Consider the following 115343-nt stretch of genomic DNA (forward strand, 5'->3'; position numbering starts at 1 on the left):
AATATGGGAATGCGGAAAGAGGTGTATGAAGCCTTGGGTGGTTTCTCTGATATGCGTTATGGAGAGGATATAGATTTTAGTATCCGGATTTTTGCGGCAGGCTATAAATGCCGTTATTTTCCGGGCGCTTGGGTCTATCATAAGCGAAGAACAAATTTCGTCCAGTTTTTCCGGCAAGTATGGCATTCGGGGTACGCTAGGATTATCTTGTACCAGAAGTACCCGGAATCATTGAAATGGGTACATTGCCTGCCGGCCTTATTTGTGGTAGGTCTGCTGGGGGTATGTATTTCCGCTTTTTTCGTTCCAAAGGTATGGGGGCTATTGTTATTTTATATTTCGCTGATCTTTTTTGACGCTTTAGTGAGAAATAAGAACGGAATCGTTGCGTTGTTATCTATCATAGCGGCTTTTGTCCAATTGATCGGATATGGGACAGGCTTTTTGGAAGCGATTTGGAGAGAGGGAATTCTAAGAAAGAAGTATTAAGATAATAAATACTATTTATATGAAGTTTGCGCTGCACACATCTACTGCCATAAGCTCGGTTCTAAAGGAGCCGGAGCATTTCTATGTAGATATTTATTATCTGATCATTTTAATCATCGTCGCTTTTACCCTGCTTCTGTTATCTTTTTTGCGTTATCACCTTTATAAGACAAAAAAGGAGAAAGAACTGAGAGAAATAGCGAGTCTTGTGGATAAAAATGAAATCTTGATACAACGTTATAGTCGTGAGATGTCGCACATCAAGGAGCAATTGGAAGCGAAGGAGAAATGTTTGAAGGAATACCAGCATGCGGCTCAGTGGAAAGCGCATCGTGACGTGGAATCCTTGATCAAGGAAAAGGAGCGTTTGGCGAAGTGTTTGCTGGAACAGTTGGATACGTTCAAGAAGCTGAAGATACTTTCTAAATCGGAAACGATATTGCCGGATTCAGATTGGAGAAACTTGATCGAGATCGTAAATACTCTTTATGATGATTTTATAAGTCGTTTACGTGTCGCTTATCCGGATTTGACGGAGGATGCCATTCGTTTTTGTTGCTTGATCAAATTGCGGCTAACTTCGGCGGAGCTGATGTCAGTCTTGAATGTGACGAAGGATGCTATCTATAAACGCAAATTTCGTTTGAAAAAAGAATTGATGCCAGATGATGATACTCGTTCCCTCGACGATTTCTTGGGAAGCTATTAGATCTGAACGAATAGTTTTCTTGTTAATAACTATGTTTTAGGGCATGATTTCGTTAAATCGAGTTAAGTGAATGAATTTTGCAAATAATTCAGTATGCTACATAACATAAAACCACCTATATTTGCACTGCGTTTTTCATGGTATTAGATTTAAGGTTAACAATTGAGATTGGCTGTCCGTGACGGATAGCCTTTTTTGTATAGAGGCATGAATACACGAATTTTTGAGAACACTGCTTAAGCGCCCCTTTCCGAGGGTAACATCCATACTTTCAAAGTAAGCTAATTTCATCGGCAAAGTAAGTTGACTTGCTTTGGTATTTCAGTTAACTTACTTTGTCAATGAAGCTAACTGTATTTTTGTGATCTTTTTCGGTTATTCTTTGTCTGTTTCGATTTTGTATACAATTGATGTGTTTTTGTACGCTTTTAGTTTAGTTATGCATTTAATAGTCAATTTTTTATTATATAATTTTGTCTTGTATTTTTTTATGATTTCCTTGGTTAGCTGTTAGCACCAATTGATATATAAGGTTTGATGGCTAATAGAAGAGGGGGTAAGGAAAGAAAAATATCAAACGAATATACTTGGGACCTTAACGGACAGAACAAAATATAATATTATTCTGTTGATTGTTGTTGGAGGTAAGATTTCGTATTCCCTTAATTTATAAGAGTATATGCAAGAGAATAGGTATAATACATGTGATCGTTTTTTAGGCGGATTAGAAAAAGACTTTATTATTACGGAACAGATTGAAGATAGTCCATTGACTTCAGAACCTTCTTTTTTGGATTACGGGATAATAGCAGTATGTAATAGAGGTAGTGCGATCATTCATTTGCTTGATAATAAGCATGTATGGAATAAGAATGAATTGATTTTCTTATTTCCGAGACAGTTATGCTCAATGCGGAACGTGAGTGAGGACTTCTCGGCGAAGTTTATCATCATACCACATGTACTACATGGGGATGTATTAAGTTCCTTACGTCATTTTGATCCGGGATTTCATTTTTTCGTGAAGGATCATTTTTACTATAATATAGAGGATAATAATGGTATTGAGCGTTTTCAATCATTTTGCAAATTGATAGAGAATGAGCTTGAGCGGTATCGGGGTAATGGGCTTCTGAGGGAGCGGATTATATGTTACTTGGGGATTTTTTACATGGATGTTTACGACTATTATGTGAAAGTGCGTAAGAAAATCCCTTTCAGGACTAGTTTGAGAAAAGAGCAATTGATCTATGATTTCTGTAGTCTCGTGGCAGAGAATTTCAAGAATCACAAGAATGTCGGATTTTATGCGGATAAATTGAATATAACGACAACTTATTTAAGTGCGATCATGAATGAAAGGTGTGGCATTTCAGCCAAGGAGTTTTTATCTATCTATATAGTGTTAGAGGTAAAGTCGTTGCTACGTGACTCTCGATTAAATATACAGGAGATCGCTATATTGACTAATTTTCCGTCTCAATCGACATTGAATCGCTTTTTTCGTCAACGGACGGGAATGACTCTTTCTCAATATCGAAAACATATATTTTCAACATAATTATGTTTGATTTTCATATTATTTCTATAACTTTAAACTTCTGCTGCAATCGTTATTATAGTTCATTTGTTGTATAAATAATAGAGGAGATTGCTTGATTGATTTAAAGTTGGGAATTAGTGGTTATAATTTAATATGACGATGGGACAATGTAATAAAATGCTAGAGGAAATGAGCTTTAATGCCCTATTCCAGAAATTACCTGTTGGAATTGAAGTTTATGACGAGAGGGGGCAGCTAGTGGATCTCAATAGGACGGACGAGAATTTGTTCGCTATAAGCCGGAAGGATATTATGGGAATAAATCTTTTCGAGAATCCTAATTTTCCAGAGGACAAGATCGCTCGTCTGAAACAGGGAGAAATGGTTGTGTTCGATTGTAATTATGAATTTGATAATATACAAACGAATGAGTACTATAACATAGACCCAAAAAAGGAAGGTACAAATTTACGTCTGTCTATTAAATGTGTGCCGTTGGAAGGAGAGGCTGAAGATATCTGTGGATATGTACTAATGTTTACGGATGAGACGGAAGAATATCAAAAGTCGGAGAAAGTAGAGGAACTGTTCACGAAGTTGAAAACGGTTATGCGTTGCAGTGATTCCTTGCTGTGGGAATATGATGTTAAAACCGATAAGATGCATATCGATCTGGATTTACGTGTTTTAGGTAATAAATCCAGATTGAGAGCAAGTAACTTGACAACGAAAAAAGATTTTTGTGAGATCGTACATCCGGAAGATCGGGAAAGGGTACTTGTACAAGGCTTTGAAAAGATTGTTACGGGTGAGATCGGTGAATATAGTATTCAATACCGACAGCTTTTTGAGGGGCAATATGTTTGGGTGAGAGCGTATGCGTACCCTTATAAATATGATGAGGCGGGAAGACCAGCGAAAATCCTTTATTACTTGATGGACATAACGGATGAGATCGCCATGCAAGATAAATTGCGCTGGGTGGAACGAGAGCGTCAACGGAAAGAATATGAGTTAGCTAAGGCTAAAGAGGCGAATCGGCTTAAGTCTATGTTCTTGGCGAATATGAGTCATGAGATCCGTACGCCTTTAAATGCTATTGTTGGTTTCGCGAATATACTGGCAGAGACCAAGGAGATAGAGGAGGAGGAACGAGAGTTTTATGTGGATATCATTGACAAGAATAGTGAATTGCTTCTGCAATTGATTGAGGATATCCTTGATTTCTCAAAGATTGAGGCGGGAACCTTTGACATTACGAAGAGAAATTTTGATTTTAAGGAGATCTGTGAGGAAACTTATGCGGTACATGCCTTGAAGATTCCGAAAAACGTTCGATTTGTTTTCGACCAGGGCTCACAACCCGTGACCGTTTTCTCAGATCCGAAACGAGTCGTACAGGTTATTTCTAATTTCTTGACAAATGCGATTAAGTTTACTTCGGAAGGTGAGATCAAATTAGCCTATAAGGTATCGAATGATGAAATACGAGTTTCGGTCTCGGATACGGGAATGGGAATCTCGGAGGAAGATTGTAGAACTATATTCGATCGCTTTGTTAAGTTGAACGCTTGCAAACAAGGTACCGGATTAGGATTGGCGATTTGCAAAAATATTATCGAGAAACTAGGGGGACGAATCGGGGTAGAATCTACATTGGGAGTAGGTTCCACTTTTTGGTTTACCTTGCCTTTGAAGGAGATTAAAGAGAATGAACCTAAGTTCTAAGGGGATATATATTATTTTACGGATATGTTTTAAAGCATGGTTTTGTTAAATCTGGTTAAGTAAATGAGAATTGCAAATAAAACATTATGCTACATAACATAAAACCTCTATATTTGCACTGTGTTTTTCATGGTATTAGATTTAAGGTTAACAATTGAGATTGGCTGTCCGTGATGGATAGCCTTTTTTGTTTCAAAAAATTATAACCATGAGATTTTAGGAGTGTAGCTGAAGGTTTTTTCGTAAATTTGCGCTCCGTTTGTAATACTAGATCCTGTATTTAAGTGTATGAAAAGAGTATTCTGTCCAAAATGTGATAATCAGTTGTCTTTTGATGAGACCAAATATCCGGAAGGGAAGGTATTAGCCTTCGTCTGTCCGCAGTGTGGAGCGCAATTTAAGATTAAATTGGGCCGAAAGGTGGTGAAGACGGCTACCGGTGAGGAAAAAGAGGTGAAGGAACCGGATTTCTCTTGTGGTTATATTACCATTATCGAGAATGGTTTTGCTTTTAAGCAAGATCTACCATTAGTGATGGGAGATAATGTGATTGGTCGCCGTAATAAGGATACGGAAGGTGTAGATGTCCCTATTATCACGAGCGATCCAAGTATGGGGCGTAAGCATTGTGTGATTAATGTAAAGAAAGACACTAATGGCAAGTTCGTTTATATGGTGCGTGACTTTCCTAGCTTGACCGGGACTTTTGTGAAAAATGTATTGGTCGGTAAAAAAGAACAAGTACGTATCGGGGAAGGTTCGATCGTAACGATTGGCGCTACTACTTTTATCTTACATTCGGCGAACGAGGGAGAAGAAGAGGAATAAATATAAAAAACTTCAGAGGCTGTTCCCGTTAATGATCTCGATCTTTAACTTCGGGTCGGAATGATGGCAGATAAGGGATTTTGGCGTTTGTTTTGGGAGTGAGTTATAAGATATATGCTCATTCCGGGATACAGCTCTGAAGTATCACTGAGAAAACAAGGCTCATAGGTATTAAGATTAAGCCGATTAACATAAAGAAATGAAAAGAACCGAAAGAATAGTTGTATTAACTATGGTTAAAATAGGCTCTTAGGGTTTGTTTTTCTAGAAATTAGCTAACTTTTTGTGTGGTTTTTGAAATGTTAATGAGCACGAGGTTAAATAGAAATATGGACAGTCATGGAGCAGGTTCCTAAACAACAGCCGGTAAATAAAACAGCATTCCGGGTATTGGTGGCGTTAAGTGTTACGCATTGTTTGAATGATTCGTTGCAATCCGTTATCTCGGCGGTTTATCCACTTTTCAAGGATGATTTAGCGTTGAGCTTCGCCCAAATCGGGTTGATTACGCTTGTTTATCAATTATCCGCTTCTGTTTTCCAGCCTATAACCGGTTTGGTTTTTGATAAGCGTCCCGTGGCTTGGTCGTTACCTATTGGTATGAGTTTTACGTTGGTCGGCTTGTTGAATCTCGCTTTTTCCTCTACGCTCCATTGGGTCTTGATCTCCGTATTCTTGATAGGTATCGGGTCTTCGGTTTTGCATCCGGAAGCGTCCCGGATCACCTCGCTAGCGTCGGGAGGGCGTAGGGGATTGGCGCAATCGCTTTTTCAAGTGGGTGGTAATTTGGGCGGATCGTTAGGTCCGCTACTGGTTGCTCTATTGGTGGCGCCTTATGGACGGACTCATATCGCTTTGTTTTCTATACTAGCATTCGTCGCTATTTTGGTGATGATTCCTATCTGCCGTTGGTATAAGGCGTATTTGAGTCGGGTGAAATGGCAGAAGAAGTCGGGTGAGACGCATGTGGAGATGCCTCTTTCTTTGGGAAAAACAGTCTTTTCGATCTCGATATTGCTGACCTTGATTTTCTCTAAATATATCTATATGGCTAGTTTGAATAGCTACTATACCTTTTACTTGATCCATAAATTTGGGGTGAGTGTACAGACTTCGCAGATCTGTTTGTTCGTCTTCCTGATCGCTACGGCCATGGGAACTTTGGCGGGTGGTCCTATCGGTGATAAGATAGGACGGAAATATGTGATTTGGGGATCGATTCTAGGGGCAGCCCCATTTAGCTTGTTGATGCCGCATGTGGGATTCGTTTGGACGATCGTGCTTAGTTTTTGCGTGGGGTTGGTCTTATCATCGGCGTTCCCGGCTATTTTGTTGTATGCGCAAGAGTTGCTTCCTTATAAATTAGGTCTTATCTCGGGACTTTTCTTTGGATTTGCTTTCGGTGTGGCGGGTATAGCCTCGGCCGTATTAGGAAATATGGCGGATCATTATGGAATAGAGGCTGTCTACAACGTATGTGGCTTCATGCCTCTTTTAGGACTGGTTACTTGGTTCCTTCCCAACTTGAAAAAGAAGTAAAAACAATCCTCCCTTTTTCGCTGTTATTACTCCAACTGAACGTCAATTACTAAATGAGTTTATGGTGAGTAATATAGTATCTTACAGTATTCTTTTGCTGTATCTTCTTCCATGCGCTTCATGGAGCCAAGGGAACGATGTGGATTTAAGCTTGGAACAATCTCTCGACCTGCTTCATAAGGAAAATAAAAGCTTGAAAATAGCCGGGAAAGAAGTGGAATGGGCTCGGAATGAGCATCAAAAGCTAAACGCTTTTTGGTATCCGTCGGTGAACGCCGCGGGTGCTTTCGTACATATGTCGAATCCGATAGAGGTACGGCAGTCGCTGAGTAAATATACGGAACCGGCGAAGGAGTTTGTCCATAATTATATCCCGGATAATGAGTTGATCATGTCGGTATTGGATAAGATCGGGCAAGGTACTTTCTCGCTTCCGCTAATCTCCCAAAACATCACTTCTATAGACGCTACGGTGACGTGGCCTGTTTTCACGGGAGGAAAACGTATCTACGCGAACAAGATCGGAAAGACGATGGTCTCTATAGCGGAGGTGAATAGGAGCCAAGTGGATGCTAACCAACAATCCTTATTGATCGAGGCTTATTTCGGGCTTCGTCTGGGACAAAGCGTGGTGGACGTAAAAACAGAAGTGTACAATTCTTTGAAAACCCATTATGACCAAGCCCTTAAATTAGAGCAAAACGGGATGATCAATCGGGCCGAGCGTCTGTTCGCTCAGGTGAGTATGGACGAGGCGAAACGAGAACTGGAATCGGCCCGTAAGGATTTAGCGGTCGCCCAACAGGCGTTTAAAAGCTTGATTAATATGGAGGAGGGGAGCGACGTACGTACCACGACTCCTTTATTTATTAATGAGGCGCTTCCTCCGGCCCAATACTTCAAGGATCTGGTTCCGATGAATAATTATATAGTCAATCAATTGAAATTGCAGCAGGTTGTAGCCGATAATCAACTAAAGATCGGCCGGTCCGCTTATGTCCCGAATATCGCTTTATTCGGCAAACAGACTTTGTACGCTGATGGACTGGATAAATATTTGTTGCCTCGTACGATGGTGGGAGTTGGTTTTACGTGGAATATCTTTGACGGCTTGAATCGGGAGAAAACCATCCGGCAGGCAAAGATCGCTAGTCAGTCGCTTCATTTGGGTAAGGAGAAGGCGATTACGGATCTGGAGGTCGGTATCGATAAATTCTACAGCCAGCTACAAAATGCCTTGGACAATGTAAAAGCTTTGGATACGACGATCGAGATGAGCCGGGAACTGGTCCGGGTGCGGAAGAAATCCTTCCAAGAGGGAATGGCTACTTCTACGGAGGTAGTCGATGCTGAGGTTATGCTGGCGAAGGTGAAGACCGCTTTTCTTTTGGCTTATTATCAGTATGATGTAGCCTTGATTAATCTGCTGTCTGTCTGCGGTACGCCGGAGCAGTTCCACCAATACAAGATGGAGGGAAAGACCGAGGAGCTTTTGGGGAATTGAAAATTGAGAATTGAAAATTGAAAATTTAGGAGTTATGGATAAAACTAAGAGATATTTGAGTGTGGCCTTCGTCGCAGTCTTGGCGATTGTTATAGTTGTCTCGTTGATCGGGATGATCTTGTTGAAAAAGAAGCCGGTGATCTTGCAAGGGCAGATCGAGGCAACGGAAATACGTATCTCCGGTAAGTTACCGGGGCGTATCGATACCTTTCTGGTAAAAGAGGGACAGAATGTACGCCAAGGCGATACCTTGGTAGTCATCAATAGTCCGGAGGCATTGGCTAAATATCAACAGGTGAACGCCATGGAGAACATAGCGAAGTATCAGCACCAGAAAGTGGATGAGGGTACACGAAAGCAAATCATCGCTTCCTTGCAACAATTGTGGAATAAATCCAAATCGGATTTACAATTGGCGAAGATTACCTATGATCGGGTCAATGCCTTGTATAAAGATAGCGTGGTAACCTCACAGCGTAAAGATGAGGTGGAGGCCATGTATAAAGCGGCTGAGGCCGCCGAACGTGCCGCTTATAGCCAATATCAAATGGCGGTAGACGGGGCGCAGATACAAGATAAGGAGAGCGCCCGCTCGTTGGTGACGGCGGCACAAGGAACCGTGGAGGAGGTGGCGGCTCTCTTACAGGACGCTCGGTTGACGGCTCCGGAATCGGGACAAATCTCCGCTATCTTCCCGAAACGGGGAGAGTTGGTTGGGGCCGGGATGCCAATCATGAACTTAGTCGTATTAGATGACGTGCATGTGGTATTGAACGTACGTGAGGATCGTTTGCCTTTATTTAAGATGGGAGGAACGTTTGTCGCCGATGTACCGGCGATCGATAAGAAGGATATTGAGTTCAAGATCAATTATATCAGTCCGTTGGGCAGTTTCGCTACTTGGAAATCTACCAAGCAGACTGGTAGCTATGACTTGCGGACCTTCGAGATACATGCCTTACCGGTGGAGAAGGTGGAGGGATTGCGTCCCGGTATGTCCGTACTCTATCAACTCCCTTAATACTATCCATTTGTAGAGACGGGGCACGCCCCCGTCTCTACAACTAAATAATTTATTGTCGCTATGCTAAAGAAGAGTCCTTTCTATATGGTTTTACGTCGGGAACTGGATCGCATGGTTTCCCGGAGGTTATACTTCGGGGTGTGTATCGTGCTGCCTCTGTTCTGTATATTCTTCATGTCTACGATTTTCGGAAGCGGGCAGATGGAGAATATACCGATAGCGGTAGTGGACCAAGACAACACCTCCATGTCCCGGGAGATCATCCGGCAGGTAGAGGCGGTACCGACTTTCCGGGTAACCCGGCATTATACGGACCAAGAGACCGCTCGCCATGCTACCCAAGCAAAAGAAATCTACGGTTATCTAGTGATCCCCAATCAGTTTGAGGCGGATGCCACGGCGGGGCGTGACGCTACTTTATCGTATTATTACCACTATGCCTTGTTGAGCGTGGGCGGTGAGGTACGTGGGGCCTTCGAGACCCTGCTGCGTACGCTTTCGCTCGCCCCGGTGGTTGTGCAAGCTACGGCGATGGGGCTGGGGGAGAATCAGATAACCACCTTCCTATTACCGGTACGATCCAGTAGCCACCCGCTGTTCAACCCGGATCTGGATTATTCCGTTTATCTGAGCAATCCTTTTTTCTTTGTCTTTTTCCAAGTGATCATTTTGCTGGTTACGGTGTACGCTATCGGTAGCGAGATCAAGTTCCGGACAGGCGATGAGTGGCTGGAGGCGGCACGGATGAACATGTTCGTGGCGGTGGTGGGCAAACTGCTCCCTTATACGATTATCTTTTGTATCATGAGCGTCTTCGCTAACTATATCATGTTCGGGGTCATGCATATTCCTTTCGCTTGCGGTTTCTGGCCATTGAACTTGACGGCGATCTTATTCGTGGTCGCTACGCAAGCGTTGGCGGTATTCCTGTTCTCGTTGTTTCCCGCTATAGCGATCGTGATTAGTGTGGTGTCGATGGTCGGTTCGCTGGGGGCTACTTTATGCGGCGTTACTTTCCCGGTCGATTCCATGTACGCTCCCGTACATTACGCCTCGTACCTGTTTCCAGTACGGCATTTCGTGGAGATCAACCAGAACTTATTGTATGGCGATTACGGATTCCCTTATACATGGGTAAACGTAAGTTCGTTGTTTGCGTTTATGTTATTGGCATTGGTGCTGTTGCCACATTTGAAAACCGCTATTTTAAGTCATAAATATGAGAACATCCGATAATATGAAAGGAACCTTGGCGGATATCGCTTCCTTGGTCAAGGACGAGTTTAAGACGATCTCCACGAGCTACGCTATCTTGCTCGTCTTGGTAGGAGGTATATTTCTCTATGGCCTGCTGTATAATTATATGTATGCCCCGGATCTGGTGCGTAACGCCCCGGTGGTAGTCGTCGATGACTCAAAGACCGACTTGAGCCGGGAGTACATCCGTTTGCTGAACGCCACTCCGCAAGTCTCGGTAATCGCCGATGGTTTGGATTACGCCGAGGCGCAGGAGTGGATGAAGGAGGGGGATGCCGTAGGTATCTTGTATCTTCCCTCTGATTTCGAGACCCGGGTGGCACGAGGGAATGAGTCCCTGTTTATCATGTACCAGACGACAAGCGCTTTCCTATATTATATGGCGATGCAGGAGGCTTCCAGCGGTGCCATGTTGGCGTTGAACGATCGGTATCGTCCGGAGATGTTGGTGTTCTTGCCCCAGCAAGACGCTTCCAAGATCGTTTCGGCGCAACCCATATCAGTGGTCGGGACGGCGTTGTATAATTTTACGGAAGGATATGGAACCTATTTGATCCCGGCGGTATTGATCGTCATTATGTTCCAGACCTTGTTGATGGTGATCGGTATGATAAGCGGGGAAGAGCGGGATTCGGGTACCATCGTTCGTTTCGCCTCCGAGGGATTATCCTTTGGCCGGATCGCTAGGGTGATAATCAGCAAGACCTTTGTGTATTGCGTATTGTATACGATTTTCGCTTTGTTCTTGTTGGGCTTGATACCGCTATTGTTTGGCCTGCCGGATATCGGTAATTATCTGAACACCTTGATCCTGCTGATACCCTTCCTGCTGGCTACCAGCTTCTTTGGGCTGGCCGCCTCTTATTTCTTTACGGACTCGGAGGCTCCGTTATTGATGATCGCCTTCTTCTCGGTAGGCTTGATCTTCCTTTCCGGAGTCTCTTATCCCTTGGAATTGATGCCTTGGTATTGGCAAATGGCCCATTATATCATTCCGGCGGCTCCCGCTACGCTGGCCTATGTACAGCTCAACTCGATGGGAGCGTCGATTGAGCAAGTCGGTGTGGAGTACGTGACGTTGTGGGTGCAATGTGTCGTTTATTTCCTCTTGGCTTGCTGGGTGTACCGGCGGAATATCTTAAAGGCGAGCCGTGCCTTGTCGTCATTGTAGCTCCCGTATCCTGACGTCGATGCCGCTACCTTTCAAGGCGTCTTTCAACTTGCCGATCTTCGTATCCCCGTAATGGTAAGGGTATAGGATTTTAGGCGAGAACATCTTGGCCGCTTTCGCCGCTTGCGGGACGGTCATGGTATAAGGCTGGTTGACGGGAAGGAAAGCGATATCGATGTCTTTCAGGTCTTTCATCTCCGGGATGTCTTCCGTATCGCCGGCTATATAGACTCTTAGTCCGTCGAACGTGAGGATATAGCCATTATCCCGGTGGCGGGGGTGATATTTATCCCGGCCGGGCGTGGTGTTATAGGCGGGGACGGCCTCTATCTTCATATAGCTGATGGAGGTATCCGTATCGCCGTTTTTTAGGACCTTCCCTTTTCCCAGTTTCTTTTGGCTGTTCTCGTTGGCGATGATTTCCGTACCGCTTTTCTCGACGGCTTGTATCGCTTTCGGGTCCAGATGGTCGCCATGCTCGTGGGTAATCAAGATGATATCGGCTTTCGGGAAAGTCGTATAATCGGCGTATTCGGAGACAGGATCTACCTGTATCGAATGATTGTCGTACGTAAGCATCAGGCTGCCGTGCTTGATGAACGTGATGATCAGTTCTTTTCCGCTCTTGGTCTTGAAAGAATCCGAGGCGAAGTTACTAGCGGAGGCTAAGCTCGCCATGAATAAACTACACATAAGCATACATGATTTTAGTCTCATAATCTCGCGGTTTTTTATAAGTGTTTCCGCGAATATACTCATAATAGATTAATTCCCTAATTTGTTCGCCTATCCGGTATAAATATTTACATTTGCGACGTATATTCTGATAACATGAAAACGAAATGAGAAGAATTGTTCTGTTGATTACGATTTGTTGCCAAGTATTTTGGGTGGCGGCGCAAAAGAAAGCGCCCAAATGGATGGATAAGCAACGAAAGGCGGTGGTTACCGTCACTACTTATGGAAAAGATAACCAGAAGAAAGCGTCTGGTACGGGATTTTTCATTACCGAGACCGGTGAGGCGTTGTCCGGCTATTCCTTGTTTAAGGACGCAGCGAGGGCGACCGTGACCGACGCCGACGGAAAAGAATATCCGGTAAGCCGCATCTTGGGGGCTGATGAATTATATGATGTGATCAAGTTCAAGGTAGAGGTTCCGAAGAAAGCTGTGTTCTTGCCGATCGCCCGTGAGCCGATCTCGCAAGGAGTTATCGCTTATCTGATGCCTTACTCGACCGGTAAGATCACGAAGTTCGGGGAAGGACCGGTCTCGGAGGTCAGTAAGTTGAAGGAGCCGTTCAGCTATTATAAATTGTCGATGGCGCTGGAGAGCGGGCAGGTAAACGCTCCTGTATTGACGGCGGACGGCGAGGTGTTCGGCTTGGCGCAGGAAGATGCGTCGGGGAAGAAAGAAGATTCCTATGCGGTCTCGGCGGGATACGCGAATAGCCTGACGATCCAGTCGGCGGACGCCTTTAATTCCACCTATAGCCGGATTGGTATCCGGAAGGCGTGGCCGTCGGACGCAAGCCAAGCGCAGGTCTCCTTATACTTGATGGCAAACTCGCAAGACCCGAAGACGTATCTGGCTACCTTGAATGATTTTATCGCCACTTTCCCGGATTCTCCCGACGGGTATTTGAACCGTGCCAATCATTACGCTTACCACCGTGCGGATCTGGCTCCTACGGAGGCCGAGCAGGGGGCTTATCTGGATAAGGCGTTGGAAGATATAAACACGGCTTCCCGCTTCAGCGAGCGGAAAGGGGATATCTGGTTCAACCGAGCCAAGCTGATCTACGGCGTGGCCGCCGCGGATACGACCTTGAATAAGGAGCAGTGGACCGTCGATGCCGCTACCGAGGCGATACAAAAAGCGATCGGGGAGGAGGACTTGCCGGTCTATCGCCAATTGGAAGGGGACATCCATTTTTATAAAGGAGATTTCGAGCAGGCGTTCGATGATTATATGAAGGTGAACGATAGCGATATGGCATCTTCTACCTCTTGGTATTGGGCGGCGAAGGCGAAGGCGAATATCCGGGGCGCTAACTTCGGGGATATCATCGCCTTGCTGGATAGCGCCATCGCCAAATGCGGGAACCCGCCAACGAACGAGGCCGCTCCCTATATCTTGGAACGGGTGGATCTCCGCTTGAAACTGATGCAATACAAGGAGGCCGTGGACGATTATGATTTATACTACAATCTCTTGAAAGGACAGGTCGGCGACCGCTTCTTCTATTACCGCGAGCAAGCGAAGTTCCGCATGAACGATTTCCCCGGCGCCTTGGCCGATATCCAATCCGCGATCCGCTTGAATCCGGGCGACCCGACTTATCCGGCGGAGGAAGCGTCCGTATATATCCGTATGGAAAACTATGATCAGGCGTTGAGGAGCTTAGAGAATGCCTTGCGGATCGCTCCGGATTTCGCCTCTTGCTATCGTTTGCGAGGCATCTGCTACGTCCGTCAGGGTAAGAAGGCGGAAGCGTGCGAGGCTTTCAACAAGGCGAAGGAGTTGGGTGATCCTGTCGTGGACAAATTAATAAAGGAACATTGTAAGTGACGAGATATCCGGGCAGGTACGCACGTCCGTATCTACCCGGCTGCACGTCCGTGTCTGTCCGGTTGTAGGTACGTATCTACACGGTTGCAGGTCCGTATCTGTCCGGTTGCAGGTCCGTATCTGTCCGGTTGCAGGTCCGTATCTGCACGGATGCACGTCCGTATCTACCCCGCTGCAGGTCCGTATCTACGCGGTTGCAGGAATGTATCTGCCCGGATGTAAGGCACCGCTTATCTCCCTATGAACTTCTTGAACGCCTCTACCTTGTCGTTCAATATCAATTCCTCCGGAAATCGTGTCTCTTGCAATAACTCATAGATATGATCGTACCGGGCTATATCGAAAGATATATGCGCGTCGCTACCTAAAATCACAGGAACCTCGTATTTCTTGCATAGGCGCAAGATCGTGAGGTTATTATCCCGGGCGGTGAGTTTCTTGCGGACCGGGTTGAGAGAGCTGTTGTTGATCTCCAGCAACGTGTGATGCTCTTTGGACGCTAATACGATAGGCTCGAAATCCACCTCGGCCGTGCCGTCTCCCGGGTGGCTGATGATGTGGACATGCGGGTTGCGGATCGCCCCGATCATCGCCTCCGTATTCTGCTCGACCGTTCCCGGTTTGTAGCAAAGCGAGTGGATGCCCGCTATCCGGATATCCAGCATCGGGAAGTACTCCTCGCCCAGATCGATCGTACCCTTATAGTCGATGATGTTCAATTCCGCTCCGAGCAATAACTCGACACCGTATATCCGGCGGGGAACCACGTGCAGGTTGCGGAAGTAAATCGGGGAGCACGTCCCCGGTATGCCGGGGGCATGCTCTGTTATACCTAGTAACTTCAATCCTTTCTCGGAGGCGGCCGCTGCCATTTCTTGCAGGGTGCTAAAGGCATGCCCACTGGCTACCGTATGGGTATGCACGTCAAGTAACGTCTTCATAAATTCGTCTTTAACCTACCCGCGAAGGTAGTTATTATTTGGTGGATACCCAATTCCCGAATAAAATAAGCGTCGTGCGAGATCAGCAAGATCGTGCCCCTGTACGCACGGACCATGGAGGTGATAATCTCGATGCTTTGGATGTCGAGATTATTGGTCGGCTCATCTAGGATAAACAGGTCCGGAGTCTGGTTACTGATCATCAAGCAACAGAATGCCAACCTCATTTTCTCGCCTCCGCTCAGCTTCCCGCAGCTCTTCTCCCACGTGTCGTGCGGGAAGAGGAAACGGTTTAGCAATGTCTTGATCTCGTGCTCTTGGAAATGACGCTCGTTGAAGGCTTGCGCTTGCTCGTACACCGTCCGGTCGTTCCGGACGATCGAGTATTCTTGGTCGATATAGATAGAGGAGAAATCCGCACGGATCAAGGAACCGCTACGAGGCGGTAACTGGCCGGTAATCAACTTCAGCAAAGTCGTCTTGCCTGAACCGTTATCGCCTTGTATCAGCCACCGTTCCCCACTCTTGATCTGGAAGCTCATCGGGGAGAGCCATAGATCGCCGGCCTCGGCGTAACCGAAATTGATCTCCTTGGCGGTAACCAATATCTTGCCTTCGTGTAAGCCGGATGCGCTGAAATCCAGTTTCATGCCTTGAAGGTCGGGTAGGGAGGAGCGCATTTGCTTTAGCTCGTTGGCAAGGTTCTCCATCTTGTCCTCGTGAACCTCTTTTAGTTTGGAGGCGCTTTTCTCGGCGTTCTCCTTCAATCCGCCCATCATGATCCGGGGGATTCCTTTCCGGACGCTTTGCTTCTCTCCCCGGGATTCATGCTTTTGTTTTCGCTCGGCTACCTCACGGGCGGTTTTCCTGACCCTGCGAAGCTCTTTCTCCTTCGCTTCCAGTTTCTCTTGCATGGAAGCCTGTTCCTGTTCTTTTTGTTCCTTGTAGAAATCATAATTACCCCCGTAAAGGGTGATCCCCCCGACGGATAATTCCGCTATGGAAGCTAATAGGTTCAATAAGGTACGATCGTGGCTGACGACCAGCAAGGTGATGCGGCAAGACGTGATGAAATCGTATAACTTCTCCCGGCTACGCCTATCCAGATGGTTGGTCGGCTCATCCAATAGCAGGATCGAGGGTTGGTGGATCTCGATTCCGGAGAGGAAAACTTTGGTTTTCTCGCCGCCGCTTAATGTGCGCATCGGTTGGGAAAGGAGGATATGCTCCAAACCCCAAGCGTGCAGGGCGGCGAGGCTCCGTTCCTCGATCGTCCAGTCATCCGCCAGCGTATTGAAATTAGAGAGGGAGGCGTCGCCCTCGGTAATCGCCCGCAAGGCTTCTAGTTTCCCGTCGATACGTAGGGCCTGAGCCACCGTCTGGTTATCATATTGCCCGAAATGCTGGGGTACGTAATAGGGTGGGGTCGGATAGATAATCTCCCCTTCCTGCGCTTGCAAGGTTCCAGCCAAGATACGGAGGAAAGTAGATTTTCCCGATCCGTTGTTCCCGACTAAGGCTACCTTTTGCCCCTTGTTGATCGTTAAGTCGATCCCCTTGAATAAGACTTGGTTGTCCGGATGTATATACGTGATTTTTTGCGCTACGATACTCATAGTGTGAACTGATTTAAAATGTGAGATACTAAAATGGATAAGAAATACCGATGATGATCGGTTTCACGATAGCCTCGAATCTGTCGTCACGAAATCAGCTCTATACGGATAGAGGGCTTTCCGGATGGAAAGAACGACATCTTGAGATAAATTAAGCGGCTATTCTCATTGGAGTAATTATATAGTTATATAGGGACGCAAAGGTAGGAATAGTTTTGGGTTTAGGCAAATGAGTATATACTTTCATGTACAAAAGGGTATGCTTTTGCCCTTGAAAGTATATACTTATGGGGATAAATCCTAGAATTTCTTTGTTTGCTTAAGGATATAGAACTTGGCTAAGTCGCCCGTGACGGGTTGCTTCTGCTGGTCCAGCATTTTCAGTTGGCCTTCCTCTACCTTATAATACGTGATGTCTCCCCCTTCTTGTTTCGCCGTCAAGATGTTACCGTCCAGCGTGTAAGTTCCCTTATCATTAAAAATACCGTCTTTCTCGTCAATATATTCGGAGCGGAGGGTAAAGGTTTTATCCTTGTTCAATGTCAAGGTCGTTTTAATACCCGGCGAGCTGGCGGCCGGTAATGTCCCTTCGTAAACACCCCAGTAATCCAAGGAAGTCTCTGCGTTGTGCATATCCGGTACTTGGGCGGTTTCCTGCTTGTTCTTGTCTGTTTGCGTGGCGTCTGCCTTTGGGTTGCCGCTACAGCTGAATAGGGCTGCGGCTACCGCTACTACTAATACATATTTTTTCATGTCATTCAATTGAATTATAAGTTCTCGTTATTTAAAACCAGTTTGTAGGTTGTTTTGTTGCGTACCGATATTCAAATAATAAGGATCGTGTCTGGGTTCCATCTGGCGAAAAAGCATTATCTTTGTGTTGTAAAACATAGATAACATTTTTATTCGTAAGATTATGTCATTACCAAACGATCCGATGATGCTATTCAGCTTCATCAATATGAAACTTCGTGACAATTATTCTTCCCTCGACGATTTATGCGAGGATTTGCAAGTGAACAAGAAATCCCTTCTTACAAAGCTTAAAGACGCTGGTTTTGAATACAGCCCGGAGCATAATAAGTTCTGGTGATCGGGAGTGATCCTAGCCCGGTAAACCTATGAGATCCGAACCATAAGTCAATGACTTACGTATCGTAATCCATTGACTTACGATGCGTAATCCAATGGATCGCATACACCGGTCGATAAGGTTGTCTCCATCAAGTCTCACTCGATATAGTTCTTGACGATCTCTTTCCGGTCCGTATACTTCGGGTATTTGAAAGCCGGTATGCCGAGCGCCATGATCGCTTGTATCTTGCCGTCGATCCCTAGCGTCTTGGCGAGCGTATCTTTTCCTTCCTGCCGGATGGCAGTGAGTACAAAGCCCATATAGATCTGGCTTACCCCAAGCGATTGCGCCATCAAGGAGGCGTTTTGATAAGCGAGGTTAGCGTCCTCACTTCCGAATCGGTTGGACTTCGGTGTATGGATCAGTAGCAGGGCGGTGGCTTTCCGGAGAATCGGGTCTTTACCCGCCTTGTGTTCCTCTTTCAACCGATTGAATACCGGTACGTATTTATAGACATCCTTCATAAACGGCTTGACCACACATTTCACGACGGGATTCAATAATAGCTTCGCCAAGGAGTCGAACACGCCTATCGTATAATCGCTCACCTGCCGTAGCTTTTGCGGATCGGTGACGACGGTGAACGAGAGGCTTTGGGAGTTTGTAGCCGTCGGCGCGGAATGAGCGGCCTCCACGATCTTGTCCAGCATCTCCTTGGGGACGGGCCTCGAGGTCAATGTCCGGTTGGAACGGCGTGACTTGATCAGCAACATCACCTGCTCCGGCGTAGGCATTTGGCTGTAATCGATCGTATGCGTTTTCTCCGGCGGGAATTCGCTGTGTAGCACGGAACCGGTCGGACATACGTCCACGCAATGCCCGCAAACGATGCAGCTTTCCACACGTACCAGCCCGATCGTCTCTCCGGCTCTTTCTTGCGTGAATATATCCGAAGGGCATACCCGTACGCATTTCCCGCATTTGATGCAACTCTCTTGGTCTATGTTTAGTGTCATCCTTTTCCTCCTTTTGATAAGTAAAATAAAAACTCCTGCAACCATCAAGATTACAGGAGTCTATATATAAACAATTATTTTATTGTTTAGTTGATTACTTCTTCATAGCTTCCTCGATAGCAACCGCTACAGCAACCGTAGCACCTACCATCGGGTTGTTACCCATACCCAAGAAGCCCATCATTTCTACGTGAGCAGGAACGGATGAAGAACCAGCGAACTGAGCGTCACCGTGCATACGGCCCATTGTGTCCGTCATACCATAAGAAGCAGGACCAGCGGCCATGTTGTCCGGGTGCAAAGTACGGCCCGTACCACCACCAGAAGCAACAGAGAAATACGGGTGACCGTTCTCCATACATTCTTTCTTATAAGTACCGGCTACCGGATGTTGGAAACGAGTCGGGTTCGTAGAGTTACCCGTGATGGATACGTCAACACCTTCCTTACGCATGATAGCCACACCCTCACGAACGTCGTCAGCGCCGTAGCACTTAACTTTCGCACGAAGACCGTTAGAATAAGCTTTCTCCTCGATAACGTTCACCTCACCTGTCATGTAGTCGAACTGAGTCTGTACATACGTGAAACCGTTGATACGAGAGATGATCTTAGCGGCATCCTTACCTAAACCGTTCAAGATAACACGCAAAGGCTCTTTACGAACCTTGTTTGCCATCTCGGCGATCTTGATAGCACCCTCAGCTGCGGCGAAAGACTCGTGGCCAGCCAAGAAAGCGAAACACTTAGTCTCCTCGCGAAGCAAACGAGCGGCCAAGTTACCGTGGCCGATACCCACCTTACGGTCATCCGCAACAGAACCAGCGATACAGAATGCCTGTAAACCGATACCGATAGCCTCGGCAGCCTCGGCAGCGTTCGTACAACCTTTCTTGATAGCGATAGCGGCACCTACTACGTAAGCCCAGCAAGCGTTCTCGAAACAGATCGGTTGAGTTTCCTTACACATTGTATAAGGGTCGATACCCTTAGCATCGCAGATAGCCTTTGCGTCTTCGATACCGTTGATACCATATTCGTTTAATACCGCGTTGATATGATCAATACGACGGTCATAACTTTCAAATAAAGCCATATTATTTTTTACTTTTTAAAATTCTTATTTACTAGGAATAAAGATATCAGAAAGTTGAAAACCAATACACCGCCGCAACAAGCCACGTAAAACGCCAACCACGGTTTCTCCGGCTTCATCACGAAATACGTGATAAGCGTAGCCACGGCCGTGATAACGCTCAGCCCGATGAGGACACGTGTAAATGTTTTCTTATTCATTACGAGGATCGATATATTTTACAGCTTCTTTGAAACGACCGTAAGAGCCTTTCGCCTTTTCCAGTGCCTCGTTAGCGTCCATACCCTTCTTTACCATATCCATGAATTTACCCAAGTGGATGAATTCATAACCGATTACTTCGTCATCAGCGTCCAAAGCCATGCGTGTGCAATATCCCTCGGCCATCTCCAAGTAGCGGGGACCTTTAGCCAATGTACCGAACATCGTACCCACTTGGCTACGCAAACCTTTACCAAGGTCTTCCAAGCCAGCGCCTACAGGCAGACCTCCCTCAGAGAAAGCGGACTGTGTACGACCGTAAACGATCTGCAAGAACAACTCGCGCATAGCGGTGTTGATAGCGTCACAAACAAGGTCTGTGTTCAATGCTTCCAAAAGGGTTTTACCCGGAAGGATCTCAGAAGCCATAGCCGCTGAGTGAGTCATACCGGAACAACCGATTGTCTCTACAAGAGCCTCTTGGATGATTCCTTCTTTAACGTTTAATGTCAGCTTACATCCACCTTGTTTCGGCGCGCACCAACCGATACCGTGAGTCAAACCAGAGATATCAGTGATCTGAGTTGCTCTAACCCACTTTCCTTCTTCAGGAATCGGAGCGCACTGGTGGTTAGCTCCCTTCTTTACAACACACATGTGTTGAACTTCATGTGAATAAATCATAATCGCTAATTTATTATATTAAAGTGTAATAAAACCTTATGCTAATTTTATAGTAATATCGCTTTCTCTAAAGATCGCACAAAGATAAATTTTTTAATCCAGCCATGCAAGAGGCGGGAAAGGTTTAAGGCTCGATGATATTAAAATAAGCGTCCGGAGCCTCAAAAGTGGAGAATAGCTCTTTTAGGCTTTCAAGTTTCCCGGTTACCGATAACTTATGGGCTTGCAGATTTGCCGCTATATTCTCCGGCTGCATGAGACTTGCGTAGATGACTTGTTTGTCTCCTTCCAAAGTTACGGTAGGGGCCGGATGGAGCCTGCCGATACGGTTCGATAAGGCGCCGTTCTTTAAGATCAAGGTGGCTTGTTCGTTCGTATCGGTTAAGATAATATTTATTATTAAGTCTTTATCGGCCGCTTTTTCTCCATTTATTTGGATAGCGAGCAAATCGAATAGCATTTCGGGACTTAGGTTCTGGGACATACGTGCCCGGTTTGAGTTGGCCTTGCCTTTGCCAGCGATGCCTTCGGTCAGTTCCATAGCTCCGGTCAGGTAGAAATTACGCCACGGGCCGCTTTCCGCTTGGTAGCCCAATTGAGCGTACGTGTCCGCAAGTAATTGGCGGGCGGGTTTATGCTTTGGATTAGCGAAAACGAGATGGTTCAGCAAAGTAGCCGTCCAACGGTATTCTCCTTGATTGTATGCCTCTCGCGCCTTTTTCATTACCTCGTCCTCTCCTCCGATAGCCTCTACGTATTTTTTACCTTCTTCTACCGGCGGGAGTGGGTTCAGATGGGCGGGGATGCCGTCGAACCAGCCGAAATACATTTGATATTGGGCTTTTACGTTATGGCTAACGGTTCCATAATATCCCCGGTTGGCGAACTCGTTGGCGATAGAGCTTGGTAATTTAATCATCTCCGCTATTTCTCGAGGCGTATATCCTTGGTTGGCGAGGTGAAGTGTCTGATCGTGTAGGTAGCGATACAAATCCCGCTGCTTTTCCCAGTAAGCGACGATGTTCTTATTGTCCCAAGTCGGCCAATGGTGGGTAGAGAAGGATACCTCTACCTGATCGCCGCACTCCGTGATCGCCCGGTCGATATATTTGCTCCATAATTGGCCGTTCCGGACCTTCGCCCCTCGTAAGGTCAGCAGGTTGTGCAGGGTACGGTTGATTTCCTCGGCTACGCAGAAAGCTTTCATCTCAGGGAAGTACATCATGATTTCCGAGGGAGCCTCGGCGCCGGGTACGGACATGAATACGATCTCGACACCATCAATTCGTAAAGTCTCGCCCTCCTCGGATATCTCACGGGTAGGAGGGACCAAGCCCGTAGTTCCTGCCGCGGTAGTTTGTCCTAAACCAGTACCTATATTTCCTTTCTCATTTTTAGGTAGACTGCGGCCATACATATAGGTCGCTCTTCGCCCCATGGCTACACCCGCCATCAGGTTCTCGCTGACGGCATCTTCAAAGAAACCCTTGGGGCCAATGATCTCGATCGTTTCGGGCTTATTGGGGGCGTTCTCCAATATAGCGTCTATTCCCGCGAAATGGTCCACATGAGGATGCGTATAGATAACCGCCTTGACCGGAAGATCTTCTACATGTTTCTTCAGAAGATTATAACCTGCTAGGGCCGTCTCTTTCGAGAGCAATACATCTATGACGATCCAACCGTTATCACTACGGATAAACGTCATATTTGCGAGGTCGAATCCTCGTATCTGGTATATTTTACCGGGTAATACCTCAAATAAGCCGTGTATGCGGTTGAGTTGCCCTTGTCGCCAAAGACTAGGGTTGGCGGATGCCGGAGTCTCTTGACGCAGGAAATCCCAGACAGTTAATCCATACACCTCTTTTCCTGTCTCGTCGGTAATGGAAGGTTCGTCTATCGTGGCGATAAAGCCACGGGTAGCGTCTTCAAAATCTTGTTTGTTATCAAACGGGAGTGATTTCACCACTTGTTCGTTAGCCTCTTTCGTAAACATTGAAGGTTCCGTGTTTTGCGCATATACGAACAAGTGACTGGTAGAGATAAATAAAAGTAAGAACTGTTTTCTAATCTTCATGTTTTTGTGGTTTAAGCGGTTCGCCGTTCAGTAAGATATCGTAGGTAATCGGGCCTATCTTTTTCATCATAAGTCCTACGCCACAGTATTTTTCCTGTGAAAGGCGAATCGCTTTCTCTATTTTGGCGGCGTCCCCGATGTTCCCGTCGATATAGTATGTAGCGTGGAATGCGGTATATACCATCGGGATCGTATCCGAAGTCTCTGCGGTTACGTCGATAGAGATTTTGTCGAAACGTACTCTCATTTTAAGGAAAAGGGAGATTACGTCCATTGCGCTGCATCCGGCCAAGGCGACCAGCATTAAAGCCTTAGGACGGGGGCCTTCATTATTACCCCCGTTCTCGGCTGTTGTGTCGATCGTAACCTTATGGCCGTCCAGCAAGGTCTCGAAAGTCGAGTCCTTCGTCCAGTTTAACGTGATTTGGGCGGACATATCGTGTTATTGTTATTATTATTTCAATATTTCTTGAAGTTTAGCGTCGATCTCCTCGCCATGTAGGTTCTTGGCGATGATCGTTCCGTCCTTATCCACCAATACGGTGTGAGGGATGCTGTTTACCCCGTATAGTTGAGCACCGGAGTTTTTCCAGCCTTGCAAGTCGGAGAGTTGGGGCCATGTGATATTTAGGTCCTTTACGCCTTTCGCCCATGCGTCAGCCTTGCTATCCAAGGAGATACCGACGATCTCGAAACCTTTGTTCTTGTATTTCTTGTAAGCGGCTACCAAATTTGGCATATCCCGGCGGCAAGGAGGACACCAGCTTGCCCAAAAGTCGATCAACACGATGTTCTTGCCATTGCCTACGAACTCGGATAGCTTGTGCGTCTTACCGTTCGGGTCGGCCATCTCGAAGTCCACGAACTTCTTGCCTACGGCTACGGTTTTCAGTACATCTAGGTGAGCCATGAGCTTATCGATGTTTGGAACGGCCTTGAAAGCGGAGTCCGCCTTGGCGATAATCTCGTTCTGGGCCGCCTCGTCCAAGCTATAACGGAAATCGTATAATAACTTGGCGGCGGATTGCTTGGTCGTATTATTCAATATGTAAGTCTTGACGGCATCGGTTACCTTTTGGTCGATCTCGTCATATTTCTTCTCGGCGGCGCTTACGACTTCCTTGTCCTCTGATTTCATGTCGGCGGAAAGTTTCTCCAGATCCGCACGCAAAGTCTTCATTTGTGCTTGCAGGGCTTTCAATCCGTCATTCTCCGGTGTTCCAGAAACGGCGGAAGCTGCCTCATCAAGAATAGCCTGTAATTTACCGTTCTCCAATACGAATACGCTTGTGAAAGGGGCGTTCTCGCCGGAAGCGGCACGTTTGGGTTCCACGACATCCTCGGCGAAGGCAAGCTTGCGTAAGGCGGGGGCGTTCTGTGTTCCCTTGAACGTGAACGTACCGTTTTGCACCAATGCGCTATCCATTGGGGCGGCATCTTGTACGCCATATTCATACAGGTAAACGTATTTTCCGTTTAGATCGGTGTTCGCTACGGTACCGTTGATCTCGTAACCCGGTTTTTCGCTGCATGCGGCTAGGAGCAGGGCTGATGCGGCAAGAATAAGATACTTTTTCATTTTGTATTTGTGTATTAAGTAATGTATATGAGATATAAACTTCGCAAATATACGAAGTCTTTTGTGATAATCGGGCGCAAACCGATGAATAGTTTGCACCCGATTTGGATATATATAGATGATGTTAAAAGGGGCGTATCTTATGGGTTGTATTTTGCGAATTGGAAATAACAAGATTGCAAATAAGGGAGTTGTGCGCATATTTGGTTGTGTGTTCCTCCTATCTGCCAAGTTCCTTGGAAATCGAATCCGGAATATAAAGTCTTTTCGCTTTCGTCTCCTTTACGGCTATCTGGCAGGGTTGCGGTTGCTGCGAAATCTTTTCCCGTATCCTTTACTAAATAGCTCGACTTCATGTTTTTATCGGTAAGATACCCGGCAAGGGCATTCCCATAGTCCACTTTTGCGGCGTTTATGACGAAGTGGCAATTTGCGTCTTTTCCCATATTTCCGACAATACCTCCTCTGTAATCTCTCCTTCCCCAGGATGTTGAGTGCTTTTGCCCTGTGACAGTTCCTTGGTTATAACAATCTGTTATGTTCCAATTGCCTGCTTTCGTATGTTCGATGCTACCGATAAGACCACCTATACCGCCATTTTCTTTTTCAGAGTCTCTGGAGAGATCTATATTTCCCCAGTTACAACAACAATTAACCCATGGAATACTACAGTTTGCGTATCCTAAAATTCCACCTGCGCCCCAATAGTCTTTACTTGCTGTGACATGTCCGTGATTTACGGAGTTATGGATCTGCACATTCATCGAAGAGTAGCCAACGATACCACCTATGGCATCGTTTTTATCCCATCTTCCTTTTTTACCGCTGATATCTCCGTAATTTGCAGAGTGATAAATTTTAACTACGCTTGTTCCCGAAATGTACCCAATAATACCACCTATTCTATAATTAGCGGTTAAATTTTTGAGATTTACGACTTTTCTCAATGTAATGTTTGAGGAACAGTCTGCATGTCCGATTATACCTCCTATACCATCTCCGACATCATTAATGGATGTATAATTCACCAAATTCTCGTAGTTGCACGCTTTGTTGTTGGATAAATATCCGATGATTCCACCCAACGAATAGGCTTCGCTATAACTTCCGTTGTTAAATACGCCACAATTGGCTGCGCAGTTGTAGACGGTTGTGTTATTTACGCTTCCGGCAATTCCACCGACGTATCGATTGCCACATAAAGAAGGAGTGACATAGAAGCCTTCTATACTTGAATTATCTACGCTTCCCGCTATACCACCTATGTATTGGGCACTAGAACTCTTGTCGTCAGAATTGATTTTACCTGCGAAGAATGGCGTATTGTCCTTATTGGTTATCACATCGGTATCGCTGAAGTTTGGCTTATAGTCTCCTTTGAGATTCGTTGATACAATTATTCCGGAGAAACCTCCTAATCCACTGTTTCCTCTAATAGACATTAAAGGGCTTAATTGTACTTTTTGTGTATTTACATTAATTGTTCCACCGTTTTCCAATGAACCGGCGAAACCTCCCGCATACTGATTGGCCTTTATGTTTGCGATGTTTAAATTTATTTTGGCGGAATTGTTAAATTCTATCTTTGTTTGTTGCGCTTGGCCTAAAACACCCCCCGCATATTTGCCAGAAGAAGTGATAGGGGATGTGATTGTGGATTCCCCGATTAATTTTAAAATGATATTACCTTGTTTTGCGGATGATAAACCGATTAGTCCTCCTATCTTACTTTCTCCTTTAATAGGTTGATCTCCTTGAGATCCCGTAGATTTGTTATAAGTGTCTATGCTTAGCGTGAAAGAACTCGTTGAAGATACATACAACTTCCCAATCAATCCTCCCACTTCATCGTGTCCATCAATAGGCAGATTAACCGTGATATTATTTAAAGAGGAAGAATTGGTCATATAGAATTCACCTATCAATCCTCCGGTACGATTATTTCCTGTGATGATTTTCATATTCGGATCATCGGTGGTGTGTGTCAATTTAATGTTATTGGCGGATATTGTACCATACAATTTACCGATTAAACCTCCTGTATTATCTTTTCCGGTTAATATGCCGAAGGGAGAGGATGTTGTTATATTATTGATATCCATTTGTACGCTTTCGGCCCATCCAACCAATCCTCCGACATAAGATCCGTTATCAACGAAGGTTACATAGAATTTAGTATCATTGATCGTGAGGTGGCCTTGTTTGTTGCCTGCTTTTTCCGCATAGCCAATCAGCCCTCCGATTTTATCTTTTCCCATATTAATCGTACCACGTACCTCCACGTTCTCTATACGTACCTCCCCTTGTGCTACTCCTGCAAGAAGACCGCATTTGGAGCCTGGACTTTGGATATTCGCACCCATAAGGGTAAGGTTACGGATGATGGCTCCGTCAAGGAGCGTGGAAAATAGGCCAACTGATTCTTCCGTGGAACTTCCAGTGAACGCCATACCCTGTATTTGTTTCGAGTTTCCATCGTATATGCCGGCAAAGGGGGCGCATTTATAACCATTTCCTTGGTAAAGACAGTCGGTGACAGGCGCTAAAATATCGGCTACCTGTTTAAAATATTGGTTTTTACCATGGCTACTGTCATACATAAGGAGCTGCTGTACCATATATGCGAAGTCCTCGGTGGACGTGATCAAATAGGGATGATCTACTGTGCCTTTTCCTTGCAATTGGTCATATTTATGTACAGTGGCAAGTACAGCGCTTACCATTTGCTCTTGGAACGTAAGGCGATAACCTTGAGGGTATAAATTTCCTTCCATTTCGCTCCGTATCCACATTATATAATCCCCGTCGGCGATTTCTTGATTGTTCGGGATATAGATTTCGCAAGTGAGATTTCCCGAAAGGAATCTTAAGTTTCCCTCGAAATCGAGAGTGCTATTGTCACTCAATGACGTGAGTTGTAGGTATATGATCCCGTCCTTATTGATGATTTCACTATTCTCTTGGGGCAAAGTAAAGGAGCTGACCGAATGGTCGCCGTTTTCTTTCAAGGAAGAACCGATGCTGTTTCTCCGCATATCGTCATCTGAACAACTTCCGGCCAGCGATAAGATGAACAGGTATAGAAGTAAGTGCCAGATAGGCTTATTAATCGTTTTCATATTTGCTTGTTTTTATAATTGGGGTTCTTTGTATTGCATCTCAGATTGATAAGGAACCGGGAAGTAGCCCAGTCCTGTGTAGGGAATCTTCCAAAGTCTTTGGAAATCCCAGCCTTGGAATGTGGAAGTGGTCGATAATTGTGGCAGGGTTAAGCCGGTGGCACCATGGATATTTCTATTTTCGATCGTATTTTCTAGGCAATAGTTATCTTCAAATCGGCTTAGTGCATTACCCGTATAGGCGAAATTTTTCCACTGGCTACCGATATTCAGGCATTTTTTTACGACAGCTTGCTTTTCCGGACTTCCTACCGTAGCTCCTCCTATTTTATTGCCATCGCTTCCGTTTAGGCAATCCGATATCAGGCAACCTTCATCAAAATGCCCGATGAGTCCTCCGTTGTAATCGCCGTACGGGCCTGTTTTCGCCCTAATGTTTCCGAAGCTGACACATTGGCTGATTACCACAGCATTTTCTTGGAAATCGTCCGCTATAGCTGTTATGGAGTTTGCGTATCCGACCACACTGACGACCACACCGGCCGCAGCGATTATCGTGCTGACACCACCTGTGGTAACGAATCCGGCGACAAAAGCGGCTGTGCTGGCTATAAAACATACCCCGTCTGCCAAGGTATGGATGATCTTTTCTGTTTTCTTGATATCCAGTATTTGATTATAGCGAAGATTTCTTTTGTAATTCATCGCGTCACGGAAATCCTCATGGTTTTTGCCGGTCTCATACCAAGCAATCACTTTTTTCCTGTATTCGTTCATGAATTGATCGATCATTCGCCCATATTGAAGATTGGGTGTGCTAAACTGAAGAGCTGATAATTTATTTCGCAGTATATTATCCATATCTGTTTCCAGTTTTTCCATCCCCTTGGTGACTAATCCACTAAGCGAAGTTGTGTAGTCCTTTCGTTGCATTGGACGGAAAAGGTCGGCCATTTCTTTTCCCAATGAATAGGCACTGATACTTTCCATTACTGCGTCGTATGACGTGATTAGATTGTTAAGGATTGTCGTTCCCGCATCAGCGATACCGACAACGGTATTAAAAACCGAAAGGCCAAGCTCGATAGTGGCGAATATGGCGGAGCGTTTCTCGGCCTCTGTCCATTCCCTTGAATCGCCGACTTCTCCGATTAATCCGGCGATATACCCATTTCCTTCTACATCTGCTAAGTTAGCGCAATAGTTCATGGATAGGCAACCTCCTGCGATACCGGCCATCCCTCCGATATATGTACTCCCCGAGATCTTGCCCATATTCACATTTAACGCCAATGATCCGCTTTGTATTTGTCCGCTCATGCCGCCACTGAACCGTGAGGCAGATACAGTTCCGAAATTGATCGTGTTGGTGATACTGGATAATGGGGTAGCCCCGATTATGCCACCGGCATAGTAGCCATCTGCTGTTACCTTTCCTTCATTGTAAGATTTGTAAGTTCCTAATTGTGCTTCACCGCATAGTCCGCCTACATTCTCTTTTCCGTTGACTCTGCCCTTATTAGAGCAATATCCTATAAATGTATTATTATATGTTGCCGGATTAAGAATGACTAAAGTACTTCCTATGATCCCTCCAACACCTCTCTGGCCATTTACGCTCCCCTCGTTCCGGCAGGTTATGATTGAGCTGATTCCGCTTCCGCCGACGATACCTCCGGTACCCATGAAACCAGATAATCGATCAGGTTTGTGTGAGTGTGTGCCGCCTTTTACCTGCGATTTGTTCGTGCAGAGATAGACGTATAAGGAATCAGCGTAGCCGACAATTCCTCCTGCGTTCATGTAATATGCCTCTACCTTGCCTTTTTCGTTACTGGAGTTGGTGATTTGTGTTGTCGAAAGTACGTTGGCCCCGCCAAGAATACCGCCTACGGCTATAGCTCCTTGTACGGTATTATCGTCTACTTTGCATGAATCGATCCATAATTTAGTGTTTGGATCTACGGAACCTACAATTCCACCGATTCCCATACCGTCCCCTTGACTTTGGATGGTCGATGATTTTACCGTGCATCCCTTGATAAAGGTTGGATCTTGTCCGCTTCCCGATGTGACGATCGCTCCAGCTATGGCGGATACGGCACAATAGCCGGTGATGTCTGCGTTTTGGATTGTCAGGTCCATGATGACAGCCTTGTTTACGTATCCGAACAAGCTGGCGGCAATCTTGTTTGGATCTTTGAGGGTCATGTTCTTTATCGAGTATCCGTTCCCGTAATAATATCCGGTAAATGGATAAGTCGCGGATTGCCCGATCTGGTACCAATTTCCCTCCCAGCCGCATTTGTCGTTATAGCCGGTCATGTCAATATTGTTTTGTTGGGAATAACAAGTGGAAGAGGACACATATCGGTTGGATATTCCGGTTCTGATCTTATTCAAGTCATCATTTGATCCGATCAGATAAGGATCATCGGGGGTACCGGCTCCGTAAAGTTTCATATTGGAGTTATAGGTGCTTTCTATCCGGATACCATCCGGGGTTATGTTTATCTGGCAACATAATCCGAATTGGCGTTTCAGTCCGTCGATTTCCGGACAATCCGATTTCACGGTATATTCCATATAGAGTAATTGGTATTTACCCTCTTTCAGTCCCTTTTCCATGATGAAATGGGATATTCCAGAAATCCGTTGGTGCTTAGCCTTTCGTTCGATAATACTTCCGTCTGGTACCTTGATATAGAAAGCTAGTTCTCCATACGTGAAGTCCTCGGTTTCATTTGAAAACTTGATTTGATCATGAACCCCTTCATACGTATCGTTTGTATTTGGGGGTAATTCCGGTGTTATTTTATCATCCGAACATCCGGCAAGGATGATAAAGAAAAAGTATAGGAAAAAATAATTTGTCTTCATAATATAAATTTGTTTCTAGAATTATCATGCCATCCATAATATTTTCTCGGTACTTCTCAGAGAGACCTTGAAATTTCCCAATCTTCCAGCTTTACGTTATAGCTATGGGAATGCTTGCTACCTTGTATAGTTTGTCAATCCTCTATGGGGCATATTTTGCGAACTGGAAATAACATTTTCCTGAATGCAAGTAGGGTAGCATTTTATTCTCCGAGCTATATGTGCCACCCAGAACCCAGACCGGTTGCCGGTTTGGATCATGATCTCCCGTGAAGTCGAATCCTTGGTAAATATTTTTATCTTCTCTGATTGGTAGAGGGATAGACGTTGCCCCAAAGTCTTTGCCTGTACCGGGCGAGATATAGATATGTGTCAGGTTATTCTTGTTGCCGTATCCGACACCTGCGTTTCCAAAGCGGACATAGCCCCCGTTTACGGCCCGGTAACATCTCCCGTGGCTTCCGAGGTTTCCTACGATCCCTCCCCGATAGTCGGTACCAAGCGTGCTGGTCGCTTTTTGCTGTCCGTTGATTTCTCCCATATTGTAGCAATCCAGTACGTAACTGTCGTCGTTATCGTTAGCCTTTTCTATGCTACCCACGATACCTCCAATGCCATGGCTGTCTTCTTTATCTTTCGGATAGTCTATATTTGCCCGGTTACAGCAGTAACGGACATGTGCTCCCCCTTGCTTCACATACCCCAAGATACCTCCTGCTCCATAATACTTGGCATTCCTGTTTATGGTGATATTTCCGTGGTTAACGGATTTATAAATTGTAATGGCATCCTCGGCGGCACCGGCTATACCGCCCACTCCGCATTCTTTATCTCCTGCGATACCTTGGATTGAGCCGAAATTAGCCGCGTCATAAACCTCTATGTCTTTTCCTGAAGTTTTCCCTATGATACCGCCTACGTTATTTGTGGCTGATATCTTACCTAAATTCACGACTTTATTGATCTTTACGCTAGTTCCTGCTACCATACTCCCGAAAATGCCTCCGATATAATTGGATCCTGAGGAGATATTACTGTAATTTACTAGATTGGAAAACTCACAGTGGGATGAGCACGATGCTTGTCCGATAATTCCTCCTACCATAATGGCGCTATTATTCCCATTATTAAATGTTTCTGTTTTCACGCCACAATCTGATATTTGAGTATCGCTCGCATATCCGATGATTCCTCCGACAGTACTTCTGCCGTAAATGGAAAGTTGCGTGAAGAGTCTTCTGAGGGTAGATTTATCGGCATATCCGACAATTCCTCCAATAGAAGCGGCATTTTCTCGATAGGGTTTTTCCGAATTTATGTTACCCGGGAAAATAGGTCGTGGAATCTTGCTCACGATTACGTTCGTGGTACTGAATTCGGGGGTATAGGTTCCTGTCAACGTCCCATTATATAATTTTCCGATGATTCCTCCTACGTTATTTCCTCCTTTTATTTTGATGTTGGGATTAATCACCAATATTTCCGGATCCAAAAGAATTTCTTTCCCCGGTTCTTGGTAAGATAAGGCTCCGGCTAAAGTGCCACAAATCCCTGAAGAAGCTTCAAGGGATTCATTATCCATATACAATCGTGAGGCCGGGGTAAATTGTATTTGGGTATCATCTAAAGAACCGAAAATACCTCCTATAACAGACTGCCCGGTTATCGAGGCATGAAACAAGGATTCCCCTTTAAGCTCTATCGTAAATGCGTTAGCGTGTGTTTTGTGGGAATATCCGATCATTCCACCCACATAACTACCCCCTTGGATTTGAGACCGATTTGCCGGATTGGACAACTGGAAGTTCTCGATGGCGATGAGGATATTGGTAGGGGTTTCCGACCGGATCTGACCGATCAATCCGCCGACATAGGAGCTACCTTTGATCGGCATGTCGATGGTTATGTCTTTGAAATTGGATGCCGCCTGTAAGAATGCCTCTCCGATCAATCCGCCTACGTTCTGGTTTCCGGATATCGGGAAATCGTTTAAGGTGGTATGTTGCAGCTTAATTTTTCTGGCATCGATTTGACCATATAATTTCCCGATCAGACCGGCCACATGATTATTCCCTCTCAAGTTTTTGAAAATCCCGTCGCTACTGATATCCTCCACTTGAATGGAAGCGTTCTCGGCCCAGCCGATCAACGCTCCGATATAAGAGCTGCCGGATTCCGAGAATGAGACGCCCAATCGCACATTCCGGATACTGATTTGTGCCAACGACTGGGCGTTGCCCTCGATATAGCCTATTAAACCGCCAACCTTATCCTTCGTGGACTTGATATTCCCGTTTAAGGTTATATTCTCGATTCGTATATTTCCGTTAGCTACTCCCGCAAGCAATCCGCAACAATTCCCCGGATACTCTATATCCGCTCCTTCTATATCAAGATTCCGGATCACTGCCCCGTCGTGTAAAATGGAGAAAAGCCCGATTGCGTCGCTTTGCTCTCCGCCGTTCGTCCCGAGATAGGTTAGGTTTAGTATCTTATGGGAATCGCCGTCGTAGTTTCCCGCGAACGGGGCGCTTTTATAAGCGTTGCCTTGATACAGGCAATTGGGGATAGGAGCTTTGATGTCGGCTATTTGCTTGAAGAATTGCCCGTATCCGTAATTACGGTCGTACGTGGCTAATTGAGACACGAGATAGGCGAAATCGTTGGTGGAAGTAATCAGATAAGGATTTTCTTCCGTACCTTCGCCATTCAGCATCTCGTAAATATATTTAGTATCACGTACCATACTGACCATCTTGTCACGGAATGTCAGATGATAGCTTAGTGGATAGACGCTGCCTTCTTCATCGAATTTTAACCAAAGTATATAGTCTCCATCTTCTAATACCAGATTATTGGGGATAAACATTTCACAGGAAAGAATCCCCGCGTTTTTCCGGATCTTACCTTCCATGAGCTGTATGGAGTTATCGCTCAGCGATCTCAACTGGAAAAAGATCTGTTCTCTCGTATCTTGTATGGGAGTTTTGCCTTCCGGCAAGGAGAACGTGCTTATTAGATGAGATTCTGTCTCTTGCAAGGTCGATCCGCAGTCGTTTCGTATGATGTCATCGTCTGCGCATCCGCCGAGCAAGATGATAAGCATGCATGCGCATATATTCCATATTGTTTTAGTGTATGTTTTCATGTTTGTTCGTTTATTTATAAATTAGGTTTATCAAATTGCATCTCGGATTTCTTAGGGATCGGAAAGCTGCCTGTTTCGTTGGATGGTATTTCCCATTTTACATCAAAGTCCCATCCAGTAAAGGTCTTTTCCGACTTTAAGTCTTGTAAGCTGAATATGTTCATAATCACAGGATTCGGTTGCTCTACAGTGCCCAGCATGCAGTAATTCCCAAAATAAGAGACGGATGCGGGAGGTGCGAAAAGATACCAATTCTCCCCGACATTCAAGTTCCTGCCTACCCTTACGTTTGGATTGACAACTCCAATTAGGGCATTGGCTCTTTTATTTGAGCGTCCCATATTTATACAATCGGAGATAAGGCAGCTTTGCTGAAGTTGGCCTACCAAGCCTCCGCTGCTATATTGGCCAATCTCTCCGGCGTTCAAGCATTGTGTGATAACGACGGAGTTTTCCACGAAATCATCAAGAGTGGCCGAAACCGAATTGCCGAAACTGACTAACGCTAGCGCACCTCCCATCAAGGCTACAGCGGGAACACCTTCGGGGAAAGTGATAACTGTAACAAAAAGCAAGGCTGAATTGACCGCGCAACAAACACCACTGACAACCGTATGTAGAACTTCTTCGTTTTTTTTGCTTTTAAGGATCTGTTTGGAGAGCAACCCTCTCTTATAATTCATCGCGTCACTATAAATCTGGTGGTTTGCCCCACTTTCAAACCATTCTGTTAATGCCTTTCGATTAGACATGAACCTATTTGTCATATCTTTGCTCCTCAGTTTGATGCTTGCGAACGATAGGTTATCTATTTTATTGGCCAGTTTCGTGTCCATGTCTGATTCCAACATGGCGATATCATGGGTAATGACACCTTTCAGCCTCTCTGTTTCTATAATCTCCGGATGACCGTGTGAAATAAGCCCGAATACGCTAAAACCTTCTGATAAAATATCGATATCATTTAAGACGAGGCTAAGTACTGTAAGGGCGCAGTTAACAAGGATTTCTCCGCTTTCTCCCACGATTTTAGCGAAAGGGACAAATCCGACAAGAGTAGACGCCAGCTCGAATGTGGCAAACCCCAAGGATACGCCATCCATGATCGTCCATTTCTTTGCGTCGCCTACCTCGCCGATCATACCACCGAGGTATGAGGAGCCTGATATCGGCGCGAAATTGGAACAATAGTTCATGGCAAGCGTATTCCCTGCCCTTCCTATCATACCACCGGCATATTCATGGTAGGAGGCTACTTCCCCTAGATTCGTGTTAATACCCAACGAGCCGGCAAGGATGGAACCGGCTATTCCTCCGCTATAAGAGGAGGCGATTACTTTATTGAAATTCGCCGTGTTGGTGATGGAGGCCAAGGGAGCGAATCCTAAAATTCCACCAGCGAAGGATGAATTAGCCTCGATCATACCTTCATTATACGATTTATAAGCGCCAAGTTGCGCCTCACCGCATAATCCTCCTATATAACTGTCGCCGTTTATATTCCCCGAGTTCGAGCAAAAACCGATAAACGTGTTATTATAATAAGTTCTCGGCTGGGTAGTTACCAGTGTGCTTCCGATAATTCCCCCTACGCCCCTGCTTCCTTGCACCGTCCCGCTGTTTCGGCTGGAAATGATGGTGCTCAATCCGCTTCCTCCGGCGATCCCGCCCGTTCCTACATTATATATAGAATTGGCAGGAAGGTTTCCGGGAGGAGCGGTTGTGGATGCGGCACCTTTGATAGTGCCATTATTGCTACATGAATATACATAGAGCGTATCGGCGTACCCAACGATTCCTCCGGCACAATTGTAAGATGCGGTTACCTTGGTATTCCGGTTGTGGGAGTTCGTGATTTGTGTCATTGAGTACACTGTTCCTCCGCCAAGGATTCCTCCTACGGCAATCGCCCCGTTTATAGTGCAATCCTCTACCGAGCAGGAATCTATCCAGAGATTTACGTTCGGGTCTACCATGCCGGCGATCCCGCCTATGGCCATGCCGTCCGTGACTACGCCATCGCTACGGCTTTCGATGGTGGATTTTTTTACTACGCACCCTTTTATAAATGTCTTATTGATGCTTCCCCCCTTGGTGGTAACGGCTCCTACGATAGCCGATAGCGCTCCATAGCCGGTTATGGTGGCTTTCTCGATGGTGAGATTCGAGATGATGGCTTGATTTACGAAGCCGAACAAACTAGCGCCCACGGCGTTTTTATCTAACATTTTCAAATCCCGGATCGTATAGCCGTTGCCGTCATAATAGCCCGTGAAAGGATAACTGGCTGATAATCCGATCTGGTACCAGTTGCCCTCCCAGCCGCATTGGTCATTATAGTTGGCCATGCTAATGTCATTTTGTTGTTCGAAGCAGGTGGAGGAATTAACAAGGTTACCATTGTTGTGGAAGTTGAGGATCGCTTCTTGTATCTTCGCCAAATCATCGGCAGAGGTTATCCGGTACGGATCTTCCGGCGTACCGTTCCCATACAGGCCGATTCGCTCGTCACGGTTGGTTTCGGTGGAGATCCCATTCTCACTGACGGTAATGTAGCACCCCATGCCGAACTCCCCATTCCGCCCGTCAATGTCCGGGCAATCCGATTGGATGGTATATTCCATATATAGTAGCTGGTATTTACCCTCCTTCAGCCCTTTTTCCATAGTGAATAGGGAAGTCCCGGATAATCGCCGGTGCTTGGCTTTCCGTTGGATAATGTTCCCGTCGGGAGTCTTGATGTGGAAAGTCAGGTCTCCATACGTGAAATCTTCGGTTTCTTTCGTGAAACTGATCAGATCGTGTACTCCTTCATAGGTATCCTCTGTGGAGGCCGGGATATCCGGAATGTTTTTGTCATCCGAACATCCCATCAGAATCAAAAGAAAGAAAAGGAGAAAAAAATAATTTGTCTTCATATATAGCTTGTTTTTAGGATTAACAGATATCGTTTCAATATGCGAATAGTAATCCTAAAAGCTGTCCGTGTGGCGCAAAACATTTGTCCGTGTGGCGCAAGTTTTTGAAATATAGTATTTTAATTTTCTTTTTCTTTCTCCGCAAGTTTTCGATATTCGTTAGGAGACAGGCCATAGCTCTGTCGGAAAAGGCGGTAAAATACCGAGCGGGAAGCGAACCCGGAGTCATAGCATATTTGATCGATCGAGAGGGCGGAGGGAGAGGAGAGCAGTTCGGCGGCATGCTTTAGACGAAAGTCATAAATATATTCGCGGACGGTCATATTCCCGCTGTAAGTACGTACGGCTTCCATCAAGTAGGTACGGTTGGTCCCCAAACGTTGTGCCAGATCATCCCGGTTCAAGGTGGGATCGGTGTATAGCTTTTCTTTTTCCAATAACTCGTTCAAGTTTATGAATAAACGTAATTCCCGGGAAAGATCGTTCTCGGGTATTTGCTTAATGGTTTCCACCGCCTTATTCTCCTGCCGGATCTGTTCCTGTATACGTCTGTAAAGCACTTGATTCTTTGCTTTTAGACATTGGGAATAAATGATATATCCCGCTAGCAAAAGGACAAGGAGCAAGCAACCGGTAAAGGCGGCGAACATCCAGTTCCTTGCGTATTGCCTCTCTTGGTTGAGCCGGTCTACCTCGTAAATAGTCCGTAGTTGATCCATCCGAGAGGCGATATCCAACCGGTTTACCGAGTCTTTCACCTGTATATACGTATGATAGAGAGATATACAGGACCGGGGATCTCCGGAATGAGCCAGAAGTTCCGCTTTCTTCAACAAATCGTCCATATAGAAAGATAGGTCGCCCTCATGAGCAGCTAACAGGATATCCATATCCTTGATAGCCCCTTGGTAATCTCCTGTCATTTCCCGTAATTCTCGGCGAGCTTCGTAAAAATGCTCATAGGCGTTGGCCGGGATTTGGGGATGAATAAACCGGACTGCCTCATCCAACAATCGTCTCGCCTCTTTTATTTGCCCTTTCTTTAGGAAAGAGAAGGCTTGGAGAGAGCGGGAGGTGACAGGATAATGTCCGGTAGGATCTACTTTCCCATGCTCGTCCCTCCATTTGACAAGGGCGGCATAGCTGTCGGCATAACGGGATATGCGTTCCGTGTCGTTCACCTTCAGGGCGGTCATGAAGAGCCATTCGTAAAGAACGGCCGAGATGTAGAGTACTTGGTTCTCGCCATTCTCGTAAGTGGGGCATATAGCGATCCCTTTTTCCAGCGAGGTGAGGGCTTGGTCGTACAAGCCGAGTTTATAATACATGCTGCCTTGTACCTGCAAGGCCATCGTCATGCCTACCGGTTGTTTAACCTGTTGCGCCGTCTCGAACATGGTTGTGGCTTCCTCACGGGCCTCGTCGAACCGTCTTTGCTTGAACAATCCGGATATATAAGTATTATAGGTGGAGAAGTAGAAACTGTATTGCTTGGCATCCAATATAAAAGGAAGGCTTTCCTGCGCCTCGATGATAGCCGAATCCACGGAGTAGAAATTAAAGAGGCATTGTATACGATTCAATCTTGATTGACAGATAGCCGGAGTATCGTACCGGTCGATAGCGTCGTTGAGCGTAGCGTCCCAGTCGGCGATATCGTTGGTGGACATGGCTATACGCATCAGTAGATCATGCTTTTCCTTACCCACGCTCGCTGCGGCCCGTTGTCGCAATGAATCTGTCGGGGGATGTCCTTGCGCTTGTATCTCGTTATGAGACGAGATCAGGCAGATAAGCGATAATAGGAGTGCAAGAGGGCTTTTTCGCATCGAATTTTGTGATTAACTAACGTTAATAGAAGGTGTAAATATACGAAGTCTTTTGTGATAATTAGGTGCAAGTTGATGAATAGTTTACTCTATTGTGCCATTGAAGTAGCCTACAGAGTAAACGGATTAAAAAAATACAATAAAGCATTTGTTTGAAATGGTTTATAACTGGCTTATAATTAGATGGATATAAATTATGATGGAGATTTGAGTAAAACACGTACATGTTTTCGAAAAAACACGACCGTGTTTCTTGAAAATTACGTACGTGTTTTTGGAAAAACACGACCGTGTAAAAAATAGTCAAGTAAAATATACAGTAAGCTACCTGTTTTCTCGTGTTCACTTCATGGTGACACACCCTCTTCTTGTTGAAGGTTGATCGGTTATAATGATGAGGGCAAGTTTACCAGTGATTTCCCGGAAGTTTTTTTCGATGCTATTTTGAATGAACATATCCCCCTTCTCTTTTATTAATACGGATTTTTTTCCTTATATTCGCGTCACTTTTGAACACGTATCAAATAATTTCTAAATAAATCAATTAAGAAATGACAAAGAGTGCATTACAAATCGCAAGAGCAGCTTACCAACCGAAGGTACCCGCTGCGTTGAAAGGTGCAGTGAAAGCCGTTGACGGCGAGTATACTCAATCAGTAGCCGATCAGGAAGAAATCAAGAAATTGTTCCCGAACACTTACGGAATGCCGATCGTTACATTCGAGAAGAGTAACGAGGAGAAGGCTATGCCTGTCATGAACGTTGGTGTGATCCTTTCCGGTGGTCAGGCTCCCGGTGGTCACAACGTGATCGCTGGTTTGTTCGATGGTATCAAGGCTCACAACGCAGATTCTCGTCTGTATGGTTTCATCTTGGGCCCGGGCGGTTTGATCGATCATAAATATATGGAATTGACGGCTGATATTATCGACGAGTACCGTAACACGGGTGGTTTCGATATGATCGGTTCCGGACGTACGAAATTAGAGACGAAAGAGCAATTCGATAAAGGTCTTCAGATCTTGAAAGAGCTTGATATCAAGGCTTTGGTTATTATCGGCGGTGACGATTCTAACACGAACGCTTGCGTATTGGCTGAGTATTACAAGGCTATCGGTGCCGGCGTACAGGTAATCGGTTGCCCGAAGACGATCGACGGTGACTTGAAGAACGCCCAGATCGAGACCTCTTTCGGTTTCGACACGGCTTGCAAGGTTTACTCCGAGGTAATCGGTAACATCCAACGTGACTGTAACTCCGCCCAGAAATACTGGCACTTCATCAAATTGATGGGTCGCTCCGCTTCTCATATCGCTTTGGAGTGCGCTTTGCAGACTCAACCGAACGTTTGTATCATCTCCGAGGAGGTTGAGGAGAAGAATATGTCTTTGGACGATATCGTTACTTACGTGGCTGGTATCGTGGCTAAACGTGCCGCCGAGGGTAATAACTTCGGTACGGTATTGATCCCTGAGGGCTTGATCGAGTTCGTTCCGGCTATGAAACGCTTGATCGCCGAGTTGAACGACTTCTTGGCTAAGCACGACGCTGAGTTCAAGATGATCAAGAAGAGCGAGCAACGTGCTTATATCATCAGCAAGTTGACGAAGGAGAACTCTGATCTGTACGCTTCTCTTCCGGAGGGCGTAGCTCGTCAGTTGTCTTTGGACCGTGACCCGCACGGAAACGTACAGGTTTCTTTGATCGAGACTGAGAAGTTATTGTCTGAGATGGTTGGCAAGAAATTGGCTGAGTGGAAGGCCGAGGGCAAGTACGTAGGCAAGTTCGCCGCACAACACCACTTCTTTGGTTACGAGGGTCGTTGCGCCGCTCCGTCTAACTACGATGCGGACTACTGCTACTCTTTGGGTTACACGGCATCTTGCTTGATCGCCGCCGGTAAGACAGGTTATATGTCTTCCGTACGTAACACGACCGCTCCCGCTGATCAATGGATCGCCGGTGGTATCCCTGTTACTATGATGATGAACATGGAAAAACGTCATGGCGAGATGAAGCCGGTTATCCAGAAGGCTTTGGTTAAGCTTGACGGCGCTCCTTTCAAGGCGTTCGCCGCTAACCGTGACGAGTGGGCTTTGACTACTAGCTATGTATATCCGGGTCCGATCCAGTACTTCGGTCCGACGGAGGTTTGCGACCAGCCGACTAAGACTTTGCAGTTGGAGCAAGCTTAATACAGACTTATACATTATATAATATATAAGCTAGGGAGGATGTCATTTATTTGGCATCCTCTTTTTATTTACATACATTTGCCACGAGATCTTAAACCTAAAAATAAATCTTTATAACACATAGATTCCATGAAAAAGAAAATCGCCTATCTATTGCTCCTTTTGATGCTGATACCTGTCGGCTCGTTCGCCAAGGAGAAACGTACGTTCGAGATCAAGGACGGTCATTTTTATGTAAACGGGAAGGTAACCCCGATCCTCTCGGGTGAGATGCATTACCCTCGTATCCCCCACCAATATTGGCGGCATCGCCTTCGGATGATGCGAGCGATGGGCTTGAATACGGTCGCTACCTATGTCTTCTGGAACCTGCACGAGACGGAACCGGGTAAATGGGATTTCGAGGGAGACAAGAATCTGGCCGAGTATATCCGGATAGCGGGAGAGGAGGGATTGATGGTGATCCTCCGTCCCGGCCCGTACGTATGCGCCGAGTGGGAGTTCGGCGGTTATCCGTGGTGGTTGCAGAATATACCGGGCATGGAGATCCGCCGGGATAACCCGGAGTTCTTGAAACGCACGAAGCTTTATATCGATAAGCTTTACGAGCAGGTCGGCGACTTGCAGGTGTCGAAAGGCGGCCCTATCATCATGGTGCAGGCCGAGAACGAGTTCGGCTCTTACGTGGCGCAACGTAAGGATATCCCCTTGGAGGAGCATCGCCGCTACAACGCCAAGATCAAGCGGCAATTGGCGGACGCCGGTTTCAACGTGCCTCTGTTCACCTCGGACGGAAGCTGGTTGTTCGAGGGCGGTTCCACCCCGGGAGCGTTGCCTACGGCGAACGGGGAGAGCAACGTGGAGAACTTGAAAAAGGTGGTGAACGAGTATCACGGGGGAGTAGGCCCGTATATGGTAGCCGAGTTTTATCCCGGTTGGCTGATGCACTGGGCGGAACCATTCCCCGATATAAGCGATTCCGGCATAGCGAGGCAGACGGAGACGTACCTCCAAAACGATGTCTCTTTCAATTTCTATATGGTTCATGGCGGTACGAATTTCGGCTTCACCAGTGGCGCCAATTACGACAAGAAGCATGATATCCAGCCGGACTTGACCAGCTACGACTACGACGCCCCGATCAGTGAGGCGGGTTGGGTGACCCCGAAGTTCGACTCGATCCGCAACGTGATCCGGAAATACGTCACCTATGACGTCCCCGAGGCTCCGGCCCCTATACCGCTGATCGAGATCCCGTCGATCTCCTTGACGAAGGTAGCCGATGTGTTGGCCTTGGCGAAAGAAGGGGAACCGGTAGCGTCTCCGACACCTCTCACGTTCGAGCAATTGAACCAAGGATACGGCTACGTCTTGTACTCAACCCATTTCAACCAACCCCTGAAAGGCCGTCTGGAGATACCGGGCTTGCGTGATTACGCTACGATCTACGTGGATGGCGAGCGTGTCGGCGAGTTAAACCGTTGTTTCAACCAATATGCGATGGAGATCGATATCCCGTTCAACGCTACCTTGGACATCTTGGTGGAGAACATGGGGCGTATCAATTATGGCGAGGAGATCGTCCGCAATACGAAGGGGATCATCAGCCCGGTCAAGATTAACGGCAGCGAGATATCGGACTGGAAGATGTACAAGCTCCCGATGGACCGGATGCCGGCTTTGGCCTCCGGCGAACCTTATGTCTATAAGAATGGCTCGCCCGAGGTAGCGGCGTTGGGGAATAAGCCGGTTCTCTACGAGGGAACCTTCCACCTGTCCGATACCGGCGATACGTTTATCGATATGGAGGATTGGGGAAAGGGCATTATTTTCATCAATGGCATCAATATCGGTCGCTATTGGTACGCCGGCCCTCAGCAAACGCTTTACATACCGGACGTATGGCTGAACAAAGGAGAGAATAAAATCGTTATTTATGAGCAGCTGAATAATGACCGGAAGTCGAGCGTACGGACGGTCAAGACTCCTGTCTTGACAAAACTAAAGAAAATTACAGCCATGGAGAAAAAGAATCGTTTGATGGAAAAAACAGTAAGCCCGTTTAGCGTGGATGAGACGATGCGGCGGATCGAGGAGATTATCAAGTCTCAAGGAGGTTCCGTGTTCGCCATGTTCGATCATGGGCGAAACGCTAGCGAGGTAGGGATGAAGCTGCCTCCGAATAAGGTGATCGTCTTCGGCTCACCGAAAGTCGGGACTTTATTGATGCAGCAAGATCCGTCTATCTCTTTGGAGCTGCCGCTACGTATCTCCGTTTGGGAAGATGCGGACGGCAAGGTTTGGGTCGGTTCCCCGAATCTGGAGACGATCGCCTCCGAATACGGGATGGAAAACAGCGGCGTCATCGAGAAGATGCAAGAGGCCGTAACGAATATCGTGAGTAAATCGATAGCCGGCAGCCGGTAAGGCTCACGGATCTAATGCGATAAGAGCTTAGGAGGATGTCGGTAAAACGGCGTCCTCTTTTCTTTTATATGGCCCAAGAGACTCGTTTACCGTGCTGTAGATTGATAATAAGGTTTAAAAGTAAAAATTAGGAATAGATTGTATTTTTTTATGCGGTTTTTAACATATTGTTGATTCTTGTGAAGGTGTCTTTTTGTTAACAAGAATAAGCCTTATTGGGTCTATAATAGCTATTTGTACGAACACATATCCGCAAGTTCAAGGGAATGTGAAAAAAATATGCATACTATTGTTGTTTATTAAGAATAATAATTTATATTTGTACCCGTATCCGAAGAGTGGATATAATTATTAATGTTAACCTATTTTTGTGTTATGATGAACAAACAGTTGGCTTTTGTTAAAAGCGGGCTGGGTTTGGCACTTTGTTTCCTTATGGTCGGTGCGGGTGTAACCCCTCCAATCCATGCGTCTAACGCGAATGTGTCCATCTCCCAGCAAGCTAAGAAAGTTACCGGTACGGTAACTGACGCAAAGGGTGAACCCCTTTTGGGTGTGAATGTTGTAGTAAAAGGTACTACAAACGGTACGATTACCGACCTTGACGGTAAGTATTCCTTGGAAGTTGAGCCCAACTCCATTTTAGTCGTTTCCTACATTGGTTATGTATCTCAGCAAATTCCTGCTTCGGGAGAAGTGGTAAATGTGACTTTGAAAGAAGATACGCAAAACCTAGATGAGGTAGTAGTAGTAGGTTACGGTACGCAGCAGAAGAAAGATATCACAGGCTCCGTGGCGGTAGTCGATACGAAAGACCTTTTGGCATCTTCCGGATCTTCCGCTACCCAGCAGTTGCAAGGTAAGGCTGCCGGTGTATATATCGGTCAGTCAGGTTCCCCCGGTTCCCAGTCTATGGTTCGTATTCGTGGTATCAATACGGTTAATGATAATGGTCCGTTGTACGTAATTGATGGCGTATCAACACGTAACCAAGATTTAAGCTCCTTGAACCCGAACGATATCGAGAGTATGCAGGTATTGAAGGATGCCTCCTCCGCCGCTATCTATGGTGCGCAGGCGGCCAATGGTGTTATCTTGATTACGACGAAAAAAGGTACCCGATCCGGTCAACCTAAATTGACTTATGATGGATATGTCGGTGTTCAGAAAACAGGCAAGCGCTATGACGTTTTGAATTCTATGGATCGTGTGAACTTGGAATGGGACGCAAAGGCTAGTAACTATGCATTGTTAGGTTCCAATGAACTTCCTTCACACGTGCAATTCGGAACAGGTGAACGTCCTTCTATTCCTAATTATTTGACGCAAGCTGGTGCGGGTGGTCGTACGGATATTAATCCCGGCGATTATAATTACCCGGGTACGACTTATGCGCCGTTCTCTGACACAAATTGGTGGGATGAGGTAGACCGTGCGGCTATGATTCAAAACCATCAAGTTGGCTTATCTGGTGGTACTGAAAAGGGACAATATAATTTAAGTGCGAATTACTTCAAGCAAGATGGTACGGTTATTGATTCTTACTACCAGAGATATCAAGTACGTGCTAACACCTCTTTCAATGTTCGTGATTGGTTACGGGTAGGAGAGAATTTAACTTATGCGTTTACGAAAGATAATGGCTTGAACTCTAGCGGCGCTGAGAGTAATCCATATTCTTGGACTTATCGTGCTTCTCCTTATGTACCGGTATATGATATCGCAGGTAATTTTGCCGGTTCAAAATTCGCTGGAACGGGTAACTTCCAGAACCCGGTTGCCAATCAAAAGAGAAATAAGGATAATTACTATACACATAACCGCGTATTTGGTAACCTATGGGCAGAGGCCGATATTATCAAGGGATTAACTTTTAGAACGAATTTCGGTTTGGACTATACGAATGGTTATTATTATCGTATGGAAAAGAAGAACCCTGAGTTTTCTGAGTCAATGGGCCAAAACAATTTTGAAGAGCAATCTGATTTTAATTATCGTTGGGTTTGGACTAATACTTTGACTTACGACAAGACATTCAATGAGGTTCATAAATTGACTGTCTTGCTTGGTACCGAGGCTATTCGTGATGGTTTGGGACGTACGCTGAAAGGTCGTCGTTACAATTATTTGTACGAGGATAATACGAATACTTGGGAGTTGAATATGGGTGAGAATAACGCACAACGTATCGCAGAATCAAAATATAAAGGTGAATTTGCCTTGTTTGGTCTGTTTGGGCGTGTAGATTACGCTTATAATAATAAGTATCTGTTGACAGGTATTATCCGTCGTGATGGTGTCTCTCGTTTCTCGGAGAATAATCGTTACGGTGTATTCCCTTCTATCTCTGCTGGTTGGCGTATCTCTGAAGAGGCTTTTATGGAGAAAACAAAAGACTGGTTAGATGACTTGAAGCTTCGTTTTGGCTTTGGTGTTACCGGTAACTCAGAAGTGCCTCGTATTACGAACTTCGCCTACGAATATAGAACATTGCCAAAGAAAACAAACTATGACTTTACGGGTTCTAATACCTCTACCTCTTTAGGTTATCGTTTGGATAAATTTGGTAACGAGGATACGAAATGGGAGACCACCCAAATGTTTAATGTCGGTTTGGATGGAACATTCTTGAACGGCAAATTCGGTGCCGGATTGGAGTGGTACTATAAGAAAACGACAGATATGTTGATTGCGGCTCAATATTCCGCTTTGGCTGGTGAATCTTCAAAACCGTACATCAACTTTGGTGATATGAAGAATACGGGTGTTGACTTCAACTTCAACTATCGAGACAGTAAGGGCGATTGGTCATGGGATTTCTCTTTGAACCTATCTCATTATAAGAATGAGGTTGTTAAGATCTCTGAGGCTGATGATGCTTCTATGTGGGGAGGCGGTACACGTATCTCTGGTAATGTAACTCGTACGACAAAGGGACATGCTATCTCTGAGTTCTATGGATATAAGGTGAATGGATTCTATGAGAACGTAGATGAAGTACTTGCGTTACCTCCTCTGGGGCAAGATGTTAAAAATGCGGAGGACGCTAAGGCTTGGGTCGGTAAGTTTAAATTTGCTGATACAGATGGAAATGGTAAGTTAGATGGAAATGACCGTACCTTTATCGGTTCTCCTCATCCTGACTTGATCGCCGGTTTGAACGCTACTGTAACGTGGAAAAACTGGGATTTGACGGCATTCTTCTATTCAACGATCGGTAATGATTTGTTCAACAATACGAAGTACTTTACTGATTTCTGGTTATTCGAGGGTAATAAATCTTCTCGCATGAGAGATTTGTCTTGGAAACCGGGTGCTGACAATAGCAAAGCTGTCTTACCTATTTTGGATTATGGTGATACCTATTCAGGAACGAACTCTAGCTCATACTATGTAGAGAATGCCTCTTTCGTTAGATTGAAGAATTTGGTCCTAGGTTATACATTCCCGAAGGAGTTGATGAAGAAGGCTACTATCTCTAATTTACGTATTTATGTGCAAGCGGAGAACTTATTCACCATTACAGGATATGATGGTTTGGATCCCGAGTATACAAATGCGGAAATGAAAGATGTGGATGACAACGGTGTCGGTGCTGACTTGAAGAGAGGTATTGATATGGGCGGTTGGCCTTCAACAAGACGTTTCTTGTTTGGTGTAAACTTTGCGTTCTAAGGTGTGTATGTTTTAATTTAATTTAAAGAATCATTATGAAAAGTAAATATATTTTGGCGATAGGCTGTCTTGCTGCGCTTTCATTTAGTTCTTGCGGCGATGACTTCTTGGGGAAAGAACCTCAAGGAGCATTGACACCGGACGCTCTAGCCAATCCAACGGGTGTGGAATTGTTAACTGTTAGTGCCTATGCAGGCTTGGCTGTTCCGGTGGATGGTTATGATCCTTATCAAGCATCTCCATTTAACTGGGTATGGGGTGGTATTTATGGTGGTGACGCCAATAAAGGTTCCGACCCGGGTGACCAATCCGTGGTGAATGAGATAGAGATGTATAATACTCTGTCTACTAATGGCTATATAGCGCAGAAGTGGGCGTGGGTTTATGTAATGGCTAAACGAGTGAACTTAGCTCTTCAAGCTTGGCAAGGCGCTGAAGGTATGCCGGGTATGAGCGATACCGATCGTAAAAGCCGCTATGGTGAGTTGAAGTTCTTGCGTGCATTGGCTTATTTTGAGGGAATTCGTGTGTTTGGTCCATTTATTCCTTGGGTTGATGAGACCTATACGGAGAATGATCCTAAAGTACATAATGATATTAATATTTATGATAATGTACTGAAGGATATTGACGATGCGATCGCTAATCTTCCGGAAACTCAGACTGAAGTTGGTCGTGCGAATGTTTGGGCTGCGAAAGCATTAAAAGGTAAAATCTTAATGCATAAAGGAGACATCGCTGCCGCGAAAACTGTTTTAGCTGATGTCGTGAATAATGGTACAACCAGTAGTGGGGCAGCTTATGGATTGGAGGACGATCTGGATAACAACTTCAATGCGCTGACTGAGAATGGTAAAGAGGCTATTTTCTCTGTTCAATATTCTGCTGCTGACGAAAACACTGGTGGTGCTCCTTTCTGTCTGAATTATCCGCATAACTCAGGTCCCGGTGGATGCTGTGGTTTCTATCAACCTTCTTTCGAATTAGTGAACTCTTTCCAAGTGGACGCGCAAGGTTTACCTTATTTGAATGGTGAATATAGAAATAAAGCGACTGTTTCAAGAAAAGGTACGGGAACAAATGAGCCATTTGTCGTAACAGATAATAGTATTGCGGTAGACCCTCGTTTGGATTTTGCTGTAGGTCGTTATGGAATCCCTTACAAAGATTGGGGTATGCCTAAGGATGATTGGGTTCGTAACCCTGTAAATGGTGGTATCTTTATGCCGAAGAAGCACGTGTTTAGTAAGGCAGAAGAGGCCGCTGGTATGAAGAACTTATTTAATGGTTGGGCACCGGGGTCTGCTATGAATATGCAATATCTTAGTGTGCGTGACATTAAATTGTTGTACGCTGAAGCTTTAGCTGACGCTGGTCAATTATCTGAGGCGATGACACAAGTAAACGATGTTCGTAGACGTGCAGCTTTGGATGTGAATATTATTAAGTTAGAAAACGGTCAAGCGGCCGCAAACTATAAGGTCGCTGAATATCCTACATCTCATGCGGCTTTCACAAGCAAAGATGTTTGTATCAAAGCGATCCGTATGGAGCGTAAGCTTGAGTTGGCGATGGAAGGTGAGCGCTGGTTCGACTTGGTTCGTTGGGGTGGTGATGTAATGTCCTCAGAGTTGAGCGCTTATATCAATTACGAAAAGCAATATATTCCGAAATTTGCGGCAGCCTCTGTGCTTCCTGCGGCAAAGACTATGCTTCCTGTTCCTGATGACCAAGTATTGACCATGGGTAACGACGAGAACGGCAAACCTTATTTGGTTCAGCCGGATGCTTGGAAATAAAATATTTATTTCGAATTGAGAATAGGATACTTGATTTGCAAGTATCCTATTTCTTGCTTGAAGTAAGTTTGTAGTTGTATATGTATTTATTAATTTAAATTTTTAGAGCCATGAAGAAAGTTCTGTTTATTATGCTTGCATTATTATCAATGCAGTTTATGTATGCTCAGCAAACTAATATTGACGTGGACAAAGAAAATATAGAAGAGTCTATATTACAAGCTAATGCGGCAAATGGGATAGTTGCTACTATATCAGGCCCTATTAACGTAACACTAAATGGGGGTTATGCCCAAGAAGAGTATCATCTGGAATATAGCCCTTTAATACCGGGTGCTAGATTGGAATGGAGTATACGAGCACCGCAAGCTTATATAACACCTTGGACAAATCATTGTTCGGTTAGTTTTTATGCAGTTGGTAGCGCTCGTTTAGTATGCGATATTTATGATGGTAATACGTGGGTTGGCGCTGGGACAACTTATATAAATATAAGGTAATGGTATATTAAAATATCTGAAATTAAGAGGGGCGATTAAGATTTCTGATAAAAACTTAATTGTCCCTTTATAATTTAAAAGGATGATTTTAGAACTTAAAGTTTTGTTGTTATAAGCCTTATTGATATGATTTTTTATCAATAGATTAATGAATTTTCCCAACCAAAGAAAGTGTATATATGAAAAGATTATATATGTACATAACAGGGTTACTAACACTCATGGGTTGTATCTCCGATTATGAGCCTGATATTGTGAACCAAATAGGTGGTTTGCTGGTAGTGGATGGTTTTATAACTAATGATACGACTCGGATACGATTGAGCCATAGCGTAAGGATGTTGGATGAGTTTGAGGAAGGGGAGTCGATAACGGATGCGAATGTTTTTGTTGAATCAGATAAAGGAGCTGTTTTTGAAACGTTGAACGTGAGTAAAGATGGAGTTTATACAATACCGATGGGAGAGTTAAATCCTGCGTATAAATATAGATTATCAATAAATTGGAATAATAAAGAATATAAATCGGAATATTTGAATCCTCTAGATACTCCGGTGATCGATAGTATATCTGTTGAAAGTTCAGCATCAGAAACTCCTGTATATATCTGCGTAACTACACATGATAACAAGGTAGAGCCAACTTATTATAAATGGACTTATCAGGAGATATGGGAATTCCATGTAGATCTATTTGCAAACGCTGGTTTTTTAGATGATAAATTCACTTTATTTCAGAAGCATACATCTAAAAATACTTATTATTGCTGGGGACGTGATAGTTCTAAGGCGATGTTATTGGAATCGACAAATAAACTGACTGTAAATCTTATCTATAAGAGAAAATTGATAGAGATCCCCCGTGATCATGATAAATTGACAATGCTTTATTATATAGACGTTAAGCAAAACCGTATACGTAAAGAAGCGTATGACTATTTTGTGAATTTACAAAGGAACATAGAACAGGCTGGGAGTATTTTCTCTCCAATTCCTTCGGAAAGAAGAGGTAATATATCTTGCGTATCAGATCCTAAAGAATGGGTGATAGGCTATGTGGATGTAACTAATACAACGATTATGAAACGCTTTATGCCGGAACTAAGAGATTTCTATGAAACTTCTTATGACTGTGCGAAAAATATCTTAACAGGAATAGCACCAGATGGTTATACCTATTACATTTATAGTGGATCACCAACCACTCCAAATATTTATGCTCCTTTTCGCTGTGTAGACTGTACCCATGATGGGCGAGGTACCAAGAATAAACCCTCTTGGTGGCCTACGGATCATTATTGATTATTGAGGTGGATATATGCTTGGGATTAGGTATAAAAGATATATATTCGATCAAAATTTACCGATGGCTTTTTAGAAGCGGGTTTATGGAAAATACCTATATTTGTAAAAACGTATAATTGAGAATCGGTATGAATAGTGATATATTGAGGGATAAGGCGGAATATCTGATGTCGCTTATCAGTCATTTTGCCGAGCGGAATGGGCTAAGTATACCACAGGTCTATCGTTATGTCAAACGATATGGTGGCATATGTTTGGTTGACGAGCATTATGACATTATGCATACGTTGAGATTCATCGATGCGTTGGAATCAATGACTATGTACATGAAACGCCAAGGAGGGGCTGTGGGATGATTAATTTATTTTTATTATGGCAGATGATATTTTGAATTTAGCCACATCGGAAGAACTATTGTATAATGATGTATGTGGCATTATAGATGGAGTACGTGTAAAGTAGCTACCTATTTGAATACTGAGATATGTATGACGAATTGGTATGTAGGCAAACGTATTAAGGAAGATATACTATACAATCAGCGTGCCGAATATGGTAAACAAGTCATCAAAAAATTGGCTACCCGGCTAACTGTAAAATATGGAAGCGGATGGGGATATGGTAAACTCAAACATTGTGTACGCAGTGCGTATCTTTTTTCAGAAGACGAGATTGGATACGCGGTGCGTAGCCAATTGACTTGGACTCATCTTCGTTCGCTTATGGGAGTAAAAGATGAGCTAGCTCGCTCGTTCTATGTGGAAATGTGCAGAATGGAGCATTGGGATACTCGCACACTTGATGAAAAAATAGATTGTCAACTTTATGAGCGTACAGCCATTAGCCGTAAACCCGAAGATATGATACGCAAAGAGCTGAACGAGATAAAGGAAAACAACCAGCTATTGCCCGACCTTATATTTCGCAGCAGTTACTTTCTTGATATGCTTGGGCTTCCTGATATATTCTCGGAGAAAGATCTCGAAATGGCAATTCTTTCCCAAATACAGCTTTTCATTAAGGAAATGGGGACAGATTTTGCTTTCCTTGACCGTCAAAAGCGGATTACCGTAGATGCGGTTGATTACTATATTGATTTGCTGTTCTTCCATCGTGGCTTAAAGCGTCTGATAGCGATCGATCTCAAATTGGGGAAGTTCAAGCCCGAATACGAAGGGCAAATGTTACTATATCTTCGCTATTTGAACAAGAACGAGCGAAAAGAAGGTGAAGAATCTCCAATCGGGTTAATTCTTTGTTCGGAAGGCAATACAGAGCATATCGAATATCTAATGCTTGACGAAGATAGTCCGATAAAGGTAGCGCAATATTACACAAAACTACCCGATAAGAAAGTGCTTTCCGAAAAATTGAGGCGAGCGATATCAATCGCAAGGGAACATTATTCCGAATTACGACAAACGAAAGATATATGACACTATTTTACCGGGTACGTAACTCGTGCCCGGTAAAAGAACTTAATCTTTGATATTCCCATTTCCCCTAATAGCCCCAGTACTTCAAGAGGCACCCTGCGCACCCCGCTATAAGGAGGGTGTAGCCGGAGATACCCAGCCAGTCCGCCCCGGGGGGCGGTGGGGAGGAGGGGTGCCGTCGTGGCGGAAGAGCGTCAGCGAGGCGCCGATCGCCGCTAGCGTCACCTCCGTCTCCCGCATGAGGAGGGAGAGGAGGGCTAGCAGGAGAAGGAGCAGCGCCGGTAGCGTCTGTCGTTTCGGGAACAGGGGGATGCTGCGGGAAGATGACCCGGAGGAGCGCCGTGAGGCAATGGAGGATGAGTTCAAGGTATTTCATTTTAGTTGACAGTTGATGATAGGGACGGCATCTGCCCGCCCTTTTGATTAACGATTGATAGTTGCGAGCTGATTTTTCGGCAAAGCTGGACGATCAGCTTACGATAGGCTTCCCGGTTGTCGCCGTTCACCTCGCTGATGTAGGGGCTGTAGGCGATCTCCTTGGCGAAGGCCGTAGGATTGGCGCTCATGTCGGCCGCCCGGGGATAGGCCGAGCGAAGCAGGCGGCAGTAATCCATGAACGAGCACTTATCGTCCGGGTAGATCCGGAAACGTAGCGAGCGGGGCGACAGCTCCGTCCACCGGCCGGTCCACCATACGTTGGGCAGCCCGTAGGCCGTGATGCCGAAAAAGTTATGATACTCCCGGCAGAGCGTACTCTCGCCCCAACCCGTCTCGATGGCTGCCTGCGCCAAGATCACCACCGGATCGATCCGGAACGCCCGCCCGGCCTCCCCGGCCAGCGGAGCGTATTCACGTATAAAAACAGAAATCTCCATACCACTTAATTTTCAATTTTCAATTCTCAATTTTCAATTCCCTAAATCTCGTCCGGGCTCTCGGAATCGCTCCCGCCACCTCCCGGGGTCACCTCCCCGTTCGAGTACTCGGTGTACTCGCGGAGCTTGGCCGTCAGCTTGAGCGAGGCGCTGGAGAGGTTGCCCGTGGCACGGGCACGGAGGCGTACGCCGGTGATATTGCCTTGCGTGGAGAAATCCTCCGGCGTGACGGCCCCCTTCGAGCGGATGCCCACGCTGAAGATGCCGAGGTCGTCTATCTTCACGTTCTTGCCGTCCATCAGCAGCTCCTTGATACAATTCACCATGTCCTTCAGCATGCCGTGGATGGCGCCGGTGGAGAAGGGGGTGTTGTGGGTGGACATGTGCTCGGCCAAGGCGGCGATGTCTACCGTCTCCTCGCATACGGCACGGGCGTACCACTTGTTGAAGGTTGTCACGTTCTTCTCGTTCTTGTTTTGATACTTCTTGTAGCGGATCATAATGTGTTGTTTTTTAATGTTGATACAAAGATACGGCAGGGCATGGGGGCTTTGTCGCTTTGGGTGACTTAGGGTGATTTCGGGTGAATTATTTCTCCGGAAAATGATGGATATATGCCGGAGATTCACTATCTTTAGGATATGGAAACGACATTCAAGATACGAGCGTACGGGCGGATGGAGCTGGCCGAGGTCTACCTGCCCGACCTGCATCCCCGCTCGGCCCACCGCAAGCTGCAACATTGGATAACGATCTATCCCGGCCTGCCCGGTCGCCTCCTTTCGCTGGGTTATCACGAGGGCGAGCGGGTCTATTCGCCCGCCATGGTGCGGGCCATCATCGAGTCGCTCGGCGAGCCGTGAGAGCCGGATGGTATCCGGGTGGAATAGGGTCGCTAAGTCAATGGAACGCAAGACGGATTCCATTGACTTAGCGACCGTATCTCATTGGTTTCCGAGCCGTGTCTCAATAAAAAGCGCATGGAAATTGTATACCCCAGTAAAATACAGTAGATTTGTATATTATAAAAAGGATGGAAAATGACTATATTTGATGAATATAAGACATATACAGGAGACTCTTCAATCTCTCCCTCCTTGCTTTGGGAGTATGACCTGTCACATTTTGACTGGTGGAAATCCCGGAAGATTGTGGTACAGCGTGTCATTGAAAGAGGATGGTTGAAGGATTTTTATGCCGCATTCAATTTATATGGAGGTATAGAGGGATTCCGGGAAATAATAAAAGAACTCCCAAGCTTATCTCCACGAGACATGAATTTTGTTTGTATTGTCTTTAATCTTGAAAAGGAGGAACTAAAATGTTACACACGGAAGTTGTCTCGGGAAAAACACTTGAACTCCTGAAAAAGCTGGAAGCGGAAAATGCGATGACCCGTTTTAATCTGGCGGGAGGAACTTCTTTAGCCCTGTATTTAGGACATAGGAGAAGTGTGGATTTAGATCTTTTCACTCCGAAACCGTTTGATGCGGCGGAATTGGAGAGATTTCTTATGGATAAATATGGATTCCGTACCGGCTTTATGGAGAGGAACACCTTGAAAGGTTCCATAGACGGAATAAAGATTGACTGCATTACCCACTCTTATGAGTATCTTGAAAAGCCATATATCGAGTACGGTATAAGATTGTACAGCATGCAGGATATTATTGCCATGAAGCTCTCTGCCATCGCCGACGATGGGTCACGGCTAAAGGATTTCATCGACATCGCTTTCCTCTCCACCCGTTTCCCTTTCAATTCCATGTTGGGAATGTATGAGCGTAAATTTCCGGGGGCAAATGTCATCAGGCCCTTCAAGGCCATTACTTATTTTGAGGATATAGATTTCGATGAGGATATCGTTATGCTGAATGGCAAATACGATTGGAGAGCAATTGAGAGGAGATTGGTTGATATGACTAGAAATCAAGATAAGGTCTTTGATTCGTTCCCATTTCCTCTGAAGGGAAAAAGGTCTTGATTTGTAATAGAAAGGATATCCATAACTCTTTTTGAGGAGCTTTATGAGCTTCGCTGAAACATAGCGGGGTGCGCAAGGGTGCGCATCTTTACGTGTTTTCCTAAAACTTTTCTGGTAAATGTAAATTTGTGTCACACTGCTGTGTGTGATACAAATTTATTTATTTCTAAAATGTTTTTCCAACCACTCTTTTTTGCGCACCCCTGCGCACCCCCTGCTTTAAAATGGAAGTTTAGGATTCGCTGTATTGTTTTGGTTATCAGTATGATTCTTTTCATCTTCCTTCTTCGTTCCCTTTTCTTCCGGGGTGCTCAAAAAATTGTCTTTTACCTGTTCCGGAGTGATCTCTACGACCTCAAATAGGCGTTTTCCACGTATTGTCGTGAGCTTAAAACCGTGTTTTTTCAGCACCTTGCTCAACGTAACTATATTGGAACGTGTCGGCGTGATACGTGTAAATACACTTAGTTTCGTCATAATATCGCTCGCCGTAAGATACTGTGGCGTGTCGAAACGCTCCGGTTTGCGGAAATAGGTGAAGAACAATTCCTCCTCGGGGCTTCGCTGGCGGAAGGTCTCGTTGTTCTCGTTGATCTTCCGGATGTCTTCGCCGGAGAACCAGTATTTCTCGCCCCGGCGGAAGAGGGCGAGAGCTTGGGCGTAGATGTCGGCGTGTCGCACGGGCGACTGGTAATCGATCCGTGTGGCCTCGAAGCAGAGGAAGCGGCGAGACTCGTTATCGTCCGGCAGCGATTGCAAGTCGTTCACCGTGGCGGCGAAGGAGGCGTGGCGTATCTGCGTCTCGGCATAGTGTCCGTACGGGCGGCGCAGGTAGATGACCCCTGTGGAGGTGAGCGCCTTGAGGCGGTTCAGATCGGCGTAGCTCTGGCCGGACATCTCGTCGATGACGATCAAGAGGCAGTCCACCATCATCTGCGGGAAACCCTTGCTATAGGGATTGACATTGCCCGTGAAAAGATAGTCCCGCAATTCGGGCGGCACGAGGTTCCGCAGCCACGAGGTCTTGCCCAGCCCCTGCCCGCCGGCCAGCAGCAAGATGGTATGGTTTTCCACGCCTAGCTCCATGGAGCCGGCCACTTGCGCGATAAGCCAGCGCTTGAGGCAACCCCGCCAGAAGGCGGGCCGGGTGGTGTCCACGGTATCGGCCAGCTGCCCGATCCAGTCCGTCACCCCGTCCCACGGGGCCAGCCCCTCGAAATACGAGCGGAAAGGGTGGAATGTCTCGCTGAAGTCCGACATCAGTATGGCCCGGATGTCGTTATGCGAGCAGTAGTGGCCGTCCTTCAGGAGACTCCGCCAGAGCGAGTTCACCCAGTAGTCGGTCACCGGCTTGAAGACCGGCTTTTGACCGTTCCGCTTCTTCTTCGTGGCTACCTCCACGTACCCCCTCACGCCGTTCTTGCGGGTGAGGAAACGCTCGGATATATAATTCTCCACGGCGACCACGTCCAGCGGGCCCCCGCCCTTTTTCCGGGAGGTGGCGGCGCTCGTCTCGGCGGCGTGCTCCTCCACGTGGCTGTAGGCGCTCTCGATGGCGGCGAGGCGCTCCTCCGCCGGCAAGTCGGCGAAGGCGGTAGCGGCGTAAGCCTCCATCTCGGCCCGCTTCACGCCCAGCCGGTTCGCCCGTGCGGCCATGACGAAGATGAAGTTATTGCGGTTGCCCTCGGCGTAGAGGCCTTTCCGCTCGGCGGTCCGGCGTGCCTTCTCCAGTGGCGAGGCCACCTTCCTTTCCTTCGCCCCGGGAGCCGTCTCGCTAACCTCCTCCTTCCAAGTAAGGGGTAGCGGGGCGAGGCCCTCCGGTAGCTCGCCGGTACCCTCCAGCCAAGGGCGGTAGGCAGGCGAGAGGTATAGGGCGGGATCGTCCGATACGAAGCAAAGCCGCCCGATGTCGCTGCCCGAGGTATCCAGCTCCACGCCGAGCCGGGCGGCGTACCAACGGCTCATGGCCTCGTAGACCCTCCGGTGATTACCCGGCGTGGCGGTCTCGTCCGTGGCGGCGTAGGCGATGAGTTTCGCCCCGTCGCCGCTGGGACTGCGGAAATACGCCACGGTGTAGGGCGCTTCCGTGGCGAGCGGGGTGATACGCTCCAGCTCCCGTTCCCCTACGTGGTCGATGTCGAGTACCACCAATTGGTTGTAACGGGTGATGTGAGGGTCGAGGCGTTTCCCGGAGTAGGTGGCCTGTGGGGTGAAAGCGGGCAGTTTTTTCTTTAGTTTGGCGGCCCGTTCCTTGTCGCCCGACGCTAGCGCCTCCCGCGTCTCGTCGATGAACTGCTTGTACGTTCCTCTTTGGATGTTTTCCAGTACGCCCGCTAGCGAGGCGTCTCCCTTGTATCGTCCGAAAAGGGCGAATAATGACGTGTTTATCATACTATATTTTTAAGTGATAAAAAAAGAGCCAGTGTCTCTGGCTTGATGCCGCTAAGGTAGGGAGGCGCTTTGGGACGCCTCCCAAGTTTTAACTTTTGTTGTGAAAAACGGGAAGCTTGTTATTCATGCGCTTTCCCGTATTCCTCCTGCGCCGTCGAGAGGATGCTCCGGAAGCTCCTTGGCTCCGGGCAGCCGTTGGGGTGTATCTCGAACACCTCGTCCAGCGCCCGTATCATGGCTTCCCGGTTCGTCTGCCCGTTCACCCGGAACCGTTGGTCATCGAGGATGGGCAGCGTCAGCCGCACGAAGTCTTTCACGGAGCCCGTGTAGATGATCTTCTCCCGTTTAACCAGATCCTCCTCCGGCTGGTAGTCTTTAAACAACTTATGCGCCCCTTTCGCGTCTTTTTTCAAGTCCACCCATGCCTTTTGGGCATTTTCCAGACTATCCAGTAGCTTTCTCACGCTTGTTTCCGCTTCCCGGAAACTGATTTTTTTTCATATATGATTAATTGTTAAAGTTAAAAACGTCGCAAAGGTACATTATCTGCGTGATAATTCCTCGGAAGTTGTTGGTTTGTCGGATATATATGCTTACATTTGGCATGAAACTTTAAATCTGGATCTTATGAGAAAGCTTCTGGGGTTTTTATGCGTATGCGCGTTGGCTATCGTTACGGCTAGGGCACAAGATGCGGTGGATGACTATGTCTCTTCCGCCGCCGGCCAATCCGTGATCTACCATGGGAAGGAGCAATTAAAATATCCCACCTCGATAAGAAATCACCCCTATTTGAAGAGCGAGAAATACGTACCCGGGGATCTTAGCTTCGAAGGCATTCTCTACAAGGACGTGAAAATGCGCTTAGACCTGTACAAGAATGAGTTATTACTGTTCTCTCCGGACAATCGCTATAATATCGTCTTGCCGAGCGATCGGGTAGACTACGCTGAGTTTCATGGGTACCATATCTTCTACAGGTATCCGGATGAGCGGTCGGGCAACCTGCCGGAAGGCTATTACCTACGGTTGTATGAAGGGAAGTGTACCGTGCTGGGGAAATGGTCTTGTATATTATCTAAGACGATAAAAGATATGAAGCTCGATGATTCCTTCGATCAGTCCGTAAAATACTACATCCGGAAGGAGGGCGTTTACTATACCGTGAGGAGCAAGGGCTCCGTGTTGAAGGTCCTCAAGTCCAAGAAAAAAGAGCTGGCCCGGTATATCAAGCGGCGAAAGCTGGATTTCAAGCACGCTCCCGAGGAAGCCATCGTAGCCGTGGTGAGACAGTATGAACAGTTAAACGAGATCCCATGAGAAAGAGCCTATATATCGGTATGGTAATGTGCCTGCTGTCCGGCTGGACGGCGAGGGCGCAGCGGACGGTCGATCTGGATTTCCGGCAAGTAACCTTAAATGTCGTGTTCGACGCTATCGAGCGGCAGACCGGACAGCCCGTCTACCGGCAACCCTTGGAGACGGACTCCATGGTCGTTAGCGTACACAGTGAGAAGGAAGAGCCCTTGGTGGCGTTGCGGCGTGCGTTGGAGGGAACTCCCTTCCAAGTATCCTCGTATGGCGGCGCCTTCTTTGTGTTGAGAGATAACACCTTGATGACCTCCCTGCCCGAGAACTTCTTCCTGCGGGAGAAGCGGAGAGAGGGCGATGGCGACGAGGAAGGCTCCGGTATCTCCCTGATGGCGGGCCGGAAGCAGCAGAAGGCTACCTCGGAGAACAAGGTTTACGAGATCGGCGACGCCTCGGGCAAGGCGGCGGACCGGGTCACGGTGACCGGCAATATCAGCGATTTCAAGACCGGTGAGCCGATGGTGGGCGTGGCCGTATTCGTGAAGGACCCGATGATCGGGGCTACTACCGACGCTTACGGCTATTATACGCTGCGCCTCCCTCCCGGACGGCACGAGCTGTACATACAAGGCATGGGCATGAAGGACACCCGGCGGCAGATCATGCTCCATTCCGACGGCAAGCTGGATATAGAGCTGGAGGAACAGGTCTACACCTTGAAGGAGGTCACGATCTCCTCCGAGAAGATCGCCAACGTGCGGAATACGACGATGGGCGTGGAACGCCTGAAGGTGAAGGATATAAAGAATATCCCGATGGCGTTCGGCGAGGTGGATATCATGAAGGTAGTCATGTCGCTCCCCGGCGTGAAGGCGGTGGGCGAGGCCTCTAGCGGCTTTAACGTGAGGGGCGGGGCGACGGACCAGAACTTGATCCTCTTCAACGACGGGACGGTCTATAACCCGACCCACCTGTTCGGCTTCTTCTCCGTCTTCAACCCCGACGTGGTGAAGGACATGGAGCTGTACAAGAGCAGCATCCCCGCCAAGTATGGCGGACGTATCTCCTCGGTACTCGACATCAACAGCCGGGAGGGTAACAAAAAGGAGTTCAAGGGATCGGCGAGCATCGGCTTGCTAACCAGCCGCCTTACCTTGGAGGGGCCTCTCTTCTCCGAGAAGACCTCCTTTATCGTGGGCGGACGTACCACTTACTCGGACTGGATCTTGAAGAAACTCCCCGAGAAGAGCGGCTATAAGGATGGCAACGCCGGTTTTTACGACCTGAACGCCACGATTAACCATAAGTTCGACGAGCGGAACAACCTCTATCTGAATGGCTACTATAGCCACGACCGTTTCCGCTTTAACGTGGATGAGCGGTATGCCTACGAGAACGCCAACGCCTCGGTGAAATGGAGGCATATCTTCTCGGATCGTTTCACGGGGGTCCTCACCGCTGGCTACGACCATTATGGCTACAATACCCGTAATACGGATAACCCGGTGAACGCTTATTCCCTCGCTTTCCGTATCGACCAGATGTACGGGAAGATGGACTTCACGCATTACCTGAGCGATAAGCATACGCTGGATTTCGGCGCCAGCTCGCTGTTTTACGACTTGGAGCCGGGGAAATACCTTCCCTATGGCGGGGAGTCGTTGGTGAAGGAGGACCGGATGGAGAAGGAGAAAGCGGTGGAGTCCGCTATCTATGTGGGCGATCGTTGGGATATCACCTCCCAACTCTCCTTGAACGTGGGGGTCCGTTATTCCATGTTTAACGTATTGGGGCCCCGTACCTATAATCTCTATGCCGACGACCAACTGCCTTCCTTGGCTACCGTGACGGGTACGGTGGATAAGACCGGGGCGTTCAAGACTTACCACGGGCCGGAGTTCCGGGTATCCGCCCGTTATGCCTTTACCGAGGACTTCTCCGTGAAGGCCGGCTTTAATACGATGCGGCAGAATATCCATAAGCTATCCAACACGACCATCATGTCGCCCACAGATACGTGGAAGCTGAGCGACGCCAACATCAAGCCGCAGACGGGTATGCAAGTGGCCGCCGGGCTATACCGGAATTTCTTGAACAATACGATCGAGGTCTCCTTGGAGGGATATTACAAGACGATGAAGGATTACCTAGATTACCGGAACGGCGCCGAGCTGCTGATGAACCACCACATCGAGACGGACGTGCTGAGGACCGAGGGGCGTGCCTATGGCGTGGAGCTGATGGTGAAGAAAACGCAAGGGAAGTTGAACGGCTGGGTAAGCTATACCTACTCTCGCACGCAACTGCGGCAGAACGATCCGATGATCGTGAATCCCGTGAACAATGGGGATTGGTACGCCGCCGATTTCGATAAGCCGCACGACTTGAAGTTCGTGGGTAACTATAAGTTCACGCATCGTTTCAGCTTCTCGCTGAATTGCGACTATAGCACGGGACGGCCGATCACCTTGCCGGTCTCCAAATATCATTACGGGGGCGGGGAGTTTGTCTACTATTCGGACCGTAATCAATACCGCATCCCGGACTTTTTCCGGATGGACGCCTCGTTCAACATCGAGCCGAGCCACCACCTGACGTTGCTCACGCATAGCACGATCTCTTTCGGAGTCTATAACCTGACGGGGCGAAAGAACGCCTACTCGGTGTATTATATATCGGAGAACGGGAAATTAAAGGGATATAAGATGGCGATATTCGGGGTGCCTATCCCGTTTGTCTCTTATAATATTAAATTTTAGGGGGGAGTTGAGATGAGGAAAGAAGCGAAGATAAAAGATTCTATAAAAGGCTTTCATTGGTGGCTGGGGGCTTTGCTGTTGTTATTGTCCGCCTGTGTCACGGATTACGAGCCGAAGGGTTTGGAGCAGGTACGGGATTTGTTGGTCGTGGATGGTATCATCACGAATGGCGAGACTACGATAAAGCTCCGGAGAAGCGTGGGCCTGACCGACGATTTCACGGAGGATGAGTTCGTGAATAACGCCAAGGTGGTGGTGGAGCGTGAGGATGGAGCTGTTTTCACTTGCGCTAATTCTTCCGGGAAGGGAGAGTATAAGGTGGATATGGGAGAGCTGGACCCGGGTAGCCGGTACCGGCTACATATCTCGCTGGATGGGCTGGAGTATGAGTCGGACTATCTGGGACCGGAGATAACGCCTCCGATCGACTCTATCTCCTTGCTGAAGAAGGGGCCGGGAGAGGAGGTCCGTCTCTGTGTGTCTACGCATAATGCCCCGGATCGATCCTCTTATTTCCGCTGGATGTATAAGGAGAATTGGGAGGTGAAGGCGGAGATCTTTATGGCCGCCGAGAAAATGGGTAATACGGTCGTAATATATGATTTACTTACATCGAATAATTGGTATTATTGCTGGGGGAAGGACAGCTCGAAGGTGATCTCCCTAGGCAGTTCCGACAGGCTGACGCAGAACGTGATCGCTAACAAAAGTATCGCCTCGTATCATCCCAGCGATCGCCGTTTCTCGATGTTGTATCATGCGGAGGTGGAACAATATGCGTTGCACCGGGAGGCTTACGACTACTATTTTAATTTGCAGAAGAACATAGAGGAGTCTGGTAGCTTGTTTGCCCCTATTCCTTCCGAGATGAAAGGGAATATCCGCTGCGTGACGGACCCGGAGGTTCCGGTGATCGGTTTCGTGGAAGTAGCGACAGTGACTCGCCTCAAGCGTTTCTTTCCGGAGATAGAGAAGGTATATGAGGCCGAGGTTACGGGCTGCGCAAGCACGATCGTACAGGGATCGGAATATGATAATAATCCGGATTACGGATATGTTTCCTATAATCCGATGAATGCGGCGAGTAATACGTATGCGCTGAAACGTTGTATGGATTGCGGCCGTTTTGGTTCGAAACAGAAGCCCTCTTGGTGGCCTACCAGTCATTTATAATTTAGTTGCTATGGAGAAGTCTATGATAAAACAATGGATCTTGTCGCTCCTCTGCCTCTTATGGGCGGGGCAAACGGTTCTCGCAGGGGAATTGCGAGAGCGGGTTTATCTGCAAACGGATAAGCAATTTTATCTGTCGGGCGAGCTTGTATGGATGAAATTCATTGCCACGGATTTGGACCAACGGTTGTCCGACGTGAGCAAGGTCGGGTATGTGGAGCTTCTGGATAGCGCCTCGGCGGTCGTGCAAGCCCGACTCGTGCTGGAGAAGGGGGTAGGGAATGGTTGCCTGCAATTGCCGTCTACCTTGCCGACCGGAAACTACCGGCTGGTGGCCTATACCCGTTATATGCGGAACGAGGGGGAGGAGGTCTTCTTTGAGAAGCCGCTGACGGTGGTGAACACCTTCGTGACGAACGAGGCCCTGCTGACGGATACTTTATTGCCCACTTACTCTTTTACGAGGCGAGAGGGCCCGGTTTCCGTATCGCCGGACCGTATGACCTATGATACCCGTTCAGGGGGGGAGATCCGGATAAACGGCTTGCCCCCGGATCTACAGACCCTATCGGTCTCTATCGCCGGGATCGACTTGTATAAACCTTCCGCCCGGAGCGGTATCGTTGATTGGAAACAAAGCATGCCTACTACGAGATCATCGCCTGCCGATCGTAAATTCTTGGCGGAATACGAGGGGCCGATCCTGACGGGGAAAGTGATCGATCTGTCTACGGGCGAACCTTCGTCTAAAGAGGCGGTGAGGCCTTTATTGGGCTTTTCCGGGGGGGAGATCCGCCTTTTCGGGGGGCAACTGGGCGCTGCCGGGGAGGTGACTTTCTTTACGAAACATATATCTGGGACGCACGAGATCGTGACGGTGGCTTTATCCCCTTCCTCCTCTCGCTACCGGGTGGACATCGAATCTCCTTACGCTACGCATCCGGAGAAGGAGCTTCCCGCCTTGAGATTGAATCCCGCTTGGCAAGATGAGTTGGTGAAGCGGAGCGTGGGGCTACAGGTGTTGCATGCTTACCGGTCTGATTCCTTGGTTCGGGAAAAAGCGGAGAAGCCTTGGTTCCAGTGGCAACCGGATTGGAGTTATCTTTTGGATGAGTACACCCGTTTCACGACGATGGAGGAAGTCGTGATCGAGTTTATCCCCGGCCTCCGCTTCCGTAAGATGGATGGGGTTCGCCGGCTGGCTGTCTTGACCGAGGAGCGAATCGGGTATACGATCGGTAACTCATTGGTTTTACTAGATGGTATCCCCATCGTCGATCACGAGATCATTTTTAAGTACGATCCCCTAAAAATCCGGAAGATCGATGTGTATAAAGGTAAGTACGTATTCGGTGGGCAGATATTCGACGGTATCGCCTCCTTCTCCTCTTATGAGCATAATTACCCGGGTCTGGTAGTCGATAACTCCACCCAGTTCTTTGATTATGAGGGCACGCAAGCCCAGCGCATCTTCTATATGCCCGCTTACCGGACAGAGGCCGAGAAGCGATCTCCTGTTCCGGATTTCCGCCATACCTTACTTTGGCGACCCGATATCCGGACAGCCGGCGAGTCCTCTATATCCATCCCCTTTACCACCTCCGACCTGACCGGTGATTTCACCATCACCATCGAAGGCCTGACCCAAACCGGCGAGGCCCTCTATGCGACGGAACAATTTCAGGTAAAATAACGTGCGGTATGGATTATTCTATTTATCTTTGTAACCTTACTATGGGAAATTAAATCGGATTGAAGATTATGGGAACATTGGAATTGAAATTATCATTGATACAACGGCTCAGTCTCATAAATGATGATGATTTGTTACATCGTATCAAGAGCTTGATTGATAGGATGGAGGAAAGGCAAGCCCTTCGCTTCTCGCCGGAAGTAAAGGTTGCCATAAAGCATGCGCGAGAAGATATCTCGGAGGGGCGTTTTATTGAAGATGAAGGACTGGATAGATATATGGAGCGATGGGTAAACGAAAGTTGATTTGGTCTCAATCAGCTTTGAATGATATGACCGAAATTTTTGACTATTATAATAAACGTAATAAGAGTAAAACGTACAGCACTAAATTATTAGGAGAGTTTAGGGCGATAATGCGTTTAATCCTTTCTTCTCCTCGTATGGGGATCAAGACAGAGGATGAGAATATCCGTTATGTGCTATCTGGTAACTATGCCTTATTTTATGAAATCAAGTCTTGTACAATAGAGGTCTTGATTGTTTGGGATTGCAGACAAAGTCCCGGGCGGTTGGAGATGTGCATCCGTCAACGTCGTTGATATGAAATAAAAACAATTCAAGATATCCTCATTCTCATCTTAAATCCGTACTTTTGGCGAAAAATCAGATTTAAAGATGAGAAGTTTCGCTAGTGACAACAATTCCGGCGTGCATCCCCGGGTAATGGATGCGATCATCAAGGCAAATGATAATCATGCGGTTGGATATGGTGATGATCCTTGGACAGAGGCCGCTACGAGTAAGATACAAGAAGTGTTCGGCAAGGATGCTTCTCCTTTTTTCGTGTTTAACGGGACGGGGGCGAACTCCGTGGCCCTGCAAGCCGTAACCCGTCCGTTTAATAGCATCCTGTGCGCCGAGACCGCCCATATCAACGTAGACGAATGTGGTGCTCCCGCACGGATGACCGGTTGCGCCATCGTCACGATCCCTACGACGGACGGTAAGCTGACACCGGAATTGATCCGTCCCCATCTGAAGAACTTCGGGGTTTGCCACCATTCGCAACCCAAGGCCGTTTATATCTCCCAAGTATCGGAATTAGGTACGATCTATACGATAGAGGAAGTGAAAGCGATCGCCGATCTCTTACATTCGTACGATATGTATCTGCATATGGACGGAGCACGCTTGGCGAACGCCTGCGCTTACCTGAATTGCACGATGCGCCAAGTGACTGTAGACGCAGGCGTGGATATCTTGAGCTTCGGAGGCACGAAAAACGGTATGATGATGGGAGAGGCCGTGGTCTCGTTCCGCCCGGAGATCACGGAGAACCTGCGATTTTACCGGAAGCAATCCGCCCAGCTAGCCTCGAAGCTACGTTATCTCTCCGCCCAGTTCATCCCTTATCTGGAAAATAACCTCTGGTTGGAGAACGCCATGAAAGCGAATATCAGCGCCGCCAAGCTAGCGGACGTGCTACGACAATACCCGGAGATTCATTTTACGCAGAAGATCGAGTCCAACCAGCTCTTCTTCACGATCCCTGCCGAGGCGTTGAGGAAGTTGCAAGATAAATATTTCTTCTATATGTGGAACGAGGAGATCAACGAGGCCCGTCTCGTTACCTCTTGGGATACTTCCGGCGAGGATATCGCTGAGTTCGAGCAGTCATTGAAAGAGATATTCGGTTAAGGTATAGATATAAAATGAATATAAACATTAGATCGAATCCTATGAGGAAATGGTTTATTTGGGCGATCGTCCTGATCGGATGCTTGCCCATAAATAAGGCATTGGCCCAGCAAAGCGGCGATGCCGAGCGGAATACGTTGCGTATCATGAGCTATAATATCCGCAACGGAAGGGGCATGGATGAGGTGACGGACCTCGGGCGTATAGCGGAGGCTATACGTAAGGTAGCCCCCGATGTAGTCGCCGTACAGGAGGTAGATAGCGTGACCGGAAGAAGCGGCGGGATCGACGTGCTCCGGACGTTGGGAGAACGCACCCTGATGTTCCCTACCTACGCCCCGGCCATCGACTTTGATGGCGGTAAATACGGAGTAGGTATGCTGAGCAAGGAGAAGCCGGTGAGCTACCGCTATATCGCCCTTCCCGGACGGGAGGAGGAACGGGTCTTGCTATGGGTCGAGTTTGAGAGATATATCTTCTGCTGCACGCACCTTTCCTTGACGCCGGAAGACCGGATGCTCTCCTTGCCGATCCTTCGGCGGGAAGCCGCTTCCGCGCATAAACCCCTGTTTATCGCCGGGGATTGGAACGCTACGGCGCATTCCCCCTTTATCACGGAAATCAGCAAGGATTTCCAGTTGTTGAGCAATCCTAAACAGGCTACCTTCCCGGCTTCCACGCCGGATAGCTGTTTGGACTATATAGCGGGTTATGTAAAGAATGGACAGCCCTTTACCCGTTTGTCCGCATGGGTTCCCGAAGAGGCGGTGGCATCGGATCATCGCCCGGTCGTAACGGAGGTTCGCTTGAAGGCCAGGCCGGAAGAGATCTTTTATGCGGTGCCCTATCTGCAAAATCCTACGGAGGGCGGCATAACGGTGATGTGGCAGACCCGTGTCCCTACGTATAGTTGGGTAGAATACGGTACGGACACGCTGAATTTGAAGAAGGCCCGCACCATCGTGGACGGTCAAGTGATATGCAACGGCTTGCATAATAAGATTCGGCTGACGGACCTACGACCGGGGCAAACCTATTACTACCGGGTATGCTCGCAGGAAATCATGCTTTACCAAGCCTATAAGAAAGAGTTTGGCGAGACGGCGGTATCCCCGTTCTACACTTTCAAGGTCCCTTCCGCATCCCAAAAGGATTTCACGGCCTTGATCTTTAACGACCTGCATAAGCATATCCCGACCCTAGACGCCTTATACGGGCAAGTGCGTGATATCCCTTATGATTTCGTGGTATTTAACGGGGATTGTATAGACGATCCCGCCAATGAGAAAGAAGCTTTGTATCATTTGGCTTATTTATGCGGGAAGGTGGGCGCCAGTCATGTACCCGCTTTCTTCCTTAGAGGCAACCACGAGATACGCAACGCTTACTCGATCGGCCTGCGTGCCTTGTTTGACTATGTGGGCGATAAGACGTATGGGGCGTTCAACTGGGGAGATACCCGTTTCGTCATGCTGGATTGCGGCGAGGATAAACCGGATAGCACATGGGTGTATTATGGCCTGAACGATTTCACCGGTCTCCGGAAAGATCAAGTGAATTTCCTCTCGAAAGAATTGAGCGGCAAGGAGTTTAAGCAAGCCTCGAAGCGGGTTTTATTGAACCATATCCCTATCTACGGAAACGGGGATGCCTATGAGCCTTGTCCGGAGCTTTGGGGAAGCCTGTTGGCGAAAGCCCCTTTCAACGTGAATATATCCGCCCATACGCATCAATACGCCTTCCACCCGAAAGACTCGTTGGGAAACAACTTCCCGGTGATCGTAGGCGGGGGGTATAAGCTCGATTCGGCTACGGTGATGGTATTGCGGAAGAAAGGAGACGAGATGAGTGTACGAGTGTTGAACGCAAAAGGGGAGACCTTATTAGACTTGAAACTATAAGAGACAGGATGAATACGGATTTGATTTACGGGATCGATGACCGTCCGCCTTTGAAAGAGACGCTTTTTGCCGCCATCCAGCATCTGCTGGCTATTTTCGTGGCGATCATAACACCTCCCTTGATTATCGCCGGGGCGCTGAAACTGGATCTGGAGACGACCGGCTTCTTGGTTTCCATGGCCCTGTTCGCCTCCGGGGTATCCACATTCGTTCAATGTCGTAAATTAGGACCGGTCGGGGCGGGGCTGCTATGTATCCAAGGCACCAGCTTCTCGTTTATCGGCCCGATTATCACGGCTGGTTTGGCGGGAGGGCTTCCCCTTATTTTCGGCGTTTGTATCGCCGCCTCTCCGGTAGAGATGATCGTGAGCCGTACTTTTAAGTATCTGCGCTCGGTGATTACTCCCTTGGTATCGGGTATCGTGGTGTTGCTCATCGGCTTGAGCCTGATCAAGGTAGGAGTGGTCGCTTGCGGCGGTGGGTATACGGCTATGGATAACGGTACGTTCGGTAGTTTGCGTAATATCGGGGTAGCTGTGTGCGTCTTGTTGAGTGTCTTGTTCTTCAATCGTTGTAAGAACAAGTACTTGCGGATGAGTTCCATCGTACTGGGGTTGTGTATCGGTTACGCGATCGCTTTCGCCATGGGAATGGTGGATATGGAGGCTGTCTCCTCGCAGAGTTTGAGAGGGTTTAATATCCCGGTTCCCTTCAAATATGGATTGGATTTTAATATCTCTTCATTCGTGGCGATCGCCTTGATCTATCTGATCACGGCGATCGAGGCTACGGGGGATATTACGGCCAACTCGATGATATCGGGGAAATCGATCGAGGGAGAAGGCTACCTGAGGCGAGTCTCCGGCGGGGTGCTGGCGGATGGGGTGAACTCATTTATCTCCGGAATTTTCAACTCTTTCCCGAACTCTATCTTCGCCCAGAATAACGGGATCATCCAGCTGACGGGAGTCGCCAGCCGGTACGTGGGGTATTATATCGCGGGTATGCTGATCCTGTTGGGATTATTCCCGGTTGTCGGCGTTATCTTCTCCTTGATGCCCGATCCGGTGCTGGGAGGAGCTACCCTGCTGATGTTCGGTACGGTGGCGGCAGCAGGTATCCGTATTATCGCCGCCCAAGATATCAACCGGAAGGCCACGTTGGTGTTGGCGGTTAGTTTGTCCTTGGGGTTGGGGGTGGAGCTGATGCCGGATATTCTAGGGGCCGCTCCTCAAGTGATCCGTGGCATTTTCTCCTCCGGCATAACGACGGGTGGCTTGACGGCCATTCTGGCGAATTTATTTATACGTGTAAAAGAAGATCAAACAGAATAACAAATTATGGAATTATTGAAGCAACGCATCTTGCAAGACGGCCGCTGTTATCCCGGCGGTATCCTTAAAGTGGATAGTTTTATCAACCATCAAATGGACCCGATGTTGATGTATAAGATCGCCGAGGAATTTATCCGTCGTTTTCAAGATCGTAAGATAAACAAGATCGTGACCATCGAGGCGAGCGGTATCGCCCCGGCCATTATGGTGGGTTATATCATGCAGTTGCCGGTGGTCTTCGTAAAGAAGAAGAAACCGAAGACGATGGAGAACATGCTCTCTACCGTGGTCCATTCCTTCACGAAGGATCGTGACTATACGGTATGTATCAGCAATAACTTCTTAACTCCGGAGGATCATATCCTGTTTATCGATGATTTCTTGGCTTACGGAAACGCCGCCATGGGAATGGTCGAGTTGGCGGAGCAATCGGGAGCCGTGATCGAGGGTATGGGTTTTATTATAGAGAAGGCGTTTCAAGATGGCGGGAACCTGCTGCGTGAAAAGGGCATACGTGTGGAGAGCCTCGCCATTATCGATAATCTGGATGATTGTAAGATAACGGTTCGTTAAAGGAAAAGATATGGATGAGAGAATAAAAGAAAAGTTGATTAACCGTGCGAAGACGAATCCTTATGTGAATTTTCTGGGGATCGACTTCACGGTTATCGAGGAAGGTCGTGTAGAGGCGCATATGCCCTTGCATGACGAGCAGAGACAATATAGCGGCGTGACGCATGGGGGTGTCTTGGCTGCTTTGGCGGATACGATCGCCGGTTTCGCCGCCTATACGATGACCCCGCTGGAGAAAGACGTGCTGACGGCAGAGTTGAAAATGTCTTTCTTACGGGCCGCTTGGGGTAATGAGCTGATCGCCAAGGGTACCGTGATCAAGGCGGGACGGAATATACATTTTTGTGAGTGCGAGATTTATTGCGACGATAAGTTGGTGAGCAAATCTTCCGGCACCTTTTGTGTGGTCCATCCCCAAGTATAGAAAAGATGTTACTTATTTATCAATATCATGAAGACTTCAAATGTAAAAAGAATCCTTTGCGGCTGCCTGTTGTTCGCCGCTACGTGGCCGGCATTCAGCCAGCCTGCCACGAATCCCCGCCTGATCATCCGTGCGGATGACATGGGGTCGTTCCGTTCCGCCAATATAGCGTGTATGGAAGGGTATAAGAATGGGGTGGAGACCTGTATAGAGGTTATGGTTGTCACCTCGTGGTTCCCCGAGGCCGCCCGGCTGTTGAGGGAGAACCCGGGGATAGATGTCGGGCTTCACCTGACGTTTACCAGCGAATGGGATAACGTGAAATGGCGTCCGCTGACGCATTGTCCCAGCTTGACCGATAGCAATGGCTATTTCTTGCCGATGATGTCTCCGAATCCCGCCTACCCGGGTCTGGCCATTCTGGAGAATACATGGAGCTTGGCCGAGATCGAGCAGGAGGCTCGGGCCCAGATAGAGATGGCCTTGAAGAACATTCCCCAGATCAGCCATATCTCCGGTCATATGGGATCGACCGGTTTCGATCCGGAGGTGGTGAAGTTGATGCGCCGCTTGTCCGAGGAATATCATCTGCCGGTCGTGGATCGGGTAGAGGCGATGCAGGAATACGATTTCACCTATTCCGGGTATGATGGAGCCTCCAAGACTCCGGCCGAGAAGGAGGCCAGTTTCATCCGGATGTTGGATAAGCTGGAACCCGGTAAACGCTATATGTTCTTGGATCACCCGGCCTTGGATAACGAGGAGATGAAAACCGTCGGGCATATCGGCTACGAGAACGTGGCGATGGACCGTCAAGGCGTGACCGATCTTTTTACCAGTCCGAAGGTGAAGCAAGCCTTGAAGGATAAGAACATAGACCTGATCAGCTATAACGACCTGACCAAGGAACTCCCTCGTGCGGAAGCCTCGAAAACCTTGGATAAAGCGTTTGGCAATTACCTGCGGGCGGTGAAAAAGGCGGATCAAGACTTGCATAGTATCATGATCCTCCAGCATGGAAAGGTCGTAAAGGAGCAATGGCTGGGTGAGGGCGACCGCCATACGCCGCATGTCTTGAACTCCGTTAGCAAGACCTTTACGGCTACGGCTATCGGTTTTGCCGTCGCGGAGGGTAAATTGAAGGTCACGGACAAGGTGATCTCCTTCTTCCCCGACCAATTACCGGCCGAGGTAAGCCCTTACTTGAAAGAGCTGGAGATACGTCACCTATTGACCATGTCCTCCGGCCATGATGTCGATCCCACCGCTTTAGTACGGCAGAAGGGGAACGAGAAGGCCGATTGGGCAAAGCTCTTCCTCTCGGCGCCGTTGGTACATAAACCGGGAACCTATTTCGTATACAACAGCCTCGGCACGTATATGCTTTCCGCTATCATCCAGAAGGTGACGGGGGAGAAGGTGATCAATTATCTCTATCCCCGTCTGTTCCGTCCGCTGGGTATCGTCGGCGCTACTTGGGAAGAGAGTCCCCAAGGCATCAATTGCGGCGGTTGGGGTTTGTATCTCAAGACCGAGGATCTAGCGAAAATGGGTCAGTTTTTCCTGCAAAAGGGAAAATGGAACGATAAGCAATTGCTCCCCGAAAGCTGGATAGAGGAAGCCACCACCTCCAAGATAGCCTCTTTGCCCGCTGGTATGAGACCGGAGAACTTGAAGATGAAGCCGAAAGATAGCGACTGGTTACAAGGCTACGGTTACCAGATGTGGCGTTGCCGCCATAACGCCGTTCGTGCCGATGGAGCCAATGGACAATACATTATTATATTGCCCGAGCAAGATGCGGTAATCGCCATGACGGCGAATATCGGCGATATGCAGGCCGAGATCAACTTGATATGGAAATATATCTTGCCTGCCTTGAGATAGGAACTGTAGAACCTACGTCCGGGAAACCAATAAGAGCCCCCGGACGTAAGCCTATGACTTGTTGGGCGTAAGCGAATAGTTTACGGTACGTAAGTCAATGGATTGCGGGAAAAACTCAATGATTCCCACCCCGTAAACCATTGGGTTACGAAAAAAGAAAAGCCTTCTGGTCACAGACCGGAAGGCTTTTCTTAGTTGCGGAGGCAAGACTCGAACTTACGACCTTTGGGTTATGAGCCCAACGAGCTACCACTGCTCCACTCCGCGATATAGTTGCTATCATTCCTTGATTGCGAGTGCAAAGGTAGGGATATTTTCTTACAAAACAAATTTATTGCAAGTTTTTTTTAATATACTTGGTAGATACGATCTTTTTTAAGTACTTTGCGCACAGTTTTAATCAAAATGTGCAATACAATGCCGATGACAGTTTCTAAAACACGTGACATGTTGGTGGATGTGGCCAGACAATTGTTTGCCCGCATGGGGGTTGATAACACAACGATGAACGATATTGCACAGGCATCTCGTAAGGGGAGACGTACGCTTTATACGTACTTTAAAAGCAAGAACGAGATCTATTTGGCGGTAGTGGAGTCGGAGCTGGACCAGCTTCATAAGATGCTGGTGGACGTGGCCAGCAAGGATCTGCCGGCGGACGAGAAGCTGCTGACGTTTATCTATAGCCGCTTGGACGCTGTAAAGGCGTTGGTGTTTCGGAACGGTACGTTGCGGGCTACCTTCTTCCGTGATATATGGCGGGTGGAGAAGGTACGTAAGAGCTTCGACCTTCGGGAAGTGGAGATCATAAAGGGAATATTGGACGATGGCGTGAAGGAGGGTATATTCAGCATGCCGGACACGGACATTACCGCCCTCGTGCTCCATCATGCCTTGAAAGGGCTGGAGGTGCCCTATATCCGGGGGATCATGGGTGATAATATCAGCCAGCGGATTAAACGTAGAGACAATGTGATGAATTTAATATTCAACGGAATAAAGATTAAGTAAATCAAAGACACTAAGGAATGTTTATTAATGCGACAGGGTTTTATGTGCCTGAAGAACGGGTAGATAACCAACATTTTCTTGAATTGAGCGGGTTGACAAGTGAGTGGATTGAGCAACGGACGGGAATTCATACCCGCTCGAAAGCGAAAGAGGGGGAGAATATCAATACCATGAGCCTTGAGGCCGTGAAGGACGCTCTTCCCAAATTGCCTTACGATATCACGGAGGTAGACTTGATCGTCTCCGCTTCGTATTCTCCCTATGATACGGTTGCGACAGCCGCGCATACGGTTCAACATGAGTATACTATCGCTGACGCGAAAGCTTTATATCTATCCTCGGCTTGTTCTTCTTTCTTGAACGCCTTGGAGGTTGTGGAGGGATATTTCGCCATGGGGAAGGCTTCCAAGGCTTTGGTGCTTTCCGCTGATAAGAACTCCGCTTATTATAATGAGACAGACCCGAAGGCGGGCCATTTATGGGGTGATGCCGCCGCCGCTTTCTTTATCTCCAAGGAGCGGATCGGTGAGGGTGACGCTGAGATCGTAGAGGTCTACACGCAAGGTCTCGGCCATTTGTCGAAAGCGATGGAGGCGGTTCACTTGCGTCCTCGTGACGGCGGTATCTTGATGCCGGAGGGGCGTGACGTATTTATCCAAGCTTGTACCTATATGCCTAAGAATGTCCTTCATTTGTTGGAGAAAAACGGTTATACGCTGGATAACCTTACTTATTTCATCGGCCATCAGGCGAATATGCGTATCATGGCGAATATCGCCAAGCAATTGAACTTGCCGGACGAGAAATTTTTGCACAATATCGAGGAGCTGGGAAATACGGGTTCCGTAAGCTCGGCCTTGGTATATGCCCAGAACGATAAGAATTTCAAGAAAGACGACTTGATCGCTATCACGGTATTCGGCGGTGGCTATTCAACGGGAGCTTGCTTGATTAAACATTGATATTAAAAAATTTGAGTAATATGAAACTATTAGAAGGTAAAGTGGCTGTCGTAACAGGTGCCGCTCGTGGTATTGGTAAGGCTATCGCCTTGAAGTTCGCCCAAGAGGGCGCTAACATCGCTTTCACGGATCTAGTGATCGATGAGAATGGCTTGGCTACACAGGCCGAGATCGAGGCCTTGGGCGTAAAGGCGAAAGGATACGCTTCTAACGCCGCTAACTTTGAGGAGACTCATAACGTGGTGGCCGAGATCGTAAAGGATTTCGGACGTATCGATATCTTGGTGAACAACGCCGGTATCACGAAAGACGGCTTGATGATGCGTATGAGCGAGGGACAATGGGACGCTGTGTTGAACGTGAACTTGAAGTCCGCTTTCAACTTTATCCATGCTTGTACCCCGGTCATGATGAAGCAACGTGCGGGTAGCATTATCAATATGTCTTCTGTCGTAGGTGTTCATGGCAACGCCGGACAAGCGAACTACTCCGCTTCCAAGGCCGGTATGATCGGCTTGGCTAAGTCTGTCGCTCAGGAGTTGGGTTCTCGTGGCATCCGTGCGAACGCTATCGCCCCGGGATTCATTATTACGGATATGACCGCTCAGTTGTCTGACGAGGTACGTGCCGAGTGGTGCAAGAAGATTCCTTTGCGCCGTGGCGGTACGGTGGAGGATGTGGCTAATATCGCTACCTTCTTGGCTTCGGATATGTCTTCTTATGTATCCGGACAGGTTATTCAGGTTGACGGCGGTATGAACATGTAATATGGAGGTTATTTACGAGGATAATCATATTATAGCGGTAGATAAGACCTGCCGTGAGATCGTGCAAGGCGACAAGACGGGCGATAAGCCTCTCTCGGAGATGCTGAAGGTATGGCTGAAGGAGAAGTATTGCAAGCCCGGGAATGTCTTTGTCGGTGTCACGCACCGTCTGGATCGTCCGGTGAGCGGGGTCGTGATTTTCGCCAAGACGAGCAAGGCCCTTTCTCGCTTGAACGAGATGTTTCGTGTCGGTGAGGTGCGCAAGACGTATTGGGCGATCGTCAAGAGCCGTCCCCCGCAGGATGAGGGTGAGTTGGTGGATTGGCTGGTGCGGAACGAGAAGCAAAATAAGAGTTACGCTTACGATACCGAGCGGCCGAATGCCAAGAAAGCTATCCTGCGTTATAAATTGATCGCCCATTCGGATAATTATTATCTGTTGGAGATCGATTTGAAGACGGGGCGGCACCATCAGATCCGCTGTCAGTTGGCGAAGATGGGATGTCCGATCAAGGGGGATCTGAAATATGGTTTCGATCGTTCCAATAAGGATGGAGGCATTAGCTTGCACGCCCGTAGCGCGGAGTTTATCCATCCGGTTTCAAAAGAGAACGTGCGAATTGTCGCTCCCGTACCGGACGATAATTTGTGGAAAGCGTTGTCGGTTGATCAATAAGATAATAGATGAAGATCTGGTATCTGTGAAATCCTTTCGGATGGAAAAAGCATTTCATTCGAAGGGATTTTTATTTTTAAGTGTAGACTTTCCCGGCTGGTTGTGGATTTATTCCCCAGTTGGATATGCCCTAATTTTAGTATAAATGTTAACATAAACGCTATACGGTTTGTTATTAAGTGAAGTAACGTTAATTATCGATGTCCTCGAGAAAAATGGAATGATTCTTTCTTTCTTAAATGACAAATGTGACATAAGTAATTTATATAGGTAGAATGAGCAAGAAAAGATTGGCAAAAGTACAGGTTATCTTGATAGCCCTTGTAGTAGCGATGACGGGTTGCCACCATAAGGAAGAGCAGCAATTGCCCATCGTGATCGTAGACAAACCCTCAAAAGAAGACGTGCAGATTTATGGTGAGTACGTGGGACGTATCCGTGCCGCCAGCTTTGTCGAGGTACATGCCCGTGTGGAGGGATTCCTAGAGAAAATGTTGTTTGAGGAAGGTAAACGGGTGAAGCAGAATGAGCCCCTGTTTATGATTAATCCCGATAAATATCGTGCTAGGGTAGAGAAGGCGAAAGCCCAACTGAAGAAAAGCCAAGCCCAAGCGGCCAAGGCCCGGCGTGATGTGGAACGCCTGAAACCGTTGTACGAGCAACACGCCGCCAGCCAGCTGGATTTGGATAACGCCACGGCCGCTCTGGAAGACGCCGAGGCGAATATCGCCATGAGCAAGGCGGATCTGGATCAAGCGGAGATGGAGTTGAGCTATACGGTAGTGACCTCGCCGCTGTCCGGGTATATCAGTGAGCGTTTCGTGGATGTGGGCGCTTTGGTGGGCCCGGGTGTCAATTCGAAATTGGCGGCTGTCGTGAAGAGCGACACGGTATTGGTCGATTTTAAGATGACCGCCTTGGATTACCTGCGTGCCGAGCGTCGTAACGTGAAATTTGGCGAGCGGGACACGACCCGTTCTTGGCAGCCTACCGTGACGGTTACCTTGGCGGATGACTCTGAATACCCGGTAAAAGGTATCGTGGACTTCGCCGATCCGCTGGTGGACCCGAAGACCGGTACGTTTGGCGTTCGTGCGGAACTATCCAACCCGAACCAGAAATTATTGCCCGGACAGTTCACGAAAGTGAAGCTCCTGCTGGATGTCCGAGAGCGTTCGATCGTCGTTCCCCGGAAAGCGCTCTCGATCGAGAAAGGAGGTGCGTTCATCTATATCATCCGTAGGGACGATATCGCCGAGAAGCGTTTCGTGCAGACCGGCCCGGAGATCGGCAACAAGGTCGTGATCGAACGAGGCTTGGGCGAGAACGAGCGAGTAGTGGTAGAGGGTTATCATAAATTGGTACCGGGCGTGAAGGTACATGCGGTAGAGGCCGGCGACGAGAAGGCTATCCAAGCGCTTAGAGAGGAGGAAGAACAATGAAACCGGGATTCTTTATAGACCGTCCTGTCTTTTCGACCGTCTTATCGATCCTGATCGTGATTGTCGGAATCATCGGACTGGCATTGTTGCCTGTGGACCAGTATCCGCAGATTACGCCCCCCGTGGTGAAGATCAGCGCCACGTATCCGGGAGCGAGCGCCCTGACAGTGTCTCAAGCGGTCGCTACCCCGATCGAGCAGGAGCTGAATGGTACGCCCGGCATGATTTATATGCAAAGTAGTAGCTCGAACTCGGGTAGCTTGAATATTACGGTGACCTTCGATGTATCCGCCGACGCGGACTTGGCGGCTGTCGAGATCCAGAACCGTGTGAAACTGGCCGAGAGTCGTTTGCCCGCCGAGGTGATCCAGAATGGTATCACGATCGAGAAGCAGGCACCCAGCCAGTTGATGACCTTGAGCTTGATGTCCGACGATCCGAAGTTTGACGAGATCTATCTGAGTAACTTCGCCACGATCAACGTGTTGGACGTATTGCGCCGTATCCCGGGCGTAGGCCGTGTATCGAATATCGGTAGTCGTTATTACGGTATGCAGATCTGGGTGTATCCGGATCGGTTGGCCAATATGGGATTGACGGTAAAGGACTTGCAGGATGCCTTGAAAGACCAGAACCGGGAATCGGCGGCGGGCGAGCTGGGTAAGCAACCTGTGCTGGACGTGGATGTCACCTTGCCTATCACGGCCCCGGGACGTTTGTCCACCGTGAAGGAGTTTGAGGATATCGTGGTGCGGGCGAACCCGGATGGCTCGATCGTCCGGATGAGCGACGTGGCCCGGGTATCGCTGGAGGCTTCCTCGTATTCTACGGAGAGTGGGATCAACGGGAAGAACGCCGCTATCTTGGGTATCTATATGTTGCCGGGAGCGAACGCTCTGGAGGTCGCCACGAAGGTGAAAGAGGCGATGAAGGATATCAGCAAGAACTTCCCGGAAGGCTTGGAGTATAATTTCCCGTTTGATATGACGGAGTATATCTCCCAGTCCGTGCACGAGGTGTATAAGACCTTGTTCGAGGCCCTCTTCTTGGTCGTTCTCGTGGTGTTCCTCTCGTTGCAGAATTGGCGTGCGGCCTTGATCCCGACGATCGCTGTCCCGATCTCCTTGATCGGAACGTTCGGTTTCATGTTGATCTTCGGCTTCTCGTTGAATATGCTTACCTTGCTGGGATTGATCTTGGCGATCGGTATCGTGGTGGACGACGCTATCGTGGTGGTGGAGAACGTGGAGCGTATCATGGCCGAGGAACGTGTGACCGCCCGTGAGGCTACGCATAAGGCGATGCGGGAATTATCCGGCGCCTTGATCGCTACCTCCATGGTATTGGCCGCCGTGTTCGTGCCGGTGAGTTTCTTGGGAGGTATCACGGGGCAGTTGTACCGTCAGTTCTCCGTTACGATCGTAGTTTCCGTGTTGTTGTCCACGGTAGTGGCCTTGACGTTGAGCCCGGCGATGTGCGCCATTATCTTGCGTCCGTCTCATAAGAAGAAAGCGTTTATTTTCCGTAAGATCAATCTGTGGTTGGCGAAAGGAAATAAGAAATATACGAAGTTGTTGCGTATCTCCATCGCTAATCCCCGCCGTATCTTGGCAGGGTTCGGGATGGTACTGGTGGCTATCTTCGTCTTGAACCGGGTGTTGCCTACCAGCTTTATCCCGGAGGAGGATCAAGGATTCTTCACCGTAGAGCTGGAGATGCCCGAGGGTACTACCTTGGAGCGTACACGTGCCGTGACAGACCGTGCGATCGAGTTCCTCGACCATCATCCGGCCGTGGCCTACGTGCAGAACGTAACGGGTAGCAGTCCCCGTGTCGGTACGAACCAAGGGCGTGCCACGCTGACGGTGATCCTGAAACCGTGGGAAGAGCGTAAATCCTCCGGTATGAAGGTAGAGGACGTGATGGCCGATGCCCGCCGGGAATTCTATTATTACCCCGAGGCTAAGTCGTACGTGAACCGTCCGCCGGTAATCCCGGGCTTGGGCGAGAGCGGTGGCTTGGAGATGCAGTTGGAGGCTAGGGGAGACGCTAGCTGGGATAATCTGGTAAGCGCCACGGATACCTTCCTGTATTACGCCTCGCAGGCGCCGGAGCTTCAAGGCGTATCTTCCGCCATGCAGAGCGAGATCCCGCAGTTGTATTTCGACGTGGATCGTGACCGGGCGAAGTTCCTCGGCATCCCTTTGTCCGATATCTTCTCGACCATGAAAGCTTATCTAGGCTCCGTGTACGTGAACGACTTCAATATGTTCAACCGTATTTACCGTGTATATATCCAAGCGGAGGCGCCTTACCGGGCTACCCGGGATAATCTGGACTTGTTCTTCGTGCGCAGCAAGGACGGGGCGATGGTTCCCTTGACCGCCTTGGGCACGACCCAATATACGACCGGCCCGGGAACGATCAAGCGTTTCAATATGTTCACCACGGCCTCGATCAACGCTGTAGCCGCCCCGGGATATAGTACGGGCGAGGCGATGGCGGCGATGGAACGGATCGCTAGGGAGCATCTGCCCGAGAATATCGGTCTGGAGTGGAGTGGTCTTTCCTATCAGGAGAAACAGGCCGGCGGGCAGACGGGATTTGTCTTGGCGTTGGTATTCTTGTTTGTCTTCTTGTTCTTGGCGGCTCAGTATGAGAGCTGGATCGTGCCGATCGCCGTATTGCTTTCCTTGCCGGTCGCCACGTTGGGTGCTTACTTGGGTATCTGGGTGACGGGGTTGGAGAACGATATCTATTTCCAGATCGGTCTGGTAACCCTGATCGGTTTGGCGGCGAAGAACGCTATCTTGATCGTCGAGTTCGCCAAGGTACAGGTGGATAACGGGGTAGATGTGGTGAAAGCCGCTATCCATGCCGCCCAGATGCGTTTCCGCCCGATCTTGATGACCTCGTTGGCTTTCGTGTTGGGTATGCTTCCGATGGTGTTGGCTAGCGGGCCGGGCTCAGCTTCCCGCCATAGTATCGGTACGGGCGTGTTCTTCGGTATGCTGGTGGCGATTACGGTAGGTATCGTGTTGGTTCCCTTCTTCTTTGTCTTGATCTATAAGATAAAGGGAAAGATGCGGATGGAACGTATCGCTCAAAAGAAAGAAGTGGTAACCTCTATTTTAAAGAGACACAAAAACGGAAAATTATGATGACAAAGAATTTCTATATAGCCGCTTTCGTCGTTTCTATGCTGGCGTTCTCTTCCTGCAAGATCGGAAAGCGGTACGCACGTCCGGAGTTGAACCTGCCGGACCGGATCGAGGCTTATACGGATACGACCGATACGGCGTCCGTGGAGAATATCCCTTGGGAGAGCCTTTACGCCGATGAGACCTTGAAAGATTTGATCAAAAAGGCTCTGGATAATAATAAGGATATGAAGATCGCCGCCGCCAAGGTGAAGGAGATGATCGCCGCCAAACGGATCTCTTTCGCGAATATGCTGCCGGAGGTGGGTGCGAATATCTATGCGCAAAAGGAACGCTTGAACTATGGAGGGGATGATCCGAAGCCCGATCCGGAGTTTGGGGCGAAGTTGACTTTGTCTTGGGAATTGGATTTATGGGGTAACCTCCGCTGGGCGAACGAGGCTACCATCGCTTCCTATATGCAGACCGTGGAGGGGCAGCGTGCCTTGCGATTGACCATCATCGCCGAGGTAGCCGCCAATTATTATCAACTTTGCGCCTTGGACCAAGAGTTGTCGATCGTACAACAAACCTTGGACGCACGTCGTGAGGGTGTCCGCTTGGCGAAGCTTCGCTATGAGGGCGGACTTACTTCCGAGACGGCTTACAACCAAGCCCAAGTGGAGTTGGCCCGTACCGAGACCTTGATCCCCTCGCTGGAGCGTCAGATCAAGATCAAGGAAAGCGACCTCAGCATGTTGTTGGGCGAGTATACGGATGATATCCCCCGTGGCCTTTCCTTGAGCGACCAACACCTGCCGGATGCCTTACCGATCGGCTTACCGTCTTCTTTGCTGGAGCGCCGGCCGGATATGCGTCAAGCGGAGTTTAAGCTTCGGGCGGCGAACGCTCAGGTGGGTGTGGCGCAAACGGACTTATTCCCGAAGATCCGTTTGACAAGTAATTACGGTTTCGAGAGCGATGAGTTAAGCAGTATCTTGAAGAGTCCGGCAGGTTTTATTGCCGGAAGCCTGTTGCAGCCGATCTTCGCCATGGGGAAGAACAAGGCGAAAGTGAAAGCGGCGAAGGCTCGTTACGAGCAAGAGGTCTATAGTTACGAGAAGAGCGTATTAGGCGCTTTCAAGGAGGTGAACAACGCTATCGTGACCGTCCGCAAGGTGAAGGAGATCCGTGCTTCCCGCATGAATCTGGAAGCCTCCGCCAGTAAATATCTGGAACTCGCCCAACTGCAATACATCAACGGTGTCATCAGCTACATGGACGTATTGGATGCCCAGCGTGGTTTGCTGGACGCCCAGATCGGTTTGAACAATGCCGTGCTGGATGAGTTGCTGTCGGTGGTATACCTGTATAAGGCTTTAGGGGGAGGTTTCTAATCCTTATACCTAAAGCAGATATATGGATATCAATTTATAAACCAATGGAACCCATCCTATAACTCAATGGAATACGAACAAGATCCCATTGAGTTATAGGATGGGTTCCATTGGTTTTCTTATTTATAATAACCATTAAATAGTGAGATATTTACGAATTTTTCGAACAAATCTTTGCGTAGCCATTAAAAATTCCCTATATTGCACAGGGTGAATGTTATTTGCCTTTATCCTTAAATTTAAACTAAAAGAAAAGACTATTATGAGACAGAGCTTGATAGCGGCGGGAATGTTTTTATTAACGGGAGGTATGGTTGGTTGCGGTACCTCTTCTACCCAAGAGAAAGAGGATCTTATCGTGGTGGACGTATCGAAAGATTATCCCAAAAAGGAACTGATCTTGCAAGATCTTTTTGATGTGGAATATATTCCGTTGGAGACGACGGACGAGTTCGTGACGCTAGGCTGGTTGCAGGCGATTGGGAAGGATGTGATGATCATACGAAATATGTGGGCCGTCGATGGTGATATCTTTATTTATGACCGGAAAGGTAAGGCTATTCGGCATATCAATCGGAAAGGGCAGGGGAACGAGGAGTATGCCGCAACGAGCGGTGTCTATCTGGATGACGAGAAAGGGGAGATATTCGTGGGGAATAGGGCCGATGGCAGTGTGCTGGTCTATGATTTGTACGGCAATTTCAAGCGACGTTTTAAGTTCAATGGGGACGGGTTTGCGGATTTTAGCGCTTTTTATTCCCTGTATGATTTCGACAATGAGCATTTCATCGTCCAGGATTCCAATAGTGGACGCACATTCAATTTCACGACCAAGGAGGAGGACTTGGAGCCTAGAAATCTGTTCCAGCTCATATCCAAGCAAGACGGGAGCGTCTCGAAAGAGATAGAGATTCCTTTTGAGAAAAAGGTGTCGCAAGTATTGTTCGACGAAAAGGGCATAGGTATGGTTAATAACCCTTGTATCGTCCCTTACGGGGATCGTTGGCTACTTACGGAGCCATCTTGCGATACGGTCTACACCTATTCGCCCGCTGATGGATTAAAGCCCTTTATCGTAAGGACTCCCTCTATTCAATCCATGAGCCCGGAGATCTTTCTTTTCCCGGGTGTGGTTACGGATCGCTATTGTTTTATGCAGACCGTAAAGAAAGAATTGAACTTGGCGATGATGGATACCTACTATCGGTTGATGAGAACCGATTTGGTGTACGATAGGGAGACAAAGGAAGTATCTGAGTATGTCCTGTATAACGATGATTTCACGAAAGAAGTACCGATCGCCAATCTCGTGGACGAGATTTTCGACCTCACGGTCTTCAATAACGACGAGATCGCCTTCACGTGGCGGATAAATACCCCCGAACTTGTCGAGGCCTATCAAGAAGGACACCTCAAAGGCAAGTTAAAGGAGATCGCCGCGGGTATGCACGAGGAGGATAACCCCGTGATCATGGTGGCGAAGTATAAGCGATAATGAGAAAATTCTCATTATCTTTGCGCTCATATAATAATCAGAGATAGAAAATGCCATTAAATTTACAAAAGAACTTACCGGCTATCGAGCTGCTGAAGAAGGAACACATCTTCGTGATGGATTCCTTGCGCGCGTCGGAGCAGGATATCCGCCCCCTTCGGGTAGTCGTATTGAATTTGATGCCCCTTAAGATAACGACCGAGACGGACTTGGTTCGCCTCCTCAGTAATACACCCCTGCAAGTGGAACTTGATTTCATGAAGATCAAGGGACATACGCCGAAGAATACGCCCATCGAGCATATGCAGGAATTTTATAAGGATTTCGATGAGATGGCGGATGATTTCTACGACGGGATGATCGTGACGGGCGCTCCCGTGGAGCAGATGCCTTTCGAGGAAGTTAGTTATTGGGAGGAGATCACGCAGATATTCGATTGGGCCCGTACGCATGTTACCTCCACGCTCTATATCTGCTGGGCGGCGCAAGCGGGGCTATACCATTTCTATGGGGTGCCTAAATATGATTTGCCGGCCAAGATGTTCGGTGTCTTCCGTCATTCGCTCCGGGAACCGTTTGTTCCGATCTTCCGGGGGTTCGATGACGAGTTCTTCGTGCCTCATAGCCGTCATACCGAGATTCGCCGGGAGGATATCATGAAGGTGCCCGAGCTCACCTTATTGTCCGAGAGCGAGGAATCCGGCGTCTATATGGCGATGGCTCGTGGCGGACGGGAATTCTTCATCACCGGCCATTCCGAGTATTCGCCCTATACGCTGAATGATGAGTATATGCGTGATTTGGGGAAGGGATTGCCCATCAACAAGCCTCGTAATTATTACCGGAACAACGATCCGGCGCAAGGCCCGGTGGTACGTTGGCGGGGGCACGCGAACCTGCTGTTCACTAATTGGCTGAACTATTACGTATACCAAGAGACCCCGTTCCGCCGGGAAGATATCAAAAAACTAGGAAGCTTGTAAATGAGAAAAGAACCCCGTTCGATAGAACTGTTATCTCCCGCTAAGGATCTGATTTGCGGCAGGGAGGCGATTAACCATGGTGCCGATGCCGTGTATATCGGTGCCCCGAAGTTTGGAGCCCGTGCCGCCGCTGGTAATACGCTGGACGATATACGGCAGCTTTGCGATTACGCCCATCTCTATTCGGCTCGTATTTACGTGGCCTTGAACACTATCTTGAAAGAAGAGGAGCTGGCAGAGGCCGAGCAAATGATCTGGCAACTTTACGAGGCCGGGGCGGATGCCTTGATCGTTCAAGACATGGGTATCACCCAGTTGAACCTTCCGCCTATCCCCTTGCACGCCAGTACGCAAACGGATAACCGTACGCCGGAGAAGGTGAGATTCCTGCAAGAGGTAGGTTTCACGCAAGTCGTATTGGCGAGGGAGCTATCGCTGAACCAGATACGGGAGATCGCCGAGCGAACGACCGTGCCTCTGGAGGTCTTCGTACACGGGGCGCTGTGCGTAAGCTATAGCGGCCAGTGTTACCTGAGTGCCGCCTTGAGCGGACGAAGCGCCAACCGGGGGGAATGCGCCCAGTATTGCCGCCTGCCTTATAGCTTGATCGACGCGGACGGGAAGGAGATCGTATCGGGTAAGCATCTCTTATCCTTGAAGGACATGAACCGGGGCGAATACTTGGAGGAGTTGTTGGATGCCGGTGTCTCTTCCTTGAAGATCGAGGGTCGTTTGAAGGATGTATCTTACGTGAAAAACGTAACGGCTTGGTACCGGAAGAAACTGGACGCTATCTTGGCCCGTCGGCCGGAATACCGTCGTGCCTCGGCCGGGCATAGCACTTACACGTTCGAACCTGTGGCGGAGAAAAGCTTCAACCGGGGTTTCACGCCTTTCTTATGGAAGGAGCGCACGAAGGATATCACCAGCTTTGATACGCCTAAGTCCTTGGGGGAGCCGGTGGGTACGGTGAAGGAACTGAAAGGAAACTCTTTCACGATCGCCGGACTGAAACAATTGAATAACGGAGACGGGCTTACCTTCTTCAACGAGAAAGGGGAGTTGGAGGGCTTCCGGGTAAACCGTGTGGAGGCGAACCGGATCTTTACGTTGGATCGCCCGGCGATCCGTCCGAAGATGCCTTTGTACCGGAATTTCGATCAAGAGTTTGATAAACTGCTATCCAAGCCATCCGCCGAGCGGAAGCTCTCTGTCCGGATGGAATTTCAAGATAACGCCTTTGGCTTCACGTTAAGTATGACAGACGAGACAGGAGCCCGTATCATGCTTACCCAGCCGTTCGAGAAAGAACCGGCCCGGCGGGATCAAGCGGAGAATATCCGTACCCAGCTCTCTAAGTTGGGAAATACGCCTTTTGAGGCGGTGGAGGTCACCGTGGCGATGTCCGATAACTGGTTTGTCCCTTCTTCTTTATTGGCCGAGATGCGTAGGCAAGGGGTGGAGAGGCTTATCTCTACCCGGCGGATTCGTTACCGCAGGGAAGAGGCTCGTCCGGTAAAGCCGTGTGTAGGCGAGACTCTGGAAATCCCTTTCCCAGAGAAATGTCTGACCTATTTAGGGAATGTCTCCAATAGCAAGGCTGGTGCCTTTTATAAGGCACATGGCGTGACTGCCGTGGAAGACGCTTTCGAGTTGTCTCCCCGGAAGGATGTCCCTTTGATGTTCACGAAACATTGCCTGCGGTACAGTATGGGATGGTGCCCTACTTACCAGAAGCAGAAGTCTCCCTATAAGGAGCCTTACTTCCTGCGCTATAAGGAAACGCTCTTGCGTTTGCGCTTCGACTGCAAGAATTGCCAGATGTTGATCTATGCGGAGGAATAACGGGCTTTGTAACTACTTAATCCGATAAATAAAACAGGTATGAAACGACAAATTTTCTCGCTGTTCCTGCTCTTGCTCACGTTGGTAGCTTGTGGGGATAAGCCTTTGGACCCGAATAAACCCGTATATGTGAAAATCAAGACGACGATGGGAGACGTCACCGTCCTGCTATACGACGATACGCCTCTTCACCGGGATAACTTCATCAAGCTTTGCCAGTCGAACGAGTATGAGGGTATGCTTTTCCACCGTGTTATCAAGGAGTTTGTCGTGCAAGGTGGTGATCCGGAGAGTAAGGCGCATGAGCCGGGTGCCTTGTATGGGGATGGCGATGGTGGTTATACCGTTCCCGCCGAGATATTACCCAATCATTTTAATAAGAAAGGCGCTTTGATCGACGCAAAAGAGATCGATGCCGTGAATCCGGAACGTGCCTCCGCCGGTACGCAGTTCTGTTTTGTGCAAGGGAAAGTCTTGGACGACAAGGAGCTTGCGGAGAAAGAGGCTCGTATCAATGAGATCCGCCGCAACTGGTTGTACTATAAATTCCGGGATGAGCTGAAAAAGCAAGATCCTTCCTTGGCCGCCGATTCCTTGGAGAATGAGTTACATGCCCGTGCGTCCATCTTGGTGGAAGATACGTTGGCGGTATTAGGCCCGGTAGTGATCCCGGCCGAACGGCGTGAGATTTATAAGACGATCGGTGGCGTTCCGCATCTGGATGGCTCGGTAACGATCTTTGGCGAGGTAGTGGAAGGCTTCGATATCGTAGAGAAGATCTCCGTGGTAAAGACGGATAAGAACGATCGTCCTTTACACGACGTGATGATTAAATCGACGAAGGTTTTCCAGAAATAATAACAATGCCCATTGTAAGCTCCTTATAATGGGCATCGTAAGGTCTTTACAATGGGCATCGTAAACACTTTAGAATGGGCATTGTTAAAACCATCGGATAGCTCTTGTTATACGAGGCTGATCGCTAGCTTGTTATACTAAAAGTATCATCGATCATATTTGGCTCTCGAGCCATTCCAGATACTTCTTTACTCCCTCCGTATCTTCCGCCTCGGGGCTCCAAGGCGCTAGGTTCTCCGGTGCTAGCGGTGCGAACGGCCCTTGCTTTATCTCATAAATAACCGATCCGGATTCCAGTACCAGAAGCCCGTGCCATGTTCCGGCCTTGATCTCCGCTCCATAAGCACCTTCCTTTGGATTCAGTATCGTTTTCTCCGTGATATTCCCTTCCTCGTCAAACAAGAATACCGCTACCTTTCCACGTAGCAACAAGAAGATCTCGTCTTTCGCCGGATTTAAATGCCGGTGCGGACGCAAATACGTACCGGGCTCCATGGCATTCAGTAACCGATTGATCGGATCATCCAATCTCTCATGGAAATTATAGTTCATTCGCAGGCGGGGAGACTGCAAGGCTTTGGCCTGGGTCTCGTCGAGTAATTGTTCGTTGATTATCTTCATCTCTGTATCTTATTGTATTTCTGAGCCACGAATATACGAAATATTTATTGGTCAATGCTTGATATTCCTTATCTTTGCGCCTTGATGATACATATTCTTGAGTCTGAAAATTAAATATTTATGTTATTTAATTCCATAGAGTTCCTTATATTCCTGCCATTGGTTTTCTTTGGTTACTGGTTTGTTTTCAAGTCTTTGCGGTGGCAAAATCTATTTGTGGTAGCTGTTAGTTACCTGTTCTACGGATGGTGGGACTGGCGCTTTTTGCTGCTGATCCTGTTTACGTCGTTATGCAGTTACTTGAGTGGAGTCTATTTGGAGAAATGCGCTGGCAACCGGTCGGTCCAAAAGTGGATAAGTGCCGGCAATATTTTACTGAACCTTTCGATCTTGGGTGTATTTAAGTACTTTGATTTTTTTACCGAGAATTTGGTAAATGTCCTTCACCTATTGGGCTGGGATGCCGATTACGTGACGTTGAATATCTTGCTCCCTGTCGGGATCAGCTTTTATACGTTTCAGGCTTTGAGCTATACGATTGATGTTTACCAAGGTAAAATCAAGGCGACTCATGATATCGTGGCATTCTTCGCTTATATCAGTTTCTTCCCCCAATTAGTGGCGGGCCCGATAGAACGGGCTACCCATTTGTTGCCTCAGTTTCTCCGGCCTCGTAATTTCGATTGTGATCTGGCGTTGGATGGTATACGCCAGATGCTTTGGGGATTTTTCAAGAAAGTGGTGGTTGCCGATAACTGCGCTTTGTTCGTGAACGGTGTGTTTGAGAATTACCAGACGTTGGATGGGAGTACCTTGTTTCTGGGGGCTTTCTTCTTTACGATACAGATTTACGGTGATTTTTCCGGATACTCGGATATAGCGATCGGCTGTGCCCGGTTATTTGGCATAGACCTTATGCAGAACTTTAAGTATCCTTATTTCTCTCGGGATATAGCGGAGTTTTGGCGGCGTTGGCATATATCGTTGACGACTTGGTTCCGGGATTATATCTATATACCGCTAGGGGGGAGCCGGGTCGGAAAATGGAAGAGCTTCCGGAATACCCTTGTTATTTTCTTGGTAAGTGGATTCTGGCATGGGGCTAACTGGACGTTTGTGGCATGGGGAGCGTATCATGCGTTGTTGTTTCTGCCATTGTTATTGTTGGGTCAAAATAGGAGGTATAGAGATTCCGTGGCGGAAAACAGTTTCCTTCCCTCTGTGAAGGAATTGACACAGATGGGAGTTACGTTTCTACTGGTCTTATTGGGATGGATTCTGTTCCGGTCGGAAGATATATCTCAAGCGGCTGTGTACCTCGAGCGGATGTTCAATGCCTCATTATTCTCGGCTCCTCAACTTGTGGGCTTGGGATTCGGGCAACTCCTGCTGAAGAAATGTTTCTTTTTCACGGCTCTTATGTTCATTGTGGAATGGATCGGCCGAAAACAAGCGCATGGGTTGATGATAGAGGACCTGAGCCTTCCGGTTCGGTATGTTATCTATACGGTATTGCTGATTATCATCTATGGTTTCGACGCCAGTAATCCACAAGGTTTCATTTATTTTCAATTCTGATAAGTATGAGAAGGTTCTTTATAGCTATATTCCGGTATTTAGGGGTGGTAGGATGTTTAGGGTTGCTTAGTTGTCTGTTGATCCGCTCCTATTTTCATATAAGCGTACCCAGCCTCAAGAGTGATCCGGAAGTAGAGGTATTGATTTTGGGAGATTCCCATCCTTTACATTCGATATCCGCCGATATGCTGGGGAAATCGAGGAATGACGCTAAATCCAGTGAGAATTATTTCAATACCTATATCGATTTATGCTTGAAAGCGCCTTACCTTCCCCATTTGAAAACCGTGATATTGGGGTTTGGTTATCACACGTTTACCGTGGCCGATGATTCCTATCAGGATGAGTTTCCTGCCTATATGTCTATTTATCCCCATCTGAAGGAGCGGGAGGATTTGCGACCCTTGGTACAGGAGGCTGTTTCGCCGGTAACCCGTAAGGAGGTCATGTATTCATATGAGTTTGGCGTTCCGTTCAAGAATTGCGTAGCTGAGATTAAAAGGAATGTGATCGAGCGTATTTTCACAGGGGCGACCGGGGGAACACTAGACGTTATTATCGATCGTCATTACTATGATGATAAGGGTGCTTATTTATTGCCATCCTCATTTCAACAAGAGATGTTGGGGCGAATCGTAGAGGAATGTAAGAAGCGGGATCTGTCTCTTATTTTGTACAATGCCCCTGTTTCCACGGAATATATGGAACGGGTTCCTTCGAGTTATCGAGAATTGACGGATTCTTTGGCTCGGGAATACGTGGATGATAAAACGGTCTTTTATTTAAATTATACGGCTGTATCGCTACCTGATTCTTGCTATAGGGACGCTGATCATTTGAATGAAATCGGTATCCATAGATTTACCCCGTTGTTAAAAGATACCTTGACTTGTTTGGGGGTAATTTCGGAATAGTTTTCGTATATTTGTAGAATAAACGATCGAATTAAATATACCACATGAAAGGAAACCCGCTTTATATCCTGCTTTGGCTATCCCTTATTCTTTGCTTTGCCTGTTCACCCGGTAAAAAAGAAAAGAAATATGTCATCGGTGTATCTCAATGCTCGATGACGGATATTTGGCGTCAATCCATGATACGTGATATGGAAGTAGAGGCTTTAAATCATCCGGAGATCGAGCTGGTCGTGATGGATGCCATTCAAGATAATGATACTCAGATCAGCCAGATAAAAGGTTTTATCAAGAAAAAGGTGGATTTGCTGATTATATCGTCGAATGAGACCGAGCCTGTTACGCCTGTCGCTGTTGAGGCGTACAGGGCTGGTATTCCCACTATCATATTGGACCGGAAAATTAATAGCGATGAATATACGACGTATATTGGAGCGGATAATTACGAGATCGGTCGCTCGATCGGAATGTACGTCAGCTCCTTGATCAAGAAGGAGACAACGATTTTAGAGATATGGGGACGGAGAGGCTCTTCCTCCGCTACAGAAAGACATCAAGGTTTTGTCGATGCGATGTCTATTGATCCGAATGTGAAGATCCGGGAGTTGGATGGGTATTGGTACAGGAAGAATGCCTATGAGGAAGTCTTGAAGCTGGATTCCATAGAGGATGTCGATATCGTTTTCGCTCATAATGATATGATGGCCTTAGGGGCCCGTGAGGCGATTGAGGAGCGAGATTCGTCGCTGGTGGGACACGTGGAATTTATAGGCGTGGATGGACTCTTGGGAGGAGGCTTGGGCGTGGAGGCGGTTGCGCAGGGTAAGTTGGATGCCTCTTTTTATTATCCGACAGGTGGTGGGGTGGCTATTAAGGTAGCTTGGCAGATCTTAAGCGGACAAGCTTATACGAAAAAGTATGCGTTAAGCACCGCTATGATCGATAAGACCAACGCCGGTACCCTTTATTTACAATCAGACCGGTTGGTAGAATATCAACGCCAGATCGAGAAACAGCGTGCGAATTTGTCGCAATTGCTCTCGAAATATAACTTTCTTTATAGTTCCTTGATTATTATCTTGATATTGGCGCTTTTGTTGGGTGGTTCCGCTATTTACACGGTTTATATTAATCGTAAAGTGCGCCAGAAGAATCATTTGTTGAATGAGAGAAATCGTTTGGTACAACAACAGAAAGAGGAACTCTCGGTAGCAAGCCAGCGTATCGAGCAAGTCACGACACAGAAATTGCAGTTCTTTACGAATGTATCTCACGAGATAAAGACTCCTTTAACCTTGATTCTAGGGCCTCTGAACAAGATGGCGCAAGATGCCCCGGCAGGCGCTTTTGCGGATGATATCCGCATCGTTAAGAAGAATGCGGAACGCTTGAAACGTGTGATCGACCAATTGCTGGATTTTCGGAAGATAGAGAATAATAAGATGGGATTGCGGGTTACTAAGATGGATTTGGTCTTTTTAATCCAAGAGGTGAAATCTTATTTTAATACTCTGGCCCAGAGTAAGCGAATTGATTATACCTTCCTGCATGAAATGGATTCTCTTTTTGTTTGGGTGGATACGGACAAAATGGAGAAGATATTAACGAACTTGCTTTCGAACGCTTTTAAGTTTACCCCGGAGCAGGGGAAGATTACGATTCGTTTGCGGGAGGAGGAGACGGAGGTTGTCTTATCGGTGGAAGATAATGGAGAGGGTATTCCCCCGGAAAACCTAGCCTCCGTATTCGAGCGCTTTTTTACAAGCGGACAAAGCTATGCTCCGGGAACGGGTATCGGACTGCATCTGACACGGGAATTTGTCCTTATGCATCAAGGCTCGATCCACGTGGAAAGCGAGCAAGGCGAACGGACAGCGTTTACCGTTCAGATCCCGAAAGGTAAATCTCATTTTGATGAATCTTGTGTCTTTCTGTCGAATGCGACCGAATCGTCCTCTGGTGTAGCGCATTTGGATATATCCCAAGTTCAAGAAACGTTGAATAAGAAATATGATTATACGATCTTGATCGTTGAGGATGATTGGGATATTCGAGCTTATTTACAGCATGAGTTGTCCGGGAATTTTAATGTACTTGTAGCGGAGAATGGTGCCAAGGCCTTGGATATTCTATTGAAGGAAAATGTATCACTGGTCGTCAGTGACGTGATGATGCCGGAGATGAATGGCTTCGAGCTTTGCCGCCGGGTTAAGTCGGATATGGCCCTCAGTCATATCCCGGTAATCTTGCTTACGGCTCTTTCGGATGACAGTCAACGCTTGTATGGATTTGAGGGGGGAGCGGATGAGTATATCCAGAAACCGTTCAATATCGAGATCGTGAAATTACGTATCATTAAGTTGTTGGAAGAACGTAATCGTTTGCGGGAGGTTTTCTTGAAAGAGTCTCAATCGCCTGCGGGACTTTCCATCGAGACAAAAGGGAAGGTGGAGAGTCTGGATGATTTGTTTATGCGTAAGTTTATCGCTTTAATAGAGGAGAATTATAGCGATCCCGATTTCAGTATAGAGAAAGGCAGTGAGAAACTGGGCCTGTCTCGTGTGCATTTATATCGAAAGGTGAAGGAGTTGTCCGGGATTACCCCTACGGACTTTTTGCGTAACTATCGTTTGAAAAAGGCATCCGCCCTATTGAAGCAGCGATCCGGAACGATTAGCGAGGTTGCTTATGCCACGGGATTCGGCTCGCCGGCCTATTTCTCCAAATGCTTTAAGGCGGTTTATAATATAACGCCAACCGAGTTTATAGAGTCTTTGTAAGGATGCTGCTTGTACAGATGTTACATACGGGTAACGTCTGTTATTGTCCCTTGGAAATAAATCTTTTATGTAACTTGTGTGATTTATCTTGTAGCTATAGTTATCGTTGTATTTATAACGATGATATACTTTTGCGGTGTCGATAAGTACGAAAGTTGTTTTTAATAGAAAGACCATGGAACAGGTGACTGAATCAAGACGTAAACCAATTGTCGTTGGGATTGGAGAATTATTATGGGATATGCTTCCTTCCGGGAAAAAGGCTGGGGGTGCCCCGATTAATTTTGTCTATCATGCGTCTTGCCTAGGTGCTGAGGGATATGCTATCAGCGCTGTCGGAGATGATGAGTTGGGTAAAGAGATCGTTGATGAGTTGGATAAGAATCATATTCAGCATTTGATCGAGAAAGTGCCTTACCCGACGGGAACCGTTCAGGTAGAGTTACGAGAAGGTATCCCTACTTATACGATTCATGAGCGAGTGGCTTGGGATCATATATCGCCTACATCCGATGCGATTGATTTGGCGGAGAAAGCGGACGCTATTTGTTTCGGTACATTAGCCCAGCGTTCCCGTCAGTCCCGGGAGACGATACAAGCGATCTCGTCGTTTGCGCCGAAAGACGCTTATCGTTTGCTGGATATCAATCTTCGCCAGCGATACTATGATAAGGAGTTGATCGAGGAGTCTTTGTACTTAGCGAATGTGTTGAAGGTGAATGATGAGGAGTTTAACGTTCTTCGGGACTTATTCGGCTTGAATGGAACTGAGAGGGAAGTGGCTTTATGGTTTATTGAGAAATACGGCCTTCGGATGTTTGTCTTGACTGCGGGGAGCTCCCATAGTACGATTTATACGAGAGAGGAGATCTCTACGTTGCCCACGCCGGAGGTCACGGTGGCGGATACGGTCGGGGCGGGGGATGCTTTTTCGGGGGCTCTAATCATCTCGCTCTTAAAGGGGAAGTCCTTAAGCGAGGCCCATCATTTCGCTGTAAAGACAGCGGCTTTCGTTTGTACGAAAGAAGGTGCGTGGCCTGTTTATGAAGAGTAATTCGTTTATATCATATGTGTTTAGATGTTTTGAGTTTATACAATTTCGAATAGGTATTACGTTTTTAAGGTAAAAAGGTTGTTAGGATATAAGAAGAGAAAGGCAAAAAGAAAAAGATGGTTTTTGTTTTAGGTTAAGTTAGATTAGATTGGTGAAAAGTGGCTCGGCTGTTGAAGTCGGGCTATTTTTATGTCCTTATGTTTCCTTCAAATAGAATGGTCTCGATAACCTGCAAGATTCTTCTTACAGGCTAACGAGACCTTCCGCTTTTATCTTTTCTGATAGCTTACAATTAATAAGCTCTCTCCAATAACCAAGCGTCTTGGAAGTTAGGAGCGTATTTCGCCTTGATGGCATCACGGCTATCGGCGGCGTCCGCTTTATTGTCGAAACTAGCGACGATCACACGCAACATACCTTGCTCGTTCTCGCCCAACACTGCGTTATAGCCATCATTCTGCATACGTTCTTTTAATGCGTAAGCGTTTGTCTTATTCTTGAAACTACCGACAACAACGCTATAACGTTTCAGACGGCTAGCGTCCTCGCCTTGAGCGGCGTTGATTTTTTCCGTACGAGTGGTAGCCGTAGAGGTTCTGGGTTTTGAGACAGGAGCGACCTCAACAACTTCTTCCTCTTGTTCTACAACCTCAACAGGAGCCGTCGACTCTTTTTCTTTGGCCTGTTCGTAAGCAGCCTTGTACGCGCTCTGTTTAGGTTTACATGAGCCGAGTGCTAATACCATACATACAGCGGCTCCAAATAACCAAATCTTATTCATACTGTTCAGTTCTTATAATTAGTAACGCGAAGATATAAATTATATTTAGTACTTTCGCACTCAAATTGTAATATATTATAACGGCATGAATAAATCTATCGGAACAATGATTATGGCAACATCTCTACTGTTAGGTGCTTGCAATCCGGCTACGGATGTGAACGTGAAGGAGACCGGTGATAAGAACCTTATCGGGAAGTCGGACATCCGGATCAAAGACGGTCGCATGACCCCGGAAGCTTTGTGGGCCATGGGACGTATCGGCGGTATGAACGTATCTCCGGACGGGAAAAAAGTGGTGTATACGGTGGCGTATTATAGCGTACCGGAAAACAAGAGCAACCGTGAGGTCTTCGTGATGAACGCTGACGGATCGGATAATAAGCAAATCACGAAAACCGGATTCGCTGAGAACGAGGCCGTATGGATCAAAGGAGGAACCAAGATCGCTTTCTTATGTAACGAGAGTGGTAGCAGCCAGCTTTGGGAAATGAATCCGGATGGGACGGACCGTAAGCGACTTTCCGATTATGATAAGGATATCGAGGGTTTCGCTTTCTCTCCCGATGAGAAAAAGGTCTTGTTTATCTCGCAAGTGAAAACCGTGAATAGTACCGCTGATAAATATCCGGATTTGGATAAGGCGACAGGTGTTATCATTACGGATTTAATGTACAAGCATTGGGATGAGTGGGTGACTACCGCTCCGCATCCTTTTGTTGCCGATTTCGATGGCAAATCGATCAGCAATCCTGTGGATGTAATGGAGGGCGAGTTGTTTGAGAGCCCGATGAAGCCGTTTGGCGGTATCGAGCAATTGGCTTGGAACACTACCTCGGACAAGATTGCCTATACCAGCCGCAAAAAGACGGGTAAAGAATATGCGATCTCTACGAATTCGGATATTTATGTATATGATCTGAATACGAAGCAAACGACCAATATAACGGAAGAGAACAAGGGATATGATACGAATCCCACCTATTCTCCGGACGGAAAGAGTATCGCTTGGCTAAGTATGGAACGTGATGGTTACGAGGCGGATCAAAATCGCTTGATGGTAATGAATCTGGAGACGGGTGAGAAAACATTCGTAAGCAAGGATTTTGACTCCAACGTGGATTCTTATTGCTGGAGCGCTGATTGCAAGCGTATCTATTTCACGGGCGTTTGGCATGGCGAGTCGCAGGTTTATCAGATAGACTTGGCGAATGGCAATAAGATTACCCCGCTGACCGAAGGTATGTACGATTACGCCTCTGTCGCTCTTCTGGGCGATAAGCTGATCGCTCAACGTCATTCCATGAGCATGGGAGACGAGATCTATTCGATCGATTTGACAGGGGATCATACGGTAACTCAACTTACGTTTGAAAACAAACATATTTACGACCAGCTTACGATGGGTAAGGTAGAGGAACGTTGGATGAAGACGACGGATGGCAAGCAGATGCTAACGTGGGTTATCTATCCGCCTCAGTTCGATCCGAATAAGAAGTATCCTACCTTGTTGTTCTGTGAGGGTGGCCCGCAAAGCCCTGTGAGCCAGTTCTGGTCTTACCGCTGGAATTTCCAGATCATGGCGGCTAATGACTATATTATCGTGGCACCGAACCGTCGGGGTCTTCCCGGATTTGGCTTGGAATGGAATGAGGCTGTCAGCGGCGATTATGGCGGACAATGCATGAAAGACTATTTCACCGCTATTGACGAGGTAGCCAAGGAACCGTATGTAAATAAGGATCGCTTGGGTTGTGTAGGCGCCAGCTTCGGTGGATTCTCCGTATATTGGTTGGCAGGTCATCATGATAAACGTTTCAAGGTGTTTATCGCCCACGATGGTATCTTTAATATGGAAATGCAGTATCTGGAAACGGAAGAGATGTGGTTCGCCAATTGGGATATGGGTGGAGCGTACTGGGAAAAGCAGAACGCTACGGCTCAGCGTACATTCGCGAACTCTCCGCATAAGTTCGTGGACAAATGGGATACGCCTATCCTTTGTATCCATGGAGAGAAGGATTACCGGATCTTGGCTAATCAAGGAATGGCAGCGTTTAACGCCGCGGTTCTTCGGGGGGTACCGGCCGAGTTGCTGATTTATCCGGATGAGAACCATTGGGTATTGAAACCCCAGAATGGCGTTCTATGGCAACGTACATTCTTTGAGTGGTTGGATATGTGGTTGAAGAAATAAAATTTGAAGGCCGTCCCCAAAGTATATAGCTTTGATGGACGGCCTTCTTTTCTCAACGCAATAACAAACTAAGCGATAGTAATATCCTTATCCAAATAAATATCTTGAATTGAATGAAGTAACTCCACGCCGTCTTTCATCGGACGTTGGAACGCCTTTCTTCCGCTAATCAGCCCCATGCCACCCGCACGTTTGTTTATGACAGCGGTGACGACAGCGTCTTTAAGATCTGAGGCGCCATGAGATTCTCCGCCGGAGTTGATAAGCCCGACACGTCCCATATAATTATTGGCTACTTGGTAACGGCAGAGGTCGATCGGATGTTCTGTCGTTAACTCTGTGTACATCTTTTGATCGATCTTCCCGAAATTGATAGCGGTGAAACCTCCGTTGTTCTCCGGTAGCTTCTGCTTGATGATATCGGCCTTGATCGTGACGCCAAGGTGATTAGCCTGTCCGGTCAAATCGGCTGCCGCGGAATAGTCGATGCCATCCTTTTTAAAAGAGCTGTTTCGTAAATAGCACCATAATACGGTCGCCATACCTAGTTCATGGGCATACTCGAATGCGTCGGCAATCTCGACTAGCTGACGTCGGCTTTGCTCTGATCCGAAATAGATCGTGGCCCCTACAGCTACGGCGCCCATATTCCATGCTTCCTTCACCGTGCCGAATAAGATTTGATTGTAAGAATTCGGATAAGTAAGAAGCTCATTATGATTTAGTTTTACCAAGAATGGAATCTTATGGGCATATTTTCGTGCGACTGACCCTAGTATGCCGAACGTAGAAGCGACTGCGTTGCAACCACCCTCGATCGCTAATTTTACGATATTCTCCGGATCGAAATAAATGGGGTTTGGAGCGAAGGAAGACCCTGCGGTATGCTCGATATCTTGATCTACCGGGAGGATAGAAACATATCCGGTGTTAGCTAATCTTCCGTGCCCCAACAAGGTTTGCAGACTATTGAGAGTCTGTATGTTTCTATCTGAATTGCCCCACACATCGTCCACGCAAGTGGGTGATGGAAGATGAAGCAGCGATTTATCAATAGTCTTACATACGTGATTTAAATAATAATCACTTTTGTCTCCTAATAAACTAATAATCTTTGATGTATCCATATAAATAAATATTTACTTAGTAAACAATCGCTGTCAAAAATAAGTTCCATAGTTTTTATCGATTAACACATAGAATTAATCTATCGATGAATTATGGTAGTATCGGATAGTTTAGTTAATTTTGTGCCATACAACCAATAAAAATTTTGCGATATATGAAAAAGAAATGGATTTGCACAGTATGTGGTTATGTACACGAAGGTGATGAGGCTCCTGAGTTCTGCCCTCAATGTAAACAACCAAAAAGCAAATTTAAAGAATTAGTAGAGACAGAAGGTGCGTTACAATTCGTTGACGAACATGTACTAGGTGTTGCTAAAGGTGTAGACCCAGTGATTTTGGAAGGTCTGAACGCTCACTTTATGGGAGAATGTACCGAAGTTGGTATGTATTTGGCCATGAGCCGTCAAGCAGACCGTGAGGGTTATCCTGAGGTAGCTGAGGCATTCAAGCGTTACGCTTGGGAAGAGGCTGAGCACGCTGCTAAGTTTGCGGAGCTTCTTGGCGACGTAGTTTGGGATACGAAGACTAACTTGAAAAAGCGTATGGAAGCTGAGGCTGGCGCATGCGAGGACAAGAAACGTATCGCTACATTGGCTAAACAACAGAATTTGGATGCGATCCATGATACCGTACATGAGATGTGCAAAGACGAGGCACGTCATGGCAAAGGATTTGAAGGTTTATATAATCGTTATTTCAAGTAATTTAGAGGTATTAGTTATATGTTTTAAAGAGGGGCGTTCTGTGAAGAATGCCCTTTTTTGTATTTGATAAAGTAATTTTAGCCTTTCAAGAGAATAACGATACTATATTTTATGTACTTTTGTACACGTCAACCACAAGGAAAGATGCCGGAGTGGTCGAACGGGCCGCACTCGAAATGCGGTGAGCGGGTAACCGCTCCCTGGGTTCGAATCCCAGTCTTTCCGCTTGATTATTAGCTCTTTGTTGTAATGATACTGTAGGGGATTTGTTCATTTTAGCCTCCTTACATACCTATTCATACAAGCTTTTTTTGCATGAATAGCATAAATGATTTACAAATAGTTTACAGTAAAAAATTATGGCATATTTCAAAATTTGCGTACGAGCTAAGAGAAAAGACAATACGTATCCTGTTTATATTCGTGTAACCCATCACGGACAGGTAGGATATATAAAAACAGATAAAGTCTGCAAGGCTAAGTCTGTTCGGAAGGGTGAGGTAATAGATAATTACATCATCAAGGATATTTCTATTCTTATTGACGGGTATATGTCCCGGCTTAATCGTGAAGATATACAATGTTGGGATATCAGAAAGATACTGGACTTCTTGAGGAGGGATTCTAGCGCACCTTCTTTTTCTGAATTTTGTGAGGGGTTTACCTCTAAGATGGATAACGAGGGAAGAGAATCCACGTCGATAAATTATAAGCTTGCGTTAAGGCGCTTGGAGGAATATATGGGGAAAGACGACATTCTCTTCTCTGATCTTACATCGTCTATATTCAAGGAGTGGATAGATTCGATGAAAGATAGCTTGTACAAGAAACATGGCTATCCGAAGCGGATCAAGACAATGTTTATGGCTGGATGCGAGCGGTATAATAATTATGATACCGGCGAGATGCTTATACGGAATAACCCGTTTAGGGGAGTGAGGGTACCTAGACCTACAGTTCCAGAGAAAAGGGCATTGGACATTAGAACCGTTCGAGATTTTTTTGCGGTATCCGCGGAGTATGGATCAAGAGCTGATCGTGCTAGGGATGTGTGCGAGATCGTTTTTTGTCTTGCCGGAATTAACACCGCTGACCTGTATTATATGGAAAAAGAGAACCTTAGAGACGGAAAGATGTGTTACTGCAGACGTAAGACTACTAATAGGAGGGATGACAAGGCGTATATAGAGATAGCCGTACCAGATAGGCTATCTCATTTGCTTGAGAAATATGCTGGAGAAAAAAGGCTGTTTAACTTCTGTGAGACTTATGGATCAAGTAAGAATTTCAATAAATGTATAAATGAGGGAATAAGTGATATAACAAGAAAAAACGACCTTCCTCATATTTCTGTCTATTCGTTTCGGCATAGTTGGGCTACATTCGCTCAAAACGATTTCGATGCAAGTTTGGATTTAGTAGGCTTTTGCCTTAACCATGCTTCTTCCCATAGGGTGACATCTGGGTATGTTAAGACCGATTTTAGCGTTATCGACCGCTTGAATGCCAAGATTCTTGATTATGTATTTGAAGAAAAAAACGAAAAAAAGATGGAAATAATTTGCGGATTAAAAAAATGACTCTATCTTTGTCGTTGAAATAGCGAGTTGGATTTTAGACGAAAGTTTGAGATCCAACTTTTTGTGTTTATATGTGTTTGGTCTCTTATTTCTGTAAACTTCCATAAAACAAAGACTTACCGGGTGCCTTCAAAAAAACAGGCACTATGACGATTTCTATTTCTAAAACAGCGCTGCTATCAAGATTGCAGCTTTTGGCGAAGATCATACCCGCCAAATCATCCACGCCGATCCTTTGTCATTTCTTGTTTAAGACGAGGGAAGGCCGGTTATTCATCACCGGATCGAATAGCGAGGGCCGGATAACCACCAGCCTTGAGTGCATCTTCGACGAGGAGATATCTATTTGTGTCCCGACTTCCTTATTAGAAGGACTGAGGAACCTGCCCGAGCAACCAATTGATATAATCATCAACAAGGATACCCGTGAGATAAGGATCAAGTACCATGGTGGAAAGTTCGAGGTGGTGGGTTATGACCCATCTACCTATCCGGGAAAAAGATCGATCGAGGTCTTGGACTCTGTGTCATTGAGCGCGGAGGATTTATTCAATGGGATATCCAAGGTCATAAATTTGGCCGGGAATGATGATATCCGTCCGGTCCTAAGCTCTGTCTTTATTGAGACGGAACCGGAGACCGTATGCTTTGTCGGTGCGGACGGGCATGGCATGGGATTCTTGAGAAAGGGCAATGATAGACAGGTTGGCAAGATCTCAGTTATAATCAGCCGTCCTATAGCCTCGGTATTGAAGGCGATACTTCCGGCTTCCTCCGATAACATGGAAATGAGGGTCGGTGCGGATTGGTCCGATGTCATACTCAATGACTATGAGATATCGTTCCGGAATGTGGAGGGGAGATATCCTAATTGGAAAGCTGTGGTACCCAAGGCGAATAAGCTGGAACTGCTTGTTGACACCGGACAACTGATCGGGGCTATTAAAAGGACATCGGTGTTCTCCAATAAGGCCTCATGCCTTATCGTCTTGAGGATCATTCGTGATAAGTTGACCGTATTCGCCCAAGACATAGATTTCTCGACTTCCGCGGAGGAAACGTTGGAGGTCGATTTTAACGGGAATGAGTTCTCGATCGGGATTAAGGGATCGTTGCTTCTTGAGATACTCTCATGTATCGATGACGGGCGTACGAGGCTTTCCTTTAGCGAGCCTAACCGTGCTATCTTGATAACTCCGGAGAACCAATCCGGGAACGAGGAACTTACCTATTTATTAATGCCCATGACAATCCAGTAAGTTATGAAAGAGTTCAAAGATACAATTCAGAAATATTTACAGGAGAGGGCGGCGGAAGATCTTCTGTTTGCCCCGAGACTTGCCAATCCTAAAAAGAGTATAGACGAGTGTTGTCGTTATATCTTGGGAGAGGCCCATAAGCGTGGAACCTCTGTCGTGATGAGTGATACGGAGGTTTTTGGTATGGCCGTACATTATTATGATGAAGAGAATATTGAGGTCGGAAAAGTTCCTGTCAGTAGCTCCGTTTCTTCTTCCCATAAAGTAGAACTTACGGAGGAAGAAAAGAACGCTGCCCGTCAGGCGGCCATCAAAAGGTTGACCGAAGAGCAATATCGATCGCTCAAAAAGAGGCCGGCCAAGAAGAAGGTTGATGAGAGTGTCCAACAAATGAGCCTGTTTTGATATGAAGCCGAGAACGAGATTGGAAAAGTTGGTGGCGGGATTGAGCGAAAAGCTTCCCGCCATCACAAAGGCGCAGGAGGAATGGGCCAAGGAACACGTGTTCGACCATGTAGCTTACAAATGTAAGAATGAGTTGTGGTGCTCTGAATGTGGCGAGATATGGGTTAATACGGGTAATAGTAAATTGGGTGACAAGACCGAATGCCCTTATTGCCACCATCAATTAGATGTAAAGGTCAGCAGAAAGCAGAAGAACCATGAGGAGGCGTATATGTCCATCCTGCAAGTGAGAGGCGGGTTTCAGGTGATCCGGCATATACTATGTTGGAAAAACGCCCGTAGGGGAACTTCTCCGGTGTATTATGATTTTACTGAAGTTGTTCAAGAATGGATTCGTGAAGACGGAAAACGTACGATCATAGCCCGTCCAATAAATATGGGACGTAACGGATTTGCGTATAGTTCCCCTCTTAGTATCAAGGGTGAATATGGAAGTAACCCATATAATTATTACGGTGATTTATATGCGATATTTGGAGAGCTTTATCCAAGGAAAGAATTACTTCCGGAATTGAAAAAACGGGGACTGAATCGACTGTTCCCGGATGTAACTCCGTCTAAGTTGATACGTGACCTTTTGAAAGGAGGTAATGACGCGGAACTATGCCTCAAGACCGGGCAAATATCCATGCTGAAGCACATGTATAGAAACGGCTTTTCCCAGCTTCGTTATAAGCCATCATTCAATATTTGCAACCGTAACCATTATATTATCAAGGATGCGTCCCTCTGGGAAGACTATATGTCTTTATTGGCTTATTTCGGTAAAGACTTGCGTAATGCCCATTATGTATGTCCTAAGAACTTGAAGGTCGCGCACGATAGGCTATTGGCAAAGAAAGATGCCCGTGAAGCCAAGTTGAGACAGGATAGGGATCGTGTGGAAGCTATCCGTAGGCGTGAAAAGCTCATGAAGGATATAGCCGGCTTCTACGAACGGATGGAAAAGTTTTTCGGAATGAAAATCACGGATGGTAACATAGTCATTTGCCCGTTGGAGAGTATTACCCAGTTTTATCAAGAAGGCAAGGCTATGCATCACTGCGTGTATAAACTCGGATATTACAATCGGCCGGATCGTTTGATACTGTCAGCAAAGGACACCGGTGGCAAACGTATCGAGACGATAGAGGTGAATTTGAAGACGCTGAATATCGTCCAGTCTCGGGCCGTTTGCAATGGCGTAAGTGAGTTTCACGACCAGATAGTAAAACTGGTGAAGAAGAATATGAACCTGATTCGTCAGAAAATGATAGCGTAAAAATGCCAAGAATTAGAACTATAGTACCGGAATTTTGGGAAGATGAAAGGTTTTCGAACGTATCTCTTCCGGCTTGTCTGCTTTATATAGGCATGAAAAACTTTGCTGATGATAGCGGTGTCATTTTAGCTAATGAGACTATCATTAAGTCGAAAGTCTTTCCTGCCCGCGAAGATATTCGTAAGCAGCAGGTTTCTGGATGGCTGCAAGAGCTGATTGAAAACTCTATCCTTGTACCTTTTACATTCGAGAACAAAAGCTACTACGTGATGGACTTTTCCAGTGAGCGCATCGACAAACCGCAAAAGTCGAAAATTCCGGCAGAAGTGATAGAAAACGTTCTTTCGGGCAAAAATAGAAGCAATCCGGGAACATTCGAGAATATTCCCGAACAATCGGGAACAATCGAGAATCCTCCTGCTGGAAAGGAGAGTAAAGGAGAGGATTGGAAAGGAGAGGAGGGTTATACGCGCGTAGGCACGCGCAACCCTGACCCCGAACCGGAGAAACCCAAGAATGAGAATTTTGAAAAGTTCAAGCAATGGATTGCTGCGAATGCTCCTAGTGTGGCTAAACTGAAAGAGCCGTTTACGGAAGAACAATTCGAACGGATAAAGCGAGATTTCCCGCTTCAGTTAATCCAGGACACTCTTGTCTCGATGCACAATTATCGAGAGCTGCTCAAAAAATACGTTAGTGCGAACCTCACGTTCCGCAAGTGGGCGAAGCGTGATTTAGAAAAAATGCAGTATGAATCAGGAACAAGCAATACAACTCATATCGGAAATAGATCAAACAACCGGCGTACTTCCTCCGGAACTGATGCCGAAAACAAGAGAATCGAGCGTGAGCGTTTGGGGCGTCTTGCCGATGCCATATTACAACAGTCTGCGGCCCAAAACAGTAAATGACGTGTTTGATAGCCCAAGCTGCTCTATAGCGGTTATGAACAAAGAATTTGGAGAGACGCATCTTCGTGGATTTATGGTAAAAGTCTTGAATGATTTGGTAGATTTTTTCAATGTAGGGAAATCGATCGGAGCAGTACAAGTCGCACAAACAGTTGATCTGATTATTGATGAATACTATTTCTTTAAGCCTGATGATTTCAAGCTATGTTTTAATCGGGCGAAAAAGGGATTGTATGGGAAGGTTTATGATCGGATAGACGGGGCTGTTATTTTAGAATGGCTTGGCCGGTATGAGAAAGAAAGGGGTTCCATAGCCATGGATGATAGTATCAATAATTCCAAAAGCTGGGATATACCGGAAGGTGATAGGACTTCTAAAACATTGGAACAAGCGTACCATGAGTTTAGGAAGTATGATTTTGAACGAAAATATAAGGTGTGAATATTTAAAAACAAGGAACTATAATGCAAGAAAATAAAATACAGGTCGGTAATACTGAACAGGTTTTACTATCAAAAAAGAACTGTCACCGTGCATTAAAAGTGGTGAATATAGCGAACCCAGAACAGGGTGAATGGCTTTTTAACTGGAGAGGTGAAAAGTTGAGTGATAATTTAATGCGTTGCGACTATGCGCATACTGCAGTCCGTATTTCCGATAATGAGGCGGTTGTTATTAATGACAAAGACTTAGGTCTTTGGTCGGTTGTAGAGTGGAAATATGAGGTAAACCTTGAGGAGTTTTGGAAATGCGCTTGCGATGCTTTTTATGCTACAAGTTTCAGTCCGGAGGAACGTGGATCGTATCACATACGCATGTACGAAGAAGAGCTCAATGATGATATAAAAACAATGCCGGAAGAAGAAAGAGAGCGATATATTGCTAAGTACAAAGAATGGGTTCAAATATTGTTCAATAAGCATTCTCGTATAATGAGCGCCATGATAACAGGGCCAGCCCGTTTTCCGTCAAGACGAAATGAGAAGATGAATAATTACTATGACAATGCTGTCAATGAATTTAGAGCGTGGAGAGAAAAAGTGCTCAAGTCGATAGCTCGAAGGATAGAGGAGGCAAAACCGGAAGATCAGAAAGCGGAGGAAGAGTGGATGCGTGTAAAGAGGATGATCGATGAGCATTTTTTGCCAACCAATTTGTATAATAAGCTGGAAACGATTGCGAGAAACGGAAAGGTCGATTTGATAAACAAAGCGATTGAATATGTCAGATCCTTAAACGAAAGTCGGGTAAAACCAATCTTTACCAATCGTCACAAATTTTGGAAACTCGCTGAACTTGCAAATCAATCTATCTCAAAACAGGCAGAAAAAGAGAACCAAAAAGATGTGGAAATACTTTTTGATGGTGGCCGGGTAATTAAGAATTACTCCGAAGATAGAGTTCAGATAGTTTTTGATACAAAACCACGGCCTGATGTTATTTCAAATCTCAAACATAACGGTTTTCGTTGGTCACCCCGTTTTTCGGCATGGCAACGCCAATTGACGAATAATGCTTATTATGCTGTTTCTCGTGTAATTCCTATTACTATTGAACAATTGATGAAAGAAGAAAACAAATGAACATTGGTTTATTGGCAGTTGACAGAGAGAAAGCCAAACGAGAGGCATATAAGAAGCTATGTTATAACTTCGAGTATAAGTTTGGCTCCAATATTCCCCATTGTGTGTTAAGGTCTGGGGTATGTGATGAGGATTGCGAATACATGAAAGTTTTTACTATAAAAAGGTATGAATATAGATACTGAATTTAACGTAGGAGATAGTGTATGTTATCTGATCGGGGATAATATTATCCATACAACTATAAGCAAAATAATCATCGAAATATCCTATGCTGATGATATTTTCCTTATGGTTTATAAGCTGTCAGATGGACTTAGTGTACCCAGAAACAATTATCCTAAATGGGATAAAAGACTTTTTAAAGACAAAGAGAGTTTGATAAAATATTTATCTGAATCATAACTAAGAAGAACTGAGCATAATGGATGTAAATGTAATATATAACTCGGAATGTCGATTAGGACTAAAATGTCTACCGGAAAATAGCGTAAACTGTTGTATTACATCACCTCCATATTACGGTTTGCGTGATTATGGAAATGATGAACAGATAGGGCTTGAAGCTACACCGGAAGAATATATTGGGAAGTTGGTTGAAGTGTTCCGGGAAGTTCGGCGGGTGTTAACGAATGATGGTACTCTGTGGGTGAATATTGGTGATAGCTATGCCGGTTCCATGAAAGGTGCTGCACAGTTTCCGGACAATGCAATGAATTATAAGCAAGGTACGAACCGGGGGACACTTGGTAAGGCAACGTTGGTAAAACAATGCACAAACTGCAAACCTAAAGATTTGATAGGTATTCCTTGGATGCTGGCCTTTGCTCTTAGGGCTGATGGTTGGTATTTGCGTCAAGATATTATTTGGAGCAAACCTAATCCGATGCCGGAGAGTGTTAGGGACCGTTGTACTAAATCTCACGAATATATCTTCCTATTGAGTAAATCCCGGTTGTACTACTTTGATGCAGATGCGATAAAAGTTCCGGCAAGAGAGTCTACAATGCGTAGAATAAGGCAAGATGTCGATAACCAGGTAGGATCCTCTCGTACTCTGAAAGCTAACAGAAATATGAAAGCCGTTATTGGTGGCCGCAAAAGAAATTTTTCTGATATGACGGAAGATGACCCCATGTATCGAGCCAGTACGAATCGTGAGTATGAATATACGGACAAAGCAAATAAACGTTCTGTCTGGGTAGTGAGTACATCGGCCTTCCATGATGCTCATTTTGCAGTGTTTCCCCCAGCTCTCATTGTTGACTGTATAAAAGCAGGATGCCCGGAAGATGGCGTTGTTCTTGACCCTTTTATGGGTTCCGGTACAACGGCAATCGTTTCCCGGAAATTGAACCGCAATTATATAGGATTTGAGATAAACAAAGACTATGTGCGGTTGGCTGAAAATAGAATGAAAAAAGAGTTAGGAATATTTCAATAATAAAAATAGCTGAGATATGGAAATGCGTAAAGTTGTGTTGGATGAAAACATTATCCCGCCTATGATGCATCCCTGGGGGAAAGCATGGAAACAACCGGACAGAAATAATCTGGTACTTGATGACAAATATGCCATGATGTATAGACGGGATTTTGAGATGCTGCCAGATTATACCGGTTCGGAACCGACCGGCAAGTATAACGGTAAAATGTGGAAGGCTCAGTATGTTTCTCGTGATAATCGCAAATGGTATTTGTGTTGGTGTCATGATGAAAATACGGTATCACAGGAGATATACATCTCGTATAGAGAGATTTTGATAATTGATTAAAAATTAAAAAGAAATGAATATACTTGATTTACCATTAAAGGCTATATGGTATGATATGATAGAATCCGGTGAGAAAAAAGAGGAGTATCGAGAACATAATAGCTATTGGGCTAAAAGATTTTATGTTTGCTATGATAAAAACACGGATTGCAGAATCTATATTCCCGAAAAGTGTAAATATTGTTGTAAGCCTTCCTTTAAGCTTTATGATGCTGTTCGTTTTCGTTACGGATATACAAAACGAACTATGTTATTCAAATTGAATAGCATTTCTATTGGCAAAGGTCGTTCGGAATGGGGTGCGCCAGATTATAAAGTTTTTATTTTGAAATTAGGCAATCGGATTAACTAATAACTAAAAAGAAAGGAGCTATCTAAAAACAACAGATAGCTCCACAAAAGATTATTTGTTATGTCCTGGGGCGTGTCGCTTAGCGGATTTTTCACCTGTGATCTTTTTAGCTTGTCCTGGTGGAATAGTCTTAACCTTGTTTGGTTTGGATTTCACATGAACATGTGTTGCACAAGATGAGAAACTAAGTCCCATAGCAATAATGAAAATTGCAAGTAAATATTTTGCTTTCATAAGAAATGATTTAATATTAATAGAATACAAATATATAATAATTGAAGGGGTAAATAGCTCAAATCTCGTAAAAAAGTCCTTGGTGATCTTGAGGATTTTCTTCATGCCCTTTATATCTTATATGAAACTAAGATATGAAAACGCAAAAATGTATAGCCTGTGGCCGAGAAACGGTTTCTGTGATCAAAACAGAAGAAGGCCATATCTGTTATAACTGCTATTCTGATAAAAAGATCCCTCCTAAATCAAAACAGCATCATGACAACGAAGAAGCTCGGATTCAGTCGGAGTTTTTCAATAAGGTTCCTTTATTCTTCCCGAACCTACCGGATCGGCTCCTTTTTGCAGTCCCGAACGGTGGTAGCCGGCATAAAATAGAAGCGGCTAATATGAAGCGCCAAGGCGTTAAACGAGGTGTAGCTGATGTGATCCTTCAGATACCGAAAAAGGGGTATGCTTCCCTTTGTTTGGAGTTCAAGACATCGACGGGAAAACAATCTCCCGATCAAAAAGAATACCAACGCCAAGTTGAAATGGCAGGTAGTAAGTATGTGATTGTTCGGAGCGTGGAACAGGCTATCCGGGAATTGCAACTGTATTTGTGTTAATTGATTACCCCTGTTATATTTTAGAATAAAAGTTATGACAGAATTGAAGTATGACCCTCGGAATTATCGCATCCACACAGATAAGAATAAACGGCTTATTAAAAAGAGCCTGGAGGACTGCGGAACGGGTCGTTCTATTCTATTGGATAAGAACGATGTTATTATTGCCGGAAATGGCGTTTATGAGCAGGCTTTGGAACTTGGGTTAAAGGTTCGGGTTGTAGAGTCTGACGGGAATGAACTGATAGCGATCAGGAGAACGGATTTGTCTACAGAAGATGAAAAAAGAAAGCTTTTGGCTTTGGCTGATAACCATACATCGGACACTTCTATGTTCGATTTTGCAGCCGTAGTTGAAGATTTCAGTATTGACGAACTTGGTGATTGGGAGTTGGAGCTTCCATTTGATGATATGCCGACGGATGTGGATCGTTTTTTTGAGGGAGCAGATAAAGTAGAGAATAAGAGAAAGACGATGGTTTGCCCTCATTGCGGAAAGGAAATAGAGCTATGATCTTATATCTTGCCGGTTATAAACCTTGTGCCAAACGATGGAACCTTGACACGAAAGATATCTATCTCTTAAGTTCTTTTTGGGAGCATAAATCGGGACATTATGGTGGTTATGTCTGTCAAGAGAAACATATTCTTGATAGCGGTGCGTTTTCAGCCTTTTCCGGAAAGAATAACAGTTTTGATTGGGATGGCTATGTCAAGAAATATGCTGACTTTGTTCTGAAAAATAACATTCAACGCTTCTTTGAGCTGGATATAGATGTTGTTGTAGGGCTGGAGAAGGTCGAGTATTACCGTAAATATTTGGAAGATCGTACAGGGCGGCGGCCTATTCCTGTTTGGCATGCAAGCCGGGGGAAGGATTATTTTATTCGGATGTGTGAAGATTATCCCTATGTTGCGATCGGTACGACCTCTGCGATGGAAGAGGGTAGGCGGATAAGAGGTAATCCCATGATATTAAAATGGTTTATCGATCAAGCTCACTCTGTCGGTACCCGTATTCATGGGCTTGGATTTACAGATACGATATTTCTTCCTTTTTTGAAGTTTGATAGCGTTGATAGTACGACTTGGTTGTCCGGTTCCAGATTTGGGCAGATTTATTTCTTCAATGGCAAGCAAATGATATATCGTAATCCTCCCCAAGGGATGAGGGCTAAGAATCATGATTTATCGAATAGACACAATTTTAATGAGTGGATAAAATTTCAAAGGTATGCGGAACGATACTTATAACAAGAAAGTCCTTCTGTATTCAGGAGGTATGGATAGTTGGTTGATAGACAAACTCTGGAAACCGGATATAAGGCTTTATGTCGATATGAATACCCGTTATTCAAAAGAGGAAATGAAGCGTCTTCCGGATGATACCATCATTGAGAGATTGGATTTATCAAAGTGGGAACGTGAAGATAAAATTATCCCTCTAAGGAATATGTATTTGATCGGTATTGCGACGAACTATGGCGATGAAATCTGTTTGGGAGCGACAGCCGGTGACCGTGTTCTTGATAAATCGCCTGTATTTGCCGAGTTGTATGAGGACTTACTCGGCTATCTCTACCAAAAACAACATTGGACAGAAAAACGAACGATCAAGATAAACTTGGACTATAAAGCATATACCAAGACTGAGTTGTTGAAGCAATATATAGCTCAAGGAGGTAATATTAGTGAAGCGTTTAGTTCATCGTTCAGTTGTTATGCTCCTGTTGATGGGCACGAATGTTGGAACTGTAAACCGTGTTTCCGTAAATTTATTGCTTTTGCGTTGAACGGATATCCGTTTTCCATGGATGTAATCGGCAGGAATATATCTTATATGAAACATGAAATACTTCCTTTGATCGAATTTGGCGAGTATGGCCGGAAACGGGAGGAGGAAGAGATAAGACAGGTATTAACTCTTTATCGATAAAAATCGTATGTATACAGTAAGGAAGCGTCTAGAGATATCGGCGTCTCATCGTCTGAGTCTCTCTTATGCGAGTAAGTGTGAGAACTTGCATGGGCATAACTGGATCGTAATCGTTTGGTGCAGGTCTAAACAGTTGAATCCAGATGGTATGGTTGTCGACTTTGCCCATGTCAAGCGAATGATCCAGGAGAAACTAGATCATAAGAACTTGAATGAGGTATTATCGTTTAATCCGACAGCGGAAAATATAGCGAAGTGGATCTGTGACCAGATACCTCAATGTTTTAAGGTGATGGTTCAGGAATCAGAGAATAATATAGCGTGGTATGAAGAAGATAAATGAAATTTTTTACAGCATTCAAGGTGAAGGCTACTTTACTGGTACGCCAGCTGTTTTTGTTCGCTTCTCTGGATGTAACTTGAGGTGTCCGTTCTGTGATACGGAACACAAAGAAGGCAAGATGTTAAGTGATGATGAGATTATTGCGGAAATAAGGCGTTATCCGGCTTTGCATGTCGTATTGACAGGCGGAGAGCCTTGTATGCAGGTTACATATGATTTGGTTGATAAGATCAAGGCCACTGGCCGATTTGTTCAGATTGAGACAAATGGAACTTTGGTTCCACCTGTAAATATAGACTGGATTACGTGTTCCCCAAAAGAGGGCGGTAAAACAGTCGTGATCAACCCGAATGAACTGAAGGTAGTCTATACCGGACAGGATATGTCGCAATATGATAAATATTCAGCGGGAGTATATTATTTGCAGCCTTGTTCCGGCCGGAATACGAAGGAAGTTATTAACTATATTAAAGAGCATCCGAAATGGAAGTTAAGCTTACAAACACACAAGATATTGAATGTGCGATAAGAACGATCCTTTCTTTTATAGGCGAGGATCCTTGTCGGGAGGGCTTGAAGGGAACGCCGGATCGTATCATAAGAATGTGGAGAGAGATTTTTCGTGGATATGATCTGTCACAAGTGCCTAAAATAACGGTCTTCCCAAATGGCGTGGATGGCCTTTCTTGTGATAGTGTTATCGCAGATTCAGGTGGATTTTATTCAATGTGTGAACATCATATGATGCCTTTCTTTGGGAAGTATTGGTTTGCTTATATACCCAATCCGAAAGGTAAGATACTAGGCATATCGAAAGTTGGTCGTGTCGTTGATTATTGTGCGGCACGGTTACAGGTACAAGAGCGATTAGCGAAAGATATCATCGTGATGCTCCAAGAAGCGTTAGGTTCGGAATATCCACCTTTGGCGATGGGTATCGTATTGGAAGGGGAACACTTGTGTAAGTCGATGCGTGGTGTAAAGAAAGAAGGTAAAATGCGTTCTTCTTTCTATTTTGATAATGGAAGTTTACCTGAATTGAGGGCAGAATTGTCCCGATTCGTTAGTTTTGGTTAATTATGACAGAGAAGAATGAAGTAAAAAAGAAAAGTAGGGGGCGTAAATCTGGATATAGAGAAGAGTATGCGGAACAGGCTCTAAAACTTTGTCTGTTAGGTGCAACGGATAAAGAGATCGCTGAGTTCTTCTCTGTCTCAGAACAAACGTTGAACAGCTGGAAAAAGAAGTTTCCTCAATTTCTTGAGTCCTTAAAAAAGGGAAAGGCTGTGGCGGATGCGAATGTCGCTTCGAGACTTTACAGCCGTGCGATTGGCTACGATGCCAAGGCTACGAAGTTCGCTACCAATGAGGGCCGGATTACGGATAAAGTAGAGTATATCGAGCATTATCCTCCGGATACGACAGCCGCTATTTTTTGGTTGAAGAACCGGCAGCCGGCTAAGTGGCGTGATAAGAAAGAGGTCGAGAACCTTGTTAAGCTGGGGGATGAATTGGAATCGATGTCGGATGAAGAACTAGCAGCAATTATCCGTGGCGAAAAAGAGTAAGAGAGAAATATTGATTAGGCAGGCAAAGGCGGCGACCATATTGCGCAAACGGGAGGCTCGGAATGATTTCTGGGCCTATTGTTTATATCATGACCCTAAGTTCTTTGCTAAGCGTCTGTTCTTAAAGAAGGTGGCAGATGCTTTCACCCGGGTGTACGAATCGTATCTGTCGGGTGTGATCCGCCGGCTGGCCGTCTCCATGCCGCCACGTGCCGGGAAGTCTTATATATCATCCTTGTTCATTTCGTGGATGCTTGGCCACTTCCCGGAAGAGTCGGTCATGCGCAACTGCTGTTCCGATACGCTGTATAACAAGCTGTCTTATGACACGCGCGACATCGTCCGTTCTTCCCGGTTTAAGGAAATCTTCCCAGATATACAATTGCGTGGTGATAAACAGAACGTGCATGGCTGGAGCTTGGAAGCTGCCCGGCAGGTAAGTTACTTCGGGGCTGGTGTAGGCGGTACGGTAATCGGTTTCGGTGCGTCCATGCTCGCCATGACGGACGACTTGTATAAGAGTTTGGAAGATGCGCTGTCTGATACCAACAATGAAAAGGTCTGGTCGTGGAAGCAGGGAACGCACGATTCCCGTATAGAGGGGAACTGTTGTTCGATCGATATCGGTACCCGCTGGTCTGCCACTGACGTGCTCGGCCGTATGGAGGAGATGGGAAAGTATGACGAGATCATTCGTGTCGCCGCCTTGGATGAGAACGACTGTTCTTTTTGTGAGGAGGTACATACGACAGAGTATTATCACGAATTGCGTGAGGAAACGGATGATTCCATTTGGTGTGCCGAGTATATGCAAGATCCAATCGAGGCAATCGGGTTGTTGTTCCCGAAATCGGAGCTTAACCGATTTAAATTGGCTGATATTGAGGGCAAGCAACCGGACGGTGTTATTGGAGCTACCGATGTGGCCGATGAGGGAGACGATGATTTCTGTGCGCCGATTGCCAAGGTATTCGGTACGAAGTATTTCATTACCGATGTTTTGTTTACGAAGGATAATGTAGAGATTACCGAACCGAAGCTGGTTTCCTTGATCCTTGATACCCGTTGCGACAATATGCGTATCGAGAGTAACAACGGTGGTCGTTTGTTCGCCCTCAATGTCCGTAAGGCAGTAAAGGCAAAGAATGAAAAATGTATCATTCAGGCGAAACCGACAACAGCCAATAAGGATACACGTATCTTGTTGAAGTCTGGTTGGATCAAGAAGCATTGTTATTTCTTGGCAGAAGGCGAGTATAAGAAAGGTTCGGATTACGACCGGTTTATGAAAGCATTGACCAGCTATAAGAAAGAGGGAGGCAACAAGCATGACGATGCACCTGACGGTATGACGATACTTGCGGAGAATGTAGAGTTTATCGGGTTGTGTCAAAATAATAGGACTAGACAGGTTGCAAGAGCTAGATAAATACTATTTTTGTGAAAATAATAAAAGAGACATGAGTGGAGATATATTATATAAATACAGAGTTTTGTATGGAAAAAATAGTTCGTTGAATGAATTTACTAAAAGACTATTATTTGATGGTCAAATTTATCTATCAGCTTTTGAAAGCTTGAATGATCCATTTGAAGGACAAATTGTTCCGCAATATAAGGGTATCACTAAAGAAAAAGTACTGAATTTGTATCCATGCTTAAAAGATATGCCAGATTTTAATGATATTGATTGGCAAAGTGAGTCTGTAACATCTTATATTCGGGAATTTTTTACTCCCAAGATAAAAGAGGATTTAAAAAAATACGGTGTCTTTTGTGCATCTTCTGATTGTAATAATGATTTATTGTGGGCTCATTATGCTGATTCTCATAAAGGGGTATGTATTGGATTTGATGCTAAAAAGTTAGAGGAAATATCGGGGTATAAAATACTACCTGTTTGTCTTCAGGATAAAAGACCAGAAGTTGAATTTTCTAACAATGGGTCTCATTATGATGAGTATATAGTGAAAATGTTGACTACGAAATCAAGAGCTTGGGAGTATGAACATGAATATAGGATGATTGCATTTAATCCCCCTAAACGAGATATATATTGTTTTGATGCTATAAAAGAAATTTATTTAGGTTGTCGAATTGAAAAAAACAAAGACTTTAATAAAGAAGATTTTGTGAGAAATTTAAAAGAAGTTCATCCTTATTGTGAGATAAAAGAGATGAGAATGAATATTGATACTCTAAAAATAGAAAGTTGCCCACTATATTAAGTAAATAATTATTTGGCATATATTTTATTAAAAAAGTATATGCCAAGTATAAACGACATCCTTGCAAATGAAGATTTTGGGCAGGTAGTTAGTACGCTATGTGTCGATACGATAGAATACCGGGAACCAAGGGAATATTACAGAGAATATCACGGTGAGCGCCGTCGGCGTAAAACCTCTGTCGGCTGGCGTGAACCGAAACGGCTGGCAGTCTATTCGGAGACATTGAAGGATAAGAATGGGGAACCGTTACGGTTGGAAGACAAGATTGTCGATGTGGCACGTATCGTTACCAACTTCCCGAAAAAGGAGGTGCGTACCTCTGTCGCCTTCTTGTTTGGCGGGCAAATGACGATTACGGGAACAGATCAGAACGATGGTTTCCAAGAGTTCAAACGTGTATGGGAACGCCGATTGAAAATGCAATCCGTCTTGAAGTCGTTCGCCCGTAAGGTGCTTTCTGAAAGTAAGGCTGCTCTTGTATTCTATCCGTATACTTCCAAAGGATTAGACGGCAAATTGATTACGGAATTGAAGGTTAAGACGCTTTCTGTTCCTCGTAATGCAAATACCTTTTCTGAGTTTTATCCTCATTTTGATGATAACGACGATTTGGATGCTTTTATTCATCGTTACCAGATAAATTCTAACGGCATGCTCCGGAATAGTTGTACTATCTGGACAGCCGATAAGATTATAATAGCTACCGATGAGATGGGTGGCTGGGTAATAAAAGAGGTTCCCAATCTATTCGGAAAGATTCCGGTCGTGTATGCAGATGTTTTCCAACCGGAATGGGACGAGGTTGCCGGTATCATGGATGCGCGGGAAATGCGTTTATCCCGTATGGCCGACACTAACGACTACTTTGCGGAACCAATCTTGAAAACGTATGGCGATTCCGATTTACCTTCTAAGGAAACAACCGGGAAAGACCTTAATTTCCCCATTAAGGTCGATGAAGTATCCGGCAAGGAATATCATGGCGATGCCGATTATTTGACATGGACTGGCTCCCA

General features: G+C 46.5%; 98 protein-coding genes and 2 tRNA genes (2 of these 100 cut by a window edge). 75 read left to right on the forward strand and 25 right to left on the reverse strand.

The features are described from left to right. From DW205_RS00290 to DW205_RS00335, 10 genes are all read left to right on the forward strand, one after another. On the forward strand, positions 1 to 489 hold the 3' portion of the coding sequence (locus tag DW205_RS00290; protein WP_005868009.1) for a glycosyltransferase family 2 protein. It extends 474 nt beyond the left edge of the window; only the last 489 of its 963 coding nucleotides appear in the window; its start codon lies beyond the left edge, outside the window; the stop codon is at positions 487 to 489. A gap of 19 nt (positions 490 to 508) precedes the next feature. Next, positions 509 to 1198, forward strand: coding sequence for a hypothetical protein (locus DW205_RS00295; RefSeq protein ID WP_005868012.1), 690 nt, complete (start codon positions 509 to 511; stop codon positions 1196 to 1198). Positions 1199 to 2108: 910 nt separating this feature from the next. Beyond that, positions 2109 to 2759 (forward strand): helix-turn-helix domain-containing protein, encoded by a 651-nt coding sequence (locus DW205_RS00300; RefSeq protein ID WP_226769897.1) that lies wholly within the window; start codon positions 2109 to 2111, stop codon positions 2757 to 2759. A 141-nt stretch (positions 2760 to 2900) separates the two neighbouring features. Beyond that, positions 2901 to 4469, forward strand: coding sequence for an ATP-binding protein (locus tag DW205_RS00305; RefSeq protein ID WP_005868015.1), 1569 nt, complete (start codon positions 2901 to 2903; stop codon positions 4467 to 4469). Positions 4470 to 4757: 288 nt separating this feature from the next. After that, positions 4758 to 5297, forward strand: coding sequence for an FHA domain-containing protein (locus tag DW205_RS00310; protein WP_005868017.1), 540 nt, complete (start codon positions 4758 to 4760; stop codon positions 5295 to 5297). A 339-nt stretch (positions 5298 to 5636) separates the two neighbouring features. Further along, positions 5637 to 6836 (forward strand): MFS transporter, encoded by a 1200-nt coding sequence (locus tag DW205_RS00315; protein WP_005868019.1) that lies wholly within the window; start codon positions 5637 to 5639, stop codon positions 6834 to 6836. A gap of 61 nt (positions 6837 to 6897) precedes the next feature. Further along, positions 6898 to 8340, forward strand: a complete 1443-nt coding sequence (locus DW205_RS00320; protein WP_005868020.1) for a TolC family protein — start codon at positions 6898 to 6900, stop codon at positions 8338 to 8340. 34 nt (positions 8341 to 8374) lie between these two features. Then, positions 8375 to 9361 (forward strand): HlyD family secretion protein, encoded by a 987-nt coding sequence (locus tag DW205_RS00325; protein WP_005868022.1) that lies wholly within the window; start codon positions 8375 to 8377, stop codon positions 9359 to 9361. A gap of 63 nt (positions 9362 to 9424) precedes the next feature. Further along, a complete protein-coding gene (locus tag DW205_RS00330) occupies positions 9425 to 10600 on the forward strand; it encodes an ABC transporter permease (protein WP_005868023.1) in 1176 nt (391 codons plus the stop codon). Further along, positions 10584 to 11792 carry an ABC transporter permease gene (locus DW205_RS00335; protein ID WP_005855888.1) on the forward strand — a complete coding sequence of 403 codons (1209 nt, stop codon included), beginning with the start codon at positions 10584 to 10586 and terminating at the stop codon, positions 11790 to 11792. The genes DW205_RS00330 and DW205_RS00335 overlap by 17 nt, the downstream gene beginning before the upstream one ends. On the opposite strand, the gene DW205_RS00340 is transcribed toward DW205_RS00335, so the two are convergent. Then, positions 11784 to 12509 carry an MBL fold metallo-hydrolase gene (locus tag DW205_RS00340; RefSeq protein WP_005868024.1) on the reverse strand — a complete coding sequence of 242 codons (726 nt, stop codon included), beginning with the start codon at positions 12507 to 12509 and terminating at the stop codon, positions 11784 to 11786. The genes DW205_RS00335 and DW205_RS00340 overlap by 9 nt on opposite strands. Positions 12510 to 12634: 125 nt before the next feature. Here DW205_RS00340 and DW205_RS00345 point away from each other — a divergent pair, with 125 nt between their 5' ends. Continuing rightward, positions 12635 to 14362 (forward strand): tetratricopeptide repeat-containing serine protease family protein, encoded by a 1728-nt coding sequence (locus tag DW205_RS00345; protein WP_005868025.1) that lies wholly within the window; start codon positions 12635 to 12637, stop codon positions 14360 to 14362. A 230-nt stretch (positions 14363 to 14592) separates the two neighbouring features. Here DW205_RS00345 and DW205_RS00350 read toward each other — a convergent pair whose 3' ends face one another. From DW205_RS00350 to DW205_RS00360, 3 genes are all read right to left on the reverse strand, one after another. Beyond that, on the reverse strand, positions 14593 to 15303 hold the full coding sequence (locus tag DW205_RS00350) for a phosphatase (RefSeq protein ID WP_005868026.1): 711 nt from the start codon (positions 15301 to 15303) through the stop codon (positions 14593 to 14595). After that, positions 15300 to 16919, reverse strand: a complete 1620-nt coding sequence (gene abc-f / locus DW205_RS00355) for a ribosomal protection-like ABC-F family protein (RefSeq protein WP_005868027.1) — start codon at positions 16917 to 16919, stop codon at positions 15300 to 15302. Before abc-f ends, DW205_RS00350 begins: the two co-directional genes overlap by 4 nt. Positions 16920 to 17219: 300 nt before the next feature. After that, entirely contained in the window at positions 17220 to 17672 is a 453-nt protein-coding gene (locus DW205_RS00360) for a copper resistance protein NlpE (protein ID WP_005868028.1), read from the reverse strand. 163 nt (positions 17673 to 17835) lie between these two features. Between DW205_RS00360 and DW205_RS00365 the strand changes: the two genes are divergently transcribed. Beyond that, positions 17836 to 18012 carry a DUF4250 domain-containing protein gene (locus tag DW205_RS00365; protein ID WP_005855899.1) on the forward strand — a complete coding sequence of 59 codons (177 nt, stop codon included), beginning with the start codon at positions 17836 to 17838 and terminating at the stop codon, positions 18010 to 18012. Positions 18013 to 18149: 137 nt separating this feature from the next. On the opposite strand, the gene DW205_RS00370 is transcribed toward DW205_RS00365, so the two are convergent. The 12 genes from DW205_RS00370 to DW205_RS00425 all read right to left on the reverse strand — a co-directional run bounded on the left by DW205_RS00370 (position 18150) and on the right by DW205_RS00425 (position 38544). Further along, positions 18150 to 19010 (reverse strand): nitroreductase family protein, encoded by an 861-nt coding sequence (locus DW205_RS00370; protein ID WP_005868030.1) that lies wholly within the window; start codon positions 19008 to 19010, stop codon positions 18150 to 18152. 94 nt (positions 19011 to 19104) lie between these two features. Beyond that, a complete protein-coding gene (locus DW205_RS00375) occupies positions 19105 to 20106 on the reverse strand; it encodes a GGGtGRT protein (protein WP_005855903.1) in 1002 nt (333 codons plus the stop codon). Positions 20107 to 20114: 8 nt separating this feature from the next. After that, on the reverse strand, positions 20115 to 20306 hold the full coding sequence (locus DW205_RS00380; protein WP_005855905.1) for a hypothetical protein: 192 nt from the start codon (positions 20304 to 20306) through the stop codon (positions 20115 to 20117). Then, entirely contained in the window at positions 20299 to 20991 is a 693-nt protein-coding gene (locus DW205_RS00385; protein ID WP_005855907.1) for an iron-sulfur cluster assembly scaffold protein, read from the reverse strand. Before DW205_RS00385 ends, DW205_RS00380 begins: the two co-directional genes overlap by 8 nt. A gap of 124 nt (positions 20992 to 21115) precedes the next feature. Then, on the reverse strand, positions 21116 to 23071 hold the full coding sequence (locus tag DW205_RS00390; RefSeq protein ID WP_005868033.1) for an alkyl/aryl-sulfatase: 1956 nt from the start codon (positions 23069 to 23071) through the stop codon (positions 21116 to 21118). Further along, a complete protein-coding gene (locus tag DW205_RS00395; protein WP_121962988.1) occupies positions 23061 to 23507 on the reverse strand; it encodes an OsmC family protein in 447 nt (148 codons plus the stop codon). The genes DW205_RS00390 and DW205_RS00395 overlap by 11 nt, the downstream gene beginning before the upstream one ends. 18 nt (positions 23508 to 23525) lie before the next feature. Beyond that, entirely contained in the window at positions 23526 to 24650 is a 1125-nt protein-coding gene (locus DW205_RS00400; protein WP_005868035.1) for a TlpA disulfide reductase family protein, read from the reverse strand. Positions 24651 to 24790: 140 nt separating this feature from the next. Then, positions 24791 to 27769: a hypothetical protein gene (locus tag DW205_RS00405; protein ID WP_034530494.1), complete on the reverse strand. Its 2979-nt coding sequence runs from the start codon at positions 27767 to 27769 to the stop codon at positions 24791 to 24793. Positions 27770 to 27781: 12 nt separating this feature from the next. Next, positions 27782 to 30649, reverse strand: coding sequence for a hypothetical protein (locus DW205_RS00410; protein ID WP_005868038.1), 2868 nt, complete (start codon positions 30647 to 30649; stop codon positions 27782 to 27784). A gap of 142 nt (positions 30650 to 30791) precedes the next feature. Beyond that, complete coding sequence (locus DW205_RS00415; protein WP_005868041.1) at positions 30792 to 33797, reverse strand: hypothetical protein; 3006 nt, start codon at positions 33795 to 33797, stop codon at positions 30792 to 30794. 14 nt (positions 33798 to 33811) lie between these two features. Then, positions 33812 to 36715, reverse strand: a complete 2904-nt coding sequence (locus tag DW205_RS00420; RefSeq protein WP_005868043.1) for a hypothetical protein — start codon at positions 36713 to 36715, stop codon at positions 33812 to 33814. A 119-nt stretch (positions 36716 to 36834) separates the two neighbouring features. Then, a complete protein-coding gene (locus DW205_RS00425) occupies positions 36835 to 38544 on the reverse strand; it encodes a helix-turn-helix domain-containing protein (protein ID WP_005868045.1) in 1710 nt (569 codons plus the stop codon). A gap of 551 nt (positions 38545 to 39095) precedes the next feature. Here DW205_RS00425 and DW205_RS00430 point away from each other — a divergent pair. The 8 genes from DW205_RS00430 (at position 39096) to DW205_RS00465 (ending at position 51880) form a co-directional block, all read left to right on the forward strand. Further along, on the forward strand, positions 39096 to 40739 hold the full coding sequence (locus DW205_RS00430) for a diphosphate--fructose-6-phosphate 1-phosphotransferase (protein ID WP_005855923.1): 1644 nt from the start codon (positions 39096 to 39098) through the stop codon (positions 40737 to 40739). A gap of 129 nt (positions 40740 to 40868) precedes the next feature. After that, a complete protein-coding gene (locus DW205_RS00435; RefSeq protein WP_005868047.1) occupies positions 40869 to 43166 on the forward strand; it encodes a beta-galactosidase in 2298 nt (765 codons plus the stop codon). Positions 43167 to 43541: 375 nt separating this feature from the next. After that, the gene (locus DW205_RS00440) at positions 43542 to 46841 is read left to right on the forward strand and encodes a TonB-dependent receptor (RefSeq protein ID WP_005868049.1); all 3300 of its coding nucleotides are present in this window, start codon (positions 43542 to 43544) and stop codon (positions 46839 to 46841) included. A 35-nt stretch (positions 46842 to 46876) separates the two neighbouring features. Continuing rightward, a complete protein-coding gene (locus DW205_RS00445) occupies positions 46877 to 48640 on the forward strand; it encodes a RagB/SusD family nutrient uptake outer membrane protein (protein ID WP_005868052.1) in 1764 nt (587 codons plus the stop codon). Positions 48641 to 48750: 110 nt separating this feature from the next. After that, positions 48751 to 49140: a hypothetical protein gene (locus DW205_RS00450; RefSeq protein WP_005868054.1), complete on the forward strand. Its 390-nt coding sequence runs from the start codon at positions 48751 to 48753 to the stop codon at positions 49138 to 49140. A 179-nt stretch (positions 49141 to 49319) separates the two neighbouring features. Then, positions 49320 to 50441 carry a DUF4249 domain-containing protein gene (locus DW205_RS00455; protein ID WP_005868056.1) on the forward strand — a complete coding sequence of 374 codons (1122 nt, stop codon included), beginning with the start codon at positions 49320 to 49322 and terminating at the stop codon, positions 50439 to 50441. A 131-nt stretch (positions 50442 to 50572) separates the two neighbouring features. Next, complete coding sequence (locus DW205_RS00460) at positions 50573 to 50800, forward strand: DUF3791 domain-containing protein (RefSeq protein ID WP_005868058.1); 228 nt, start codon at positions 50573 to 50575, stop codon at positions 50798 to 50800. 114 nt (positions 50801 to 50914) lie between these two features. Then, positions 50915 to 51880: a YhcG family protein gene (locus DW205_RS00465; protein ID WP_229105743.1), complete on the forward strand. Its 966-nt coding sequence runs from the start codon at positions 50915 to 50917 to the stop codon at positions 51878 to 51880. Between the two features lie 377 nt (positions 51881 to 52257). Here DW205_RS00465 and DW205_RS00475 read toward each other — a convergent pair whose 3' ends face one another. Both DW205_RS00475 and DW205_RS00480 read right to left on the reverse strand, forming a co-directional pair. Continuing rightward, positions 52258 to 52755, reverse strand: coding sequence for a glucosaminidase domain-containing protein (locus DW205_RS00475; RefSeq protein WP_005868062.1), 498 nt, complete (start codon positions 52753 to 52755; stop codon positions 52258 to 52260). A gap of 41 nt (positions 52756 to 52796) precedes the next feature. Then, a complete protein-coding gene (locus tag DW205_RS00480; protein ID WP_005868064.1) occupies positions 52797 to 53255 on the reverse strand; it encodes a hypothetical protein in 459 nt (152 codons plus the stop codon). Positions 53256 to 53396: 141 nt separating this feature from the next. On the opposite strand from DW205_RS00480, the gene DW205_RS00485 reads away from it, so the two are divergent. From DW205_RS00485 to DW205_RS00495, 3 genes are all read left to right on the forward strand, one after another. Then, positions 53397 to 53618: a DUF4248 domain-containing protein gene (locus DW205_RS00485; RefSeq protein ID WP_005868065.1), complete on the forward strand. Its 222-nt coding sequence runs from the start codon at positions 53397 to 53399 to the stop codon at positions 53616 to 53618. Positions 53619 to 53795: 177 nt separating this feature from the next. Then, on the forward strand, positions 53796 to 54122 hold the full coding sequence (locus tag DW205_RS00490) for a hypothetical protein (RefSeq protein ID WP_005868066.1): 327 nt from the start codon (positions 53796 to 53798) through the stop codon (positions 54120 to 54122). Further along, a complete protein-coding gene (locus DW205_RS00495; protein ID WP_005868067.1) occupies positions 54077 to 54739 on the forward strand; it encodes a nucleotidyl transferase AbiEii/AbiGii toxin family protein in 663 nt (220 codons plus the stop codon). The genes DW205_RS00490 and DW205_RS00495 overlap by 46 nt, the downstream gene beginning before the upstream one ends. A gap of 219 nt (positions 54740 to 54958) precedes the next feature. Here the strand turns inward: DW205_RS00495 and DW205_RS00500 are convergent, their stop codons facing one another. Beyond that, the gene (locus tag DW205_RS00500; RefSeq protein ID WP_005868068.1) at positions 54959 to 57130 is read right to left on the reverse strand and encodes a BT4734/BF3469 family protein; all 2172 of its coding nucleotides are present in this window, start codon (positions 57128 to 57130) and stop codon (positions 54959 to 54961) included. A gap of 119 nt (positions 57131 to 57249) precedes the next feature. Further along, on the reverse strand, positions 57250 to 57594 hold the full coding sequence (locus DW205_RS00505) for a hypothetical protein (protein ID WP_005855952.1): 345 nt from the start codon (positions 57592 to 57594) through the stop codon (positions 57250 to 57252). Positions 57595 to 57757: 163 nt separating this feature from the next. Between DW205_RS00505 and DW205_RS00510 the strand changes: the two genes are divergently transcribed. From DW205_RS00510 to DW205_RS00565, 12 genes are all read left to right on the forward strand, one after another. Continuing rightward, a complete protein-coding gene (locus DW205_RS00510; protein ID WP_005868069.1) occupies positions 57758 to 58450 on the forward strand; it encodes a hypothetical protein in 693 nt (230 codons plus the stop codon). Further along, the gene (locus tag DW205_RS00515) at positions 58447 to 61200 is read left to right on the forward strand and encodes a TonB-dependent receptor (protein WP_121962989.1); all 2754 of its coding nucleotides are present in this window, start codon (positions 58447 to 58449) and stop codon (positions 61198 to 61200) included. The genes DW205_RS00510 and DW205_RS00515 overlap by 4 nt, the downstream gene beginning before the upstream one ends. A gap of 12 nt (positions 61201 to 61212) precedes the next feature. After that, positions 61213 to 62373 carry a DUF4249 domain-containing protein gene (locus DW205_RS00520; RefSeq protein ID WP_005868071.1) on the forward strand — a complete coding sequence of 387 codons (1161 nt, stop codon included), beginning with the start codon at positions 61213 to 61215 and terminating at the stop codon, positions 62371 to 62373. A 10-nt stretch (positions 62374 to 62383) separates the two neighbouring features. After that, a complete protein-coding gene (locus DW205_RS00525; RefSeq protein WP_005868072.1) occupies positions 62384 to 64066 on the forward strand; it encodes a hypothetical protein in 1683 nt (560 codons plus the stop codon). Positions 64067 to 64134: 68 nt separating this feature from the next. Next, positions 64135 to 64371 (forward strand): hypothetical protein, encoded by a 237-nt coding sequence (locus DW205_RS00530; RefSeq protein ID WP_005868073.1) that lies wholly within the window; start codon positions 64135 to 64137, stop codon positions 64369 to 64371. Between the two features lie 26 nt (positions 64372 to 64397). After that, on the forward strand, positions 64398 to 64667 hold the full coding sequence (locus tag DW205_RS00535; RefSeq protein WP_005868074.1) for a type II toxin-antitoxin system RelE/ParE family toxin: 270 nt from the start codon (positions 64398 to 64400) through the stop codon (positions 64665 to 64667). Between the two features lie 76 nt (positions 64668 to 64743). Then, complete coding sequence (locus tag DW205_RS00540) at positions 64744 to 65766, forward strand: low specificity L-threonine aldolase (protein WP_005868076.1); 1023 nt, start codon at positions 64744 to 64746, stop codon at positions 65764 to 65766. A gap of 14 nt (positions 65767 to 65780) precedes the next feature. Beyond that, complete coding sequence (locus tag DW205_RS00545) at positions 65781 to 67667, forward strand: endonuclease/exonuclease/phosphatase family protein (RefSeq protein ID WP_005868079.1); 1887 nt, start codon at positions 65781 to 65783, stop codon at positions 67665 to 67667. Positions 67668 to 67675: 8 nt separating this feature from the next. Then, positions 67676 to 69001, forward strand: coding sequence for a nucleobase:cation symporter-2 family protein (locus DW205_RS00550; protein ID WP_005868081.1), 1326 nt, complete (start codon positions 67676 to 67678; stop codon positions 68999 to 69001). Positions 69002 to 69007: 6 nt separating this feature from the next. Then, entirely contained in the window at positions 69008 to 69574 is a 567-nt protein-coding gene (xpt, locus tag DW205_RS00555) for a xanthine phosphoribosyltransferase (protein ID WP_005855972.1), read from the forward strand. Between the two features lie 10 nt (positions 69575 to 69584). Further along, entirely contained in the window at positions 69585 to 69998 is a 414-nt protein-coding gene (locus tag DW205_RS00560; protein WP_005855973.1) for a PaaI family thioesterase, read from the forward strand. Positions 69999 to 70025: 27 nt separating this feature from the next. Continuing rightward, positions 70026 to 71885: a serine hydrolase gene (locus DW205_RS00565; RefSeq protein WP_005868083.1), complete on the forward strand. Its 1860-nt coding sequence runs from the start codon at positions 70026 to 70028 to the stop codon at positions 71883 to 71885. 195 nt (positions 71886 to 72080) lie between these two features. Here DW205_RS00565 and DW205_RS00570 read toward each other — a convergent pair. Next, a tRNA-Met gene (locus DW205_RS00570) sits at positions 72081 to 72152 on the reverse strand. Positions 72153 to 72302: 150 nt separating this feature from the next. Here DW205_RS00570 and DW205_RS00575 point away from each other — a divergent pair. The 11 genes from DW205_RS00575 to DW205_RS00625 all read left to right on the forward strand — a co-directional run bounded on the left by DW205_RS00575 (position 72303) and on the right by DW205_RS00625 (position 86461). Further along, positions 72303 to 72896, forward strand: a complete 594-nt coding sequence (locus DW205_RS00575; protein WP_005855975.1) for a TetR/AcrR family transcriptional regulator — start codon at positions 72303 to 72305, stop codon at positions 72894 to 72896. A gap of 17 nt (positions 72897 to 72913) precedes the next feature. Then, complete coding sequence (locus DW205_RS00580; RefSeq protein WP_005868085.1) at positions 72914 to 73858, forward strand: 3-oxoacyl-ACP synthase III family protein; 945 nt, start codon at positions 72914 to 72916, stop codon at positions 73856 to 73858. Positions 73859 to 73878: 20 nt separating this feature from the next. Then, entirely contained in the window at positions 73879 to 74625 is a 747-nt protein-coding gene (fabG, locus tag DW205_RS00585; protein WP_005855977.1) for a 3-oxoacyl-[acyl-carrier-protein] reductase, read from the forward strand. Between the two features lies 1 nt (position 74626). Then, positions 74627 to 75301, forward strand: a complete 675-nt coding sequence (locus DW205_RS00590; protein WP_005868087.1) for an RluA family pseudouridine synthase — start codon at positions 74627 to 74629, stop codon at positions 75299 to 75301. 275 nt (positions 75302 to 75576) lie between these two features. Beyond that, on the forward strand, positions 75577 to 76743 hold the full coding sequence (locus tag DW205_RS00595) for an efflux RND transporter periplasmic adaptor subunit (protein WP_008778262.1): 1167 nt from the start codon (positions 75577 to 75579) through the stop codon (positions 76741 to 76743). After that, on the forward strand, positions 76740 to 79904 hold the full coding sequence (locus DW205_RS00600) for an efflux RND transporter permease subunit (protein ID WP_005868089.1): 3165 nt from the start codon (positions 76740 to 76742) through the stop codon (positions 79902 to 79904). The genes DW205_RS00595 and DW205_RS00600 overlap by 4 nt, the downstream gene beginning before the upstream one ends. Further along, positions 79901 to 81280 (forward strand): efflux transporter outer membrane subunit, encoded by a 1380-nt coding sequence (locus DW205_RS00605; RefSeq protein ID WP_008778263.1) that lies wholly within the window; start codon positions 79901 to 79903, stop codon positions 81278 to 81280. Before DW205_RS00600 ends, DW205_RS00605 begins: the two co-directional genes overlap by 4 nt. Positions 81281 to 81542: 262 nt before the next feature. Next, positions 81543 to 82775 carry a 6-bladed beta-propeller gene (locus tag DW205_RS00610; protein WP_005868091.1) on the forward strand — a complete coding sequence of 411 codons (1233 nt, stop codon included), beginning with the start codon at positions 81543 to 81545 and terminating at the stop codon, positions 82773 to 82775. Between the two features lie 50 nt (positions 82776 to 82825). Next, positions 82826 to 83758 carry a homoserine O-succinyltransferase gene (gene metA, locus DW205_RS00615; protein ID WP_005855991.1) on the forward strand — a complete coding sequence of 311 codons (933 nt, stop codon included), beginning with the start codon at positions 82826 to 82828 and terminating at the stop codon, positions 83756 to 83758. Continuing rightward, positions 83759 to 85603, forward strand: coding sequence for a U32 family peptidase (locus tag DW205_RS00620; RefSeq protein ID WP_005868092.1), 1845 nt, complete (start codon positions 83759 to 83761; stop codon positions 85601 to 85603). Between the two features lie 39 nt (positions 85604 to 85642). Further along, positions 85643 to 86461, forward strand: coding sequence for a peptidylprolyl isomerase (locus DW205_RS00625; RefSeq protein ID WP_005855996.1), 819 nt, complete (start codon positions 85643 to 85645; stop codon positions 86459 to 86461). A gap of 153 nt (positions 86462 to 86614) precedes the next feature. Here DW205_RS00625 and DW205_RS00630 read toward each other — a convergent pair whose 3' ends face one another. Then, positions 86615 to 87082: a WbuC family cupin fold metalloprotein gene (locus DW205_RS00630; RefSeq protein ID WP_005855998.1), complete on the reverse strand. Its 468-nt coding sequence runs from the start codon at positions 87080 to 87082 to the stop codon at positions 86615 to 86617. Positions 87083 to 87202: 120 nt separating this feature from the next. Here DW205_RS00630 and DW205_RS00635 point away from each other — a divergent pair, with 120 nt between their 5' ends. The 4 genes from DW205_RS00635 to DW205_RS00650 all read left to right on the forward strand — a co-directional run bounded on the left by DW205_RS00635 (position 87203) and on the right by DW205_RS00650 (position 93408). Then, positions 87203 to 88660: an MBOAT family protein gene (locus DW205_RS00635; RefSeq protein ID WP_005868093.1), complete on the forward strand. Its 1458-nt coding sequence runs from the start codon at positions 87203 to 87205 to the stop codon at positions 88658 to 88660. Between the two features lie 5 nt (positions 88661 to 88665). Further along, positions 88666 to 89574, forward strand: a complete 909-nt coding sequence (locus DW205_RS00640) for a hypothetical protein (protein ID WP_005868094.1) — start codon at positions 88666 to 88668, stop codon at positions 89572 to 89574. Positions 89575 to 89618: 44 nt separating this feature from the next. Next, the gene (locus DW205_RS00645; RefSeq protein WP_005868095.1) at positions 89619 to 92354 is read left to right on the forward strand and encodes a substrate-binding domain-containing protein; all 2736 of its coding nucleotides are present in this window, start codon (positions 89619 to 89621) and stop codon (positions 92352 to 92354) included. A gap of 175 nt (positions 92355 to 92529) precedes the next feature. Next, positions 92530 to 93408 (forward strand): carbohydrate kinase, encoded by an 879-nt coding sequence (locus tag DW205_RS00650; RefSeq protein WP_005856006.1) that lies wholly within the window; start codon positions 92530 to 92532, stop codon positions 93406 to 93408. Between the two features lie 292 nt (positions 93409 to 93700). On the opposite strand, the gene DW205_RS00655 is transcribed toward DW205_RS00650, so the two are convergent. Further along, positions 93701 to 94189 (reverse strand): SPOR domain-containing protein, encoded by a 489-nt coding sequence (locus DW205_RS00655; protein ID WP_005856008.1) that lies wholly within the window; start codon positions 94187 to 94189, stop codon positions 93701 to 93703. A gap of 85 nt (positions 94190 to 94274) precedes the next feature. Here DW205_RS00655 and DW205_RS00660 point away from each other — a divergent pair, with 85 nt between their 5' ends. After that, on the forward strand, positions 94275 to 96386 hold the full coding sequence (locus tag DW205_RS00660; protein ID WP_008778265.1) for a S9 family peptidase: 2112 nt from the start codon (positions 94275 to 94277) through the stop codon (positions 96384 to 96386). A 68-nt stretch (positions 96387 to 96454) separates the two neighbouring features. On the opposite strand, the gene DW205_RS00665 is transcribed toward DW205_RS00660, so the two are convergent. Then, positions 96455 to 97513 (reverse strand): class I fructose-bisphosphate aldolase, encoded by a 1059-nt coding sequence (locus DW205_RS00665; RefSeq protein ID WP_005868099.1) that lies wholly within the window; start codon positions 97511 to 97513, stop codon positions 96455 to 96457. A 155-nt stretch (positions 97514 to 97668) separates the two neighbouring features. On the opposite strand from DW205_RS00665, the gene DW205_RS00670 reads away from it, so the two are divergent. From DW205_RS00670 to DW205_RS00735, 13 genes are all read left to right on the forward strand, one after another. After that, positions 97669 to 98220, forward strand: coding sequence for an NADH peroxidase (locus tag DW205_RS00670; RefSeq protein WP_005856013.1), 552 nt, complete (start codon positions 97669 to 97671; stop codon positions 98218 to 98220). Positions 98221 to 98358: 138 nt separating this feature from the next. Further along, positions 98359 to 98445, forward strand: a tRNA-Ser gene (locus DW205_RS00675). Positions 98446 to 98579: 134 nt separating this feature from the next. Then, positions 98580 to 99800, forward strand: coding sequence for a tyrosine recombinase XerC (gene xerC, locus DW205_RS00680; protein ID WP_008780336.1), 1221 nt, complete (start codon positions 98580 to 98582; stop codon positions 99798 to 99800). 146 nt (positions 99801 to 99946) lie between these two features. Next, on the forward strand, positions 99947 to 101059 hold the full coding sequence (gene dnaN / locus DW205_RS00685) for a DNA polymerase III subunit beta (RefSeq protein ID WP_121962990.1): 1113 nt from the start codon (positions 99947 to 99949) through the stop codon (positions 101057 to 101059). A 3-nt stretch (positions 101060 to 101062) separates the two neighbouring features. Continuing rightward, complete coding sequence (locus DW205_RS00690; protein WP_121962991.1) at positions 101063 to 101464, forward strand: PcfK-like family protein; 402 nt, start codon at positions 101063 to 101065, stop codon at positions 101462 to 101464. A gap of 1 nt (position 101465) precedes the next feature. Next, the gene (locus DW205_RS00695) at positions 101466 to 102785 is read left to right on the forward strand and encodes a PcfJ domain-containing protein (RefSeq protein WP_008780339.1); all 1320 of its coding nucleotides are present in this window, start codon (positions 101466 to 101468) and stop codon (positions 102783 to 102785) included. A 2-nt stretch (positions 102786 to 102787) separates the two neighbouring features. Further along, positions 102788 to 103696, forward strand: a complete 909-nt coding sequence (locus DW205_RS00700) for a hypothetical protein (RefSeq protein WP_121962992.1) — start codon at positions 102788 to 102790, stop codon at positions 103694 to 103696. A gap of 34 nt (positions 103697 to 103730) precedes the next feature. After that, positions 103731 to 104138: a hypothetical protein gene (locus tag DW205_RS00705; RefSeq protein ID WP_230323772.1), complete on the forward strand. Its 408-nt coding sequence runs from the start codon at positions 103731 to 103733 to the stop codon at positions 104136 to 104138. Positions 104139 to 104161: 23 nt separating this feature from the next. Further along, a complete protein-coding gene (locus DW205_RS00710) occupies positions 104162 to 105280 on the forward strand; it encodes a hypothetical protein (protein ID WP_121962993.1) in 1119 nt (372 codons plus the stop codon). A 168-nt stretch (positions 105281 to 105448) separates the two neighbouring features. After that, a complete protein-coding gene (locus DW205_RS22775) occupies positions 105449 to 105685 on the forward strand; it encodes a hypothetical protein (protein WP_121962995.1) in 237 nt (78 codons plus the stop codon). Positions 105686 to 105704: 19 nt separating this feature from the next. Beyond that, on the forward strand, positions 105705 to 106724 hold the full coding sequence (locus tag DW205_RS00725) for a site-specific DNA-methyltransferase (RefSeq protein WP_121962996.1): 1020 nt from the start codon (positions 105705 to 105707) through the stop codon (positions 106722 to 106724). A gap of 16 nt (positions 106725 to 106740) precedes the next feature. Then, positions 106741 to 107055 carry a hypothetical protein gene (locus DW205_RS00730; protein ID WP_121962997.1) on the forward strand — a complete coding sequence of 105 codons (315 nt, stop codon included), beginning with the start codon at positions 106741 to 106743 and terminating at the stop codon, positions 107053 to 107055. A 13-nt stretch (positions 107056 to 107068) separates the two neighbouring features. Next, positions 107069 to 107407: a hypothetical protein gene (locus tag DW205_RS00735; RefSeq protein WP_224202508.1), complete on the forward strand. Its 339-nt coding sequence runs from the start codon at positions 107069 to 107071 to the stop codon at positions 107405 to 107407. A 51-nt stretch (positions 107408 to 107458) separates the two neighbouring features. Here the strand turns inward: DW205_RS00735 and DW205_RS00740 are convergent, their stop codons facing one another. Next, positions 107459 to 107641: a hypothetical protein gene (locus DW205_RS00740; protein WP_121963042.1), complete on the reverse strand. Its 183-nt coding sequence runs from the start codon at positions 107639 to 107641 to the stop codon at positions 107459 to 107461. 134 nt (positions 107642 to 107775) lie between these two features. Between DW205_RS00740 and DW205_RS00745 the strand changes: the two genes are divergently transcribed. The 11 genes in view from DW205_RS00745 to DW205_RS00795 are tightly spaced (at most 39 nt apart) and all read left to right on the forward strand, a layout consistent with a single transcriptional unit that may run on beyond the window. Next, positions 107776 to 108249: a VRR-NUC domain-containing protein gene (locus DW205_RS00745; RefSeq protein WP_121962998.1), complete on the forward strand. Its 474-nt coding sequence runs from the start codon at positions 107776 to 107778 to the stop codon at positions 108247 to 108249. 34 nt (positions 108250 to 108283) lie between these two features. Then, positions 108284 to 108763 carry a hypothetical protein gene (locus DW205_RS00750; RefSeq protein ID WP_057328779.1) on the forward strand — a complete coding sequence of 160 codons (480 nt, stop codon included), beginning with the start codon at positions 108284 to 108286 and terminating at the stop codon, positions 108761 to 108763. Beyond that, positions 108760 to 109503, forward strand: a complete 744-nt coding sequence (locus tag DW205_RS00755; RefSeq protein ID WP_008780346.1) for a hypothetical protein — start codon at positions 108760 to 108762, stop codon at positions 109501 to 109503. The genes DW205_RS00750 and DW205_RS00755 overlap by 4 nt, the downstream gene beginning before the upstream one ends. Further along, a complete protein-coding gene (locus DW205_RS00760; RefSeq protein ID WP_121962999.1) occupies positions 109484 to 110185 on the forward strand; it encodes a 7-cyano-7-deazaguanine synthase in 702 nt (233 codons plus the stop codon). The genes DW205_RS00755 and DW205_RS00760 overlap by 20 nt, the downstream gene beginning before the upstream one ends. Before the next feature lie 7 nt (positions 110186 to 110192). Continuing rightward, positions 110193 to 110528, forward strand: coding sequence for a 6-carboxytetrahydropterin synthase QueD (gene queD, locus DW205_RS00765; RefSeq protein ID WP_008780348.1), 336 nt, complete (start codon positions 110193 to 110195; stop codon positions 110526 to 110528). Next, the gene (locus tag DW205_RS00770; RefSeq protein WP_057328777.1) at positions 110512 to 111057 is read left to right on the forward strand and encodes a 7-carboxy-7-deazaguanine synthase QueE; all 546 of its coding nucleotides are present in this window, start codon (positions 110512 to 110514) and stop codon (positions 111055 to 111057) included. The genes queD and DW205_RS00770 overlap by 17 nt, the downstream gene beginning before the upstream one ends. After that, positions 111012 to 111605, forward strand: coding sequence for a GTP cyclohydrolase I (folE, locus tag DW205_RS00775; protein ID WP_121963043.1), 594 nt, complete (start codon positions 111012 to 111014; stop codon positions 111603 to 111605). The genes DW205_RS00770 and folE overlap by 46 nt, the downstream gene beginning before the upstream one ends. 2 nt (positions 111606 to 111607) lie before the next feature. Continuing rightward, complete coding sequence (locus DW205_RS00780; RefSeq protein ID WP_121963000.1) at positions 111608 to 112096, forward strand: helix-turn-helix domain-containing protein; 489 nt, start codon at positions 111608 to 111610, stop codon at positions 112094 to 112096. Then, positions 112080 to 113525, forward strand: coding sequence for a phage terminase large subunit (gene terL / locus DW205_RS00785; RefSeq protein ID WP_121963001.1), 1446 nt, complete (start codon positions 112080 to 112082; stop codon positions 113523 to 113525). The genes DW205_RS00780 and terL overlap by 17 nt, the downstream gene beginning before the upstream one ends. 31 nt (positions 113526 to 113556) lie before the next feature. Further along, positions 113557 to 114324 (forward strand): DUF2971 domain-containing protein, encoded by a 768-nt coding sequence (locus tag DW205_RS00790; protein ID WP_147326762.1) that lies wholly within the window; start codon positions 113557 to 113559, stop codon positions 114322 to 114324. Between the two features lie 39 nt (positions 114325 to 114363). Beyond that, positions 114364 to 115343 carry the 5' portion of a phage portal protein gene (locus DW205_RS00795; RefSeq protein WP_121963003.1) on the forward strand. It continues 490 nt past the right edge of the window, so the window shows 980 of its 1470 coding nt (coding positions 1-980); its start codon is at positions 114364 to 114366; its stop codon lies off the right edge, out of view.

This window comes from Parabacteroides sp. AM17-47 (assembly GCF_003434625.1).
Classification (GTDB): Bacteria; Bacteroidota; Bacteroidia; order Bacteroidales; family Tannerellaceae; genus Parabacteroides; species Parabacteroides distasonis.

Bases quoted from the DNA above. Each gene is read 5' to 3' on its own strand.
- DW205_RS00460 (WP_005868058.1), top strand. From the start codon at position 50,573: ATGAATAGTGATATATTGAGGGATAAGGCGGAATATCTGATGTCGCTT.
- DW205_RS00665 (WP_005868099.1), bottom strand. From the start codon at position 97,513: ATGGATACATCAAAGATTATTAGTTTATTAGGAGACAAAAGTGATTAT.
- DW205_RS00550 (WP_005868081.1), top strand. From the start codon at position 67,676: ATGAATACGGATTTGATTTACGGGATCGATGACCGTCCGCCTTTGAAA.
- DW205_RS00610 (WP_005868091.1), top strand. From the start codon at position 81,543: ATGAGACAGAGCTTGATAGCGGCGGGAATGTTTTTATTAACGGGAGGT.
- DW205_RS00710 (WP_121962993.1), top strand. From the start codon at position 104,162: ATGCAAGAAAATAAAATACAGGTCGGTAATACTGAACAGGTTTTACTA.
- DW205_RS00790 (WP_147326762.1), top strand. From the start codon at position 113,557: ATGAGTGGAGATATATTATATAAATACAGAGTTTTGTATGGAAAAAAT.
- DW205_RS00310 (WP_005868017.1), top strand. From the start codon at position 4,758: ATGAAAAGAGTATTCTGTCCAAAATGTGATAATCAGTTGTCTTTTGAT.
- DW205_RS00515 (WP_121962989.1), top strand. From the start codon at position 58,447: ATGAGAAAGAGCCTATATATCGGTATGGTAATGTGCCTGCTGTCCGGC.
- xerC (WP_008780336.1), top strand. From the start codon at position 98,580: ATGGCATATTTCAAAATTTGCGTACGAGCTAAGAGAAAAGACAATACG.
- DW205_RS00740 (WP_121963042.1), bottom strand. From the start codon at position 107,641: ATGAAAGCAAAATATTTACTTGCAATTTTCATTATTGCTATGGGACTT.
- DW205_RS00690 (WP_121962991.1), top strand. From the start codon at position 101,063: ATGAAAGAGTTCAAAGATACAATTCAGAAATATTTACAGGAGAGGGCG.
- DW205_RS00325 (WP_005868022.1), top strand. From the start codon at position 8,375: ATGGATAAAACTAAGAGATATTTGAGTGTGGCCTTCGTCGCAGTCTTG.
- DW205_RS00670 (WP_005856013.1), top strand. From the start codon at position 97,669: ATGAAAAAGAAATGGATTTGCACAGTATGTGGTTATGTACACGAAGGT.
- DW205_RS00345 (WP_005868025.1), top strand. From the start codon at position 12,635: ATGAGAAGAATTGTTCTGTTGATTACGATTTGTTGCCAAGTATTTTGG.
- DW205_RS00580 (WP_005868085.1), top strand. From the start codon at position 72,914: ATGTTTATTAATGCGACAGGGTTTTATGTGCCTGAAGAACGGGTAGAT.
- dnaN (WP_121962990.1), top strand. From the start codon at position 99,947: ATGACGATTTCTATTTCTAAAACAGCGCTGCTATCAAGATTGCAGCTT.
- DW205_RS00320 (WP_005868020.1), top strand. From the start codon at position 6,898: ATGGTGAGTAATATAGTATCTTACAGTATTCTTTTGCTGTATCTTCTT.
- DW205_RS00405 (WP_034530494.1), bottom strand. From the start codon at position 27,769: ATGAAAACGATTAATAAGCCTATCTGGCACTTACTTCTATACCTGTTC.
- DW205_RS00760 (WP_121962999.1), top strand. From the start codon at position 109,484: ATGCGGAACGATACTTATAACAAGAAAGTCCTTCTGTATTCAGGAGGT.
- DW205_RS00315 (WP_005868019.1), top strand. From the start codon at position 5,637: ATGGAGCAGGTTCCTAAACAACAGCCGGTAAATAAAACAGCATTCCGG.
- DW205_RS00660 (WP_008778265.1), top strand. From the start codon at position 94,275: ATGAATAAATCTATCGGAACAATGATTATGGCAACATCTCTACTGTTA.
- DW205_RS00625 (WP_005855996.1), top strand. From the start codon at position 85,643: ATGAAACGACAAATTTTCTCGCTGTTCCTGCTCTTGCTCACGTTGGTA.
- DW205_RS00590 (WP_005868087.1), top strand. From the start codon at position 74,627: ATGGAGGTTATTTACGAGGATAATCATATTATAGCGGTAGATAAGACC.
- DW205_RS00375 (WP_005855903.1), bottom strand. From the start codon at position 20,106: ATGGCTTTATTTGAAAGTTATGACCGTCGTATTGATCATATCAACGCG.
- DW205_RS00695 (WP_008780339.1), top strand. From the start codon at position 101,466: ATGAAGCCGAGAACGAGATTGGAAAAGTTGGTGGCGGGATTGAGCGAA.
- DW205_RS00650 (WP_005856006.1), top strand. From the start codon at position 92,530: ATGGAACAGGTGACTGAATCAAGACGTAAACCAATTGTCGTTGGGATT.
- DW205_RS00445 (WP_005868052.1), top strand. From the start codon at position 46,877: ATGAAAAGTAAATATATTTTGGCGATAGGCTGTCTTGCTGCGCTTTCA.
- DW205_RS00750 (WP_057328779.1), top strand. From the start codon at position 108,284: ATGACAGAATTGAAGTATGACCCTCGGAATTATCGCATCCACACAGAT.
- DW205_RS00630 (WP_005855998.1), bottom strand. From the start codon at position 87,082: ATGAAGATAATCAACGAACAATTACTCGACGAGACCCAGGCCAAAGCC.
- DW205_RS00420 (WP_005868043.1), bottom strand. From the start codon at position 36,715: ATGAAGACAAATTATTTTTTTCTCCTTTTCTTTCTTTTGATTCTGATG.
- DW205_RS00480 (WP_005868064.1), bottom strand. From the start codon at position 53,255: ATGATCCGCTACAAGAAGTATCAAAACAAGAACGAGAAGAACGTGACA.
- DW205_RS00605 (WP_008778263.1), top strand. From the start codon at position 79,901: ATGATGACAAAGAATTTCTATATAGCCGCTTTCGTCGTTTCTATGCTG.
- DW205_RS00560 (WP_005855973.1), top strand. From the start codon at position 69,585: ATGGATGAGAGAATAAAAGAAAAGTTGATTAACCGTGCGAAGACGAAT.
- DW205_RS00600 (WP_005868089.1), top strand. From the start codon at position 76,740: ATGAAACCGGGATTCTTTATAGACCGTCCTGTCTTTTCGACCGTCTTA.
- DW205_RS00540 (WP_005868076.1), top strand. From the start codon at position 64,744: ATGAGAAGTTTCGCTAGTGACAACAATTCCGGCGTGCATCCCCGGGTA.
- DW205_RS00365 (WP_005855899.1), top strand. From the start codon at position 17,836: ATGTCATTACCAAACGATCCGATGATGCTATTCAGCTTCATCAATATG.
- DW205_RS00340 (WP_005868024.1), bottom strand. From the start codon at position 12,509: ATGAGACTAAAATCATGTATGCTTATGTGTAGTTTATTCATGGCGAGC.
- DW205_RS00705 (WP_230323772.1), top strand. From the start codon at position 103,731: ATGAACAAAGAATTTGGAGAGACGCATCTTCGTGGATTTATGGTAAAA.
- DW205_RS00350 (WP_005868026.1), bottom strand. From the start codon at position 15,303: ATGAAGACGTTACTTGACGTGCATACCCATACGGTAGCCAGTGGGCAT.
- abc-f (WP_005868027.1), bottom strand. From the start codon at position 16,919: ATGAGTATCGTAGCGCAAAAAATCACGTATATACATCCGGACAACCAA.
- DW205_RS00725 (WP_121962996.1), top strand. From the start codon at position 105,705: ATGGATGTAAATGTAATATATAACTCGGAATGTCGATTAGGACTAAAA.
- DW205_RS00395 (WP_121962988.1), bottom strand. From the start codon at position 23,507: ATGTCCGCCCAAATCACGTTAAACTGGACGAAGGACTCGACTTTCGAG.
- DW205_RS00545 (WP_005868079.1), top strand. From the start codon at position 65,781: ATGAATATAAACATTAGATCGAATCCTATGAGGAAATGGTTTATTTGG.
- DW205_RS00770 (WP_057328777.1), top strand. From the start codon at position 110,512: ATGAAGAAGATAAATGAAATTTTTTACAGCATTCAAGGTGAAGGCTAC.
- DW205_RS00640 (WP_005868094.1), top strand. From the start codon at position 88,666: ATGAGAAGGTTCTTTATAGCTATATTCCGGTATTTAGGGGTGGTAGGA.
- metA (WP_005855991.1), top strand. From the start codon at position 82,826: ATGCCATTAAATTTACAAAAGAACTTACCGGCTATCGAGCTGCTGAAG.
- DW205_RS00435 (WP_005868047.1), top strand. From the start codon at position 40,869: ATGAAAAAGAAAATCGCCTATCTATTGCTCCTTTTGATGCTGATACCT.
- DW205_RS00410 (WP_005868038.1), bottom strand. From the start codon at position 30,649: ATGAAGACAAATTATTTTTTCCTATACTTTTTCTTTATCATCCTTGCC.
- DW205_RS00425 (WP_005868045.1), bottom strand. From the start codon at position 38,544: ATGCGAAAAAGCCCTCTTGCACTCCTATTATCGCTTATCTGCCTGATC.
- DW205_RS00520 (WP_005868071.1), top strand. From the start codon at position 61,213: ATGAGGAAAGAAGCGAAGATAAAAGATTCTATAAAAGGCTTTCATTGG.
- fabG (WP_005855977.1), top strand. From the start codon at position 73,879: ATGAAACTATTAGAAGGTAAAGTGGCTGTCGTAACAGGTGCCGCTCGT.
- DW205_RS00620 (WP_005868092.1), top strand. From the start codon at position 83,759: ATGAGAAAAGAACCCCGTTCGATAGAACTGTTATCTCCCGCTAAGGAT.
- DW205_RS00430 (WP_005855923.1), top strand. From the start codon at position 39,096: ATGACAAAGAGTGCATTACAAATCGCAAGAGCAGCTTACCAACCGAAG.
- DW205_RS00380 (WP_005855905.1), bottom strand. From the start codon at position 20,306: ATGAATAAGAAAACATTTACACGTGTCCTCATCGGGCTGAGCGTTATC.
- DW205_RS00500 (WP_005868068.1), bottom strand. From the start codon at position 57,130: ATGATAAACACGTCATTATTCGCCCTTTTCGGACGATACAAGGGAGAC.
- DW205_RS00495 (WP_005868067.1), top strand. From the start codon at position 54,077: ATGTTACACACGGAAGTTGTCTCGGGAAAAACACTTGAACTCCTGAAA.
- DW205_RS00530 (WP_005868073.1), top strand. From the start codon at position 64,135: ATGGGAACATTGGAATTGAAATTATCATTGATACAACGGCTCAGTCTC.
- DW205_RS00415 (WP_005868041.1), bottom strand. From the start codon at position 33,797: ATGAAAACATACACTAAAACAATATGGAATATATGCGCATGCATGCTT.
- DW205_RS00655 (WP_005856008.1), bottom strand. From the start codon at position 94,189: ATGAATAAGATTTGGTTATTTGGAGCCGCTGTATGTATGGTATTAGCA.
- DW205_RS00450 (WP_005868054.1), top strand. From the start codon at position 48,751: ATGAAGAAAGTTCTGTTTATTATGCTTGCATTATTATCAATGCAGTTT.
- DW205_RS00510 (WP_005868069.1), top strand. From the start codon at position 57,758: ATGAGAAAGCTTCTGGGGTTTTTATGCGTATGCGCGTTGGCTATCGTT.
- DW205_RS00485 (WP_005868065.1), top strand. From the start codon at position 53,397: ATGGAAACGACATTCAAGATACGAGCGTACGGGCGGATGGAGCTGGCC.
- DW205_RS00390 (WP_005868033.1), bottom strand. From the start codon at position 23,071: ATGAAGATTAGAAAACAGTTCTTACTTTTATTTATCTCTACCAGTCAC.
- DW205_RS00400 (WP_005868035.1), bottom strand. From the start codon at position 24,650: ATGAAAAAGTATCTTATTCTTGCCGCATCAGCCCTGCTCCTAGCCGCA.
- DW205_RS00335 (WP_005855888.1), top strand. From the start codon at position 10,584: ATGAGAACATCCGATAATATGAAAGGAACCTTGGCGGATATCGCTTCC.
- DW205_RS00730 (WP_121962997.1), top strand. From the start codon at position 106,741: ATGGAAATGCGTAAAGTTGTGTTGGATGAAAACATTATCCCGCCTATG.
- DW205_RS00635 (WP_005868093.1), top strand. From the start codon at position 87,203: ATGTTATTTAATTCCATAGAGTTCCTTATATTCCTGCCATTGGTTTTC.
- DW205_RS00370 (WP_005868030.1), bottom strand. From the start codon at position 19,010: ATGACACTAAACATAGACCAAGAGAGTTGCATCAAATGCGGGAAATGC.
- DW205_RS00385 (WP_005855907.1), bottom strand. From the start codon at position 20,991: ATGATTTATTCACATGAAGTTCAACACATGTGTGTTGTAAAGAAGGGA.
- DW205_RS00645 (WP_005868095.1), top strand. From the start codon at position 89,619: ATGAAAGGAAACCCGCTTTATATCCTGCTTTGGCTATCCCTTATTCTT.
- DW205_RS00455 (WP_005868056.1), top strand. From the start codon at position 49,320: ATGAAAAGATTATATATGTACATAACAGGGTTACTAACACTCATGGGT.
- DW205_RS00330 (WP_005868023.1), top strand. From the start codon at position 9,425: ATGCTAAAGAAGAGTCCTTTCTATATGGTTTTACGTCGGGAACTGGAT.
- DW205_RS00780 (WP_121963000.1), top strand. From the start codon at position 111,608: ATGACAGAGAAGAATGAAGTAAAAAAGAAAAGTAGGGGGCGTAAATCT.
- DW205_RS22775 (WP_121962995.1), top strand. From the start codon at position 105,449: ATGAATATAGATACTGAATTTAACGTAGGAGATAGTGTATGTTATCTG.
- DW205_RS00735 (WP_224202508.1), top strand. From the start codon at position 107,069: ATGAATATACTTGATTTACCATTAAAGGCTATATGGTATGATATGATA.
- DW205_RS00525 (WP_005868072.1), top strand. From the start codon at position 62,384: ATGGAGAAGTCTATGATAAAACAATGGATCTTGTCGCTCCTCTGCCTC.
- DW205_RS00305 (WP_005868015.1), top strand. From the start codon at position 2,901: ATGGGACAATGTAATAAAATGCTAGAGGAAATGAGCTTTAATGCCCTA.
- xpt (WP_005855972.1), top strand. From the start codon at position 69,008: ATGGAATTATTGAAGCAACGCATCTTGCAAGACGGCCGCTGTTATCCC.
- DW205_RS00300 (WP_226769897.1), top strand. From the start codon at position 2,109: ATGCGGAACGTGAGTGAGGACTTCTCGGCGAAGTTTATCATCATACCA.
- DW205_RS00575 (WP_005855975.1), top strand. From the start codon at position 72,303: ATGCCGATGACAGTTTCTAAAACACGTGACATGTTGGTGGATGTGGCC.
- DW205_RS00700 (WP_121962992.1), top strand. From the start codon at position 102,788: ATGCCAAGAATTAGAACTATAGTACCGGAATTTTGGGAAGATGAAAGG.
- DW205_RS00745 (WP_121962998.1), top strand. From the start codon at position 107,776: ATGAAAACGCAAAAATGTATAGCCTGTGGCCGAGAAACGGTTTCTGTG.
- DW205_RS00475 (WP_005868062.1), bottom strand. From the start codon at position 52,755: ATGGAGATTTCTGTTTTTATACGTGAATACGCTCCGCTGGCCGGGGAG.
- DW205_RS00295 (WP_005868012.1), top strand. From the start codon at position 509: ATGAAGTTTGCGCTGCACACATCTACTGCCATAAGCTCGGTTCTAAAG.
- queD (WP_008780348.1), top strand. From the start codon at position 110,193: ATGTATACAGTAAGGAAGCGTCTAGAGATATCGGCGTCTCATCGTCTG.
- DW205_RS00565 (WP_005868083.1), top strand. From the start codon at position 70,026: ATGAAGACTTCAAATGTAAAAAGAATCCTTTGCGGCTGCCTGTTGTTC.
- DW205_RS00595 (WP_008778262.1), top strand. From the start codon at position 75,577: ATGAGCAAGAAAAGATTGGCAAAAGTACAGGTTATCTTGATAGCCCTT.
- DW205_RS00490 (WP_005868066.1), top strand. From the start codon at position 53,796: ATGACTATATTTGATGAATATAAGACATATACAGGAGACTCTTCAATC.
- folE (WP_121963043.1), top strand. From the start codon at position 111,012: ATGGAAGTTAAGCTTACAAACACACAAGATATTGAATGTGCGATAAGA.
- DW205_RS00360 (WP_005868028.1), bottom strand. From the start codon at position 17,672: ATGAAAAAATATGTATTAGTAGTAGCGGTAGCCGCAGCCCTATTCAGC.
- DW205_RS00755 (WP_008780346.1), top strand. From the start codon at position 108,760: ATGATCTTATATCTTGCCGGTTATAAACCTTGTGCCAAACGATGGAAC.
- DW205_RS00535 (WP_005868074.1), top strand. From the start codon at position 64,398: ATGACCGAAATTTTTGACTATTATAATAAACGTAATAAGAGTAAAACG.
- DW205_RS00440 (WP_005868049.1), top strand. From the start codon at position 43,542: ATGATGAACAAACAGTTGGCTTTTGTTAAAAGCGGGCTGGGTTTGGCA.